This window comes from Rhodococcus sp. FG69, assembly GCF_057808915.1.
Genome location: NZ_JBMDIX010000027.1, coordinates 1 through 83,638 on the forward strand (window position 1 = coordinate 1; position 83,638 = coordinate 83,638).

General features: G+C 63.9%; 79 protein-coding genes. 41 read left to right on the forward strand and 38 right to left on the reverse strand.

The features are described 5' to 3' along the window. Window positions 1-59: 59 nt before the first annotated feature. The 5 genes from ACODSO_RS19645 to hemE are packed head-to-tail and all read right to left on the reverse strand — an operon-like array spanning window position 60 to window position 6,178. A complete protein-coding gene (locus ACODSO_RS19645) occupies window positions 60-2,336 on the reverse strand; it encodes a molybdopterin-dependent oxidoreductase (RefSeq protein ID WP_197480826.1) in 2,277 nt (758 codons plus the stop codon). 35 nt (window positions 2,337-2,371) lie between these two features. After that, window positions 2,372-3,058 (reverse strand): HAD family hydrolase, encoded by a 687-nt coding sequence (locus tag ACODSO_RS19650; protein WP_489038456.1) that lies wholly within the window; start codon window positions 3,056-3,058, stop codon window positions 2,372-2,374. Beyond that, window positions 3,055-3,750, reverse strand: coding sequence for a hydrogen peroxide-dependent heme synthase (gene hemQ, locus ACODSO_RS19655; protein ID WP_068375971.1), 696 nt, complete (start codon window positions 3,748-3,750; stop codon window positions 3,055-3,057). Before hemQ ends, ACODSO_RS19650 begins: the two co-directional genes overlap by 4 nt. Before the next feature lie 5 nt (window positions 3,751-3,755). Further along, window positions 3,756-5,117 (reverse strand): protoporphyrinogen oxidase, encoded by a 1,362-nt coding sequence (locus tag ACODSO_RS19660; RefSeq protein ID WP_068375968.1) that lies wholly within the window; start codon window positions 5,115-5,117, stop codon window positions 3,756-3,758. Next, a complete protein-coding gene (gene hemE, locus ACODSO_RS19665) occupies window positions 5,114-6,178 on the reverse strand; it encodes a uroporphyrinogen decarboxylase (RefSeq protein WP_068375977.1) in 1,065 nt (354 codons plus the stop codon). Before hemE ends, ACODSO_RS19660 begins: the two co-directional genes overlap by 4 nt. A gap of 147 nt (window positions 6,179-6,325) precedes the next feature. Between hemE and ACODSO_RS19670 the strand changes: the two genes are divergently transcribed. From ACODSO_RS19670 to ACODSO_RS19685, 4 genes are all read left to right on the forward strand, one after another. Further along, window positions 6,326-6,925, forward strand: a complete 600-nt coding sequence (locus tag ACODSO_RS19670; RefSeq protein ID WP_068375965.1) for a DUF3000 domain-containing protein — start codon at window positions 6,326-6,328, stop codon at window positions 6,923-6,925. 41 nt (window positions 6,926-6,966) lie between these two features. Continuing rightward, a complete protein-coding gene (locus tag ACODSO_RS19675) occupies window positions 6,967-8,238 on the forward strand; it encodes an HRDC domain-containing protein (protein ID WP_068375960.1) in 1,272 nt (423 codons plus the stop codon). A gap of 73 nt (window positions 8,239-8,311) precedes the next feature. Then, window positions 8,312-9,538, forward strand: a complete 1,227-nt coding sequence (locus tag ACODSO_RS19680; protein ID WP_068375959.1) for a thiolase family protein — start codon at window positions 8,312-8,314, stop codon at window positions 9,536-9,538. After that, a complete protein-coding gene (locus ACODSO_RS19685) occupies window positions 9,535-11,640 on the forward strand; it encodes a 3-hydroxyacyl-CoA dehydrogenase NAD-binding domain-containing protein (protein WP_489038457.1) in 2,106 nt (701 codons plus the stop codon). The genes ACODSO_RS19680 and ACODSO_RS19685 overlap by 4 nt, the downstream gene beginning before the upstream one ends. Before the next feature lie 72 nt (window positions 11,641-11,712). Here the strand turns inward: ACODSO_RS19685 and ACODSO_RS19690 are convergent, their stop codons facing one another. Next, window positions 11,713-12,747 carry an amidohydrolase family protein gene (locus ACODSO_RS19690; protein ID WP_231912565.1) on the reverse strand — a complete coding sequence of 345 codons (1,035 nt, stop codon included), beginning with the start codon at window positions 12,745-12,747 and terminating at the stop codon, window positions 11,713-11,715. Between the two features lie 169 nt (window positions 12,748-12,916). On the opposite strand from ACODSO_RS19690, the gene ACODSO_RS19695 reads away from it, so the two are divergent. From ACODSO_RS19695 to ACODSO_RS19705, 3 genes are all read left to right on the forward strand, one after another. Then, complete coding sequence (locus ACODSO_RS19695; RefSeq protein ID WP_489038458.1) at window positions 12,917-13,660, forward strand: SDR family oxidoreductase; 744 nt, start codon at window positions 12,917-12,919, stop codon at window positions 13,658-13,660. A gap of 132 nt (window positions 13,661-13,792) precedes the next feature. Then, window positions 13,793-15,190 carry a sugar porter family MFS transporter gene (locus tag ACODSO_RS19700; RefSeq protein ID WP_068375952.1) on the forward strand — a complete coding sequence of 466 codons (1,398 nt, stop codon included), beginning with the start codon at window positions 13,793-13,795 and terminating at the stop codon, window positions 15,188-15,190. Window positions 15,191-15,226: 36 nt separating this feature from the next. After that, on the forward strand, window positions 15,227-15,511 hold the full coding sequence (locus ACODSO_RS19705) for a YciI family protein (protein ID WP_068375945.1): 285 nt from the start codon (window positions 15,227-15,229) through the stop codon (window positions 15,509-15,511). Between the two features lie 17 nt (window positions 15,512-15,528). On the opposite strand, the gene dxs is transcribed toward ACODSO_RS19705, so the two are convergent. Continuing rightward, window positions 15,529-17,409 (reverse strand): 1-deoxy-D-xylulose-5-phosphate synthase, encoded by a 1,881-nt coding sequence (gene dxs, locus ACODSO_RS19710; protein ID WP_489038459.1) that lies wholly within the window; start codon window positions 17,407-17,409, stop codon window positions 15,529-15,531. A 259-nt stretch (window positions 17,410-17,668) separates the two neighbouring features. Between dxs and glsA the strand changes: the two genes are divergently transcribed. After that, window positions 17,669-19,495 carry a glutaminase A gene (gene glsA / locus ACODSO_RS19715; protein ID WP_489038460.1) on the forward strand — a complete coding sequence of 609 codons (1,827 nt, stop codon included), beginning with the start codon at window positions 17,669-17,671 and terminating at the stop codon, window positions 19,493-19,495. Here glsA and ACODSO_RS19720 read toward each other — a convergent pair. Together ACODSO_RS19720 and ACODSO_RS19725 are read right to left on the reverse strand one after the other, a co-directional pair. After that, window positions 19,492-20,244 carry an anti-sigma factor gene (locus ACODSO_RS19720; protein ID WP_489038461.1) on the reverse strand — a complete coding sequence of 251 codons (753 nt, stop codon included), beginning with the start codon at window positions 20,242-20,244 and terminating at the stop codon, window positions 19,492-19,494. The genes glsA and ACODSO_RS19720 overlap by 4 nt on opposite strands. Then, window positions 20,241-21,005, reverse strand: coding sequence for a sigma-70 family RNA polymerase sigma factor (locus ACODSO_RS19725; RefSeq protein WP_068375934.1), 765 nt, complete (start codon window positions 21,003-21,005; stop codon window positions 20,241-20,243). Before ACODSO_RS19725 ends, ACODSO_RS19720 begins: the two co-directional genes overlap by 4 nt. A 125-nt stretch (window positions 21,006-21,130) precedes the next feature. On the opposite strand from ACODSO_RS19725, the gene ACODSO_RS19730 reads away from it, so the two are divergent. Beyond that, entirely contained in the window at window positions 21,131-22,108 is a 978-nt protein-coding gene (locus ACODSO_RS19730) for an ATP-binding cassette domain-containing protein (protein WP_068375941.1), read from the forward strand. Then, the gene (locus tag ACODSO_RS19735; RefSeq protein ID WP_489038463.1) at window positions 22,105-22,944 is read left to right on the forward strand and encodes an ABC transporter permease; all 840 of its coding nucleotides are present in this window, start codon (window positions 22,105-22,107) and stop codon (window positions 22,942-22,944) included. Before ACODSO_RS19730 ends, ACODSO_RS19735 begins: the two co-directional genes overlap by 4 nt. 38 nt (window positions 22,945-22,982) lie before the next feature. On the opposite strand, the gene ACODSO_RS19740 is transcribed toward ACODSO_RS19735, so the two are convergent. Beyond that, window positions 22,983-23,507: a CGNR zinc finger domain-containing protein gene (locus ACODSO_RS19740; protein ID WP_068375929.1), complete on the reverse strand. Its 525-nt coding sequence runs from the start codon at window positions 23,505-23,507 to the stop codon at window positions 22,983-22,985. A gap of 26 nt (window positions 23,508-23,533) precedes the next feature. On the opposite strand from ACODSO_RS19740, the gene ACODSO_RS19745 reads away from it, so the two are divergent. Continuing rightward, window positions 23,534-23,704 carry a hypothetical protein gene (locus ACODSO_RS19745; RefSeq protein ID WP_197480823.1) on the forward strand — a complete coding sequence of 57 codons (171 nt, stop codon included), beginning with the start codon at window positions 23,534-23,536 and terminating at the stop codon, window positions 23,702-23,704. Here the strand turns inward: ACODSO_RS19745 and ACODSO_RS19750 are convergent. Next, a complete protein-coding gene (locus tag ACODSO_RS19750; RefSeq protein ID WP_489038464.1) occupies window positions 23,701-24,966 on the reverse strand; it encodes a class I SAM-dependent RNA methyltransferase in 1,266 nt (421 codons plus the stop codon). The two genes, ACODSO_RS19745 and ACODSO_RS19750, sit on opposite strands and share 4 nt — an antisense overlap. A 2-nt stretch (window positions 24,967-24,968) precedes the next feature. Continuing rightward, on the reverse strand, window positions 24,969-26,966 hold the full coding sequence (locus ACODSO_RS19755) for an APC family permease (protein WP_489038465.1): 1,998 nt from the start codon (window positions 26,964-26,966) through the stop codon (window positions 24,969-24,971). 209 nt (window positions 26,967-27,175) lie between these two features. On the opposite strand from ACODSO_RS19755, the gene ACODSO_RS19760 reads away from it, so the two are divergent. The 3 genes from ACODSO_RS19760 to ACODSO_RS19770 are packed head-to-tail and all read left to right on the forward strand — an operon-like array spanning window position 27,176 to window position 28,824. Then, window positions 27,176-27,841 carry a potassium channel family protein gene (locus ACODSO_RS19760; RefSeq protein WP_489038466.1) on the forward strand — a complete coding sequence of 222 codons (666 nt, stop codon included), beginning with the start codon at window positions 27,176-27,178 and terminating at the stop codon, window positions 27,839-27,841. 33 nt (window positions 27,842-27,874) lie between these two features. Then, window positions 27,875-28,534, forward strand: a complete 660-nt coding sequence (locus ACODSO_RS19765) for a potassium channel family protein (protein WP_068375920.1) — start codon at window positions 27,875-27,877, stop codon at window positions 28,532-28,534. Further along, window positions 28,531-28,824, forward strand: a complete 294-nt coding sequence (locus ACODSO_RS19770) for a GNAT family N-acetyltransferase (RefSeq protein WP_489038467.1) — start codon at window positions 28,531-28,533, stop codon at window positions 28,822-28,824. The genes ACODSO_RS19765 and ACODSO_RS19770 overlap by 4 nt, the downstream gene beginning before the upstream one ends. Here the strand turns inward: ACODSO_RS19770 and ACODSO_RS19775 are convergent. Both ACODSO_RS19775 and ACODSO_RS19780 read right to left on the reverse strand, forming a co-directional pair. Next, the gene (locus ACODSO_RS19775) at window positions 28,787-29,470 is read right to left on the reverse strand and encodes a DUF3159 domain-containing protein (RefSeq protein WP_197480822.1); all 684 of its coding nucleotides are present in this window, start codon (window positions 29,468-29,470) and stop codon (window positions 28,787-28,789) included. The two genes, ACODSO_RS19770 and ACODSO_RS19775, sit on opposite strands and share 38 nt — an antisense overlap. Window positions 29,471-29,515: 45 nt before the next feature. Then, window positions 29,516-29,893 (reverse strand): OB-fold nucleic acid binding domain-containing protein, encoded by a 378-nt coding sequence (locus ACODSO_RS19780; RefSeq protein ID WP_068375927.1) that lies wholly within the window; start codon window positions 29,891-29,893, stop codon window positions 29,516-29,518. Window positions 29,894-30,043: 150 nt separating this feature from the next. Here ACODSO_RS19780 and ACODSO_RS19785 point away from each other — a divergent pair, with 150 nt between their 5' ends. Then, window positions 30,044-30,748 (forward strand): alpha/beta fold hydrolase, encoded by a 705-nt coding sequence (locus tag ACODSO_RS19785; protein WP_068375924.1) that lies wholly within the window; start codon window positions 30,044-30,046, stop codon window positions 30,746-30,748. 28 nt (window positions 30,749-30,776) lie between these two features. Here ACODSO_RS19785 and ACODSO_RS19790 read toward each other — a convergent pair whose 3' ends face one another. Further along, on the reverse strand, window positions 30,777-31,583 hold the full coding sequence (locus tag ACODSO_RS19790) for a DUF3710 domain-containing protein (RefSeq protein ID WP_068375914.1): 807 nt from the start codon (window positions 31,581-31,583) through the stop codon (window positions 30,777-30,779). 2 nt (window positions 31,584-31,585) lie between these two features. After that, the gene (gene dut / locus ACODSO_RS19795; protein ID WP_068375912.1) at window positions 31,586-32,071 is read right to left on the reverse strand and encodes a dUTP diphosphatase; all 486 of its coding nucleotides are present in this window, start codon (window positions 32,069-32,071) and stop codon (window positions 31,586-31,588) included. Between the two features lie 196 nt (window positions 32,072-32,267). On the opposite strand from dut, the gene ACODSO_RS19800 reads away from it, so the two are divergent. After that, the gene (locus ACODSO_RS19800; protein WP_068375923.1) at window positions 32,268-32,720 is read left to right on the forward strand and encodes a DUF3093 domain-containing protein; all 453 of its coding nucleotides are present in this window, start codon (window positions 32,268-32,270) and stop codon (window positions 32,718-32,720) included. Between the two features lie 62 nt (window positions 32,721-32,782). Here ACODSO_RS19800 and ACODSO_RS19805 read toward each other — a convergent pair whose 3' ends face one another. Next, window positions 32,783-33,085 carry a DUF4193 domain-containing protein gene (locus tag ACODSO_RS19805; RefSeq protein ID WP_068375910.1) on the reverse strand — a complete coding sequence of 101 codons (303 nt, stop codon included), beginning with the start codon at window positions 33,083-33,085 and terminating at the stop codon, window positions 32,783-32,785. 496 nt (window positions 33,086-33,581) lie between these two features. On the opposite strand from ACODSO_RS19805, the gene cei reads away from it, so the two are divergent. Further along, window positions 33,582-34,262 carry an envelope integrity protein Cei gene (gene cei, locus ACODSO_RS19810; protein ID WP_068375908.1) on the forward strand — a complete coding sequence of 227 codons (681 nt, stop codon included), beginning with the start codon at window positions 33,582-33,584 and terminating at the stop codon, window positions 34,260-34,262. An 8-nt stretch (window positions 34,263-34,270) separates the two neighbouring features. On the opposite strand, the gene ACODSO_RS19815 is transcribed toward cei, so the two are convergent. Then, window positions 34,271-35,170 (reverse strand): inositol monophosphatase family protein, encoded by a 900-nt coding sequence (locus tag ACODSO_RS19815; RefSeq protein WP_068375906.1) that lies wholly within the window; start codon window positions 35,168-35,170, stop codon window positions 34,271-34,273. A gap of 162 nt (window positions 35,171-35,332) precedes the next feature. Here ACODSO_RS19815 and ppgK point away from each other — a divergent pair, with 162 nt between their 5' ends. From ppgK to ACODSO_RS19835, 4 genes are all read left to right on the forward strand, one after another. Beyond that, window positions 35,333-36,136: a polyphosphate--glucose phosphotransferase gene (gene ppgK / locus ACODSO_RS19820; protein ID WP_489038468.1), complete on the forward strand. Its 804-nt coding sequence runs from the start codon at window positions 35,333-35,335 to the stop codon at window positions 36,134-36,136. A gap of 123 nt (window positions 36,137-36,259) precedes the next feature. Then, entirely contained in the window at window positions 36,260-37,642 is a 1,383-nt protein-coding gene (locus ACODSO_RS19825) for an RNA polymerase sigma factor (RefSeq protein WP_068375896.1), read from the forward strand. A gap of 129 nt (window positions 37,643-37,771) precedes the next feature. Next, on the forward strand, window positions 37,772-39,004 hold the full coding sequence (locus ACODSO_RS19830; RefSeq protein ID WP_082897877.1) for a sensor histidine kinase: 1,233 nt from the start codon (window positions 37,772-37,774) through the stop codon (window positions 39,002-39,004). Further along, a complete protein-coding gene (locus ACODSO_RS19835) occupies window positions 39,001-39,702 on the forward strand; it encodes a response regulator (protein ID WP_082897876.1) in 702 nt (233 codons plus the stop codon). The genes ACODSO_RS19830 and ACODSO_RS19835 overlap by 4 nt, the downstream gene beginning before the upstream one ends. Here ACODSO_RS19835 and ACODSO_RS19840 read toward each other — a convergent pair. Continuing rightward, entirely contained in the window at window positions 39,657-40,016 is a 360-nt protein-coding gene (locus ACODSO_RS19840; protein WP_068375893.1) for a DUF952 domain-containing protein, read from the reverse strand. The two genes, ACODSO_RS19835 and ACODSO_RS19840, sit on opposite strands and share 46 nt — an antisense overlap. Window positions 40,017-40,054: 38 nt before the next feature. After that, window positions 40,055-40,984 carry an EamA family transporter gene (locus ACODSO_RS19845; protein WP_489038469.1) on the reverse strand — a complete coding sequence of 310 codons (930 nt, stop codon included), beginning with the start codon at window positions 40,982-40,984 and terminating at the stop codon, window positions 40,055-40,057. A 241-nt stretch (window positions 40,985-41,225) separates the two neighbouring features. Here ACODSO_RS19845 and ACODSO_RS19850 point away from each other — a divergent pair, with 241 nt between their 5' ends. Continuing rightward, entirely contained in the window at window positions 41,226-41,420 is a 195-nt protein-coding gene (locus ACODSO_RS19850; RefSeq protein WP_068375891.1) for a DUF7455 domain-containing protein, read from the forward strand. A 102-nt stretch (window positions 41,421-41,522) separates the two neighbouring features. On the opposite strand, the gene ACODSO_RS19855 is transcribed toward ACODSO_RS19850, so the two are convergent. After that, complete coding sequence (locus ACODSO_RS19855) at window positions 41,523-43,256, reverse strand: DEAD/DEAH box helicase (RefSeq protein ID WP_489038470.1); 1,734 nt, start codon at window positions 43,254-43,256, stop codon at window positions 41,523-41,525. Window positions 43,257-43,469: 213 nt separating this feature from the next. Between ACODSO_RS19855 and ACODSO_RS19860 the strand changes: the two genes are divergently transcribed. Beyond that, window positions 43,470-44,522 (forward strand): YihY/virulence factor BrkB family protein, encoded by a 1,053-nt coding sequence (locus ACODSO_RS19860; protein ID WP_489038471.1) that lies wholly within the window; start codon window positions 43,470-43,472, stop codon window positions 44,520-44,522. Window positions 44,523-44,567: 45 nt separating this feature from the next. Here the strand turns inward: ACODSO_RS19860 and ACODSO_RS19865 are convergent, their stop codons facing one another. Continuing rightward, window positions 44,568-44,804 (reverse strand): DUF3039 domain-containing protein, encoded by a 237-nt coding sequence (locus tag ACODSO_RS19865; RefSeq protein WP_032398413.1) that lies wholly within the window; start codon window positions 44,802-44,804, stop codon window positions 44,568-44,570. A gap of 84 nt (window positions 44,805-44,888) precedes the next feature. On the opposite strand from ACODSO_RS19865, the gene ACODSO_RS19870 reads away from it, so the two are divergent. From ACODSO_RS19870 to ACODSO_RS19890, 5 genes are all read left to right on the forward strand, one after another. Next, on the forward strand, window positions 44,889-45,257 hold the full coding sequence (locus tag ACODSO_RS19870; protein ID WP_068375882.1) for a DUF3099 domain-containing protein: 369 nt from the start codon (window positions 44,889-44,891) through the stop codon (window positions 45,255-45,257). A gap of 40 nt (window positions 45,258-45,297) precedes the next feature. Next, window positions 45,298-46,833 carry a DUF7782 domain-containing protein gene (locus ACODSO_RS19875; protein ID WP_489038472.1) on the forward strand — a complete coding sequence of 512 codons (1,536 nt, stop codon included), beginning with the start codon at window positions 45,298-45,300 and terminating at the stop codon, window positions 46,831-46,833. 105 nt (window positions 46,834-46,938) lie between these two features. Next, complete coding sequence (locus ACODSO_RS19880) at window positions 46,939-47,910, forward strand: sigma-70 family RNA polymerase sigma factor (RefSeq protein ID WP_068375872.1); 972 nt, start codon at window positions 46,939-46,941, stop codon at window positions 47,908-47,910. Window positions 47,911-48,149: 239 nt separating this feature from the next. After that, complete coding sequence (locus tag ACODSO_RS19885) at window positions 48,150-48,611, forward strand: hypothetical protein (RefSeq protein ID WP_068375870.1); 462 nt, start codon at window positions 48,150-48,152, stop codon at window positions 48,609-48,611. Window positions 48,612-48,734: 123 nt separating this feature from the next. Then, window positions 48,735-49,262, forward strand: a complete 528-nt coding sequence (locus ACODSO_RS19890; RefSeq protein ID WP_489038473.1) for a hypothetical protein — start codon at window positions 48,735-48,737, stop codon at window positions 49,260-49,262. A 70-nt stretch (window positions 49,263-49,332) separates the two neighbouring features. Here the strand turns inward: ACODSO_RS19890 and ACODSO_RS19895 are convergent, their stop codons facing one another. After that, window positions 49,333-49,899: a TetR/AcrR family transcriptional regulator gene (locus ACODSO_RS19895; RefSeq protein WP_068375868.1), complete on the reverse strand. Its 567-nt coding sequence runs from the start codon at window positions 49,897-49,899 to the stop codon at window positions 49,333-49,335. Between the two features lie 80 nt (window positions 49,900-49,979). On the opposite strand from ACODSO_RS19895, the gene ACODSO_RS19900 reads away from it, so the two are divergent. Further along, a complete protein-coding gene (locus tag ACODSO_RS19900; protein WP_197480819.1) occupies window positions 49,980-50,927 on the forward strand; it encodes an esterase/lipase family protein in 948 nt (315 codons plus the stop codon). A 67-nt stretch (window positions 50,928-50,994) separates the two neighbouring features. Here ACODSO_RS19900 and ACODSO_RS19905 read toward each other — a convergent pair whose 3' ends face one another. Together ACODSO_RS19905 and ACODSO_RS19910 are read right to left on the reverse strand one after the other, a co-directional pair. Then, window positions 50,995-53,673: a bifunctional acetate--CoA ligase family protein/GNAT family N-acetyltransferase gene (locus ACODSO_RS19905; protein WP_489038474.1), complete on the reverse strand. Its 2,679-nt coding sequence runs from the start codon at window positions 53,671-53,673 to the stop codon at window positions 50,995-50,997. Next, window positions 53,666-54,937: an acetoin utilization protein AcuC gene (locus tag ACODSO_RS19910; RefSeq protein ID WP_068375864.1), complete on the reverse strand. Its 1,272-nt coding sequence runs from the start codon at window positions 54,935-54,937 to the stop codon at window positions 53,666-53,668. The genes ACODSO_RS19905 and ACODSO_RS19910 overlap by 8 nt, the downstream gene beginning before the upstream one ends. Before the next feature lie 159 nt (window positions 54,938-55,096). On the opposite strand from ACODSO_RS19910, the gene ACODSO_RS19915 reads away from it, so the two are divergent. Next, the gene (locus ACODSO_RS19915; RefSeq protein ID WP_489038475.1) at window positions 55,097-55,783 is read left to right on the forward strand and encodes an iron-dependent transcriptional repressor DtxR; all 687 of its coding nucleotides are present in this window, start codon (window positions 55,097-55,099) and stop codon (window positions 55,781-55,783) included. 106 nt (window positions 55,784-55,889) lie between these two features. After that, window positions 55,890-56,879 (forward strand): UDP-glucose 4-epimerase GalE, encoded by a 990-nt coding sequence (gene galE, locus ACODSO_RS19920; RefSeq protein WP_489038476.1) that lies wholly within the window; start codon window positions 55,890-55,892, stop codon window positions 56,877-56,879. Here galE and ACODSO_RS19925 read toward each other — a convergent pair whose 3' ends face one another. The 4 genes from ACODSO_RS19925 to ACODSO_RS19940 form a co-directional block, all read right to left on the reverse strand. Further along, the gene (locus tag ACODSO_RS19925) at window positions 56,880-58,004 is read right to left on the reverse strand and encodes a DUF4192 domain-containing protein (RefSeq protein WP_068375860.1); all 1,125 of its coding nucleotides are present in this window, start codon (window positions 58,002-58,004) and stop codon (window positions 56,880-56,882) included. It lies immediately after the preceding gene. Window positions 58,005-58,143: 139 nt separating this feature from the next. After that, a complete protein-coding gene (locus ACODSO_RS19930; RefSeq protein ID WP_489038485.1) occupies window positions 58,144-58,788 on the reverse strand; it encodes a DUF5642 family protein in 645 nt (214 codons plus the stop codon). 160 nt (window positions 58,789-58,948) lie between these two features. After that, window positions 58,949-59,569: an MBL fold metallo-hydrolase gene (locus ACODSO_RS19935; RefSeq protein WP_489038486.1), complete on the reverse strand. Its 621-nt coding sequence runs from the start codon at window positions 59,567-59,569 to the stop codon at window positions 58,949-58,951. A 2-nt stretch (window positions 59,570-59,571) separates the two neighbouring features. Next, window positions 59,572-60,657 carry an S-(hydroxymethyl)mycothiol dehydrogenase gene (locus ACODSO_RS19940; RefSeq protein ID WP_489038477.1) on the reverse strand — a complete coding sequence of 362 codons (1,086 nt, stop codon included), beginning with the start codon at window positions 60,655-60,657 and terminating at the stop codon, window positions 59,572-59,574. Between the two features lie 157 nt (window positions 60,658-60,814). Between ACODSO_RS19940 and sthA the strand changes: the two genes are divergently transcribed. The 4 genes from sthA (at window position 60,815) to ACODSO_RS19960 (ending at window position 67,178) form a co-directional block, all read left to right on the forward strand. Next, the gene (gene sthA / locus ACODSO_RS19945) at window positions 60,815-62,230 is read left to right on the forward strand and encodes a Si-specific NAD(P)(+) transhydrogenase (protein ID WP_068375856.1); all 1,416 of its coding nucleotides are present in this window, start codon (window positions 60,815-60,817) and stop codon (window positions 62,228-62,230) included. A 165-nt stretch (window positions 62,231-62,395) separates the two neighbouring features. Next, entirely contained in the window at window positions 62,396-63,349 is a 954-nt protein-coding gene (locus ACODSO_RS19950) for a proteasome assembly chaperone family protein (RefSeq protein WP_489038478.1), read from the forward strand. Between the two features lie 221 nt (window positions 63,350-63,570). Further along, entirely contained in the window at window positions 63,571-64,608 is a 1,038-nt protein-coding gene (locus ACODSO_RS19955; RefSeq protein WP_068375852.1) for an alpha/beta fold hydrolase, read from the forward strand. 59 nt (window positions 64,609-64,667) lie between these two features. Beyond that, entirely contained in the window at window positions 64,668-67,178 is a 2,511-nt protein-coding gene (locus ACODSO_RS19960) for a DEAD/DEAH box helicase (protein WP_489038479.1), read from the forward strand. Here the strand turns inward: ACODSO_RS19960 and ACODSO_RS19965 are convergent. Continuing rightward, on the reverse strand, window positions 67,165-68,100 hold the full coding sequence (locus ACODSO_RS19965) for a LysR substrate-binding domain-containing protein (RefSeq protein WP_068375839.1): 936 nt from the start codon (window positions 68,098-68,100) through the stop codon (window positions 67,165-67,167). The genes ACODSO_RS19960 and ACODSO_RS19965 overlap by 14 nt on opposite strands. Window positions 68,101-68,262: 162 nt before the next feature. Here ACODSO_RS19965 and ACODSO_RS19970 point away from each other — a divergent pair, with 162 nt between their 5' ends. The 3 genes from ACODSO_RS19970 to ACODSO_RS19980 all read left to right on the forward strand — a co-directional run bounded on the left by ACODSO_RS19970 (window position 68,263) and on the right by ACODSO_RS19980 (window position 70,156). After that, window positions 68,263-68,850 (forward strand): peroxiredoxin, encoded by a 588-nt coding sequence (locus ACODSO_RS19970; RefSeq protein ID WP_068375837.1) that lies wholly within the window; start codon window positions 68,263-68,265, stop codon window positions 68,848-68,850. Between the two features lies 1 nt (window position 68,851). Then, complete coding sequence (locus ACODSO_RS19975) at window positions 68,852-69,391, forward strand: alkyl hydroperoxide reductase (RefSeq protein WP_068375834.1); 540 nt, start codon at window positions 68,852-68,854, stop codon at window positions 69,389-69,391. A gap of 93 nt (window positions 69,392-69,484) precedes the next feature. Further along, on the forward strand, window positions 69,485-70,156 hold the full coding sequence (locus tag ACODSO_RS19980; protein ID WP_068375832.1) for a PhzF family phenazine biosynthesis protein: 672 nt from the start codon (window positions 69,485-69,487) through the stop codon (window positions 70,154-70,156). 30 nt (window positions 70,157-70,186) lie between these two features. On the opposite strand, the gene ACODSO_RS19985 is transcribed toward ACODSO_RS19980, so the two are convergent. Then, a complete protein-coding gene (locus ACODSO_RS19985; protein WP_068375830.1) occupies window positions 70,187-70,822 on the reverse strand; it encodes a C40 family peptidase in 636 nt (211 codons plus the stop codon). Window positions 70,823-70,855: 33 nt separating this feature from the next. On the opposite strand from ACODSO_RS19985, the gene ACODSO_RS19990 reads away from it, so the two are divergent. Then, complete coding sequence (locus ACODSO_RS19990; protein ID WP_068375828.1) at window positions 70,856-71,080, forward strand: hypothetical protein; 225 nt, start codon at window positions 70,856-70,858, stop codon at window positions 71,078-71,080. Here ACODSO_RS19990 and ACODSO_RS19995 read toward each other — a convergent pair. After that, window positions 71,064-72,323, reverse strand: coding sequence for an aminotransferase family protein (locus ACODSO_RS19995; protein WP_068375826.1), 1,260 nt, complete (start codon window positions 72,321-72,323; stop codon window positions 71,064-71,066). The genes ACODSO_RS19990 and ACODSO_RS19995 overlap by 17 nt on opposite strands. Before the next feature lie 14 nt (window positions 72,324-72,337). Beyond that, window positions 72,338-73,000 carry a Pr6Pr family membrane protein gene (locus tag ACODSO_RS20000; protein ID WP_489038480.1) on the reverse strand — a complete coding sequence of 221 codons (663 nt, stop codon included), beginning with the start codon at window positions 72,998-73,000 and terminating at the stop codon, window positions 72,338-72,340. Window positions 73,001-73,083: 83 nt separating this feature from the next. Between ACODSO_RS20000 and hrpA the strand changes: the two genes are divergently transcribed. Then, the gene (hrpA, locus tag ACODSO_RS20005; RefSeq protein WP_489038481.1) at window positions 73,084-76,983 is read left to right on the forward strand and encodes an ATP-dependent RNA helicase HrpA; all 3,900 of its coding nucleotides are present in this window, start codon (window positions 73,084-73,086) and stop codon (window positions 76,981-76,983) included. Window positions 76,984-76,994: 11 nt separating this feature from the next. Here hrpA and nrdR read toward each other — a convergent pair whose 3' ends face one another. Together nrdR and ACODSO_RS20015 are read right to left on the reverse strand one after the other, a co-directional pair. Further along, the gene (nrdR, locus tag ACODSO_RS20010; protein ID WP_068375850.1) at window positions 76,995-77,459 is read right to left on the reverse strand and encodes a transcriptional regulator NrdR; all 465 of its coding nucleotides are present in this window, start codon (window positions 77,457-77,459) and stop codon (window positions 76,995-76,997) included. A 156-nt stretch (window positions 77,460-77,615) separates the two neighbouring features. After that, window positions 77,616-78,014, reverse strand: a complete 399-nt coding sequence (locus ACODSO_RS20015) for a hypothetical protein (protein WP_489038482.1) — start codon at window positions 78,012-78,014, stop codon at window positions 77,616-77,618. Window positions 78,015-78,287: 273 nt separating this feature from the next. Here ACODSO_RS20015 and lexA point away from each other — a divergent pair, with 273 nt between their 5' ends. Further along, entirely contained in the window at window positions 78,288-79,064 is a 777-nt protein-coding gene (gene lexA, locus ACODSO_RS20020; RefSeq protein ID WP_489038487.1) for a transcriptional repressor LexA, read from the forward strand. Between the two features lie 61 nt (window positions 79,065-79,125). Here lexA and ACODSO_RS20025 read toward each other — a convergent pair whose 3' ends face one another. The 3 genes from ACODSO_RS20025 to ptsP form a co-directional block, all read right to left on the reverse strand. Continuing rightward, window positions 79,126-80,268 (reverse strand): acyl-CoA dehydrogenase family protein, encoded by a 1,143-nt coding sequence (locus ACODSO_RS20025; protein WP_489038488.1) that lies wholly within the window; start codon window positions 80,266-80,268, stop codon window positions 79,126-79,128. 109 nt (window positions 80,269-80,377) lie between these two features. Then, the gene (locus ACODSO_RS20030) at window positions 80,378-81,643 is read right to left on the reverse strand and encodes a uracil-xanthine permease family protein (RefSeq protein ID WP_489038483.1); all 1,266 of its coding nucleotides are present in this window, start codon (window positions 81,641-81,643) and stop codon (window positions 80,378-80,380) included. A 40-nt stretch (window positions 81,644-81,683) separates the two neighbouring features. Beyond that, window positions 81,684-83,393, reverse strand: coding sequence for a phosphoenolpyruvate--protein phosphotransferase (ptsP, locus tag ACODSO_RS20035; RefSeq protein ID WP_489038484.1), 1,710 nt, complete (start codon window positions 83,391-83,393; stop codon window positions 81,684-81,686). Window positions 83,394-83,638 lie beyond the last annotated feature (245 nt).

Genomic DNA, 83,638 nt, shown 5'->3' on the forward strand with positions numbered 1-83,638 from the left:
CGGAACCTGCCCGCACTGCCACCACAGATTCCCAACCTAACAAAGTACTACTAGGAGACCTACCTGTTCGTCATCGTGGGCGGATCGAACGCTGAGATCGGCGGGAGTACCTCGTCGTAGCGTTCGATCTGCACCAGTACGTGTTGCCCCGTGGATCCTTGAGACAGCGACGACGCCCCGACGTCGGGGGTCAAGACGTTCGGATTGCCGTGCTTGCACAGAGAATTGGTGTCGGCTGGATCCAGCGGGTCGTACCAGGCGCCGGTGGACAGTTGGACGACGTCGTCGAGCATCCCGTCGTCGACGACTACCCCCGCCAGGCACGCGCCTCGATCGTTGAACACCTTGACCACGTCACCGTCGGTGACCCCGCGCGCCGCAGCTGCCGCGGAGTGCATTCGGATGGGCTCACGACCCTGCACTTTCGACGCCTGACTGGTGGCGCCGTGATCGAGCTGACTGTGCAGTCGAGTGCGGGGTTGGTTCGCGATGAGGTGCAGCGGGAAGTGTTGCGCACGTTCGCCGTTAAGCCATTCCACGGGTTCGAACCATGCCGGGTGGCCGATGCAGTCCTGGTAGCCGAAGCTGTCGATCACCTCGGAGAAGATCTCGATGCGTCCGCTCGGTGTGCGTAGGGCGTTGCGAACGGGATCTTCTCGATAGTCCGCGAACAACGTCAGGTCCTCTTCGGTGGCCATTCGCACCGAACCCGCCCGCCAGAACTCGTCGAACTGCGGGGTCTCGACGTTCGCCGAACTCAGGTAGCCGCGCCACTGGTCGTACAGATGCTCGATCCACTCCCCCGATGTCCGGCCCTCGGTGAAACCGTCGGCGACTCCCATCTTCCGAGCCACTGCCGCGAAGGTGTCGTAGTCGTCGCGAGAGTCCGCGTAGCGCGGGACGGCCTGCTGCATCGCCACCAGCAGTGGATCGTTTCGAGTGCAGCTGAGGTCGTTTCGTTCGAGCGATGTGGTCGACGGTACGACGATGTCCGCGTGCTTTGCCATCGGCGTCCAATACGGATCGTGCACGACGATGGTGTCCGGCCGCCCGAACGCGCGTCGAAGGCGGCCCAGATCTTGGTGGTGATGGAACGGATTTCCGCCGGCCCAATGGACCAACTTGATATCTGGATAGGTCATCCGTCGACCGTTGTAGTCGAACTCGGTACCCGGTCCGAGCAACATGTCGGCGATCGCGGCGACCGGTATGTGCGCGGTGATCGGGTTGAATCCTTGCGGAAGCGTCGGCAACGGATACGGCACCGGTCCCAGCCCTGGCTCGTTCATCGACCCGTAACCGTGCCCGAATCCCCCACCGGGAATGCCGATCTGGCCGAGCATCGATGCGAGCGTGATCCCCATCCACGGAGCCTGTTCCCCGCTCTTCACACGCTGCAGCGACCATGTCACCGTGATCAGCGTTCTCCGAGACGCCATCGATCTGGCCAGATCTACGATGACATCCGCGGCGATTCCGGACATCGTCGACGCCCAATCCGGAGTCTTCGGAACGCCGTCGGAGACACCGAGCAGGTACCGCTCGAACCTGTCGTAGCCGGTGGTGTATCTGTCGAGAAATTTTGTGTCGTGCAGGTTTTCGGCTACCAACACGTAGGCGAGCCCCAGCATCACAGCGACATCGGATCCCGGGACTGGAGCAAGCCACGTCGCGGCGCCGTGCATGTCGTCACGTAGCGGACTGACCGAGACGATCTTGCCGCCGCGAGCCCGAAGCGCGTCGAGCGCGGATTCCGTCGGATGATCGGACGTTCCACCGTGATTGACGCTGGTGTTCTTGGCCGGCACACCGCCGAACGCGACGAGCAACTCGGTCTCGGCTGCGATGACCTTCCAGGACGTGGAGCGCGAGAACATCTTCCAGTGCGCGCCGATGACATGCGGCATGATGACCCCGGTAGCGCCGGTCGAGTAACTGTTCACCGATCGCGTATATCCGCCGAGGCAGTTGAGGAAGCGATGGACCTGACTCTGTGCGTGATGGAATCGGCCTGCGCTCGCCCATCCGTACGAGCCACCGTAGATCGCCTCGTTGCCGTGACGGTCGATGACTCGTCGGAGTTCACCGGCCAGCAGATCCGTCAGCTCGTCCCACGTCACGGCCACGTAGTCGTCGTTGCCGCGCCGATCGGTCGGGCCTGGTCCGTTCTCCAGCCACCCCCGACGGACCGACGGACCGGTGATGCGGGAGCGATGCTTGACCGATCCCGGCACGTTTCCCAGAGCCGGTGATGGACTCGAATCGCCCGCGTGGGGTCGGATGTCGACTACTTCACCGTCGGCCGCCGCGGCACTGAACATGCCCCAGTGCGCCATGTGCTGGGTGTGCCGACCGGGACCTGCGACCCGGCTCACCGAGTGATTCCGCTGAGCTCCACAGCCTCGAGCAACGCGGTGGGGCGCTGAGGCGTCGGGATCGGGTCGACGAGCGCGAACGAACAACCGATGGTCCGCGCTGCGCCGTCGGCTTCGTCGCTGTCGCCGACCATCAAAGTCCGCCTCGCATCGACACCGAGCTTGTCGACCGCATAGCGAAAGATCTCGGGCTGAGGTTTGACGAAGCCGACCTCGTAGGACAGAACGAACTCCGATACCAGATCGGTGACACCGAGGCGCTCGAACGCCGGTCGGATGTCGAACGCGATGTTGCTCAGCACCGCGACCGGGATCGATGCTGCGGCAAGCACCTTCAGCACCTCGGCGGCGTCCGGATACGGAGTCCAGCAGAACGGATCGATGACCCTGCCGTACACGGACGCCGCGTGATCTTCGTTGTCCAGACCGGATTCACGGAGAACGTGCAAGTACGCCTGCCGGTGCAGCGCGGGGTCGAGATCTCGGTTCCGCCACGCATGCCGGGTGACGTCGTCGAACTCGACAACCTCACCGACCGGCGCAGTCATCCGGCGCATCAGCTCGGCTGCGTGGTGACCGTCCACCGCGGTGCCGTCGGAATGCGTTATCCCGTCGAACCACGAATCGTCCTCATCGAGTCGAAAAAGGGTCCCGGAGAAGTCGAAGATGACCGCATCCATCATGGCAGAGCGGCCACGAGAGATTCGACGTCGACGCGGGGGCCGGTGAAGAACGGCGTTTCCTCGCGAACGTGACGGCGAGCTTCGGTGGCGCGGAGATCGCGCATCAAGTCCACGATACGGTCCAGTTCAGGCGCCTCGAACGCCAAGATCCACTCGTAGTCCCCGAGCGCGAAGGACGGGACAGTGTTTGCCCGAACGTCCTTGTAGCCACGAGCTGCCTTGCCGTGATCTGCGAGCATCGTGCGCCGCTCGTCTTCCGGCAAGAGGTACCAGTCGATGGAGCGTACGAACGGGTAGACGCAGATGTAGTCGCCCGGATCTTCGCCTGCGATGAATGCCGGTACGTGGCTCTTGTTGAACTCGGCCGGGCGGTGCAGTGCCGAATTACTCCACACAGGCGTGCTGGCCCTGCCGAGGGCGGTGGTGCGTCGAAAGTCGGAGTACGTCGCCTGCAGCTCTTCGATGCGTTCGGCGTGCGTCCACACCATGAAATCGGCATCGGCCCGCAAGCCCGCCACGTCGTAGACGCCGCGTACTGCGACGCCCTTGTCCTCTTGGCTCTCGAAGAAGACGCGCGCCTCCTTGGCTGCGTCGGCACGGTCGTCGCCCAGAACGCCTGGGGTGACCTTGTACACCGAGAACATCAGGTAGCGGAGAGTCGAATTGAGCGCAGAGTAGTCGAGGCGTGCCATGGCCCCTATCGTGCCACCTCGCACACCGCAGCGGCTGCTCTGGTCGCCGAAGCGACGCAGGCGGGCACTCCGACGCCGTGGCTCCAGGCGCCCGCCACCGCAACACCGGGAACATCACGCACTGCAGACTCGATCTCGGCGACACGATCGAGGTGACCGGGCGCGTACTGCGGAAGTCCCCCGTGCCACCGCTGCACGACGGTTGCTGTCGGGGTGACGTCGAGCCCGGTGACAGTCCGCAGATCGCGCACCGCTGTGCGGACGAGTTCTGCGTCGCTCAGGCCCAGCGGGCCTTCGTCTCCGAACCGTCCGAGGGATGCGCGCAGCAGAACGGAGTTTCGGTCGGCAAGGTGACTCCACTTTCGACTGGAGAGCGTGAAGGCTTTCACCGACAGGCCCGCATCGGTGGCCACGAGGACTCCCGAGTTGTCCGGCAATTCCACGTCGCCAGGCAACGCCATGCCCACTACGACGGAGGATGCGAGCTCGATCCCGGCGGCCGCGTCTGCCGCGTCGGGAACCGTGTCGGCCAGGATCGCCGACAACGCAGGGGCCGGCACCGCGAGAACGACCAGGTCCACGTGACCGATCGGATCGACACGCCATCCCTTCCGCTCGCCGCAGATCGACTCGACCCGCGCGCCCAACACGATCCGTGCTCCGGCCGCGGCGATCAACGCATCGACGAGCACCCCGTACCCGCCGCGGAGCGCTCCGAACACCGGCTCCGAACTCGGGGGTGGGAGCGCGCTCGCCACGGCGGACGACAGACTCGGCGCCCCCGAGTCGAGCGCTGCCGCGAGCGTCGGAAGCGCGGCTCGTACTCCGATCGAGTCGGACAGACCCGAGTAGACACCTCCGAGGAGCGGATCCACCGAACGGTGCAGAACCTGTTCACCGAATCGACTGCCCACCAGCTGGGCGACGCTGACGTCGATGCTCGGATCCCAGGCGAATGCAGTCTCGACCTCGTCGGCGATCTTCTGTTGCGTCGCCGCATCGACGAGCCCTGCGATCGACTGTGCATCAGCGGGGATGCCCATCAGGGTTCCGGCGGGCATCGGGTGCAGTGCGCCCGCAGAGTAGATCAGCGGTCGTCTGCCTGCTGGATGCACCAGCTGATCTGCGATCCCCAACTCCGCCATGAGAGCGGGCACTTCCGGTCTGCGGCCGATGAACGCTTCGGCACCCACGTCGAGCGGACCACCCGCGAGGTCGACTGTCCGCAGGGTGCCGCCGAGCCGATCCGACTCCTCGACGACGGTTATCTGCGCCTCGGGTCCCAGCTCGGTTCGCAGTCGGTAGGCGGCGACGAGCCCGGTGATTCCGCCTCCGACGACAGCTGCCCGCGGGCCTGCCCGCGTCACAGCGAATGCACCAACTCCACAACTCGGGTGAGCACGTCCGGATCGGTGTCGGGGAGCACGCCATGACCGAGGTTGAACACGTGTCCTACGGCCCCCGCCTCGATCGCGCGGTCGGCTTCGGCGGCGATGCGTCTGACCTCGCTCTCGACAGCGTCCCAGCCTGCGAACAGGACGGCGGGATCGAGGTTGCCCTGCAATGCCTTGCCCGGCCCGACGCGCTCCACTGCGACATCCAGCGGGATTCGCCAGTCGACTCCGACGACGTCGGCACCTGCTTCGCCCATGGCGCCGAGCAATTCTCCGGTTCCGACGCCGAAGTGGATCTTCGGTACTCCGGCGTCTCGCACCGCGTCGAACACTTTGGTCGAGTGTGGCAGGACGAACTCGCGGTAGTCCGCAAGTGACAACGCACCGGCCCACGAGTCGAAGAGCTGTAGCGCATCGATTCCCGCAGCAAGCTGGCTCTGCAGAAACGTGATCGTCGTATCGGCCAGGGTGTCGAGCAGCGTGTGCCAGGTGTGCGGATCCGACCGCATCAGCGCCTTCGTCTTCTCGTGATTGCGACTCGGTCCGCCCTCGACGAGGTACGACGCCAGTGTGAACGGCGCGCCTGCGAAACCGATCAGCGCTGTCTCCCCCAACTCCTTGGTCAGAAGACCGATCGCATCGGCGACCGGAGCCACTTGCTCGGCATCGAGACGCGGGAGAGCCGCAACGTCAGCGGCGGACCGCACGGGATTGGCCACCACTGGACCGGTTCCGGTGACGATGTCCAGATCGATACCGGCTGCCTTCAGCGGCACGACGATATCGGAGAACAGGATTGCCGCATCGACGCCGTGCCTGCGTACCGGCTGCAGCGTGATCTCGGCGACCAGCTCGGCATCGAAGCAGGAGTCGAGCATGCCGATGCCCGCCCTGATCTTCCGATACTCGGGAAGCGAACGACCGGCCTGCCGCATGAACCACACCGGACGCCGCGTCGGCGCTCGGCCGGCCACAGCTGCGAGCAGCGGTGCGTCGGGAAGGTGACGACGGGACGAAGGCGTGTCGATGTTCATCGACGTCCATGCTGCCACGCGCCGTCCGCGCAGCCTCTATCGGAGACGTTCGTCGCCGCCTCTGTGCAGGTCTGACACCCGTTCGACGCCATCCGACTCGGCGCGCCTCCGACGAACACGAACGTGAGAAGTCTAACGTCCGAAGTCGTGACCACACCCGGATCCCCAGCCGAGCCTGCGCCGTTTCGATCGGCTGTCGAGGCAATGCACCGGGCAGTCGTGCACCCAGCCATCGAAATAGGACCGATCAGGCCGCCTCAGCGGCTCGCTCCGTTCAGCTACGCGATCGGCGCCGAAGTCCAGCATCCAGCCGGCGAGGATGTCGGCGAACAGTCCGACGGTGACGCCTTCGGACGACTCATTCTGCTGTACGACCCCGACGGGGACGAAGCGTGGAACGGGACCATGCGGCTAGTGGCGTACATCCAGGCCGACGTGGACGAGTCCCTCGCCTCCGATCCATTGCTTCCCGAGGTCGGGTGGAGTTGGTTGGTCGACGCACTCGAAAGTCGTTCCGAACCATATACCGCGCTCGGCGGCACCGTGACGTCGACGAGTTCTGTTCGGTACGGCGACATCGCAGGCCCTCCGAAGGCCCATCAACTGGAGTTGCGAGCATCGTGGACAGCGGGATCGGTGGAGCTGGCGGCGCATGTCGAAGCCTTCTGCGAGGTGCTGGCATATGCGGCAGGACTGCCTCCGGCTGGTATCACCGAGCTGCGTAGCCGCGAGGCGAACCGGACGTAGTTCGCGCGCAGCGCGGCACCGAAGGCTTAGAGTCACCTCTCATGTCAGCGACCAGTTCCAGTGAGCCGTCGGATGTATCGGACGAGGCACCATTGGCCATACCGCTTCTCGCGCCGGCCGACGGCGTTCCAGCGATCGCCCAGACGCTCGACGGGGTGAAGCAGGCGGCAGCGCTGCTGGCCGACGGCCACGGTCCACTCGCTGTCGACGCCGAGCGAGCATCAGGGTTCCGTTACTCCCAGCGCGCATACCTGTTGCAGTTCCGACGGCGCGGCGCGGGAACTGTGCTGCTCGATCCCATTCCGGTCAGCGGCGAACTCGGTCCGCTCGCCGATGTGATCAACCCACTCGAATGGGTGCTGCACTCGGCCGACCAGGACCTGCCAGGGCTCGCCGAACTCGGCCTGGTCCCAGCGACGCTCTACGACACCGAGCTCGCAGGTAGGCTCGCCGGCTTCGAACGAGTCGGCCTCGGACCGATCGTCGAACGGACCCTCGGCCTGTCGCTGCAGAAAGGCCACGGCGCTGCCGACTGGTCCACCCGCCCACTTCCCGAGACCTGGCTCAACTACGCGGCACTCGACGTCGAGGTGCTCCTCGAACTCCGCGACGCTATGGCCGCAGAACTCGAAAGCCAGGGAAAGACGGAGTGGGCAGCACAGGAGTTCGCCCACATCCTCACGATGGGACCGCCGAAACCGAAGACAGATCGGTGGCGTCGAACATCGGGAATTCACGCGGTCAAGTCCCAACGAGTTTTGGCCGCAGTGCGCGAATTGTGGCACGCCCGTGACGAGGTGGCGCAGCGGCGCGACATCGCGCCGAGCCGGGTACTACCGGACTCCGCCATCGTGGCCGCGGCATCGGCAGACCCCAAGACCGAAGGCGAACTGCGCGCGCTCCCGGTGTTCGGAGGCCCGCGCCAGCGCCGTTCAGCCGCGGTCTGGTTGTCCGCGCTCGAACGTGCGCGTGCACTTCCTACGCAGGAGCTCCCACCCAAGACCGCGCCGTTCGAAGGACCGCCGCCGGCGAACCGCTGGGCGCGCCGGGACCCTGACGCAGCCGAACGACTCGCGGTCGTCCGAGCTGCGATGACCGAATTGAGCGAGAAAGTGTCCGTCCCCGTCGAGAACTTGCTGATGCCGGACGTACTGCGCCGCCTCGTGTGGGACTGGACACCGCTCTCCCCCGCGGATGCGCGAGTGGCGATCGACGCGAAACTCATCGAAGGACGAGCACGGACCTGGCAGCGCGAGCTGGTCGTACCAGTGCTTGCCGACGCTTTGACCCCTCCACAAGTTACCGGCGGGTAATACCCACTAGAGTGGGTGTGAGCCCGGCGTCGGCCGGGCTACTCGTCCGCATCTGTCGGGAGGATCGAAAAGCGTGTCTGTACCCGCGTCCACCAGCTCACAGAGGAATGTTGTCTTCGTCGACGGCATCCGTACCCCGTTCGGCAAGGCAGGCCCCAAGGGCATCTACGCCGACACTCGTGCAGACGACCTCGTCGTCAAAGCAATCCGCGAACTTCTTCGCAAGAACCCCAACCTCCCTCCCGAGCGCATCGACGAGGTCGCGATCGCCGCGACCACGCAGACCGGTGACCAGGGCCTGACCATCGGCCGTACGTCCGCACTGCTCGCCGGACTCCCCCGCAGCGTCCCCGGCTTCGCCATCGACCGCATGTGCGCAGGCGCGATGACCTCGGTCACCACCACCGGATCGGGCATCGGCTTCGGCCAGTACGACGTCGTCATCGCCGGAGGCGTCGAGCACATGGGCCGCCACCCGATGGGCGAAGGCGTGGACCCCAACCCGCGCTTCCTTGCCGACAAGCTCGTCGATCCCAGCGCGCTGGTGATGGGTAACACCGCCGAGAACCTGCACGACCGGTTCCCGACCATCACCAAGGACCGCACCGACGCGTACGCCGTAGCCAGCCAGAACAAGTACGACGCCGCCAAGAAGGCCGGCTTCATCGCCGACACTCTCGTGCCCGTCGCCACCAAGTCCGCCGCAGGCTGGGGCCTGGCCACCGAGGACGAGCCACCTCGCCCCGGCACCACCACCTCGGACCTCGCCAAGCTCAAGACGCCGTTCCGGCCCGCAGGTCGCGTCACCGCAGGCAACGCCGCCGGGCTCAACGACGGAGCCACCGCCGCAATCCTGGCCGGTGAGGACACCGCGCACGAACTCGGGCTCAACGTAGGCATGCGAATGGTCGGCTTCAGCTTCGCTGGCGTCGATCCCGCCGTCATGGGCATCGGCCCGGTCCCCGCGACCGAAAAGCTGCTCGACCGAACGGGATTGAGCATCGAAGACATCGGCCTGTTCGAGATCAACGAGGCCTTCGCCATCCAGGTGCTCGCCTTCCTCGAGCACTACGGCATCGCCGACGACGACCCCCGCGTCAACCAGTGGGGCGGCGCCATCGCGTGTGGCCACCCCCTCGCGTCCTCGGGTGTTCGCCTGATGACGCAGCTGAGCCGCCAGTTCGCCCAGGCGCCCGACGTCCGCTACGGCCTGACGACCATGTGCATCGGTCTCGGCATGGGCGGCACCGTCATCTGGGAGAACCCTAACCACGCTGATTACTCAGGAGTCAAGGCATGAGTGACATCACGACAGCGTTCACGGACGAGGTAGTCACGAACGCGTTCACCAAGATCATCTCCGTACCAGGGCTCGACGGCTCCATCGCCCTGGTGACCTTGGACAACGGCTTCGATCACACCAAGCCGTCGACCTTCGGTCCCGGCGGACTGGCCAAGTTCGACGCCGCACTCGACGAGGCATTCGCCGCGAACCCGGTGGCAATCGCCGTCACCGGTAAGCCGTTCATCTTCGCCGTCGGCGCCGACCTCAACGGTGTGCCGAACATCAAGACCAAGGACGAGGCGCTGCAGATCGGGCAGCTCGGCCACAAGGTCTTCCGTCGCCTGCGCGAAAGTTCGGTTCCGACGTTCGCCTTCATCAACGGTGCGGCACTCGGCGGCGGTCTCGAAGTCGGCCTGCATTCGCATTACCGCACGGTCGCCGACAACGCGGCAGCTCTCGGGCTTCCCGAGACTTTTCTCGGCCTGGTACCAGGGTGGGGCGGGACCCAATTGTTACCCAACATCATCGGAGCCTCGAACGCCGTCACCGTCGTCATCGAGAACGCTCTGAACCAGAACCGCACGCTGAAGCCGCAGCAGGCGCTCGACCTCGGAATCGCCGACGCCGTTTTCGGTGGAGCCGATTTCCTCGAGCAGTCCCTCGCGTGGGCCGCTCAGGTTATCAAGGGTGAGATCACCCCGGCCCGTCCCGAGATCGACCGTGGGCAGGCCTGGGACGACGCCGTCGCCCGTGCCAAGGGAATCGTCGCGGGCAAGACCAACAACTTCGCCCCGGGTCCCGTCGCCGCGGTGGAGCTGCTCGAGCTCGCCAAGAGCACCGACATCACCGACTCGGCATCGCTCGACAAGGCCTTCGCGGCCGAGGACGAGGCCCTGTCCACGTTGCTGGTCAAGGACGAGCTCCGCGCAGGGCTCTACGCCTTCGATCTGGTGCAGAAGCGCGCGAAACGTCCCGCCGGCGCACCCGACAAGTCGTTGGCACGCAAGATCTCCGGTGTCGGCATCGTCGGTGCCGGCCTGATGGCCAGCCAGCTCGCACTGCTTTTCGTGCGCCAACTCAAGGTGCCGGTGATCCTCACCGACATCGATCAGGAGCGCATCGACAAGGGCGTCGGCTACGTCCACGGGGAGATCGACAAGCTGCTCGGCAAGAAGCGCCTGTCCCCCGATGCCGCAAATCGGTTGAAGGCGTTGGTGTCCGGTTCGATCGACAAGTCCGCCTTCGCGAAGACCGACTTCGTCATCGAGGCAGTGTTCGAGAACCTCGACGTCAAGAAGAAGGTGTTCGCCGAGGTCGAGGAATTCGTCTCTGCCGAAACGATTCTCGCGACCAACACGTCCTCGCTGTCGATCACCAAGATGGCTGCGGACCTGAAGCACCCCGAGCGCGTCGTGGGCTTCCACTTCTTCAACCCCGTCGCCGTCCTGCCACTGCTCGAGGTCGTCAAGGGCGAAAAGACCGACGATGCCACTCTCGCAACGGCATTCGCTACGGCCAAGACTCTCAGGAAGTCGGCCGTCCTGTCGGCGGATCTGCCGGGCTTCGTCTTCAACCGCCTCGTCACGCGTGCGTCGAACGAGATCATCAGCGCGATCGACGAAGGCACACCGTTCGATGTCGCCGATGGCGCAGTGGGCGAACTCGGCATGCCGATGAGCCCGCTGACCTTGCTGGCACTCGTGGGCCCGGCCGTGGCACTGCACACCGCCGAGACGCTCGGTGAGGCATACCCGGAGCGGTTCAAGGACTCCCCCGGATTCCGTGCGCTCGTCGAGGCGAAGAAGCCGGGCGTGTGGACCTACGGACCAGAGGGTCAAATCGTCGATCCCGAGGTCGCAGCCCTGTGGCCGCAGGGTGATTCACCCTCGACCGCCGAACAAGTCCTCGACCGCACTCGCCGGGCATTTGCCGACGAGATCAACATCATGCTCGAGGAGGGTGTCGTCGCAGCAGCAGAAGACATCGACCTCTGCTTGCTCCTCGGCGGCGGTTTCGGTTTCTGGAACGGCGGCATCACCCCGTACCTGGACCGCACCGGCACCTCGGAAGCCGTGACAGGCAAGCGATTCCTCGCGCCGGGTGTAGCCAGCGTCTAGGCATTGCACCTGCCGAGTTCGAGGTTGTGCACGGTTTTCGAGCGAATGCCGCGCACAACTTCGATCTCGGCGCTAGGCGCGGTCGAGCAATTGTCGAGCGTTGCTCGATGTCGAGGCTCGCCAATCCTCGAACCCACCGCGCGCAGCGCCGGAATCGAGGGCCCGCATCTGCTCCTGCACTGCCGCGATGGGAGTGAAGCAGTAGTCGCTGCCGTACACCAGCCGGTCCGGGCCCACAGTGGACAGCAATGCGGGCAGTTGCCGTGGAACCGGCGTGCCTGCGAGGTCGAACCACAACCGCCGCAACACGTCCGGGGTCGTCGGAGTCCCGAAGCCGACCTGAGACCGGAAGAAGTCCACTCGATCCGCCAGCAGCGGAAGCACTCCGCCGCCGTGGGTGAAGACCCAACGAATGTTCGGGAAGCGATCGACCACACCCAGCAGGATCAAATTCACAACGGTACGTGCTGTGTCGAAAAGGAATTCCATCATCGGTGCCGGCAGCCCGAGTGACACCGCCGAGGAATTCGGCGGCGAGGTCGGGTGCACGAAGACAACCGCCGATCGCGCATCGAGCGCCGCCAGCAGCGGGGTCAGTACAGGGTCACCCAAATACATCCCGCCCGCGTTCGACATGACTGTCACGCCGTCCGCACCCAGCTGATCCAGCGCGCGGACCGCTTCGAGCACCGAGTCGAGCACGTTCGGCAGCGGCAACGACGCGAAGAATCCGAGACGAGGCTGCTCAGCGACTGCACCAGCTCCGAAATCGTTGACACGCCGGGCCAGATCGGCGGCCTTGCCGTCGTCACCGAAATGCACTCCCGGTGAGGACACGGACAGGATCGCTGTGTCGATCCCGCAGCCATCCATCATCTGCATGTGCTCGCCGACCGACCAGGACGGCCACTTCGGCATGCCGTCGGGAAAAGCGATGCCCGACGCCAGTGCCTCCCGGAGGTAGAAGTCCGGCACCATGTGAGAGTGGATGTCCATCACCCCGCCCGCAATCGGAAGCGGCGCGGCGGTGGCCCTCACAGCTGACAGTGCGACTCCGGACACTGTTGCTGCGCCGAGCGCGCCGAGTAGGGTGCGACGATCGATCATGGTGTGTGCGTCCTTCTTCGATGGTCACCCGGGCCGGCGTCTCCTTGAACTGACGCTATCGTCACACATGAGATAATCCACAGTCAACGCTCGATCCCCTCTCGTCGAGATTCCCGTCACACACCACCGACGAGCGATACATTCATGTCGTCTACTTCGTCGTGAAGGTATGAAACCGTTGAAAATCGCAGTTGCAGGTGGAACCGGAGCAGTCGGCACACACGTCGTACGCGTGGCCACCGAACGTGGGCACGACGTCGTCGTCCTGACCCGATCGTCCGGTGTGGATCTCGTCGACGGTGCAGGGCTGGCGCGGGCCCTCTCCGGAGCCGACGCAGTCATCGACGTTGCGTCGAAACAGACCATGTCGGCACGCGAATCCACCGGATTCTTCACGACCGTCACGCGAAACCTCCTGGCAGCGGAGATGGATGCTGGTGTGTCGCAACATGTTGCGTTGTCGATCGTCGGCTCGGACAAGGCACCGCATGCCTACTACGCGGGCAAGGTCGCGCAGGAGAAGGTGATCGAAGAGGGCACCGTGCCGTGGACGATCCTCCGAGCGACGCAATTTCACGAATTCGCGGGACAGCTATACGGCGCGGTCGGAATCGGGCGGCTCGTGGTCATCCCGAAGATGCGTTCACAGCCGATCGCTGCACGGGAAGTAGCAGAGCGTCTGGTCGAGCTCGCCGAGGGCACACCCGCCGGTCACGTCCGCGATCTCGGCGGTCCGAAGGAAGAACGCATGGTCGATATGGTTCGCAGATACGCGGACTCACTTCCTGAAAGGCCCTGGATCGTCGAGGTCCCGATACCCGGCGCGTACGGAAAGGCGATGCGCGACGGCACTCTCCTGCTCGGCCCCGATGCGGATCGTGGAAAACAGACGTACAGCGAGTGGTGTTCATGACGCCCGACCGCCGAGCCGGGCGATAACGCTTCGGGTGAAATCCCGCAAATCTCACCACGCGACGCGTCGGCAGGTTCATGATGTCGAAGACCATCATCGTTGCTGGTATCGACCTTGGAAAGCTGAGTTCGCATGACGCAGCCTGCAGAGAATCACACCGCGAAAGTCATCGGCGTCACGATCGCTGCTGCAGTCGGCGGCTTCCTCTTCGGTTTCGACAGCTCGGTCGTCAACGGAGCGGTCGACTCGATTCAGGAGAACTTCGGCCTCAGTTCCTTCGTCACCGGGTTTGCGGTGGCCATCGCGTTGCTCGGTTGCGCTGTCGGCGCGTGGTTCGCCGGTCGACTCGCCGACAGCTGGGGTCGCAAGCGCGTCATGCTGCTCGGATCCGCACTGTTCACCATCTCCTCCGTCGGGTCGGGTTTCGCGTTCAGCATTCCGGACCTCATGTTGTGGCGTGTCCTCGGCGGCCTCGGGATCGGCATCGCCTCCGTTATCGCCCCCGCGTACATCTCCGAGATCGCACCTGCTCGATATCGAGGCGGGCTCGCCTCCTTGCAGCAACTCGCGATCACGATCGGCATCTTCGCTGCGTTGCTGTCGGACGCCGTCCTGCAGAACGCAGCGGGCGGACCGTCGAACGACCTGTGGTTCGGGATGGAAGCGTGGCGTTGGATGTTCCTCGTAGGCGTCGTCCCCGCACTCGTCTACGGCGTCCTCGCAACATTGATTCCGGAGTCGCCTCGATATCTCGTCGGCAAACACCTCGACGACGAGGCTGCCCGCGTTCTCGGTGAGATAACGGGCGAGGTCAACCCGAAGGAACGCGTCAAAGAAATCCGACTGACCCTCCGGCGTGAGGCGAAATCGTCGTTCAACGACATCCGCGGTCCGAAGTTCGGCCTTCAGCCGATCGTGTGGGTCGGTATCACGATGGCAATTCTGCAACAGTTCGTCGGCATCAACGCCATCTTCTACTACTCGACGACACTGTGGAAGTCGGTCGGGTTCAGCGAGAATCAGTCCTTCGTCACCTCGGTGATCACGTCCGTCATCAACGTCACGATGACATTCGTCGCGATTCTGTTCGTCGACAGGTTCGGCCGAAAGAACCTGCTGCAGATCGGATCGATCGGCATGTTCGTCGGACTCGTACTGGCTGCCGTGGCGTTCACCCAGGCAGTCGGATCCGGCGACGAACTCACACTCCCCACGCCCTGGGGCACCGTGGCCCTGATCGGTGCAAATCTTTTCGTCATCTTCTTCGCGGCAACATGGGGTCCCATCATGTGGGTGATGCTCGGTGAAATGTTCCCCAACAACATGCGCGCCGTGGCACTCGGGATCAGCACCGCTGCCAACTGGGTGGCGAACTTCTCGATAACTCTCGCGTTCCCACCGCTGACGGAATCGATCGGATTGGGATTCATCTACTCGTTCTTCGCGTTCTTCGCACTGCTGTCGTTCTTCTTCGTCAAGTTCAAGATTCGCGAAACCAAAGGCATGGAACTCGAGGACATGGTCCTGTAGTGCCGAGGAGCAAGACAAGTACGAGGAGGAACTCTGATGCCGATGTTCGTCGTCGAATATTCCTACACTGCAGAGACGTCGGGCGGTCGAGACGACCACCGCACCGATCACCGCGCATGGATTCAGGAGATGGTCCGGCGAAAAACTATTCGATCCTCAGGTCCTCTTGCCGATCACAGCGGCGCGATGTTCATCGTGTCGGCGTCCGATGCGGACGCGGTCTCCCGACTGTTCGCCCACGATCCGTTCGCGCGTGCGGGTCTCGTCGAGGATGTCCGCATCACCGAATGGACACCCGCGATGGGTGAATTCAGCGGCTGAGTTCCCCGCCTGACGCTCTACAGAGCTTTGGCCCACCCTGCGATGCGCTGCGTCAAGTCTGCGGAGGTCAATCCCAACTCGCGGTGAATCTGGTCCCGTGACGCGTGGTCGAGAAATTGCTGTGGCACGCCTACGTCACGGCATACGGTGTCGACTCCGACCGCCCTGAGTGCAGCGGACACGGTGGACCCGATGCCGCCCTGCACGCCAGAGTCCTCGAGCGTGACGACGAGCTGGTAGTCCTCGGCGAGCTTGAGCAGCGACTCGGGCACCGGCAACACCCATCTGGGGTCGACGACGGCAACCGACAGGCCGAGTTCGGTCAGTGCAGCAGCAGTGTCGAGAGCCAATGCCGCGAACACTCCCACCGCGACGATGAGGACGTCTCGCTCGGTCGATTCCGGCTCGACCATGACGTCCAGGACACCGTCGATGCGCCGCAGCGCCGGGATGTCCTCGGTGACTGCGCCCTTCGGAAAACGGAGAGCAGTCGGGCCGTCGTCCGTCGCCAGAGCTTCGCCCAGTTCCTCCCGGAGCGTTGCACAATCGCGTGGAGCTGCCACCCGCATGCCCGGCACTATCCCGAGCAGCGACATGTCCCACATTCCGTTGTGACTCGCACCATCGGACCCCGTGACACCGGCCCGGTCGAGGACGAGCGTCACCGGCAGATTCAGCAACGCTACGTCCATCAGCAGCTGGTCGAACGCGCGATTGAGGAAGGTCGAATACACCGCGACGACAGGGTGCAGGCCGCCGAGCGCGAGGCCCGCCGCCGACGTCATCGCATGTTGCTCGGCGATACCGACGTCGAACAGTCTGTCCGGGTACTTGTCCCCGAACGCCGCAAGACCGGTGGGGCCAGCCATCGCGGCGGTGATCGCCACGATGTCCTCTCGTTGTGCTGCCTGATCGATGAGCTCACGGGAAAAAACGGAGGTCCAGTCCGGCGCGGACTTCGATCGCGCCAGTCCGGTGAGCGGATTGATGATCCCCGTGGCATGCATCTGATCGGCAACGTTGTTCTCGGCATGCGCGTACCCCATGCCTTTACGCGTGACCGCGTGCACGATCACCGGGCCGCCGTACGCCTTCGCGCGCCGAAGTGCAGATTCCAGAGCCTGTTCGTCGTGCCCGTCGACCGGTCCGAGATACTTGATGCCGAGATCGGTGAAGAGAACTTGTGGACTGATCGCGTCCTTCACTCCGGCCTTCATACCGTGCAGCATCGCGTACGCAGTCTTCCCGACGAGCGGAATCCTGCGGACGATGCGGCGCCCGTTGTCGAGAATGCGCTCGTAGCCCGGTTGCAGGCGAAGAGCGGCAAGATGCTCGGCCAAGCCGCCGATAGTCGGCGCATAGGAACGACCGTTGTCGTTCACCACGATGACCAGTGAACGGTCCTTGCCCGCCGCGATGTTGTTGAGAGCCTCCCAACACATTCCGCCGGTGAGCGCGCCATCGCCGACGATGGCCACGACGTGACGGTCCTTCTGGCCGGTGAGCTCGAAAGCCTTCGCGAGTCCATCGGCATACGACAACGAGGCCGACGCGTGCGAGGACTCGACCCAGTCGTGCTCGCTCTCGGCGCGAGACGGGTAGCCGGAAAGTCCGCCCTGCTTCCGGAGGGAGTCGAACGCACCCGTGCGACCGGTGATCATCTTGTGCACGTACGCCTGGTGGCCGGTGTCCCAGATGATCGGGTCGCGAGGCGACTCGAAGATGCGATGGACCGCCAACGTCACTTCGACGACGCCCAAGTTGGGACCGAGGTGCCCACCTGTCGCGGACACGGTCTCCACCAGAAACTCGCGAATCTCTTCAGCGAGATCCACTACCTCGGACGGTGCCAGACGGCGCAGGTCCTCGGGCGTCTGAACGCGAGCTAGAACACCCAACGAGATCGCTCCCTCCGGCCGGAAATCTTCTTGCGTGCAGTTGTGCCGATCGACACGAACTTCTCGATCCCCACAGTCTACGTAGTCTGTCGTAGGTGGGTGCCGGGACAGCTGATCGGGGGGCCTTCCGATCGACAATACTGTGAAGACGCTGCCAGCCCCAACAACTGGGTTCACGGTGGAAAGGTCGTTCCGCTGACTCGACTCCCGTGCGCGACGACTTCGTGTGAAACCCGAGGTCGAAGCATAGTGTTCCCTCATGACGACCGTCGTGGATCAGATCCTTAAGCACGTGTTCGACGCCTGTCAGGGCGACAAGTCCGGGAGCGTTGCCGACTACATCCCCGAGTTGGCGGACGTCACACCCGACGGCTTCGGCATTGCGCTCGCAACGAGCGACGGGTACGTCTACCAAGTCGGCGACACCGCAGTTCCGTTCACCATTCAGTCGATTTCCAAGCCGTTCACCTACGGGCTTGCGCTCGCCGATCGTGGCGAAATCGCTGTCGCCCAGAAAATCGACATCGAGCCGTCCGGCGAGCCGTTCAACGAAATCAGCCTCGATCCGATCACGGAGCGTCCTCGTAACCCCATGATCAATGCCGGCGCGATCACGTCGGCCTCCCTTGTCGCCGGCCCGTCGCCGGAAGCACGATTCGAGCGCATTCGGCGGGCCTACTCGCGGTATGCCGGCCGCGAACTGACGTTCAACACCGCCGTATACGAGTCCGAAGCTCGGACCGGAAACCGCAACAGGGCAATCGGATACATGCTTCGCTCGTTCGACATCATCGAGAGCGATCCTGACGCCGCAGTGGATTTGTACTTCCGACAGTGCTCGATCGACGTGACAGCTGCCGACCTCGCGATGATGGCTGCAACCATGGCCAACAACGGGTCGAACCCTCGGACCAGGGATCGCGCGCTGGCGCCTGCCCTCGTCGAGCGAGTGCTGAGCGTGATGACCACGTGCGGGATGTACGACGGTGCGGGCGATTGGGTCGCCCGCGTCGGAATGCCTGCGAAGAGTGGGGTGGGCGGCGGGGTTCTCGCGGTGCTACCCGGACAGATGGGTATTGCGGTCTACTCACCTCGGCTGGATCAACACGGAAACAGCGTCCGCGGTGTCGCGGCGTGTCGCGAGCTCTCGAAGAAGCTCGAACTGCACTTCCTGCACGTCACCCGAGCCGCCAGATCGGCAATTCGAGGCAAGTACACGGTCGGTGAGGCCCCGTCGCGGAAACGCCGGGGCGACGTCGAACAGGCCGCGCTCGCCCAGTTCGGTGCCCGGGCACGTGTGTACGAACTGCACGGGGACTTGTTGTTCTCCGGTGCCGAAACGGCGGTGCGCGAGATCGGCAACCTCGACGAGGAACTCGATGCCCTTGTCATCGATGTCCGTGGAGTGGACGAGGTCAGCGAGATCGCCCGGACGATGTTCGACAGTCTGCGCAGTCACCTGGCCGCCCGCGGATGTCGGGCCTCGCTCGTCGACCCCCGAGCAGTGATGGGGCAGACCACATCGAGCATCGATCCCGACGCGGTCGCCGGGCGCGTCTTCGGCGATCTGGGGGCTGCGATCCAGTGGGCGGAAGAGCTTCTCCTCGACCGCTACTGCGTCGGACCGCGTCAACCCGAAGTAATCGAGCCACAACAACATCCGGTCCTCAGCGGGCTGACCGAGCAGCAGTACGCACGAGTCGCGTCGGTTCTGACCATCAGACGCTATGCCCGCGGCGAGGTCGTTGTCGAAAGTGGCCAACCCGCGGCCGGATTGTTCCTCGTCCTTGCCGGACAGGTGTCCTCGACGTTCACCTCACCCGGCGGGTCTCGTCACCGCATTTCGACATTGTCGCCCGGTATGAGTTTCGGCGAGATGCCGCTGCTTGCGCAGACGCATTTCATTCTCGACTTCTGCGCCGACACGCCGTTGTCGGTGGCGGTGATATCGGTGCACGACTTCGAGTCGCTCACCGCGAACGCACCCGAGGTCAAGCTTCAGTTGCTGACTTCCTTGGCGACGGGCGCCTACATGCAGATGAACACCGCGATCAAATCCCTCGGGCAGTTCGACGTCGGGCGTTAAGACGACAGCGTCAGCATTGTCAGCACCTCGGTGGGCTGAGGTGATCCACCTGCCGGCTCGAGCGAGAACGCAAAGTTCGTCGATGCCCCCATACCGTCGATGACGGTTCCGTCACCGCCGGCGAGCTGATCTGGAGTCACCAGGCCGACCGATCTCGGCGTGCCGTCCACGAACCACATCTGGTAGTCCTGGCCGGCCGCAGGTTGGGGAACGCCGTCGAGTTCGACGACCACCGAATCCGATTCCCGCGAGTAGGAGACGGTTGCGGTTCCGCCGCCCGGGAAATCTGCCGTCGTCGTCCTGACATCCGGTGCCGCCGCGATCTGTTCGGCCGGGGTGGGAACCGGATCGTTGCCGAGGACCTGATTGGCGACGACGCCACCGCCGACTGCAACGACCACCACGGCCGCCGCAGCCATCATCATCGTTCGCCATCGGTTGCTTCGGCGATCCCGATGTCTCTTCAGACTCGACACGGTGGACGGTGCCGATGGAGTCACCTGCGTCGTACTGCGGATTCCTTCGAGCACACGAGCTTTCAGCTCGTCCGAAGGTTCGATGGCGTCCAGAACCGATACCAGTGCCAGCGTTTCCCGAATCTCGCTGACCGAGATGGTGAACTGGACACGAGAGGTGTAATCGACCGAATCGAGTTCCTGCTCGATCTCGGCGGCCTCGGCCGCGCTCAGAGCATCGAGGGCGTACACCTCTGCGGCGTCGAGCAACCGCTGTCGCGATGCCTCGCTCATGAGGGTGTCACCCCCAGACATGTCTTCAACTTGATCAACCCGTCCCGTATTCGCGATTTGATGGTCGGCACCGCCACACCGAGCCGTTCCGCCACCTCGCGGTAGGTCCAACCGCTGTAGTACGCCATTCGTACCGATTCGCGTTGCGTATCGGTCAGAGTGTCGAGACACGCGATCACGGCGTCGGACTCGAGTCGCTGCGTCACTGCCTCGAGCACTTCGTCGTGTTCGGGGGAATGGCTGATTGCCCCGTACGCGGCTTCACGATCGGTACCGGATTGTTCGGACCGCACACGGTCGACGGCGCGACGATGCGCCAGAGTCATGATCCAGGCAAGTGGACTTCCCTGGTTCGGGTCGTAGTTCGGAGCCGAGCTCCAGATCTGAAGGAAGACCTCCTGGGTCGTCTCCTCGCTGTATCCGGGGTCTCGCAGTACCCGAAGCACCATTCCGTAGACACGGGCGCTCGTAGCGTCGTACAACTCACCGAAAGCGCGCTGATCTCCGGAGGCGACTGCAGCCATCAACCGACGTAGCTTCTCGGCTTCGTCCGCGCGCAGATTTCGCAATTGGGCGCTCGGAACCGCGCACGCTGCGCCGTCCGATGCTGAGCCATCCGCACCAAGGGACACCGACGGGTCGACTTCTGAATCCGGCGTTCCCTCGTCCGGCGAGCCCGAATTCGGAGAGGCACTCACCGGAACAAGATCCCAACTGATTCGATTCTGATCACGTTCATTGATCAAGAGAGTAGTGCTCATGTGGCTCTCACACCGAAACCTCCGCGTTTTCCCGCCGCACAACATATTCGGTACACGCTGCGAAACGGATGGCCGAACGGGAAAATGAATTGCACCTCGCGTCCGCTTCGGACAATCTTGGAGGAATGGGACACATGCCTGCCATCGAGACATCGGGCCTGATCAAGCGGTTCGGCGACAACATCGCAGTGGACGGAATAGACCTCTCGGTACCGAGTGGTGGTGTATACGGCGTGCTCGGGCCGAACGGAGCAGGCAAGACCACCACCATCCGGATGCTCGCGACACTGCTCCCGATAGATGGCGGATCCGCGCGGGTACTCGGCCACGACGTGGTCACCGAGGCCGACCGAGTTCGAAGCAAGGTCTCGCTCACCGGCCAGTTCGCCTCGCTCGACGAGGACCTCACCGGCACCGAGAACCTCGTTCTTCTGGCCAGGTTGTACGGCTACTCCCGCCCGTCGGCACGCTCACGTGCCGACGAGCTTCTGAGCGCGTTCGGCATCGCCGACGCCGGCGGCCGTCAGGTCAAGACGTACTCCGGCGGTATGCGCCGTCGCATCGACATTGCAGCGAGCATCATCGTCACACCCGAACTGATCTTTCTCGACGAACCGACGACCGGGCTCGATCCACGAAGTCGAAATCAGGTGTGGGACATCGTTCGCGCCCTCGTCGCGGGCGGCACGACGGTGCTCCTGACGACCCAGTACCTCGACGAGGCAGACCAGCTTGCCGGGCGAATCGCCGTGATCGATCGAGGGAAGGTCATCGCAGAAGGAACCACGGGCGAGCTGAAGGCGTCCGTCGGTGCCGGATCGCTGCACGTGCGCGTCGTGGATCCGGGCAGGCGTGCCGACGCCGCCGCAATCCTTCGGACACTCCTCTCCGAATCGGTCACCGAAGAAGCCGACCCGGTAGCGCTGTCGGCACGTCTGGACCAGGCGTCTTCGGTGGCTGCCGCGCTTCCGGCATTCGAGGATGCGGGCATCGCCGTGGCGTCGTTCGCCATCGGACAACCGAGCCTCGACGAAGTGTTTCTCGCACTGACCGGGCACACCGCACAAGACGAAACGAACATCGAGACGGAGACAGCATCATGACCACCTCGTTGACCAAGGAAGCTGCTGCAACTGCCGCGGTCGCGGATGTACTCGTCAGCGGTGCATCGCGTCCCCCGAAGCCGAATGCCCTGTCAACCTCGCTCTCGTTCGGCTGGCGGGCACTGCTGAAGATCAAGCACGTCCCCGAGCAACTGTTCGACGTCACGATGTTTCCCATCATGTTCACCCTGTTGTTCACGTACCTCTTCGGTGGCGCGCTCGCAGGTTCGACGAGCGCATACATCCAGTTCCTGCTTCCCGGCATCCTGGTTCAAACCGTCGTGATGATCACGATGTACACCGGGGTGACCCTCAACAAGGACATCGAGAAGGGTGTGTTCGACCGCTTCCGGTCACTTCCGATCTGGCGACCGTCACCGCTGGTCGGCGCACTCCTCGGAGATGTGGTCCGCTACTCGCTGGCGTCGGTGATTGTGCTGGTCCTTGGCCTGGTCATCGGCTTCCGGCCCGACGGCGGCATCGTCGGTGTCGTGCTCTCGATCGCGTTGCTGCTCGTGTTCTCGTTCTGCCTCTCGTGGGTATGGACGATGATCGCCATGATCGTCCGCACCGAAGCAGCCGTCATGGGCGTGTCGATGTTCATATTGTTCCCACTGACCTTCGCCAGCAACATCTTCGTGGATCCTCAGACGATGCCCGGATGGCTGCGAGCATTCGTCGAAGTCAATCCGGTCAGCTTTCTCGTCACGTCGATCAGGTCGCTGATGGACGGCGATCCCGATGCCACGAAATTGGCTGTGACTGCGGCGATGTGCGCGGGATTCCTGGTCGTCTTCGGTCCGATCACGATGCGTCTGTACAACCGCAAGACCTGACAGGAGCCCTCGGCTAGCCTGCTTGCCTACCCGGCTGCCTACCCCGCGCTTGCGCGCGCTCGGTGTCTGCGGACTGCGTCTCGATTCGAACACACGGTTCCGCAGTAGCGCTGGCGGCCCGTGCGCGATACGTCCGCGAACACCTTCACGCAGTCCTCGGCTGCACATCTCCCGAGCCGGTTCATGCCGCGACCGGTCAAATGTAGGGCGGTGCCGACGCTGACCAACGCTCGAATGACCGATCCGAGTGGGATGTTCGGATCGCGATAGTGCATGTGCCAGCCATCACCGGCGTGATTGGTCAGCCTCGGATAGGCCGACGCGCGCGCGAGCAGGTCGTTGAGAATGTCCGCGCGTGCTTCGTCGGTCTCCGCGTCCACGACCCTCACCCACTCGGCGAGGAACGCCGCGGCTTCGGTCGAGTCGGCGTCGGTGGGGACGGTATCGACCACCAGTCCCCCGTCGATGCAACGGCGTCCCAATTCGGCGGCCGAGTTCGGCGGGAAATTGAACAGGTCCACGCCCAACTGCACCGCATATGTTCCGTAAGGGTTGATATGCACAAGACCATTACATCACAGTGGTGTTCATGAACGCGTACACAACCACGACACCCACCCACCACCACTGCTGGACGACGGCGAGCCACCACCGGACAAGCGAAGGAACGATCAGCTACCAGCACTGCTCATGCGGCGCGCAGCGAATTCTCGCACCCGCACAAGAAGCGAACCTTCTTGCAGTCGTGGAAGCCGGCTAGCGGACGAAACGCCCGATGCACTCGACATGGTGGCTGAGCGGAAACGCGTCGAACGCTCGAACGTCGTCGAGGTGAAATCCTGCGTCCGCGTACAGCTTCGCGTCTCGTGCGAACGAGGCAGGGTCACACCCGATGTGCACGATCCGCTCCGGGCCACGAGCGGCTACTGCTGCGACGACGTCTTTGCCAGCCCCGGCCCGCGGCGGATCCAGGACCACGACAGAGGGCGCGGGTAGTGCCTCGACACTGCGCTCGACCCGCCCCGGGGCGAACCGTACCTGCGGCAGATCATCGAGTGCCTGTGCACCATCGGTGGCGGCTCGGCGCGAGAACTCGACGCTCACGACTCGGCCGGTCGGCCCGACACCGTCGGCCAGACTGGCGGCGAACACCCCGACACCGCCGTACAGATCCCAGGCGACGTCGCCGTCCTTCGCATCCGACCACTCGGCTACCACATCGCTGTACACCTGTGCAGCACCTCGATGCGCCTGCCAGAATCCGGTGGAGTCGAGCGCCCATTCACGGCCCGAGACGAACTCGTGCGCGCGTCCACTACCGATCACGGCCTTCTCGGCTCTCGGCTGCGCCGAGGCTGCACGACGTGCGGATGCGCCACGCCGTCCAGGGGATCGACGACCGGTGCGTGACAACGCTGCAGGAGCGATTTCGACGACGTGTCGATCGCCGGCACCATCGACGGTGACGGTCAGCTCCGAGCCCGGTCGCCACTGCGCGTCACCGAGACCGTCGTACGAACCAGCAACAGCCTGGGGGCACGCCAATTCGGGCAGGATCGTCGAGCTTCGATACCGGTGGAATCCAGCTCGACCTGCGCCGTCCACCGCTAGCCGAACCCTGCTGCGCCAGCCGGTTCCGTCTGCGGTGAGCGGAAGTTCCTCCACACTCACCTCGCGGTCGATGCCGGCGACCCTGCGCAGTTGCTCCTGCACCACGGCGGACTTCATCGCCCGACCCGCAGCAATGGTCGTGTGCGAGTAGTCACAGCAGCCGGATCCGCCGGGGCCCGAAATCGGACACAACGGTTCGATGCGGTCCGTAGATCCCGTCACAATGTCGACGGCGTCCGCTCGGCAGAACGAACCTCCACGGTCTTCGGTCACCTTGGCGCGCACGACCTCCCCGGGCAATCCGTGTCGGACGAATATCACACGACCTTCGTGCCGAGCTACACAGAACCCTCCGTGGCCAGGGGAGCCGAGTGTCACCTCGAAGGTCTGACCGAACCAACTCTCGCTCATGGTCATCTTCCCGATGGGGGCTCGTAGCCTCGACGCGAGGCACCTGGTGCGTTCTCGATCGATTCGCGGCGCGCCTTTTCCGAGGACCGAAGCTGCCATGGAACAGAAGTCACCATCACGCCGGGCTGGAACAGCAGCCGACTCTTCAACCTCAGTGCGCTCTGATTGTGCAGGATCTGCTCCCACCAGTGACCGACGACATACTCGGGGATGAACACCGTCACCACGTCGCGCGGCGAGTCACGCCTGACCCGCTTGACGTAGTCCAGCACCGGTTTGGTGATCTCGCGGTACGGCGACTCCACCACCTTGAGCGGAACAGAGACGTCACTGGCCTCCCACTCCCGCACCAGAGCCCTGGTATCGGCCTCGTCGACGTTGACTGTGATGGCCTCCAATGTGTCGGGACGAGTGGCACGTGCATAGGCGAGCGCGCGCAGAGTCGGCATGTGCAGTTTGGACACCAGCACGATCGAGTGAGTTCGACTCGGCAACACACCGTCCCACTCTTCGTTCTCGAGTTCACGTGCCACCGTGTCGTAGTGCTTCCTGATCATCCGCATCATCACGAAGATCGCAATCATCGCCACGATCGCGATCCATGCACCGGCCGCGAACTTGGTGATCAGCACTATCACGAGCACCGTGGCGGTCATCGCGAGCCCGATACTGTTGACGATCCTGGAACGGAACATTCGACGCCGCGATTCCGGATCCTGCTCGGTACGCAGCAGGCGAGTCCAGTGCCGAATCATGCCTGTCTGGCTGAGTGTGAACGAGACGAACACACCCACGATGTAGAGCTGAATGAGCTTGGTCACCTCGGCTCCGAACACCACGACGAACGCGATGGCAGCACCGGACAGAAAGAGAATCCCGTTGCTGAACGCGAGCCGGTCACCGCGCGTGTGCAACTGACGGGGCAAGTAGCGATCCTGTGCAAGTACCGATCCGAGTACCGGAAATCCGTTGAACGCCGTATTCGCGGCCAGCACGAGGATCAACGCAGTGACGATCGTGATGAAGAAGAAGCCGATCGGGAAACCGGAGAACACCGCGTCGGCAAGCTGCGCGATCAGCGTCTTCTGCTGGTACCCATCCGGTGCGCCGACCAATTGTTCGGCCGGATCCATCGCGTACTTGATGCCGATCTTCTGGGCGAGAAGGATGATGCCCATCAGCAACGTGATGCCGATGACTCCCAGAAGAAGCAGCGTGGTTGCGGCATTGCGAGACTTCGGTTTGCGGAACGCGGGCACGCCGTTGCTGATCGCTTCCACTCCGGTCAGGGCGGCGCAGCCCGAGGAGAACGCGCGAGCAACGAGGAATGCGAACGCGATTCCGTACAGATGAGAGTCCTCCTCCACCAGCTCGAACGACGAGGATTCCGCTTGCAGATCCTCGCCGAACACGTAGACCCGCAACAGTCCCCACGCAAGCATGAGCACCATCCCGATCATGAACGCGTAGGTCGGAATCGCGAAGGCGGCGCCCGATTCCCGGATACCGCGCAGGTTGATCGCAGTGATGAGAACGATCGCGACCACTGCGAACGCGACCTTGTGTTCCGCGACGAGAGGGAGTGCCGAGCCGATGTTCGACGCGGCGGCCGAAATCGACACCGCAACGGTGAGCACGTAGTCGACGAGCAGTGCGCTCCCGACGGTCAAGCCTGCGGTCGGACCGAGGTTGACCGTGGCCACCTCGTAGTCGCCACCGCCCGACGGATACGCGTGGACGTTCTGTCGGTAGCTGGCAACGACGACGGCCATGACTACGCAGACGGCAAGACCGATCCAGGGAGTGAAGGCGTAGGCCGAGATCCCCGCCACAGACAGCACCAGGAAGATTTCCTCCGGCGCGTAGGCGACCGAGGACATGGCGTCCGAGGCGAAGACGGGAAGTGCGATGCGCTTCGGTAGGAGCGTGTGACCTAGCTTGTCACTGCGGAAAGGTCTACCTAGCACGAGCCGCTTGGCGGCGGTCGAGAGCTTGGACACGGTGAAAGCGTAGGCGCTCGTACTCCAGCCGGAACACCGGAGCGTCGAAACGCGCCGAACGCTCTCGATTCGCGTTCCGATATGCCCGATTCGACATCGCCACCGAGATCCACCGCTCGATAACCGGGCGGCGGCCCGATACGGTTGGTGTCCGTAACTCTCGCCACCTCTCGAACGCCGGGAGAAACGATCCGAATGGAGCTGGACCTGTGTACGTAGTGGTGATGGGGTGCGGCCGTGTCGGTGCATCGCTGGCAGGCGCTCTCGCACGGATCGGTCACGAGGTCGCCATCATCGATCGGGACGAAACTGCGTTCCTACGCCTCGACCCGTCGTTCGACGGTCATCGCGTGGTCGGGATGGGCTTCGACCGGGATGTTCTCGTCAAGGCAGGGATCGAGAGGGCCGAGGCATTCGCTGCGGTGTCCTCCGGCGACAACTCGAACATCATCGCTGCGCGAGTGGCCCGCGAGACGTTCGGAGTCGAGAAGGTCGTCGCTCGCATCTACGACGCGAAGCGAGCGGCAGTCTACGAACGGTTGGGAATACCGACCGTCGCGACGGTTCCCTGGGCCACGGACCGTTTCCTGCACAATCTGCTGCGTGAGGATCCGACTACCAAATGGCGCGATCCGTCCGGCAGCGTCGCAGTCGTCTTGCTCGACATCCACGAAGGATGGATCGGGAAGAAGTTGTCGCTGCTCGAGGAGTCGACACATTCGCGCGCTGCGTTCCTGATCCGCTTCGGAACCGGACTGCTGCCGGACAAGAAGACGGTGATCCAGTCCGACGACGAGATCTACGTCGCCGCGGTGTCGGGCACCGTCGCCGAAGCCGTTGCGCTCGCATCGAATCCGCCACCCTCCGATGACTGATCGCCACTCCGAACCTCACAGAGACGGGATTTCATGAGAGTCGCAATCGCCGGCGCGGGAGCCGTCGGGAGATCCATTGCCCGAGAACTGATTCGCAACGATCACTCGGTGATGTTGCTCGAGCGCAAACTCGATCATGTCGATCGAGATGCGATCCCCGAAGCCGAGTGGATCCTCGCCGACGCGTGCGAACTTTCCTTGCTGGAAGCCTCGAACCTCGAGACCTACGACGTAGTCATCGCCGCGACCGGTGACGACAAAGCCAATTTGGTGCTCAGCTTGTTGGCCAAGACCGAGTTCGGGGTCAACCGAGTAGTGGCCCGCGTGAACGATCCGCGAAACGAGTGGCTGTTCGACTTGTCGTGGGGCGTCGATGTAGCCGTGTCGACACCGCGCATGCTCGCATCTCTCGTGGAGGAAGCAGTGTCCGTCGGCGACCTCGTCCATCTCATGACGTTCCGCAAGGGAGGGGCCAACCTCGTCGAAGTGACCCTTCCCGAGAACACACCACTCGCAGGTAAACCGGTCCGCAAACTGTCACTCCCGCGGGACGCTGCGCTCGTGACGATCCTGCGCGGGGGACGGGTCATCGTGCCGCAGCAGGACGATCCGCTCGAGGGCGGGGACGAGTTGTTGTTCGTGGCATCGGTGGAAGTCGAGGGCGAACTACGCGCGGCGGTGGGTCTGCAATGACCACATCCAGCGACTCGGCCCAGGTCCGTGACAACCCCGAGCACGCTCGGTACGAGATCCTCGCAGGACAACAGATCGCCGGGATCGAGAAGTACTCACGAGACGGTGACGTCGTGACGTTTCTGCACACCGAGATCTACCCCCAGTTCGAGGGACTCGGTTACGCGAGCATGCTGGTGAGTGCAGCACTCGATGACCTACGCCGCAAGGGATTACGCGTGCGACCGGAGTGTCGCTACGTGGTGGGCTTCCTCACGAAGCATCCCGAGTACCAGGATTTGGTGGCGTGAGTTCCACGTCGGTCGACGACGCCTCGGCGAGGGCGCGGTCGGCTCGACGAACGGCCCAGAACGTCACCAGCAGGGCGACTCCCGTCAGTGGCCAGCCCATGCCGATACGCGCGACGGCGAGCCATCCTGTCTGATCCGCGTCGTAGAGTTGCGACTGGACGAGGTACCGGGCGCCGAAGACCACCGCCCACGCGAACGTGGCGATGTCGTACGACGCAACCGCGCTGCGATTGCTCCGCCACGACGATCCGGCGCTGTTCAGATACCCCCAGGCAACGCCGACGAGTGGCCACCTGGCGATCATCGAGACGACGAACACCCCGGCGTACGCGAGCGAGGTATAGATGCCGAAGAGAAAGTAGCCTTTTGCGTCACCCGTGCGATACGCGATGAACGCGCAGATTCCGACACCGAAGAACCCTGAGATCGCGGGCTGAATCGGTGCACGCTGCACGAGCCGCCACACCATCACACCGAGCGCTACGGCCAACGCCGACCAAATCGCGGCGGTGAGGTTCCAGAAGCTGTTGACAGGTACGAAAGCCAGGACGGGCAGCGTCGACGCCACCAGACCGGTCAGCCCGCCGAGCTGCTCCAGGATGGTCTGTTTGCGGTCCTCGACGTTCTCGCCTTCACTGTCTGTCACACCCACGAGAGTGCCACATCGCCCGGTACGGCCCGCGGAAGGGCGTCAGGAATCGTCGCGGAGTTCGTAGTACGGGTTGTAGACGATCTTGCGACCGTCTCGTTCGCCGACGCGACCACGGATCAGCACAGTCTTCCCGGGCTCGATACCCGCGATCTTCCGTCGACCGATCCACACCAGCGTCACGGGATCGGTGCCGTCGAAGAACTCTGCTTCGATGTTCGCGTTGGCGGCTTTCGAACACGCATCGACGCTGCGAAGCCGGCCTAGCATAGTGACTTCATCGCCGCGGGAGCAGTCACAGGCGCGCTTCGCACCGGACGCTTCGGACGACTCGGCCATTTCTTGGGCGTCGAGTTCCTCGACGTCCTCGGTCAACTTCCGCGTCAGCTTGCGGAAGTATCCTGCGGCGGCGGGTGCCATTGCGCGCTCCTGGAGCATTTACGACGGGTTGTGCCACCTCGATGGCGTGTACTTCCGCCACTGTAGACCTGCTGATCGCGTACGGCCAACCGCACCGTTCGGGCTCCCCCCGAGGACGATTTCACCGGGTGCAAGTGCACAATGATCGGAATGAGAGAATGGCCCTCACACGCCGTTGTGCTGCCTGGCACGGGGAGCGATGCGCAGTTCGCTGCGGAAGCGTTCGCGCCGGCTTTGGCCGCAGTCGGGACGTCCACCGAGGCGATCGAACCCGATCCGACCGATGTCGTTGCATCGTACGAAGCAGCTCTCGACGCTGCTGCTTGCGAACACGGCCCGATCATCATCGGCGGAATCTCGATCGGCGCTGCCGTCGCGGTGGCGTGGGCGTCACGTAACCCCGGCCGGGCGTACGCAATCCTTGCGGCGCTTCCGCCTTGGATCGGTCCACCGGGCGACGCTCCGGCGGCGGCCAGCGCGCGGTACACCTCGCGACGACTGGTCGACGAGGGGCTGGCGGCCACCACTGCCGAGATGGTCGCATCGACTCCGACATGGCTGGCCGAGACGCTTACGCGGTCATGGCGGGCGCAATGGCCTGACCTACCTGCGGCGTTGCTCGAGGCATCTGCGTATACGGCACCGGATAGAGAAGTACTGGCCCGGTTGCGCGTGCCGACAGCGATCGTGGCGGCCGTGGACGATCCGGTTCACCCGTACGACGTGGCGCGAATCTGGCACGCAGACATAGCCGGGTCCTCGTTGTCGACCGTGACCCTCGCGGACATCGGCGCCGACCCGGGGATAATCGGAGCGCGCGCCGTCAGTGCACTGTCGGCCTCGCTCGAACGGTAGGACTCCCCCGTCCCCAGCCCTCTGCGTGTCAGCCGCCGAGTTGTTGCATTGCCGAGCCCGACGAGCCTCGACGTGGGCCCTCGGTGGGTCCGACAGGCGCGGGCGAAGCCGGAGGCGGCTGGGCGTTGGATCGAGCAGCCTGCTCTGCCTGCTGTTGTTGCGCGGCTGCCAGCTGAGCGGTCAGTGCGGCGGGAAGGACGACGGGAAGCGGTGTACGCACCGGATGCGGATCGGTGCCGCGGTCGACGACGGTTTGCGACAGCACGTCCCGAGCGATCTTCACGAGCGGAGAGTCGTTGTTCACGTTCCCTGCTGGACCGGCGAGCACGCAGCGGACCATCCACCGGTATCCGTCCACTCCGATGAAGCGCAGATCTGCATTCGCGGTGACACCGAGTAGCTCTCGTCCCCACGGACCGGTCTCGATCGAGACGTCGGACTTGTCGTTGCGGAGCGATTCTGCAAGATCCGCAGCGACTTCACGCCACTGACCAGGAGACTTGGGGGCCGCATACGCTGCAATGGTGATCCGGCCGTATTGCGTGACGACGTGCACCGCTTGCGGGGCGCCCGCCTGCGTCATCTCGACCTGAAGCTGTCCGCCCGCCGGCAGCGGCACCAGCACCGACCCGAGGTCCAGTCGAGTCTCGGCGAGCGCGTCTCGCTCCTCGTCGAGTTCGCCAAGATCGAACGGTCCCTGGTCGGGATCGAGTCCCCCGGGTGCCGCGTCATCCTCGGAAGCACTGTCCTCGGAGATGTCGGGGGTTTCGTCGGCGACGAACCCACCCTCCGTCTCGTCGGGAAGGCCAGAGCTTTTCTTGCGACGTCCGAACATGATCAGTTCTTTCCTTCTGGAATCGGGGTGTGCGCCAAGCTTGCGTGACCGCCGCTCGAACCGTATCCACCACTGCCTCGCGCTGTTTCGTCCAGCGAGTCCACCTCGAGAAACGTCACCAGCTCGACCTTCTGGACCACGAGCTGCGCGATGCGATCGCCGCGTACCAGGTCGATCGTCTCCCGGGGGTCCAGATTGATCAGGCAGACCTTGATCTCGCCGCGGTAGCCGGCGTCGATGGTCCCCGGCGAGTTCACTATGGACAGACCGGACCGCGCTGCCAACCCGGAGCGCGGATGAACGAGGCCGACGGTGCCGAGAGGGAGCGCCACGGCGATACCGGTTCCGACTACCATCCGCTCCCCCGGCGCGATGGACGCATCGGCAGTGACGTGCAGATCGACGCCTGCGTCGCCCTCGTGCGCGCGCTGCGGCAGAGGTAAGTCCGGGTCCAGCCGCGTCACCCGAACCTGTTGAGGCACGGACATGCCGTGGTCAATGGTGGAATCGTCTCTCACGTGCTCCGAGACTACGCTGCCCGACCCGTCGCAGGAGTGGAGCCTAGTCACGCGTCCCCGGGGAAAGGTTAGGCTGGAGGACGTGCCACAGGACTCACACCGCGATCTCGAATCCGACGCCCCGACGAGCGACGGGGCCAGGGACGACCTTGTCCATTCGGAGAAATTGTGGGTGCCGCTCTGGTGGTGGCCCGCAGGTCTTGCAGTGGGAGCCCTCCTCGCAGCCGAAGTGCACATGGGCGCACCCGGGTTGCGCGCCTGGCTTCCGTACGTGCTCCTCCTACCATTTCCGATCTGGGCTCTGTACTGGCTCAGTCGAATGACGGTCGAGGTCTCTCGCGACGGGTCTGGCGTAGGCGAACTGCGCGTCGGACAGGCGCACCTGCCCTTGGACGTGATTGCGACGGCAGCCGTCGTTCCCGCGACAGCAAAAAGTGCGGCGTTGGGAAGGCAGCTCGATCCCCTTGCCTTCGTACAACACCGCACCTGGGTCAAACAAATGGTTCTGATAGTTCTCGACGATCCCGACGACCCCACCCCCTACTGGTTGGTCAGCACCCAGCGGCCGGAAGATCTGGTCGCTGCCCTGGCTCGGCCCACCCCCGGAGATCACGCCTGAGCGGTCTCGGCCTCACCTTCGTTCGGACGAACACTTCCCGGTCGATCACACCGCTGCGTAGATTACGCAGCGCAGTCGCGGCAGATGAGTACGCCGCTCGCATCGCTTGCCAGTCGACTGCGGTGATGGACCAGGAAACAGCTGGAGCACGTGAACTCGTCCGCCTGCTTGGGGACAACACGGACCGATAGTTCTTCCCCGGACAAATCTGCGCCCGGAAGCTCGAACGACTCTGCCGTGTCCGACTCGTCCACGTCGACCACAGCGGACTGCGCCTCGTTGCGGCGTGCCTTCAGCTCCTCGAGCGAATCTTCCGACACATCATCGGACTCTGTTCTTCTCGGTGCGTCGTAGTCGGTTGCCATTGTTCTTTCGTACCCCTTGTTCTAGTGCATGTATTTGGTGAAAACGTCGTGCACTCGTGCCGGCGAGTTCGTCGGCCGCGGGGATCGCGCCTCATGCTGTCTTCACCGTCTCGTGTTCTGATCCGGTTCGTCTCTCCAACGGACGACAGTGATGCAAGGTGCCCGAGAAACTACCCGGGTAATGCCCGAACGATCGAGGTTGAAACCCGATCGAGACCTCACCTTTCTGTGCCGTCCACCACGGATTCGCTTCACTTTCGAAACCACCGGGGCCGCCAGACAATAGCCGAACCGCGTGACTTTGGCGAAACCGAATCGCCGAACGGTTCTCTTTTCGCCTGACAACCCCGTTGAACACCATCGACCCGCCAGACATTCCATGCCTGTGCAGCGACCTTCGTTCCGAAGCCAACTACAGTGAGCACGCACGCCGAGCCCGTTGCTCGAACGTCGGCGCGCACATGAAGATCCAGCGAAGGAAAGGCGTGTCCACACCGTGGTTTCACTGATCACCGAGGGCGACTCTGTCGACGATCGCGGCCGTCCTTTTCGGCGGAGGCGTGTGCTTCCGATCATGATCGTGCTTCTTGCGTTGGCGCTTCTCGGTGTCTTCACCTGGGTCCGGGTGTTCACCTCCGACGAAGCAGTGACTGCCACAGTCGAATGCAACGAGCCCTCCACGGCACCGTCGAGCGACGGAACGGTCCCCGCGCCCCTCGGCGAACGAGTCGATCGCTCTGCACTGCTCGATGTCGAACCCGCCGCTCTCTCGGCGACCAAGGTGCGAGTGTTCAACGCAAACGGCGAGCGCGGGCAGGCCGCCACGGTCGCAGCGGATCTGAGCGAATACGGTTTCGCGAGCGCGCCGGATGTGCAGGTCGGAAACGATCCGGTGTACCTCGATCAGAACATGCAGTGCCAGGGTCAGATCAGGTTCGGCGCAAACGGCCTTGCCGCGGCCAGCGCCGTGTGGCTGGCAGCTCCGTGCGCCGAACTGATCCAGGACGGCCGCGGCGACGACACCGTAGACCTGGCGTTGGGTACGTACTTCCAGAGTCTGCAGCCCAATACCGACGCCGAGTCCGTACTTCAGTCGCTGGCGGGTGTGACGCAAGGTTCAGCCCCCGCCCCACTCGACATCGAACTCCTCGAGGCTGCGCGCAGCGCACGCTGCTGACAATCGCCTCAGTCGATCGGGATGGCGTCGAGCGCGCCGATCGACTCGAGGCACTCGAGGAATTGACGTTCGATGCCCGGCGCGACCGCGACCGTGATCGAACCACCTGCTGTTGTCGAAGTCGGGCTCGGAAGCACGACAGCGGCCCCGGCTTCTTCGGCGACGAGAGATCCTGCGGCCCAATCCCATGGACTGAGACCGTGTTCGAAGTGTGCGTCGACGGCACCGGACGCGACCATGCACAGGTCGAGCGCTGCTGATCCGACACGCCGGATGTCGCGTATTCGAGGGAGCAATTCGGCGATGATCCGCCCCTGAGCAGTGCGTCGTGACGCGCCGTATCCGAACCCGGTAGCAACGAGCGCAAGTGCGAGTTCGGATACCGGATTACAGGTGAGTTCGACCGCGGGGCCGTCGGATCGGGTCATGGTGGCGCCCTCCCCGCGAGCCGCGCTGTACGTGACATCCCGAGCAACATCGACGACGACTCCGGCAACGCTGACACCGTCCACCTGAGCGGCCACCGAGACCGAGTACGCGGGGAGTCCATACAGGAAGTTGACCGTGCCGTCGATCGGATCGAGCACCCATCGAATTCCTCGCACCGATTCCGTCTGCCCGCCGCCTTCTTCGCCGAGGATCAGGTCGTCGGGACGCCGTTCGGCGAGCAGCGTGCGAAGCAGTTGTTCCGTCTCCGTATCGACGATGGTGACGGGGTCCGTGGGCGTGCTCTTCGTCTGGACCGGTGTCGACGAAGTGGCAGACGCCCCACGCACGTCGCCACCGAACACTTCGGGCCGACGGGTTCGCACGTGTGCCGCCGCGATTCGTGCGACTTCGCGGGCGATCTCCAGAAGTTCTCGATTGCTCGGGTGGGAGGCGTCGTCTGGTTTCGGCACGTGCACCATCGGATCACAGGTCGGGGCGTGCGCACCACTCGAACGATTCGTGTTCCGTTCATGGCCCTACCGATTCCGCGTACGGGCACTATTCTTTGGGAGCACGGTACTCACCGAGGACGGGCATTCGTGCGTACGAGGAAGTTCCACGACATCAGGAGCGCACGCCACATGACACAGGCAGTTACGGAATCGACGCCGACGGACTCACGGCAACGCCAGGGATTCGGCGTCGATGTGGGCGGCAGCGGCATCAAGGGCGGAATCGTGGATCTGGTGACCGGCGAACTCGTCGGCGACCGATACAAGATCGAGACTCCACAGCCATCGACTCCCGACTCCGTGGCGGCAGTGGTAGCAGAGATCACAGCATACTTCGACTGGACCGGACCGGTCGGTGTCACGCTGCCCGCCGTCGTCACCGGAGGGATCGCCCGGTCGGCGGCCAACATCGACAAGTCGTGGATCGACACCGACGCCAAGGCTCTGTTCTCCTCCGCACTCGGACACTCCAACGTCACTGTCCTGAACGACGCCGACGCGGCGGGCGTCGCCGAGGATCGCTACGGCGCGGGCAAGGACAAGAGCGGGGTCGTGGTCCTCCTCACGTTCGGAACCGGCATCGGTTCGGCCCTACTGCACAACGGTGTACTTCTGCCCAATACCGAGTTCGGCCACCTCGAAGTCGACGGCATGGAAGCGGAGCATCGGGCCGCGTCCTCGGTGAAAGAGAACAAGGGCCTGTCCTACAAGGAATGGGCCAAGGAGGTGTCGAAGGTACTTCAGACGTTCGAGGCGCTTCTGTGGCCCGATCTTTTCATCGCCGGAGGCGGAATCAGCCGAAAGAGCGAAAAGTGGATTCCGCACCTGACCAACAGAACACCGGTGGTCGCAGCCACATTGTTGAACGCCGCGGGCATCGTCGGCGCTGCCCTGGCGGCCGACACAGCAGCCCATACGGACCAGGCTCGGTAACAAAGTCTCGACGGGTCGTTACAATGGTTGATGCCGGTCTGCACGCCGGCACAATCGACAAGACCTCTCCGCCGGAAACCACTCTGGCGTGACGCCGCACGACACCGTCACGAAAGGGCGTACGTGGCAGCCACCGATATCCGTCAGACCGTAGATTCAGCAACAGAGTCTGCGTCCCCTGCACCTGCTGCGGAGGCACCGAACGGCACGATCCGAGAGGTCGACGCCGCTCCGGCGGCTAAGACCACCGCACCGGCGAAGAAAGCAGCGCCGAAGAAGGCTCCCGCAAAACGAGCGGCATCCAAGAAGGCACCCGCGAAGAAGGCTACGGCCAAGAAGGCTGCCGACGGGTCTCCCGCGGCAGAGGGCGACGAGGATGTCCCCGGCATCGATGAGATCGACATCTCGGACGGCGACATCGCCGCTGCGGCCAACGACGTAGTCGAGGTCGTAGCCGCTGGTGACGACACCGAGGACGACGCAACTTCCGAACCCACCGCCGAGGACAAAGCATCGGGCGATTTCGTCTGGGACGAAGAAGAGTCCGAGGCTCTACGTCAGGCTCGCAAAGACGCCGAGCTCACCGCGTCGGCCGACTCCGTTCGCGCGTACCTCAAGCAGATCGGCAAGGTCGCACTGCTCAATGCCGAGGAGGAGGTCGAGCTTGCCAAGCGCATCGAGGCCGGCCTGTTCGCCACGGAGAAGATGCGTGAGTTCGCCGAAAAGGGTGAGAAGCTCCCAGTAGCTGCACGACGCGACTTCACCTGGATCTGCCGCGACGGCAACCGCGCGAAGAACCACCTGCTCGAAGCCAACCTCCGCCTCGTCGTATCGCTCGCAAAGCGCTACACCGGGCGTGGAATGGCCTTCCTGGATCTGATTCAGGAAGGAAACCTCGGCCTGATTCGCGCGGTCGAAAAGTTCGACTACACCAAGGGTTACAAGTTCTCGACGTATGCGACGTGGTGGATTCGCCAGGCAATCACGCGTGCGATGGCCGACCAGGCGCGGACCATCCGCATCCCGGTCCACATGGTCGAGGTCATCAACAAGCTCGGCCGCATCCAACGTGAACTCCTTCAGGATTTGGGCCGTGAGCCCACGCCGGAAGAGCTCGCGAAGGAAATGGACATCACCCCTGAAAAGGTGTTGGAAATCCAGCAGTACGCTCGCGAGCCGATCTCGCTCGATCAGACGATCGGCGACGAGGGCGACAGCCAGCTCGGCGACTTCATCGAGGACTCCGAGGCCGTGGTCGCTGTCGACGCGGTGTCCTTCACCCTGCTGCAGGATCAACTGCAGTCAGTGCTCGAGACCCTGTCCGAGCGGGAGGCAGGCGTGGTTCGATTGCGGTTCGGCCTCACCGACGGACAGCCGCGGACGCTGGATGAGATCGGGCAGGTCTACGGCGTGACGCGCGAGCGCATTCGTCAGATCGAATCCAAGACCATGTCCAAACTTCGTCACCCGTCGCGTTCGCAGGTTCTGCGCGACTACCTCGACTAGTAGTCACGCACACCGGTCCGTAGAACATCGAAGAGCCGTCGCTGTCCAAGCGGCGGCTCTTCGTGTGCCCGGGTGCACCTCATCCCTTCGGCTGACGAACTGAGGGGACCGATGTGCTGTGATGGTTGGGTGCGCCGGTGGTCCGACCTATCTGCAGAATCACGGGACCTTCTCGTCGTCGCCGCACAGTTCGCCTTCTGCTGCGCCCTGTATGCGACGAACATCTACCGATTCGTGCCCGATCGGGTGGACGTGCCGCTGTGGGGGCGCATCGCTGTGCTCGCGCTGCTCTGCGCGTGTTCCCTCCTCCGCCGGCGTGCGCCGGTCATGGCGCTCGGCCTGGCGGTCGTTCCATTCGGCCTCGATCTGATGCTCGGCGCGACACTGCCCGTGTGGCTGATCGTCTCGGACCTCGTCTATTGCGTGGCGCTCTACGGCACCGATCGCCAATCGATCGGCATCCTGCGTCTGAGCGCAGCAGTGTCCGTGCTCACGTGTGGGCTGGTGTACGCGGTCACGGGCGAGGGGCAGGAAGTGATCGTCACGATCGGCGCTGCAGCTGCGTTCCTCGGAACTCCACTGTGGTGGGCGCGGAGCGTGCGACAACACAAGCAGATCGCGCGCACCGAATTCGAGAGGGCAGAAGCAGCCACCGTCATTGCCGAACTTGATCGGCGCGCCGCCGTCGAGGCCGAACGCGCCCGCATGGCACGCGATCTTCACGACGTGGTCGCCGGACACTTGTCTGCCATAGCGATTCAGTCCGCAGCCGCGTTGCGGATCGTCGAGACGCGTGACGGCAGGCCAGTTGGAATCGGTGGACCCGGCGTTCACGACATCGTGACGTCGATTCGCGCCAACAGCATCGACGCATTGACCGAGATGCGCTCGATGATCGGCCTTCTCCGCGGCGACGGTGCAGAGGACGAGCCTCTCTCACCAGGTCGTGTCGAGGAGCTGCACCGACTCGTCACGTCGGCGCGGGCAAGCGGTACCGACGTGCACATCGACGGCGATTTTACACCTGGTGCTCACCGCACAACTGTCCTACCGGCCGCGGTGGACCACGCCGCGTATCGCATCGTGCAGGAGGCGTTGACCAACGCAGTCGTGCACGCCCCCGGCGCCGCGACCGGCGTGGACATCAGGTGTGACGGCGATGCACTCACCATCGTGATCACCAACGACATGACGCCGACGGATTCGGACCATCCTGGAAGGGTCGACGGTCGTACAGGGACGGGGCTTGCCAACATGAGACAGCGCGCGGAACTACTCGGGGGCATGCTGCACGCGGGTTGCGAGGGCGACCGGTGGTGCGTGAAAGCAGTTCTGCCTGTAGAGAAGAGCACCGCCCGATGATTCGAGTGCTGATCGCCGATGATCATGCGGCCATTCGATCGGGGCTGAAGACGATCGTCGAGTCGGCGACGGGCTTCACCGTCGTCGGCGAGGCGGCCGACGGCTACGAAGCTGTCGATCTCGCTGCGCACCGCACTCCCGACGTCGTACTCATGGACATTCGAATGCCTGGCCTCGACGGAATCGAAGCAACGACCAGGATCATCGCCGGTCGATTCGCTCGCGTCCTCGTGCTGACGACATTCGACATCGACGACTACGTTTTCCGTGCGCTCCAAGCGGGTGCGTCCGGGTTCGTCCTCAAGTCGGTATCAGCAGAGAACCTCCTTGACGCGATCTCGGCGGTACATGCCGGCGACGGGGTGTTGGCTCCGCAGGTGACGCGGACGCTGATCGACGCCTTCGCGTCCGGCAGTCATTCGCCGGCCATCGAGGCACCGCAGGGGTTGACCGATCTTACCGACCGGGAGCGAGACGTACTTCGGTGTCTCGGCGACGGATTGTCGAATGCGCGGATTGCGCGACAGCTCTTCATCGGCGAGACGACGGTCAAGACGCACGTATCGAGAATTCTGGCGAAGCTCGGCGCGGACTCACGAGTGCAAGCCGCGATTGTGGCTCGGTCGCTGCCGGCTGCGACCGAGCCCGGCCATCACAGTTCTGGCGCAACGAATTCTCCGTTCGCATCCGGTACATAGCGCACGACCGTCGTGACGGCTGCCATCGGCAACGGCCCGTACAGGTGTGGGAACAACATCGATTGGGGATCGCCCGGTACACCCGGCTCCCACCGCACGGGGGCGCCGAGGCGACTCGGGTCGAGGACCAGGAGCACCAGGTCGTCGCGACCTGCGAACAGCCGATTCGCCGGAAGATGAACCTGTGTGGGTGTGGACAGGTGCACGAATCCGGTGTCGGCGAGAGAAGCCGGGCGCAGTTCGGGCGAGGTTCGGGCAGCATGCCAGTCGTCGGCGGCGCAGATGTGCAGCAGTGTGTCGGTGGATTCGGTCACGAGAACGATTCTGTCAGTGCAGGTCAGGCCAGCGCAGGTCAGTGCGGCGGCAATTCCTCGGTACTGACGGCACGTTCGCGGGCTGAGCTACCGCCGATCACGACCGCCGCAACGACCGCAACGATTCCCGCTCCCTCGGCGACGGTGGGCAGTTGCGAAAGCACAACGGCTCCTACGACTGTCGCTGTAGTAGGAAGTAGCGCCAGGAGCAGGGCGAAGCGTGCTCGCCCGATCCTGACCAATACGACCTGGTCCAAGACGTAGGGCACGACGCTGGACAGCAATCCGACCCCGAGGCCGAGCATCCACACCCGCGGCTCGAGGAACACGTCCGCATCCGTCCACAGAACGGGTCCGAGCAGAGCGGGAGCAAGGATGACGGTGGCGCCCGCCATACCGACCGCGAGATCATCGATTCCATTGCCTGCGTCCGCAACCCGCTTGCCCACCAATATGTAGACCGCCCAGAGGCCGGCTGATGCCAGGGCAAACCCCACACCTGGTAGTCCTACCGAACTCCCGTCGAGTTGAGCACTGGCAATCGCGAGCACGCCCAGAATCACCAGACCGAGCGCAATCGTGTCGCGAATGCGCTTCGACCCGGCTGCCGCGACAGCGACCGGACCGAGAAATTCGATCGCAACAGCTGCTCCCAATGGAATGCGGGCTATCGCCTCGTAGAACATGACGTTCATCCCGACTGTGGCCAGCCCGAACAGTGTGGCGATCATCACTTTTCGGCCCGTCCATCGACCTGCGCCGGGCGGACGTCTCCACGGTCGTCGCCACGCGAGCAGCACGACCGCCGCGCCCAGTGCTCGAAGCCAGGCAACTGCCGCCGGATCCAGGGTGTCGAACAGAAACACTCCGATTGCCGCGCCGACGTATTGACACAGACCACCCACCACGAACAGCGCCGGAATACCGAATTGGGCACCTACCCCGGCCGTCGCCACGCCTCGTGTCACCGTTCGACAGTAGACGGCGAGTACGACACGCCCGGAATCAGCTCTAAGCGAACAGATCTTGACCGTGGATGTGCGGCCAGCAGGTTCTCTTGTGTTTCGTGTTAGTGACAACACAAAGAAACGTCTACGGGAACAACGCGTGACTGCCAATCGTCTGAAAGAGTGTACGGACCGCGCCATACCGACGCGGCGGACCGGCCCCAGGCAATCGGGTTACACCGAACGCCAGTACGGAGGAGTCATGCCCGGAACTTTGACCAGCCCACAATTGACAGCTGCCGACCGGTGCGACCGGTGCGGTGCAGGGGCTCGCGCACGAGTTGTGCTCTCGACCGGCGGAGAACTGCTGTTCTGCGGTCACCACGCCAAGGAGCACGAAGATCGACTGCGTGAAGTGAACGCAACGGTGATGACCGAATCGGACTCCACGGTGTAGTCGGCTCGCTCGCAGGACACATCGGCAGAAATCTGAACACTCGACAATCTTCAGGAGAACGGGCGTCCACTCGAAGTGGACGTCCGTTCTCGTGCGTTCAGGTCACATCTTGCGGAGCTGCGTGATTCGTTCGCTCAACTGATCTGCCGTGGCCATCGCCGTGGGTGGGCCACCGCACACGCGTCGTAGATCGCCGTGAATCACGCCGTGCGGCTTTCCGGTGCGGTGGTGGTACACCGCGACCAAACTGTTGAGTTCGCGGCGGAGAGCGGCCAGCTGACCGGACGTGGACACCCGCTCGGACGCGGCCGGCGGCGGCACCGCAGGGCCGGGCGCAGACGGCTTCTCCAACTGCTCTTGCTGGCGTTGACGCAGCAGATCACGCATTTGCTTGGCGTCGAGCAGTCCAGGTAGGCCGAGATAGTCCGCCTCCTCGTCGCTACCCGAGAACGTGGCGGTTCCGAACGACGAGCCGTCGTAGATGACCTGATCCAGCTCGGCATCCGCGCCGAGGGAGGTGTATGCCTTCTCCTCCTCCCCCAGTTCGTCCTTCTGCTTGTTCGCATCCGCGAGGAGATCGTCGTCGAGGCCGTCCTTCTCGCGGTGCGGCTTTCCGAGAACGTGGTCGCGCTGCGCCTCGAGCTGGCTGGCGAGATCGAGCAGTACCGGGACCGAGGGGAGGAAGACACTCGCCGTCTCGCCCGGACGCCGAGATCGCACGAACCGACCGATGGCCTGAGCGAAGTACAGCGGGGTCGACGCGCTGGTCGCGTAGACCCCGACCGCAAGGCGGGGTACGTCGACGCCCTCGGACACCATCCTGACTGCGACCATCCACTTCTGATCGCTCTTGCCGAACTCGGCAATTCGAGCGGACGACGTCGGGTCGTCGGACAGCACGATGCAGGGAGTCTCACCGGTGATCACTTCGATGAGCTTCGCGTACGCACGCGCAACAGTTTGATCGGTGGCGATGACGAGGGCCCCGGCGTCGGGCATCCCGCCGCTACGCAACTGCCCGAGCCGAGTGTTGGCCGCTAGAAGGACCGCAGGCATCCAGTCGCCCTGCGGATCGAGGGCCGTGCGCCACGCCCGCGCGGTCTGTTCGGCACTCAACGGTTCGCCCAGACGGGCTGTGAACTCCTCGCCGGCGTTGTTTCGCCACCGGGCTTCGCCCGAGTAGGCGAGAAAGACGACAGGCCGAACGACGCCGTCCGCGAGCGCATCCGAGTACCCGTAGGAGTGGTCCGCCCGCGAGCGCATCAGGCCCTCGTCGTCGGGTTCGTAGTTCACGAACGGGATGGGGCTGTCGTCGCTTCGAAACGGCGTACCTGTGAGTGCGAGGCGCCGCGTCGCGTCGCTGAACGCTTCGCGGATGCCTTCGCCCCAGCTCTTGGCGTCGCCTCCGTGGTGGATCTCGTCGAGGATGACCAGAGTCTTTCTGGCCTCCGTACGTACGCGGTGTCGGAACGGGTGCGACGCGATCTGCGCGTACGTGACGACGACGCCGTGGTAGTCGCTCGACGTCTGGCCGGTGGAGTTGGAGAAACGTGAATCGAGCGCGATGCCCACCCGGGCAGCGGACTCGGCCCACTGGTGCTTCAAGTGTTCCGTCGGCGCGACGACGGTCACCTGATCCACCGTTCGATGGGCAAGCAGCTCGGAAGCAACGCGGAGAGCGAAGGTCGTCTTACCTGCTCCAGGCGTAGCGACGGCCAGGAAATCCTTCGGTGCGGACACCAGATACTTCGTCAAGGCACGTCTCTGCCACGCACGCAGCGGGGCTCCACCCGCTGGTGCGGCTGCGTGTGTGGGGTGGTCTGTGGTGTCGGTCATGTCAGCGCTCACTGGCCGCCGGTTCCTGGCATCGATCGAATTCCTCGCGCTCTCGGTAGCCCTGCAGTGTCCGCCGTGGAGCCTATCGCTCCGCACCGACCGAACCCGCATCGGAAGAGATGTGACCTTTTCGACGTGCGAGCGACACGCCGAACGGCCACACCGAGGGTGCAACGAGCGCGCGCGGCCATCGTCGGGAATGCTGGAGAGACCATGAGCGAAACTGCAGGTGCACCGGAGAAGCTGTCGTCCGGGCGACCCCTGCGCCTCATCTGGGTGGTGACGCGGCGCACACTGAGCAAAGCCTGGGACGATTCGATCTTCAGCAAAGCGGCGACTGCCGCGTTCTGGCAGACGCTGTCCTTGCCACCCCTGCTGCTGGGGGTGCTCGGAAGTCTCGGCTTCGTTGCCGGCTGGTTCGGACCGAACACGATCGACATCATCGAGTCCAAGATCATCACCTTCAGCAGCACCGTCTTCAGCGACAGCGTCGTCGACGGCATCATCGAACCGACGGTTCAGGACGTACTCCAGCAGGGACGCGGCGAAGTCGTGTCCGCCGGCTTCGTGTTGTCGCTGTGGGCCGGGTCGTCCGCCATCTCGACGTTCGTCGACTCCATCGTCGAGGCACACGGTCAGCAGGACGCTCGGCATCCGATCTGGCAGCGCATCTTCGCACTCCTGCTGTACGTCGCATTCCTCGTCGTCGCCGTGTTGGTGCTGCCGCTCGTGGCACTCGGACCGACCTACGTCCAGGCACTGCTCCCGAGTTCGTGGTTCGAGATCGGCAGCGAGCTCATCGACGTCCTCTACTACCCCGCGGTCGGATTGCTGCTGATCGTCGGGCTGACGACGCTCTACAAGGTAGCGCTGCACACCTCGTTGCCGTGGCACCGTCTACTGGGCGGGGCGCTCTTGGCCGGCGTGTTCTTCATGATCGCGAGCGCTGTCCTGCGCTTCTACCTGACCTGGATCACCGGAACCGGCTACACCTACGGTGCGCTCGCGACGCCGATCGCGTTTCTGCTCTTCACGTTCTTCCTCGGTTTCGCCGTCGTACTGGGCGCCGAGTTCAATGCAACCATCCAGGAGTATTTCCCGGCGCGCGCTACCAGAATCGAGCAGATGCGGGAATGGCTCGCAGCGCAAACCGCGTACGAGGAATCGGGACCTGTCACCGCAGTCGCATGGCGGCTGGCTACCGGCCCGATTCGGCTTGCAGGGGACCGCACGAGATCGAGCGATTCCGATGACAAGCCCCGGTAAGGCGACGGACGACGCCGAGACCGTCGCCCAACCGAACTCCCCTCGTCAGTCGCCTTTCTTCAAACCTTCGTAGACTTTCTTGCAGTCGGGACACACCGGCGAGCCCGGCTTCGCGGACTTCGTCACGGGGAACACTTCGCCGCACAGCGCCACGACATGGGTTCCCATGACCGCGCTTTCGGCGATCTTGTTCTTCTTGACGTAGTGAAAGAACTTCGGCCGGTCGTCATCGGTGGTTTCGTCGGGGGCGATATCGGGGCGATCCTTGGTCTGAGTGCTCATGCCTCGATTATTCCGCACAAGCGCCCGGTGAGACCAACAACGCCGACGAGTGCATTCGAAGCGAGGTAGTGACACAGTGGAGTCATGACGCGTACACCCGGGTTCTACAGCTCGGCCGAAAGCGGCTCGGCCAGGCACCCAGCACTGATCACCGAAGCGCAGACGTCGGTCGAGGAGCAGCACCGCGCGCGCGTGAAGAAGTACATGTTCATCATGTCGTTCCGAATCCCAGCCCTCGTGCTGGCGGCCGCCTCGTACAGCATCTGGGCCAACCCCTGGATAGCGATGGCCATCGTCGGGGCGTCCATCCCGCTCCCGTGGATGGCAGTGCTCATCGCAAACGACCGTCCTCCCCGCAGCAAGGACGAGGTCAGCCGCTACGACGGACGAGGCACCGAGCGAACGGCGATCGAGCCACGCGCACACAAGGTGATCGAGGCAGCCGAGGACTGAGTTGTTCGAGAGCCCGCCTGCCTACTGAGACACTGTGCAGGTGACTGGAACGCTGCTTTCCGCCTGCCCTGCTCTTCGCGAGGCCTTCGTCCGCTGCCGGTACGACGCCGACGCTCTTCTCGACGCCCTCGGCGACGATGCGCACGCCGCGCTCGGTCGCAGTGAACCCGTTCCAGTGCGGATCGCGTCCCGATCCCACGGTGATCTCGGCGTTCTCATCCGAATGTTCCTGCTGGTGGACGACATCGCCGACGCCGATGCTGCATCGGCGCTCGCGCCACTCTCTCTCGACGACGCGATCGCCGCCTCGGTTCTCGTGCGCAGTGGTCCCGGGCTCGTTCGAGCCGCGATCGACATCAGACCGTTGGACACCGGCACCGGCACACGATGGGTCGTGTCGGATCTGGACGGCAGCATGCGCCCCGCCCCGACTGCTGCCGATCATGTCCTCGGAGTCGGCCAGGCGTCGTTGTCCCTGCTGCGAGGTACACCGACGACGCCGGTCGGTTCCGTACTGGACGTCGGTACAGGCTGCGGGGTCCAAGCCGTGCATGCTGCCGGGTACGCCAGTTCGGTGACGTGCACCGACATCAGTGAACGCGCGATGCTCCTTGCCGCCGCAACCATGGCGCTCAACCAGCTCGATGCCGAGTTGATCCGTGGGTCGTGGTTCGAACCGGTGGCAGGTCGGACATTCGATCGCATCGTGGCGAACCCTCCGTTCGTCGTCGGCCTCGGCACGGTCGACCACAGCTATCGCGATTCGGGACTCGACCTGGACGGTGCGAGCAAGCTGATGATCGAGAATGCGCCCGCGCACCTGAATCCGGGCGGTACCGCTGCCATCCTCGCGTCGTGGGTGCACGTCGACGGCGAAGACTGGCGCGCTCGTGTGGCGTCCTGGCTGCCCGATCACGGGGTCGATGCGTGGATACTGCAGCGCGATGTCGCCGACCCCGCACTGTATGTCGGCACCTGGATGCGTGACGGCGGAGTCGACCCGCGTGATGATGCCGGGGCCGCCCAGGCAACCGCGTGGCTCGAGCATTTCGCCGCTGCCGACGTCACCGGCATCGGGTTCGGCTTCGTTTATCTCCGTCGGACGGATCTGCCGACGGATGTGCTGGCCGAGGACCTTCGGCACGCGTTCGACGACCCGCTCGGCAACGAGGCCGTCGACTATTTCGCGCGCCTGGAGTGGCTACGAGAGAACGATCCCGTGGATTCGATCTTCGAGCTGGACTTCTCGACCGCGCTCGAACGGGTCTATCTGCCCGGCGCCGAGGGCTGGGCACGCGAGGTGACGCGTGTGCACCGTGGAAACGGGCCGAATTGGCAGCACGAGATCGACGAACTCGGCGCCACCCTGCTGTCCGGACTGTCCCCGGGGGGACTTCGACTGAACGAACTAATCGAGTTGCTCGCGGCGGCGAACGATCTTGATGTCGACGAGTTGACGAGCTCCGCGACCGAGCTGGTGGTGGGTCTTCTTCGGCACGGCTTGGTCCGACCGGCGGGTATGTGCACCCGCGTTCCCAGCCCTGACACCTTCTCAGCAACTTCTCAGGACAAGTAAGGGATAGAGCCTGGTCAGACGGGTATCACGGGGTGCAGCGGGGGAACTTTTCAAAGTCTTCCGGACGTTGAGCCCTATGAGACACCACCGATCAGGAGGCAAGTCATGACCAGCCCCAGCACCACGACCCGCCCGCGCCCCACCGATGCCGATCTCGACGCTCAGAGCCCGGCAGCGGACCTCGTTCGCGTCTACCTCAACGGAATCGGCCGCACAGCGCTGCTGACGGCCGACGAGGAAGTGGACCTCGCCAAGCGCATCGAGGCGGGGCTCTACGCGAAGAACGTGCTGGAAAACACCAAGCGCCTGACAGCAGCGAAGAAGCGGAATCTGGCCATCATCGTGCGCGACGGAAGTGCAGCCCGTAGCCACTTGTTGGAAGCCAACCTTCGCCTCGTCGTGTCGCTGGCCAAGAGATACACCGGTCGTGGAATGCCTCTGCTCGATCTCATCCAAGAAGGCAACCTGGGGCTGATCCGCGCGATGGAGAAGTTCGATTACGCCAAGGGCTTCAAATTCTCCACATACGCCACGTGGTGGATTCGTCAGGCCATCACGCGTGGCATGGCCGATCAGAGTCGCACGATTCGGCTTCCAGTGCACCTGGTCGAGCAGGTGAACAAGCTGGCTCGTATCAAGCGGGAACTCCACCAGCAGCTCGGACGGGAAGCGACCGACGAGGAACTGTCGAACGAGTCGGGGATTCCAGCGGAGAAGATCGCCGACCTCCTCGATCACAGCCGCGATCCGGTGAGCCTGGACATGCCGGTGGGAAGCGACGAAGAAGCGCCACTGGGCGACTTCATCGAGGATTCCGAGGCGACGTCCGCCGAGAACGCGGTGATCGCAGGGCTCCTGCACAGCGATGTCCGGACCGTCCTCGGGACACTCGACGAGCGCGAGCAGCAGGTGATTCGTCTGCGTTACGGTCTCGACGACGGCCAGCCACGAACGCTGGATCAGATCGGCAAGCTTTTCGGACTTTCCCGTGAGCGTGTGCGTCAGATCGAACGCGAAGTCATGGTGAAGCTACGCCAGGGCGATCGCGCCGAGAAGCTCCGCTCGTACGCCAGCTGATCGAGAACCGACAAGCCCCCTGAAGCTGGTGGAACGGTAGTGAATGCTCCTACTGTCTCACCTCATGCGGTGGCCGAACCGAGGTCTCTCCCCCCTCTGGGATCTCGGTTCGACCGCTGCGTGAAACTCGCTCACGTGAGCAGAGTCGGTCACTGGACTTACCCGTCCCAGCCGCGTTCGGCTTCTACCGAAAACCAGCGCACCTAGCGTCCGCAGCGGCACCTGCCATACTCGCAGCAGTGCATCCCTTCCGAGAGCAAGTGTTGACCGCGATCTGGACACCACTCGGAGTCGAGGTGACGCAGTGCGATCTTCCCGACCCATGGTTGCGTGGGCTCGACCAGCTGAGCCATGACCTCCGTGCGCGTCGGTACGGCGACGATATCGAGCACATCGACTGGGTGGCCGAATACGACCCCGACGGGGGCGCAGTGTGGCTGACGAGCTCGATCACCATCGCAGGCGAGAAGCCGGGCGGGTTTCGCGGCAACGGAATGGGAGCGACCGTCGATGCCGACGAAGAGACAGCGCTGGTGTCGATGGCCGATCTGGTCCAAACCGAAATCGCCGAAGTCGGCACAGCCTGGCCATGGGGTGACACCGGTGGCTTCATGCACCCTACGCTCGCCGACAACGTGGCCGTATGGACAGACAGGACCGGCAACACCACACGCATCGGTGATCTCGTCGCAAGCGACTGACACTCCGCAACGTAACGACATCGAACCGTGATTCCGGTTTGGTAATGCGGCCGCGGTGCACGTCGATAAACCCGAAACAGAGCTCAACAGTCGACGACCGTGCAGGCCGCACCAACCCGGGCGATGACCCGAAAGAGCCCACCGTCCCGACTTCGACTCACGACGAGAAGGGAAAAGGCGGTGCGCAACCTCGGACTTCGATGTGCAACCATCGCGGCAGTTTTCGCAGCTGTGTTCGTGGGAGGTGGAGTCGCACAGGCCGCCCCCGTCGCCGTGCCTGTGTATCAGATCCCCGCGACAGCCTTCGCGGTCAGCGGACTCATCGTTCCGGGGCCTGTCTTCGCGACAGTGACAGCACGGTCACTTGCTCCGACGACGACAGAATTCGCCGCTCCCGCCAGCCCCTCGGCGTGTGCGACGACGGCCGGACGTGCTCTCGTCAAGATTTCCTACCTCAACATCACTACCGGGGCCAGTGGGTCGGTCACTGTCAAGCCCTGTGAGTTCTTCATCGACCCGACGCCGACCAGCGTTGTTGCGCACACCGGATCGGGCCGAATCTTGTTGACAACACAGGTAGTCGGATCACCATTCGTGCCGACAGCCGGCCAGCCGTCGATCCCAGGTATCGGAACGTTCCACGCGCCGTAGCGATCTGATGGCTCCTTTACTCGTATCAAGAAGAACGGGCCCGGCAAGCCCACGGCGATACGCGCCGTCGTCATGACTGCGGCACCGCGATGTCTACCGGATGTGCCACGATCGCCAGAACCGCGGCCCGCAGGTCGTCACGGGGCCCCCGCGCACCGAGCTCCTGAAGGCTCACGTCGGCAGCCATCGCGACTGCGAGTACCGCGACCGGTGCAGCCGGCGACCATCCGATCGCCTCGAGATCAGCGCGTACGAGAGCGGCGAACATCGCATTGCGCTCGGCAACCTGCTCGCCCAAGTCGGTTTCCGATCGTGCCTGTGCAAGAAACGCTTTCGTTCCCGGCGTAGCCAGGCAGGCGTCGAGGAAGGCGACGAACCCGGTGCGTAGCCGTTCGATCCCAGGGGGCTGCCCCTCGATCGCCGACGTCATCAGGGATTCCAGCTGGTCGTGGTATCTGCGATGAAGCTCGACGATGTAGCTATGCCGATCCGGAAAATGCTGGTAAAAGCTACCTTTGGCCATCCCGGCGGTGGTGGTCACGGCGCTGATCGACAGCGCGCCGACGCCCTTCTCTTCCGCAAGCGACAATCCCGCATCGAGCAGCGCTCGACGTCCAGGTCCAGCGGGACGTGCCACAGAGACCACCTTCCCTCGTCCGGGTCGTGAGTGTACCGTTCCCGTTAATGACCGACCGGTCAGTCAACCGAGGAGGAGTCATGAGTATCCGATTCGTGCACGCACTCGCCACCGCCATCTCGGCTGCTACCGTCGTAGCCGTCATGGCAGCGACGGCCGCGCCGGCCATCGCACAGCAGGCACCGGAACCGGCGGACTACCCGTTCAGCTACGTGGCCGGGATCCGGGCACAGGTCGCTGACCCGGGCAGCGATCCGCCGGGCACCAACGAACCCACCTGCCGGTCGGAGCGAAACCCTGTCGTCCTTCTGCACGGGTTCGTCTCGAACTCCACACTGACGTGGCAGGCTCTGGCTCCGCTGCTCCGCGATCACGGCTTCTGCGTGTTCACCTTCGACTACGGCAGGGCGGATTTCTCCGGCACACTCGGCGGCATCACGCCCGTCGAGCCGAGCGCCGCCGAGTTCGCCCGGTTCGTCGACGAGGTCCTCGTCGGCACCGGCGCCGACGAGATCGACCTGATCGGGCACTCCGAGGGAGGGACGATACCGTTCCACTTCCTGACCCGGCTCGGGGGTGCCGACAAGGTCGGCCGGTACATCGGCATCGCGCCCCTGTATCGGGGCACCTCCCAGTGGGGGCTCGCCGGTCTGATCGGCGAGCTGTATTCCTCACCTGCCGGGCAGGTGCTGACGGACGTGTGCGGGGCGTGCCGCGACATGGTGTCCGGCTCGGCATTCCTCGCCGAACTCGACCCGCACGGCGATGCGGCACCCGCCGTGCAGTTCACCAACATCATGACGCGCTACGACCAGAACGCCACCCCGTACACGACCGGCGTGCTCGAAGGACGGAACGTGAGCAACGTCGTCGTCCAGGACCTATGCAGCCAGGACTACTCGGACCACTATCAGCTCACTTACTCGCCTACGACGGCACATATCGTGCTCGGCGCTCTCGACGCGAAGTACACGGCGACGCCGATATGTTCGCCGTCGCTGCCCCTGCTGGGGGTTCCCGGGTCGTGACGACGCGCGGCTGCCGACCAGGCGCATAGGGGTCGAAACCGAGGCAAGGTTGTGGGTGCGTGCTTGCTCAGCGCAGGCGCCGCGGACCGAGATCGTTCCGGCTCGGCTGCGGCCCGATGCGTAGTCGGGCGTCGGTTATCTGTGCCCCGTTTGCCGACGCCAGTACCGGCTCGCACGCGAGTTCTCGAATCTCCGGTATGTCGTCGGCCATCGCCGACACGCGCTGTACGAGATCGACGAGCGCACTCTTGTTGACGGGCACCGCATTTCGATAGCCGGACAGCAGCGGCGCCGCCTTCGGCGCATCGATCAGCTGGACGGCCTCATCCTCGGTCAACGGTAGAACTCGAAATGCCCGGTCGCCGAGAAGATCGGATATGACTCCCGCCAGCCCGAACGAGATGAGCGAACCGAAACTCGGATCGTCCTGAACTCGGACGACACAGCCGATACCCTTGATCGCCATTTTCTGCACATGTAGCAGCGGTTCGCCGGAATCTGCCGCGAGCGTGCGATAGGCGAATCGCACTGCGTCGGCACCCACCAGATCGAGTCGCACTCCGCCGAGATCCGGCCGATGCCTCCACTGCTCACCCGTGGCCTTCAATGCGACGGGGTACCCCAGTTCGTCTGCGGCGGCCACTGCCTCGTCTTCGTCGGTGACGGATCTGAACTCGACAACCTCGATCCCGTAGCAGGACAACAACTCTGCCGTCTCGAAATCCGACAACCACCGATCGGTCTCGCCCGCCGACCACCCTCGGACGAGTGCGGCGGCTCGTTCGGAGTCCGTACCGTTCGGCCGAATCGGTTGCGATGCCGGCCGACTACGCCACGCGCTGTATCGCCACGCTTTCGCGAGTGCCGTAACGGCTCGTTCCGGACTCGAGTACGAAGGAACCGAACCTCGGATGGGCTGTCCCTGCTCGCCCCGCACAGCCAGTACGTCGGGAATCCCCTCGGTCGCGAGGAACGTGGTCAGAACGGGTTTGTCGGCACCGAGCACCGCATTGCCGAGAGCTTCGGCAAACGGCTCGACCGTGACGGCGACGGGCGGTACGAACACGACGATCACCGAGTCCACGTCGCCGGCTGCCATCGCCCCGGACACGGCCGCCGCGAACTCCTGCGGTCCTGCCTGCGGACCGACGTCGATCGGAGCTCCCGCATGCAAACCTTCGGCGCGCGCGGCGTCGACGGCAAGGACCCCCAGCGCAGTCGAGTTCCCGACGACGGCAACGCAAGGCCCGGTCGGCAACGGCTGATAGCCGAAGAGAATCGCACAGTCGAAGAGCTGTGCGATGGTGTCTACCTGAATGACGCCGGCCTGCTCGAACAGCGCCTTGACGATCGAATCGTCGATGTCGGGCCCGGTGGCGAGCGCGGGTGGAACTGCCCCACGTCCGCTCTTGACTGCCACGATGGGCTTGGATCGCGCAACCCGCCGCGCGATGCGCGTGAATTTCCGCGGGTTACCGAAGCTTTCGAGATACAGCAGCACTACCTCGGTCGCGGGATCGGAATCCCAGTACTGCAGCAGGTCGTTTCCGGATACGTCCGCTCGGTTTCCGGCCGAGACGAACGTCGAGAACCCGAGACTACGTTTGGACGCCTGATCGAGAATGGCAATGCCCAATGCCCCGGACTGACAGAAGAATCCGACACGACCCGGCATCGGCAGGTGCGGAGCCAGAGTGGCGTTCAACGCGAACTCCGGGTCGGTATTGGCTACTCCGAGCGCGTTGGGTCCGACCAACCTCATACCGTGAGCGCGCGCGGCGAGCGCGAGTCTGCGCTCGTTCTCCTGGCCTTCGGGACCGGACTCACCGAACCCTCCCGACACCACGACGAGAGCTTTGACGCCCTTGTCGAGACAATCGTCGAGCACATCGTCGATCGCATCCGCCGGTACTGCAGCGATTGCCAAGTCGACTGGGTCGGGAATCTCCCGCACGGTGCGGTACGCGCGCACCCCCCTGACCGATCGATGATCGGCATTGACCGGATACACCGGACCGGTGAACCCGCCCGCAAGGAGATTCGCGAGCACCGCGTTGCCGACCTTCGAACTGTCTGTCGACGCACCGATGACCGCCACCGAGGTTGGGCTGAGCACATTGCGCACGCTGCGGGCCTCAGCGGCACGCTCACGCGAGTTACGAACCGACAGGAGAGCTTCGCTGGGGTCGATCGCGAATTCGAGTCGCAGGACGCCCCCTTCGAAGCTTCTCGACACTTGATATCCGGCTTCACGGAAGACAGTGACCATGTTGCGGTTCTCGGCGAGCACCTCGGCGACGAACATCGACACGCCGTTCTCGGCGGCGGCGCCGGCGAGATGCTCCAACAGGATCGGCCCGAGGCCGCGCCCCTGATGTGAGTCGGCGACGACGAACGCGACTTCCGCGGAGTTGCCGTCGCCCTCGGGAAGCCGTTCGTATCGCCCGACCGCGATGATGTCGTCGCCGAGAACGGCTACGAATGCCACTCGTGCGTGGTGGTCGACCGTCGTGAAGTTCAATACGTCGCGCTGCGGCATGGTCGGATACGGTCCGAAATACCGTAAGTACCGTGTCCGTTCGGACAACCGGCTGTGAAACGCGATGAGCGCATCGGCATCCGAAGGCACGATCGGCCGAAGATGGACCACTCCCCCGTCGGACGCGAGCACGTCGGCGACCCAGTGCTTGGGGAAGGACGTCTCAGCCGTCAACCGTTCTCTTTCCTTGGCAGTGGGTTCAGTCACGAGGATCCTCCGGATCGAGTCCGAGTAGTGGGAAGCTGGCCCGCCTGGTTGCGATGATCGCCGAATCCACTCGCTCGAGCGCCCGATCTGCCGCCTCGGTCGAACCCTCGACGGCTCCTCCCGGTCCATCCCAGGCGGGATAGTCGATGTCGCCGCCATCCCCCATGACCTGGGGCAGGTCGACGCTGGGAGCCATGGCTCGCACGCGATCCCGCCACATCTCGGGGACCGGCGTCTGCGGATCGATGTGACGACCGAGTGCGGCGGCGATCAGATGCGCCCACGCGCGGGGGACGACGCGAACAAGTCCGTAACCGCCACCTCCGACTGCGAGCCAGCGTCCCTCGGCGTGATCGTCCGCCAGTTTCCGCATAGCCAGGAACGCAGCATTCTGACCGTCGACCGTCAGCGCGAGATCGGCAAGCGGATCTTCGCGGTGACTGTCCACGCCGCATTGACTGACTATGATCTGCGGCCGAAACGCAGCGATCGCGCCCGGGACAATCGCATGAAACGCCCTGAGCCACAGACGATCACCCGTGCCTGGAAGCAGCGGAATGTTGAGCGACGTTCCTTCGGCTGCACCCGATCCCACTTCGCTCGACCATCCGGTATTCGGCCACAACGTTGCCGGATGCTGGTGCAGCGACACCGTCAACACTCTCGGGTCGTGCAGGAAGGCGTGCTGGACGCCGTCGCCGTGATGGGCGTCGACGTCGATGTACGCGATCCGGTCGAAGCCGTTGTCCAGCAACCACGATATGGCCACTGCCGCGTCGTTGTACACGCAGAACCCCGATGCCCAGTCCGGCATGGCGTGGTGCATTCCGCCGCCGATGCTGACCGCGCGACGGGCACGCCCCGAGGCGATCTCGCGAGCGGCGGTCAACGATCCACCGGTCAGCATCGCCGACGCTTCGTGCATTTTCTCGAACACTGGATTGTCATCGGAGCCGAGCCCGTGCTCCACCTGGTCCGGATTCAGTATGGACATGCCCTTGCCGGGCGCGCGTTTGACGGCCTCGATGTAGGCGGGAGTGTGGATTCTGAGCAATTCCTGGTCGGAAGCCGCCATCGGCTCGACGAGCTCGATGCCGTCGAGTACGCCGATCTGGCGGGCGAGCGACATCGTCAGGTCGAGACGGGTGGGGTTCATCGGATGGTCGTCACTCCACCGGTACGACAGGTAATCGGCGCTCCAGACGACGATGTCCTGCGCTGTTCCCGGTATTCCCGGCGGCGGCTGCATTGCCTGGTCTGCCATGGAACGCAACGCTACTTGTCGTACCGGGACTGTGCGAGCATCCCGCAGTGTTGCACTCGGTTACCGGCGAGTACGGACGGGCGGCACGCCACCGGACCGACCTGCGGCGCCAATATGCGCCGATCAACGGTAGAATCGGACGCGACGAAGGGGTTGAGTGTGAAGGATCTGGTCGACACCACGGAGATGTACCTCCGGACGATCTACGATTTGGAAGAAGAGGGCGTGGTGCCCCTGCGGGCACGTATCGCAGAACGCCTCGAGCAGAGCGGTCCCACCGTCAGTCAAACTGTCGCACGGATGGAACGTGACGGCTTGTTGTCGGTCGCAGGTGACCGCCATCTGGAGTTGACGGAGAAGGGGCGCAGCCTCGCCGTGTCGGTGATGCGCAAGCACCGTCTCGCCGAGCGCCTGCTCGTCGATGTCATCGGTCTCCGCTGGGAAGACGTACACGCCGAAGCGTGCCGGTGGGAGCACGTCATGAGCGAAGAGGTGGAGCGTCGCCTGGTCGCCGTGTTGAACAATCCGACCACGTCGCCGTACGGCAATCCCATTCCGGGATTGGAAGAGCTCGGGCTCGGACAGCCGGCCGCGGCACCGGAGGATCTCGTACGGCTGACCGACCTTCCGCACGGTGCTGCCACCGCAGTCGTCGTGCGTCGGTTGGCCGAACATGTGCAATCCGACCCTGAGGTCATCTCGCAGCTCCGTGACGCCGGCGTCGTCCCCGATGCCCGGGTCACGGTCGAAGCGAAGCCCGGCACGGTCACCATCACAGTGCCAGGTCATGGCGGAATCGACATCTCGGAAGAGATGGCCCACGCCGTTCAGGTGAAGAGGGTCTGAGAACGCTTCACGTCGCGGCGCGGGGGCCTGACCGAACGTCATGGCTCCCGGCCCGACTGGGGCGCTGCCATGCACAGACCCGCCGATGTCTATCAGGAGTTCACGAGTGAAGTTGTTGGTAACCGGCGGCGCCGGGTACGTGGGAAGCGTCTGCGCTGCAGTTCTGCTCGATCGCGGCCATGAAGTGGTCGTGGTGGACAACCTGTCGACCGGCAACCGCGATGCGGTGCCCGCGCAGGCCACCTTCATCGAAGCCGACATCAAGGACGTCGCGGCGTCAGTGCTCGATGGCGGCGAGTTCGACGGAGTCCTTCACTTCGCCGCCCAGTCACTCGTCGGTGAGTCGGTGGTCGCGCCGGCGCAGTATTGGTCCGGCAACGTGGTCACCACAATTGCGTTGCTCGACGCTATCCGCGCGTCGAACACACCACGCCTGGTGTTCTCCTCCACCGCGGCGACCTACGGCGAGCCCGACCGCACGCCTATTACCGAGTCCATGCCCACGGCGCCCACGAATCCGTACGGTGCAACGAAGTTGGCGATCGACCATGCGATCACCTCGTACGCCGACGCCTACGGTCTCGCGGCCACCAGCCTTCGTTATTTCAACGTCGCCGGTGCCTACCGTGGTTTCGGTGAAAACCGGGTCGTCGAAACACATTTGATTCCGCTGGTGCTACAGACCGCACTGGGCCAGCGCGAGAAGATTTCGGTCTTCGGCACCGACTGGCCGACCCCGGACGGCACCGCAGTTCGCGACTACATCCATGTCTTGGACCTCGCGGAAGCTCACATTCTTGCCCTCGAGTCTGCACAGCCCAGCACGCATCGCATCCTCAATCTCGGTAGCGGAACCGGCTTTTCGGTACGCGAAGTCATCGACGCCTGCGCGCGAGTGACCGGGTTGCCGATCGCAGTCGAGGACGCGCCGCGCCGCGCCGGTGATCCAGCTGTTCTCATCGCGTCGAGCGAACGTGCGATGGCCGAGCTCGGTTGGTCCCCCGTCAACACGGATCTGGACGTCATCGTCCGTGACGCATGGACGTATCTGCAGAATCTCGGCGACCGATCGCACGCGGCGAAGTCGACTGTCTAGTCATTCGAGTGGGGGCGGTAGCCGAACTCCGCACAGCTCGGCCACCGCGTAGCCACTGAGCGCAACTTCCCGGATCATCGCCGGCCGCGCACCAGCCAACAACGACCGATCCAGCAATTGCGCGAGCGAATAGTCGGGGTCGGCATCCAGCGCGATGTCGAGCGCCAACGTCGCCAGGGCACCTTCGCCGCGAGCATAGGCACTGAACCCCAACAGCGTCGCTGGACATGCGCGTTCGGGCGCAGGCAGAATCCGCATCAGATAGCTCCACAGCTGTTCGGCGAGCTCGGCGAAACCGGTCAGTGTGATCGCGAGCAAGCTGTCTCGCACCATGACATTCCGCAGCGCGAGACCGAACTCGGCGATCGTCTCGGCGGGTAGTGCAACCACGGCGGGGTGGTCCGGTGACGAAGCCGCCCACATCGCAAGTCGAGACAGGATTGCGTCGAGTCGCATTCGATCCGAACCACGATCGCGCGAGCGTCCCGAGCGGAGGAGTTCCTCGACGGTACGGCTGACTGCGGTGTCGACGGGCTCGATCGCTTCTGCGAGCTTGTCCCGCGACTCGTGGACACCCCTGCCCTCGAGCAGGTATGCAAGGGTGACCGGCGAGGTAGTCGGATCCGGGATCGTGCCACTCTCCGCCGGTCCGAACGCAGTCCACCATCGGCCGCCAAGGACGAGCTCGGCTGTCAGGTAGACCTGAGCCAGCTCCGTCCCTCGGTCGCGAAGGTCTCGTGCAAGTCGCCGAGCGACGGCTCGACAGTGCCGATCGGCTCTCGTACCTCTCTCGCTCGGCCGGGCGCGGTCGTCCACGATCAGAGCCAATGCTCCCCGTACGTCGTCACGTGCGCAGATTTCGGCGAAATGGGCCGTGACCTCCGCCATCTCGGCGCTCACTCGGCCCCAGAGCTGATGCTCGTCTTCCACCGGCTCCGGCAGCTTCAGATCGTGGCGCATGACCATGCCGATCGTGGGTCCGCCGCCCGCGGTGTCGTCCAGACAGATGACGACGAGCGATCGGTGCGGCGTGAAGCCCAGGAAGGCCGGGATTGCGGCGAGGAGGTCCCCCGGTCCCGAAACACCTTCGGGCATCGGGGACTGAGTGTCGGAATATGTCGTCATGACGCACAGAGTGCACCGCGTCGTGCCCGCCGCGAGACGATCGACCTGGGGCGGAAGAAAGGCATGTGGACAACGCCCTACCCTGTGGAGAACTGCCGTCGGCAGCGTCCTCGACCGCAAGGCCGGTCGGAGGTCTGTGCTAACCCGCTTTGACCTTCTGCACCGCGGCGGTGAAGACCTCGTCCAAGGTAGCGGCATCGGTGGATCCGCTGTCGAAGGACATGTAGGTGGCGGCGATCCGCACATCTCCGACCTGCGCCATCAGCGTCAGCATCGACTGAGTGACCGAATCCGTTCCGGTTCCCGAGGACACGGTCTGACGAACCGCGAGCGTCTCGTCGGCATCGATCGGCGGGGCGGGGGTGACGGTGGATCGAATAGTCGACGTGGCACCCGATTTGGTCGCCTGGACTTCGGTGCAGCCGCCGAGCTGCTCTTCACGCACCGACAGCGGTTCGTCCACCGAGATGAGCTCGACCGAGATCGTGGCTCGATTGGCGTTGTCCGTACCCACGATCATCGATGCCGAGCCGGGTTGTACGTCCTTCGGCTTGCATCCTGCGGGCGACACCTCGGCTCCGGCCGGAATGCCCGTGAGATCCGGCGATGCTTGCGCAATTGCCTGCGGTGGCAGGACGATGGCGTCGTACGACGGCGGGAACACCGACGGATCGATGAGCAGAGCGTCGAGATCGTCGCCATCGCTCGGCGTCGCGGACGCATCCCCTTGACCGACGGGCGCGGGCGTACCCGCCACATCGGAGCCGCACCCGGCAAGTGCCAACGCAGCGCCCAGTCCGATCACGAGAAGAGTCGGGCGAGACCAGAAAGTAGAGCGGCGCAGCACGGAAGATCCTCCAAACGAAACACACGGCAAGTTGCAGATGTCCGGTTCCACCCTCTCACCGATGTGTGGAACCGGACGTTAGGCACGCTGACCCGAATCAGTTTCCGCGAGCGATCCATTCCTCGAGATGCGGCGATTCGTCACCGATGCTGGTTCCGTCGCCGTGCCCGGTGTTGACCTTCGTCTCGGCAGGCAATGCGAACAGACGTTCCCGGATCGAGCCGATGATGGTCGGGAAGTCGGAGTACGAACGCCCCGTTGCACCGGGGCCGCCGGAGAACAAGGTGTCCCCGGAGAAGAGCTGGCCGGCTTCGGGCAGGTACAGGCAGGTCGACCCCGGCGAGTGACCCGGGGTGTGGAGCGCAAGGATCTCCGTCCCTGCCACCGAGATCCGCTGTCCGTCTTCGAGAACGGCGTGCGTGATACCTGGATGTGTCTGTTCCCACAGCACGTCGTCGGCCGGGTGCAGCAGTATCGGCGCGTCGAGTTCCGCGGACAGTTCAGGGGCTACCGTGACGTGATCGTTGTGTCCGTGTGTACAGACGATCGCCCTGACCGTTCGGCCGGCTACCGCGTCGATGATCGGACGGGCGTTGTGTGCAGCATCGACGATCACTACCTCGCTGTCGTCCCCGATAAGCCAGATGTTGTTGTCGACGTCCCATTCACCCCCGTCGAGCGCGAACGTTCCCGATGTGACGACCTTCTCCACTCGCATACTCACAGTTCGACCACCGAACGCAGAACTGTTCCCTTGTGCATCGCCGAGAACGCGGCCTCGACGTCCTCGATCCCGATGCGCTCGGTCGCGAACTTCTCCAGCGGCAACCGACCCTGCTCGTACAGATCGACCAGCATCGGGAAGTCGCGCTCCGGCAAGCAATCGCCGTACCACGACGACTTGAGCGATCCACCGCGCGAGAAGAAGTCGATCAGCGGCATCTCCAGCTGCATGTCCGGCGTCGGCACGCCCACCAACACCACCGTGCCGGCCAGGTCGCGCGCGTAGAACGCTTGCTTCCACGTCTCGGGCCGTCCCACCGCGTCGATCACGACGTCGGCCCCGAAGCCATCGGTCAATTCCTGCACGGCTTCGACTGCATCGACCTTCGAGGCGTCGACGGTGTGCGTCGCACCGATATCCTTCGCCCACTCGAGCTTGCCCGGATCGCGGTCCACCGCGATGATCGTCGTCGCCCCGGCCAGACGGGCGCCCGCGATGGCCGCGTCGCCGACGCCGCCACATCCGATGACGGCCACCGAATCACCGCGAGAAACGTTGCCGGTGTTCATGGCCGCACCGAGACCCGCCATCACTCCGCACCCGAGCAACCCGACGACCGCGGGATCCGACTGCGGGTTCACCTTGGTGCACTGCCCCTCGTGCACCAAGGTCTTGTCCACGAACGCACCGATGCCCAACGCGGGGCTCAGTTCCGTGCCGTCTTCGAGAGTCATCTTCTTGGATGCGTTGTGGGTATCGAAGCAGTACCAGGGCTTGCCTTTCTTGCACGCCCGACATTCGCCGCATACCGCACGCCAGTTCAACACCACGAAGTCGCCGACCTCGACGTGTGTCACCGCATCGCCGACGGTCTCGACGACACCGGCAGCCTCGTGACCGAGCAGGAACGGGAACTCGTCGTTGATTCCGCCTTCGCGGTAGTGCAAGTCGGTGTGGCACACCCCGCACGCAGAGATCTTCACCACCACGTCGAACGGCCCTGGGTCGGGAATCACGATCGACTCGATCGAGACCGGTTCACCCTTGGCCTTGGCAACGACCCCACGCACTGTTTGCGGCATTGATTCCTCCACGCTCGACTCGAAATGTGTTTCTTTCATCAGACTCCCACAACACATGCATCGGTAGCGACATTCGAATGTGCCGAACAGACCTGTGTTCACGTGCTTGTGACCCGCCCGGCATACGGACTTTGCGTGGACGGAGTACCTATGAGACATGTCTGTTGCGATGGAATACGACCTTGTCGTGATCGGGTCCGGTCCTGGCGGCCAGAAGGCTGCCATAGCCGCTGCGAAACTCGGGAAACGCGTTGCAATCGTGGAGAAGGGCAAGATGCTCGGCGGTGTGTGCGTCAACACCGGCACGATCCCCTCGAAAACGCTGCGCGAGGCAGTTCTCTATCTGACCGGAATGAACCAGCGCGAACTGTACGGCGCGAGCTACCGGGTCAAAGCCAACATCACCCCAGCGGACCTGTTGGCCCGCACCTCGCACGTGATCGGCAAAGAGATCGAGGTCGTTCGGTCACAGCTGCTGCGCAACCGAATCGAGCTCATCACGGGCACCGGAAAGTTTCTCGACGCGCATACCGTCGTCATCGACGACGAGCAGCGCGGGGAGCAGCTCACGGTCCACGCCAAGAACGTCGTCATCGCCACCGGAACGGCTCCGGCGCGGCCTGCCGACATCGAATTCGACGACTACCGAGTGCTCGACTCCGACGGCATCCTCAATCTCGAGTTCATCCCCACCTCGATGGTCGTCGTAGGAGCGGGCGTGATCGGGATCGAGTATGCGTCGATGTTCGCCGCACTCGGCACCAAGGTGACCGTCGTCGAGAAGCGTGACACCATGCTCGACTTCTGCGACCGCGAAATCGTGGAGTCACTGCAGTTCCATCTTCGCGATCTCGCTGTCACGTTCCGGTTCGGCGAGGCGGTCACCGCAGTCGACATCGGACCGTCGGGAACGGTAACCACACTCGCCAGCGGCAAGCGGATTCCAGCCGAGGCAGTCATGTACTCGGCGGGAAGGCAGGGTCTGACCGACGCACTCGATCTCGAAAGCGCCGGACTCGAAGCCGACGCTCGCGGCCGAATTTTCGTCGACGAGAACTTCCAGACGAAGGTCGATCACATCTATGCCGTCGGCGATGTCATCGGCTTCCCCGCGCTCGCAGCCACATCGATGGATCAAGGTCGTCTGGCCGCCTACCACGCGTTCGGCGAGCCGAGCAAAGGTCTGACCGATCTGCAACCGATCGGCATCTACTCGATTCCCGAAGTGTCGTACGTCGGAGCGACCGAGGTCGAACTCACCAAGAAGGCGGTTCCGTACGAGGTCGGTGTCTCCCGCTACAGGGAGCTCGCCCGCGGTCAGATCGCCGGCGACTCCTACGGGATGCTGAAGCTGCTGGTGTCCACCGACGACAGGACCCTTCTCGGCGTACACATCTTCGGTTCGGGCGCGACGGATCTCATTCACATCGGGCAGGCAGTCATGGGGTGCGGCGGCACCATCGACTACCTCGTCGACGCCGTGTTCAACTATCCGACGCTGTCCGAGGCATACAAGGTCGCGGCCCTCGACGTCACCAACAAGATTCGGGCCCTGAACAGTTTCGGCGGGTGATGGTCGGCGGCGGGAATGAAGCAAGGAACCACGACGTTCTCGAAGTGGAGGCGCGTGTGTTGCACGCGTCAGTAACCGGGTACCCGTCCACGCGCGAGTATCCTGGCTAGACGTCGGTTTCGGCCGTGCCGTCGGCCGAGGGCGATCCACAGAAAGGGGTCCGGCATGAATGAGAAGTCGAGCATGTACGAGCTGGAGTTTCCAGCGCCTCAGATTTCTTCCAGTGACGGGCTCGGTCCTGTCCTCGTGCACGGGCTCGAGGGCTTCTCCGACGCCGGCCACGCGGTGAAGCTGGCAACCAAGCATCTGCGGGAAAGTCTCGAAACCGAGCTGGTCGCGTCCTTCGACGTCGACGAGCTCGTCGACTACCGGTCTCGCCGACCGACCATGTCGTTCAAATCGGACCACTTCTCCGACTACGACGCCCCCGAGCTGAATCTCTACGCAGTCAAGGACAACGCGGGGACACCGTTCCTCCTGCTCTCCGGCATGGAGCCGGATCTGCGGTGGGAGAAATTCACCACTGCGGTACGGCTGCTCGCCGAGCAACTCGGAGTCCGCCGAACCATCGGACTCGGTTCGATTCCGATGGCCATTCCGCACACCCGTCCGCTGGGTGTGACAGCCCACTCCTCGAACAAGGAGTTGGTCCCGCCGGACCAGAGCTGGTCGGGCGAACTACAGGTTCCCGGAAGCGCGTCCTCGCTCCTGGAGTTGCGCATGGCGCAGCACGGGCACGAGTCGATGGGCTTCTCGGTGCACGTTCCGCACTACCTCGCTCAAACGGACTACCCGGGCGCCGCCGAGACTCTTCTGGAGAACGTGAGCACCGCCGGTGGTCTCGATCTGCCGCTCGTTGCGCTCGGCCAGGCCGCGGCGCGAGTGAAGGAGCAGGTGGACGAGCACATAACAGGCAACGAAGAAGTTCAGTCGGTCGTGCATGCGCTGGAACGCCAGTACGACACCTACGTCGCTGCCCAGGAGCAGCAGTCGACGCTGCTGGCGAAGGACGAGACCCTTCCGAGCGGCGACGAACTGGGCGCCGAGTTCGAGAAGTTCCTTGCCGAACAGGGCGGGTTCGATGCCGATCCGAACGCCGATCCTCAGTCCGAGAACTGACGGTTCTCACGAACGTAAGAGCGGGCACCGAGTGTGAACTCACACTCGGTGCCCGCTTTTTCGGCTCTCGACGGCGCCGCTCAGGCCGAAACATACCTGTAACCGTAAATCACTCCGATATCTCGCCGTTGCCCCGAACTCGTGCGAGAGTCATAGGCAACAGCGCAACCCCTACCGAGGATCCACTCGACCGATCCGCCCACGAGGAACCAGCAGGCGACATGAGCAATCCACGCACGCGCAAGCTTCGACCGGTTCCCGACGCCGAACCGCGGCTCGTCTTCCGTACCGTCCACGGCTACCGACGGGCTTTCCGCATGGCCGGCGAAGGTCCAGTCGTTCTGCTCATTCATGGCATCGGCGACAATTCGGAGACATGGAACGACGTCATTCCGCACCTCGCACAGAACTACACGGTCATAGCGCCGGACCTGTTGGGGCACGGCCGCTCCGACAAACCACGCGCGGACTACTCGGTCGCCGCGTACGCGAACGGCATGCGCGACCTGCTCTCGGTTCTGGGTATCGAGCATGTCACCGTCGTCGGCCACTCCCTCGGCGGCGGCGTTGCAATGCAGTTCTCCTACCAGTTCCCGCACATGGTCGACAGACTCGTCCTGGTCTCCTCGGGTGGGGTGACGAAGGACGTTCACCCACTGCTTCGGCTTGCATCGATCCCGTTGGCCAGTGAAGTCGTGAAGTTGCTTCGTGTGCCGGGCGCCCTGTCGTTGGTCAAGTACGCAGGCGGGCTGATCGGCAAACTGAACGGCTCGCCGCTGCGCCCAGGGGCCATCCTGCACGACACGCCGGACTTCATGCGGGTACTCAGTGCCCTCCCCGACCCCACCGCGTACGAGGCGTACCTACGTACCTTGCGCGCGGTCGTGGACTGGCGCGGGCAGGTGGTGACGATGCTGGATCGGTGTTACCTGACCGAGAACCTTCCGGTGCTACTCGTATGGGGCGATCAGGATTCGGTGATACCCGTCAGCCATGCCCATCTGGCCCATTCCGCCATGCCGGGCTCGAGACTCGCAGTGTTCAGACGCTCCGGTCACTTTCCGTTCAGGGACGACCCCATCCGCTTCCTGCACGTCCTCGAGGAGTTCTTCGAGGCCACGCCGGCTCTGGAATTCGACGAGTCACGCTGGCGCCACCTTCTCATCAACGGCATCGGTGAGGACATGATCACCGGTAGCGCAAGCACCCGACTGGCGGTGCTCGGAGCCATGGGATCCGACGAGCGCAGCGCGACCTAGGCGCAGTCCTCGCGGACGCCGATGGTGTGGACACCGTCGGCGACCCATAATCTGTAGGCGTGCTCCTCTCCGAACTCGTCCCTGCCCCCACGACCGACGAGGCACAGGATCCGGACGCACTGTTCGAGATCTTCACCGCATGGACGGTCGAGCGAGGTCTGACGCTGTATCCGGCGCAGGAAGAGGCACTGATCGAACTGGTGTCCGGATCCAACGTCATTTTGGCAACCCCCACCGGCTCGGGTAAGTCCATGGTTGCGGTCGGAGCGCACTTCGCCGCGATGGCCGCTGGAAAGCGCACCTTCTACACCGCACCGATCAAGGCACTCGTCAGCGAGAAGTTCTTCGCGCTGTGCGACATCTTCGGGGCCCAGAACGTAGGCATGATGACGGGGGACGCCTCGGTGAACTCCGGCGCACCCATCATCTGTGCGACTGCCGAGATCGTCGCCAATCTTGCGCTCCGACAGGGAGCGGACTCGGACATGGGTCAAGTGGTCATGGACGAGTTTCACTACTACTCCGAGCCGGACCGCGGTTGGGCCTGGCAGGTGCCGTTGATCGAGCTGCCGAACGCTCAGTTTCTGCTGATGTCGGCCACGCTCGGTGACGTGTCGCTCTTCCGCGACGATCTCACGCGCCGGACCGGTCGCGCGACGACCGTCGTATCGGGGTCCGAGCGTCCGGTGCCGCTGATGTTCTCGTACGTCACGACGCCGATAGGCGAAACCATCGAGGAGCTTGTCAGCACTCACCTGGCCCCGGTGTACGTGGTGCACTTCACGCAGGCGTCAGCGCTCGAACGAGCGCAGGCATTGACCAGTGTGAACGTCGCGTCGAAGGACGAGAAGGCTCAGATCGCCGACGCAATCGGGCAGTTTCGATTCACGACAGGCTTCGGCAAGACGCTGTCTCGGCTGGTCCGTCACGGTATCGGTGTCCACCATGCGGGCATGCTCCCCAAATACCGCCGTCTCGTCGAGAAGCTGGCGCAGGACGGGCTGCTCAAGGTCATCTGCGGCACCGATACACTCGGCGTCGGGATCAACGTCCCGATCCGAACGGTGCTCTTCACCGGGTTGACCAAGTACGACGGTATTCGTACGCGCCAACTGCGCGCACGCGAATTTCACCAGATCGCCGGACGCGCCGGGCGCGCCGGTTACGACACTCTCGGCACCGTGGTCGTCGAAGCTCCCGAGCACGACATCGAGAACGCTCGGCTGGTCGCGAAGGCCGGGGACGACCCCAAGAAGCTCAAACGCGTCCAACGCAAGAAGGCTCCCGACGGGTTCGTGTCCTGGGGCGAGCCCACCTTCGAGCGGATAGTCGCCGCAAGCCCCGAACCACTGTCCTCACGCTTCTCGGTCAGTAATGCGATGCTGCTCAACGTCATTGCGCGTCCGGGCAACTGCTTCGTCGCCATGCGTCACCTCCTCGAGGACAATCACGAAACCAGACCCGCGCAACGCAAGCACATTCTGCGGGCGATCACGCTGTACCGGGGCCTCGTGGCCGCAGGTATCGTCGAGCAACTCCCCGAGCCGGACGCCGACGGCAGGCACGCCCGCCTGACGATGGATCTGCAGCCGGACTTCGCTCTGAATCAGCCGTTGTCGCCGTTCGCACTGGCGTCGTTCGAACTGCTCGACGCCGACTCCCCTACCCATGCTCTCGATGTGGTGTCGATCATCGAGTCGACGCTGGACGATCCGCGTCAGATTCTGATGGCGCAGCAGCACGCTGCACGCGGTGAAGCTGTGTCGCAGATGAAGGCGGACGGCATCGAATACGACGAACGGATGGAACTCCTCGAAGAAGTTACCTGGCCGAAACCTCTTGCCGAGCTACTGGTTCCGGCGTTCGAGATCTACCGAGGTGGGCACCCCTGGCTCAACGAGGTGGCACTGTCTCCGAAATCCGTGGTTCGCGACATGATCGAACGGGCGATGACGTTCGCCGAACTGATCAGCCACTACGGACTGACCAGATCCGAAGGACTGGTGCTGCGCTATCTCGCCGATGCGTATCGTGCACTGCGGCAGACGGTTCCGCCGGAGGCTCGAACCGAGGAAGTGCAGGACATCACCGAATGGCTCGGCGAACTGGTTCGACAGGTCGACTCGAGCCTGCTCGACGAGTGGGAGAACCTCACCGACCCCGGCGAGGAGCCCGAAGCCCGACCCGAAGCCTACGGCGGCGACACTCCGAGGCCGATCACGGCCAATCCGAGAGCATTTCGAGTGCTGGTGCGCAATGCGATGTTCAAGCGCATCGAACTCGCAGCGGCGGGCCGATGGGACGACCTCGACGATCTCGACGACGGCCCCGATTGGGAGGTCGAACTGGAACCGTTCTTCGCGGAGTACGGCGAGATCGGCACGGGACCATCCGCCCGCGGGCCGGCATTGTTCGAGCTCACCGTCGGCCGCGAGACAACATCGGTTCGGCAGATCATCGAAGATCCTGACGGTGATCAGGGCTGGGCACTCGGCGCCACGATCGATCTCGACGAGTCGAATGCACTGGGCGAGATAGTGTTCGACGAGATCACCATCATCGCCGGGTAGTCGATCCCCCGGCGCCTGCGCCAAGACCCGAGATCAGGTCGGCGATGGCCCGGTACTTGTCCGTGTACGAGCTGGATGCCCGGTGCACCAGTCCGATGGTCCGTCCAGGCTTCGGGTCGGCGAACTCCGCGATTCCCAACGCGCCCCGCCCCGTCTCGACAGCAACTGCCGAGCGAGGCAGGAGGGTCACACCGAGTCCACCTGCAACACACTGAACTACCGTCGCGAGCGAGGTCGCCCGCGTGTCGGTCGTCATGGGCGCCGCCTCCACCGACCGACACAGATCGATGCTCTGATCGCGCAAGCAGTGTCCGTCGTCGAGAAGAAGAACAGGTTGGCCGGCCAAGACGGTCAGTGGCAGCGCCGACCGTCCGTCGAGATCGTGACCTGCCGGTACTACCAACACGAAATCCTCTGTGTAGAGCGGTAGTTCGACGATTCCCGATTCACCGGTCGGCAGGGCGACCACGGCGGCTTCGACTGTACCCGCACGCAACGACGCCAGCAGACGTGCGGTCTGATCTTCGACTACGACGGGTGCGATGTCAGGAAACTCTCGGCGCAATGCCGGCAGCAGTGCGGGCAGCACGTAGGGCGCAACGGTGGGGATGAGCCCCAGCCGCAGCGGCCCCGACAACGTCCCGCCCAGACCTGATGCCTCGGCGAGAAACCCGTCGGCTGCGTCGACGGCCGCGTGCGCTCGACCGATCAGCTGGGTTCCTGCCGCCGTCATCAATACCTTTCGGGTACTGCGCTCCACCAGCTGCACGCCCAGGCCGTGTTCGAGCGAGGCGAGTGCCTGCGACAGAGTCGGTTGGCTCACTTTCAGGCGCGCCGCTGCGGCCCCGAAGTGTCTGTGCTCGGCTACCGCGACGAACGCACGCAGCTGCGACAGTGTGGGTTGATAGCTTTCATCGGGCATACCTATGAGTCTAGTGCTAGTCATCACGTTTACCTTTCGGTGCTTTTTTGGCACACTCGTACACGTCGGTGCCCGTACTCACGTGCGCCTCCACCGATCCACTACCCATACGAAAATCGCGCGTTTCTGCGCACTTGTGCAGCACTACTCGAGGAGAACCACATGGCCCTGTTGACTATCGGAGACCAGTTCCCCGCCTACAACCTCACGGCCGTCATCGGCGGTGACCTGTCGAAGGTGAACGCACAGCAGCCCGACGACTACTTCACGACCGTCACCAGCGACGACCACGCCGGCAAGTGGCGCATCGTCTTCTTCTGGCCCAAGGACTTCACGTTCGTATGCCCCACGGAGATCGCAGCGTTCGGCAAGCTGAACGAAGAGTTCGCGGACCGTGACGCCCAGGTACTCGGCGCCTCTGTCGACAACGAGTTCGTGCACTTCCAGTGGCGGGCACAGCACGAGGATCTGAAGACCCTTCCGTTCCCCATCCTCTCCGACCTCAAGCGCGAGCTTGCAACGGCTGCAGGCGTACTCAACAACGATGGCGTCGCCGACCGCGCGACCTTCATCGTCGATCCGAACAACGAAATTCAGTTCGTTTCGGTCACTGCAGGATCCGTCGGCCGCAACGTCGACGAGGTACTCCGTGTTCTCGACGCCTTGCAGTCCGACGAGCTGTGCGCATGCAACTGGAAGAAGGGCGACCCGACCATCGATGCAGGCGAACTGCTGACGGCGAGCGTCTGACATGAGCGTCGAGAACCTGAAGAGCGCCCTGCCCGAGTATGCGAAGGATCTCAAGCTCAACCTGAGTTCCATTGCCCGATCCACGGTGCTGAACGAGCAGCAACTGTGGGGCACGCTCCTCGCTACTGCGGCCGCGACCAAGTCGCCTACGACGCTGAAGGAAATCGCCGAGGAAGCCGCGGACACTCTGTCGGCGGAGGCCTACAGCGCAGCACTCGGTGCGGCGTCCATCATGGGCATGAACAACGTCTTCTACCGCACCAAGGGGTATTTGGACGGCAAGTACGACGATCTGCGCGCCGGGCTGCGAATGAACATCATCGGCAACCCCGGTGTCGACAAGGCCGACTTCGAACTGTGGTCGTTGGCCGTGTCTGCTGTCAACGGATGCAACCACTGCCTCGAAGCGCACGAGAGGACTCTGCGTGACGAAGGCGTGGACCGCGAGAAGATCTTCGAGGCCATTCGGGCCGCGTCGATCGTCGCAGGTGTCGGTCAAGCGATCGAGATCACACGCACACTCGATGGTGTGACTGTCTGATCTTCGGACCGACGAGCCCGCATACTCGACGTACGAGTATGCGGGCTTTTTTTCGTGTGCGCGGACCATAGGACTCGAGTACATTTGCTACCCATGACCATCGAGGTATCCGTCGTTCGCGTGTTCACCGACGAGTCAGGGGAACACGGCAATGCGCTCGGCATCGTCCGCGCCGAGGATGTCGGTGAGTCCGACAGACAATCTCTCGCAACGGAACTCGGTTTCAGCGAAACTGTATTCTTCTCGTCCGACGGGTCAGCGCACGCGAGCACCCGAATCTACACCCCTGCCGTCGAATTGCCGTTCGCCGGTCATCCCACGGTGGGTCTGTCCTGGTGGCTCCGCGAGCACCGCACCGCGTTGGACACCCTCACCGTGCCCGCCGCAGAACTGCGCGTCCGCTACGAGGCAGACACGACATGGATTCGTGCGCAAGCGGCCTGGGCGCCGACGTTCACACCCCATCCGATGGGCGCCGTCGCCGATGTCCTGGCGACTGATCCTGCATCGTTCACCGACGGTCATCACTATGTGTGGGCGTGGGACGACGAGGCCGCCGGCTCGATTCGCTCCCGAATGTTCGCGCCCGCGATGGGGATCACCGAGGACGAGGCGACCGGGTCGGCGGCAGTGTGGATCACCGACGTACTCGGACGTGATCTACGGATCGAACAGGGCCGCGGATCTGTGCTTCGCACCACGCACACGCCGGAGTGGATCGAACTCGGTGGAACGGTCGCAGCGGACAAGACCATCTACGTCTGAAGCTCGCGCACGCGCCGAAGTCGCTACCGACTACGGCACATCCACCGCTATCTCGGCGCCGAGTGTCACTCCCGGTGCCAACGGAAGTCGATCTCCACTCCAGAACTTTCCGGGATCGAACCAGTTCGCCTTTTTCTTCCCGGTGAGCAGTCCCATCGAGTCATAGGTCATTGCAACGACTTCCGCGCAGTAGGCCGTCTCCAGCGCAGTCGCCGAGTGCTCGTTTCTGCGCAGACTGGGGACACGGCCTTTGAACCATCGGCCGGCGAGTGCGGCCGTCGTCGGGAACGCCGTACCGTCCATGCGGGCAATGGTGCGCATCAACGCGTCTTCTTGCTCGCGAGTCACCGCGCTTCCGAGTTGGCGCAACCAACATTGCTGCTCGTACTTCGTGGACCACTGCATCACTGCGGCGCGCAAGTCGTGCAGCTGCACACCGCGCTGAAAGTGTCCGGTCCACATGTCCTGCAACGTCTTGCCCAGCTCCGCGTGCCACATCAACGGCGGTAGATCGTCGACTACCACGGCCATGCCGACATGGTTGACCGGACTGTTGGTCAGCGTCTGGATCGCACGGTCTGCCGCCGAACGTCCTCGAAAGATCCAGATGTCACCGGTTCGAGTCGCATTCGCGGCGGTGTCCAAGGAGATTCTCGACGCTGTCATGTCGACCAGCCTAGATCGCAGTACGGTGAAGCAATGAAGCTGTGGAAGATTCTCGGACTGGCGGGTGTCGTCGGTGTTGCAGCGACGGGCGCGCTGGTGGTCAAGTCCGAGCGCACCAGGCGCGCGTACACCCCCGACGAGGTACGCGACCAGCTTCACACCCGGCATGCCGAGGCAAGGACCGCTCCCGTTACAGAACCGTCGTCTCAGCGGTCGCGCATGGCGCGCTGGAAGGACAAGTTCAGCCGAGGGCGGTGAGCATCCGCCCAGCCAGTTCCTCCACCTCGGAGTCGGTCATCACGAATGCCGGCGAGATCTGCATGGCTCCCTGACCCGCAGCCCGACCTGATACGCCGTGCTTGCGGAGGGTGCCGACGAACGGCAGCGCCTCTGCCGGATCGTTCAGCTGTACGGCAGCGACCGCGCCGAGGCCACTGCGGACCTCCTGCACGCGAGGGTGTTCGGCGAGCGGCGCGAAGTGAGTGTGCAGCGAAGCCTCCAACCTGGCCGATTCCTGCAGCAGGTTCTCGCGTTCGATGATGTCGAGGTTTGCCATCGCTGCTGCCGCGGCGCCGGCGTGGCCGCCGTAGGTGTAACCGTGACGCCACCAGACACCACCCGCGAAGAACGGCTCGGCGATGTGCGGTGCGATGAACACGGCACCCATCGGAACGTATCCCGAGGTAAGACCCTTTGCGGTCGTCATCAAATCGGGCTGCAGGTCGAACCTGCTCGACGCGAACCACGACCCACCGATTCGGCCGAATCCGGTCACGACCTCGTCGGCGACGAACAGCACATCGTGGTCGCGGCAGATCTGCCGGACTTCCTGCAGATAGCCTTCCGGAGGCAGATACACCCCGCCCGCACCGATGATGGGCTCACAGAAGAAGGCGGCGATCTTGTCCGCACCGACCTCCTCGATCAATGCGAGCAAGCTCTTTGCATCGTCCCACGTGACAGTCCGCGCGTCCGACATCAACGTGCCGTAGTTCTCGCGGTTTACCGCGATGCCTGCCAGCGCGGTTCCGGCGACATGCATTCCGTGATACGCCTTCTGACGACCGACGATCAACGTCTTGTCCGGCTTGCCCGCCTCGTGCCAGTACCGCCGAGCCAACTTCGCGGCAGTGTCGATGGAGTCCGAACCGCCCGAGGTGAAGAAGATCTTGCTCCCGGCGACCGGTGCGATCTCGCCGAGCCGCTCGGCGAGAGCCAGGGTCGTCTCCGGCACGAAGTCACCGAAGTTCGAATAGTGTGCCAGCGAGGAAAGTTGGGCCGCCACCGCGTCGGCGATCTCGGAACGTCCGTGCCCGACATTGGTGAACCACAGACCAGCTGTGGCATCGAGATACCGGTTGCCCTCGCGATCGAAGATGTAGGCGCCGTCGCCGCGCGAGACGACGAACGGGCCGTTCTTGCTCACCGCGCCCATATCGGCGAAACCGTGCCACAGCGCGGAGTGTGTGGATTCGTACGTCGGCTCTGGCACAGAAGACATGCGCCAGAGCTTAGTCACTCGGCTTCGGCCGATGCCTCCCCGTATCGCCATTTGTTGCCGAGCCGCCCGATTGCGTTCACCGCGAGCGCCATGAGCACGAACGCGACCGTGAGAACGACGAGGCCGATCACCAGTGCGACATAGCCCTGACTCCGTGGGTCGAGGAACGGGTAGGGATACCAGTCGACGATCGGTCCGCGGATCAAGGTGTAGACCCCGTAGACGACCGGGAAGGTCAACCACACCAGCGACTGTGACTCCGCGATCCGCTGACGTGCGGGAACGACGATCCAATCGAGGAAGATCACGACGGGCATGATTCGGTGGACGACGTCGTTGGTCCACTGCCCCGCGATCCCGACCTCGATGTTGGACAGCAGCACCGCATAGATGATCCCGGTGATGACCATGTACAGGGTGACGGCCCCGCGGAACAGCTGCCAACGCATCCCGCGTGGATCCACGAGGCCACCGACACCGAGCACGACGACCGTCAGCACGTTGCTCAGCACAGTGAAATAGCTGAAGTAGTTGACCACCGAGAACGTCGGGTCGCTCGCACCGTCGTGGAGGATGAAGCCGAGCGTGACAGCGGTGAGGACGGCGAACGCGACCCTCGCAACCCTGATCGGAACGCTCGTGGGCTCCTCGGTGGATCGGACGGACTCGACAGCCATAGTGGATTTTTGCACAGCGGAGGCCGATCGCACGTGATCCCGACAGTGCCGGCGTCGCCCGCGCTGGATAAACTGTTCGAAGAATGTCTACTTCAACGGCCTCGGAACTTCGCCGATCACTGCTTGCTCGCTTGTCCGGAGTATCGATCCGTGACGAGCACAGATTGCGTCGACGGCTCGACCGGGCACGTACCCCCGATCAGCTCGCGGCAGTCGAGAACGATGTCACGAGCGCAGAGAGCACCGTTGCTCATCGCCGCAGCTGCGTACCGAGGATCGAATACCCGGAAACACTCCCGGTCAGCCTGCGGAAATCCGATATCGCGGACGCAATCGAGAACAACCAGGTCGTGATCGTCGCAGGTGAGACCGGTTCGGGAAAGACGACGCAGATACCCAAGATCTGTCTCGAACTCGGACGCGGAATCCGCGGCTCCATCGGCCACACTCAGCCTCGCAGGCTTGCTGCCCGAACGGTCGCCGAACGCATCGCCGAGGAAGTCGGCGAGAGCATCGGCGAATCCGTCGGATACAAGGTTCGCTTCACCGACCAATCGTCGGAATCCACTCTCGTCAAGCTGATGACCGACGGAATCCTGCTCGCCGAGATCCAGCGCGACCGCATGCTCAGGCAGTACGACACGCTGATCATCGACGAGGCGCACGAACGCAGCCTCAACATCGACTTCATCCTGGGATACCTAGCACAGCTGCTCCCCCGCCGACCCGACCTCAAGGTGATCATCACCTCGGCGACGATCGATCCCGAGCGCTTCGCCACACACTTCGCCCGCGATGGCGTCCCCGCTCCGATCATCGAGGTGTCGGGACGAACGTTCCCGGTCGAGATGCGCTACCGCCCACTGTCGGTCGATGTCGGCGACACCACGATCGATCTCGACCCGGTCGACGCCACCTGCGACGCGGTCGCCGAGCTGATCGGCGAGGGCGACGGCGACATCCTCGTGTTCCTGTCCGGCGAGCGAGAAATTCGCGATACGGCAGATGCTTTGCGTGACAGGCAACTTCGCGGTACCGAGATCGTTCCGCTGTATGCGCGACTGTCAGCCGCCGAGCAGCACCGCGTGTTCACCGCACACACCGGTCGCCGAGTCGTCCTGTCCACCAACGTCGCCGAGACATCGCTGACGGTCCCTGGAATTCGGTACGTAGTCGACCCGGGGACGGCACGTATCTCGAGGTATTCGTTGCGGACGAAAGTGCAACGCCTGCCCATCGAGCCGATATCTCAAGCCTCGGCCCGCCAGCGTGCCGGTCGATGCGGTCGCGTCGCGGATGGCATTTGTATTCGCTTGTATTCGGAGGAGGACTTCTCGTCGCGTCCTCAGTTCACCGAGCCCGAGATTCTGCGCACCAATCTCGCCTCGGTCATCCTGCAGATGACGGCACTGGGGCTCGGCAAGATTCAGCAGTTTCCGTTCGTGGAACCGCCCGACCCACGGAGCATCCGCGACGGAATCGGCTTGCTCGAAGAACTGGGTGCGGTGAAGCCGGCGACGAAGGACGGCGAATCGGAGTTGACACCGATCGGTCGGGAGCTGGCGTCACTTCCCGTCGACCCGAGGATGGCTCGAATGCTCGTCGAAGCCAACAACACCGGGGCGCTCGCCGACGCCCTCGTCGTCGTGTCGGCCCTGTCCATCCAGGACGTCAGGGAACGTCCCGTCGAGCATCAGCAGGCAGCCGACGAGAAGCACGCCCGTTTCGCCGTCGAGAACTCGGACTTCCTGGCCTACGTGGAGCTGTGGAAATACCTGCGCGAGCAACGCAACGACCTCTCGTCCAACCAATTCCGCCGAATGTGTCGCAACGAATACCTGCACTACCTCCGCATCCGCGAATGGCAGGACCTGCATGGTCAGCTCCGCCAGATCACCCGCGGATTGGGCTGGACTATTCCGGACTCGCCGACCACGCCGGTCGCGCTGCACCAGGCTCTGCTGTCCGGACTGCTCTCTCACATCGGGCTGCGAGAAGGAGACAAACGTGAATTCCTCGGAGCGCGTGGGACTCATTTCGCGGTGTTCCCTGGATCCGGACTCTTCAAGAAGCCGCCACGTTGGGTGATGGCAGCAGAACTGGTCGAGACCGGCCGCCTCTGGGGACGGATGGCGGCCAGAATCGAACCGGAGTGGGCGGAACACCTCGCACCGCATCTGGTCAAGCGCACATACTCGGAGCCTCACTGGTCCGTCAAACGCCAGTCGGCCATGGCATACGAACGGGTGACCCTCTACGGCATTCCACTCGTCACCGGAAGGCCGGCGAACTATCACACCATCGACGCCGAGGCCTCGCGTGAATTGTTCATCAGACATGCTCTCGTGCAGGGCGAGTGGAAGACTCAACACCCATTCTTCCACCGCAATCGCGAGTTACTCGACGACGTCGGCGAGCTCGAGAACCGGGCGAGACGACGCGACATCGTGGTGGACGACGACGCCCTGTTCGACTTCTACGACGCACGCATCGGCGCGGAGGCCGTGTCGGCGCGCCACTTCGACACTTGGTGGAAGAAGACCAGGCGGACCAAGCCCGATCTGCTCGACTTCACCGCAGCCACTGTCGTCAACCCCGATGCCGCATCGGTACTCGGGGGCGACTACCCCGACGCGTGGCGTCAAGGCGACATCCAGTTCCCACTCACCTATCAGTTCGAACCGGGTGCGGCTGCCGACGGTGTGACCGCGCGGATTCCGATCGCGCTGCTCGCCCAAGTTCAGCCGGTCGGCTTCGATTGGCTCGTCCCAGGCATGCGATCGGAACTCGTGTCGACGCTGATCAAGTTGCTCCCCAAGGCGCAGCGGCGAAATGTCGTCCCTGCACCGGACTTCGCTGCGGCGGCGCTGGCAGCAATGACGCCTCGCTCCGAACCGGTGACGACCGCGCTGGCGCGCGAGCTGTCGCGCCTCGGCTCGTGCCGAATAGACCCGAACGACTTCGACGTCGACGGACTGCCCGCACACCTGAAGATGACCTTCGTTGCAGTCGACACCGATGGACAGCAACTCGGGTCCGCCAAGGATCTCGTGGAGCTGCGAAAAGCGCTGGCGCCCAGGGTCACGCGCGAAGTGGCCAGCGCGGTCGGCGCCGCGGAACGTGCTCCGGCGTTGGCATGGACGTCGTCGAGTCTCGGCACACTGGACGAGACGGTCACCAAGTCCGTCGGAGGACAGACGGTGACGGGGTATCCGGCGTTGGTGAAGGAGAACGGAGGCATCGCAGTCCGCGTCCTGAGCACCCCAGCAAGCCAGCGTGCCGCGATGCGCGACGGCACCCGTGCGCTGCTACTCCACTCGGCGCCGCGAGGAACGAAGGCCTTGATTGCCGGCATTCCGACTCGTGAGCGGCTGGCGCTCGGCCTGAATCCGTACGGCAGCCTCGACGATTTGCTCGAGGACTGCCGCACCACAGCGGCCGACGAGTCGATGGACGCACACGGCGGACCTGTCCGGTCACCGGAGAAGTTCGCAGCACTGTCGAAGGCCGTCAATGCCGATATCACCGAACGCACATCGAAAATACTTGCCCTCGTCCGACCGATCCTGATCGAAGCACTCGGCCTACGTGCCGTACTGGACACGGCGCAGGGCGACGCTGCCGACGATGTGCGCGAGCAACTGGCCGGGCTGGTCTTCGACGGGTTCGTGTTCGAATTCGGCTCGCTGCGACTGGCGGAAATTCCGCGCTATCTGAAAGCCGCGTCTGTGCGGCTGAACGCGTTACCGAGTAGCGCAGGCCGCGACGACGCAGGCATGGATGTTCTGGACCGAGTGTACGAAGCCTACGATCGGTTGCTGAAATCGCTGCCGGAGTCGCGGCTCCACACCAAACCAGTTCTCGACATCTTCTGGATGATCGAGGAGCTGCGGGTAGGGCTGTTCGCCCAGAGCATTCGCACTGCTTACCCGGTCTCGGAGAAACGAGTACTCAAGGCCATCGACAGTGCAGGCCGGAACTGAGCAGGCCAGTACTAGTCGACCGACGACGACTCGCGGTGCGCCCGAAGATCTTGGATTTCCTTCTCGAAGTCTTCGGCGGAACTGAATGATCGGTACACGGACGCGAATCTGAGGTAGGCGACCTCGTCGAGGTCCCGCAACGGCCCGAGGATTGCCAATCCCACCTCGTGGCTAGGGATCTCCGCAGAACCGGACGCACGAACTGCATCTTCGACCTGCTGAGACAGAAGGTTCAACGCGTCGTTGTCCACGTCGCGGCCCTGGCACGCCCGCCGGACACCCTTGACGACCTTGTCTCGTGAGAACGGTTCCGTCACGCCGCTGCGCTTGACGACTGCAAGAACCGCCGTTTCGACGGTGGTGAATCGGCGGCCGCATTCCGGACACGATCGCCGTCGACGGATGGCCTGCCCCTCGTCGGCTTCGCGCGAGTCCACCACGCGAGAGTCCGGATGCCTGCAGAACGGGCAATGCATGTGTGCGCCTCCGTCGTAGCCGTCGCACCCTTCCCGACCACTCCCGAGAGGTGCAGGCTTCGAGGATACTCGGAGCGTCACGTAGACAACTCGATCGCCCGACAAGCGAGGCGCCTGACGCGACGGAGCGACCGCCTGAGTCGCCACGAACGTCGACTACGGCTGGGCCGGAACAGTGAGCTGCTGCCCCTGTTCGATTGTCGTGACAGCAGGTGTGGACGCCGACTCGAGCGAAGCCGCGCGAAGGTTCGCCACCGCGACGAAGCCCAGAATCACCAGCGCGGTGGCCAGGACGCCGACCACCATTGCGGCCCACGAGATCTTTTCTTCGCGGTGCGCCCGGTCCACGCAGACACCGGCGGACCCATGGGAACCGCCCTGCGGGGCAGTGCCCCGTACGTAGCGCCGACGCTCGTGCGTTGCGCGGCGGCTGGTGCGCACAGGCGGGGCTGTTTTGGGGCGCTGGGCTGTCATGGGGCGCTGGGCTGTCATGGGGCGCTGGGCTGTCATGGGTCGCGGGGTTGTCATGGGGCGCTGATCGGTCAAGATAGTCATCGGAACCTCCGTGGTGTCGAACGCGATCGAACCCGTTATTCGATCAGGCGTTCGATGAACGCTTGTTCGAAGTTCTATCACGCGACTCCGACAAAGTCAGCAGAAAACGCGACACGGATCGAACAGATGTTTGATCACGAGGCATTTTCGGGTTAGATTCGTGTCAGAAACCACACGTCACATCCACCCCACGCGTTCGAACGGTCGAATGAACAGCCGTTGCACATCATCGAGACCGTGTCGAACGCGCGTACGACGCAGGAGGACGCACGAATGAAGGACGAGACCTCGTCAGGGTCGGCGAAATCGACAGCCAAGTCGACAACCAAGCCTGCCGGCAAACCGGCCGCTGTCCCGACCGCGAAAGCGTTCGAGGGCGAAGGCACCGATATCAATGCGGGCCTGACCGAACGTCAGCGCAAGGTCCTCGAAGTCATTCGGGCGTCGGTCACCGAGCGTGGATATCCACCTAGCATTCGCGAGATCGGCGACGCGGTCGGTCTCACTTCTACCTCGTCGGTGGCACACCAGCTGCGGACCCTGGAACGCAAAGGATTCCTTCGTCGCGATCCGAATCGGCCGCGTGCGGTAGACGTCCGCGGACTCGACGAGGTTCAGGCCGACCATGCGGCTGCTGTCGCCGAAGGCTCGGCCCCGGAGGGAGATCAGCTACCGACGCCGACTTTCGTGCCGGTGCTGGGAAGAATCGCAGCCGGTGGGCCGATTCTCGCCGAGGAAGCCGTCGAGGATGTGTTTCCACTCCCCCGCGAGCTCGTCGGGCAGGGTTCGTTGTTCCTGCTCAAAGTAGTCGGCGAGTCGATGATCGAGGCAGCCATCTGCGACGGCGATTGGGTGGTCGTCCGACAGCAGAGCGTCGCCGACAACGGCGACATCGTGGCCGCGATGATCGACGGAGAAGCCACGGTGAAGACCTTCAAGCGCACCAAGGGCGACGTGTGGCTGATGCCGCACAACCCACTGTTCGAACCGATTCCAGGAAACGACGCCGCCATCCTCGGCAAAGTCGTCACGGTGATGCGCAAACTCTGACCTGAAACTCCGAACGGCCCGCAACCACAAGGGTTGCGGGCCGTTCCATGAAGTATCGAAGTTACAGATCCAGTCCTCGCCCGATGATTTCCTTCATGATCTCGGTTGTTCCACCGTAGATCGTCTGCACACGAGAATCCATGTACGCCTTGGCAATCGGGTACTCCTTCATGTAACCGTAGCCACCGTGCAACTGCAGGCACCGATCGATGAGCCTGACCTGGTTTTCGGTAGTCCACCATTTCGCCATTGCGGCTTCCTGGACCGTGAGCGTTCCGGCGTTGAGTAGTTCGATGAACTTGTCGACCATGATTCTGGTGGCCGTGGTCTCGGTCGCGAGTTCTGCGAGGACGAACCGAGTGTTCTGGAACTTGCCGATCGACTTTCCGAAAGCCTTGCGGTCTCGGCAGTACTGGATTGTCATGTCCAGTGCGGACTCCATGGCTGCGGCGGCGACCACCGCGATGGACAGCCTTTCCTGCGGCAGGTTCTGCATCAGGTAGATGAACCCCATGCCTTCGTCACCGAGGAGGTTCGCAGCGGGAACTCGCACGTCGGTGAAGCTGAGTTCGGCGGTGTCTTGCGCTTTCATGCCGAGCTTGTCGAGATTACGACCTCGCTCGAAACCGGGCATGTCGCGCTCGACGACGAGGAGGCTGAAGCCCTGGGCGCCCTTCTCGGGGTCGGTGCATGCGACGACGATGATGAGATCGGCATTGATGCCGTTGGTGATGAAGGTCTTGGAGCCGTTGAGGACCCATTCGTCGCCGTCACGCACCGCACGAGTCTTGATGCCCTGCAGGTCGCTACCGGTGCCTGGCTCGGTCATGGCAATTGCCGTGATCAGTTCGCCCGAGCAGAACCCGGGTAGCCATCGCTGCTTCTGCTCGTCGTTCGTCAGGTCGATGAGGTACGGCGCGACGACGTCGTTGTGCAGGGTGAACCCGATTCCGCTGTACCCGCCACGGGTCGTCTCTTCGGTCAAGATGGCGTTGTAGCGGAAGTCTTTGACCCCGCCGCCGCCGTACTCCTCGGGAACCGCGGTTCCGAGGAATCCCTGCTTGCCTGCTTCGACCCAGACGTCGCGGTCGACGATGTTCTGCTCTTCCCACCGCGCGTGATTCGGAGCGACATGCTGGTCGAGGAATTTGCGGTACGACTCACGGAAGAGATCGTGCTCCGGTTCGAACAGTGTGCGGTCCACTAGCTTCACTCCTTCGATGCTGTCCAGTACGAGAACTGGCATTAGGAGAAGCCTACGACCGTCCTGCGGGCCTGGTCGATGACCGAGCCGTGCGTGATCGGTGACCGAACTAACGAGCGGTTCGACGGTTCAGGGCGCGCATCACCGGATACCCGACGAGGATTCCCACCGAACCCCACGCGATTCCGCCGAGTTCGACCGAACCGATCGTCAGAGTCAGGTCACCGATTCCGGCCACCAGCGCAGCAGCGACGACAGTGAGGTTCACCGGATCGGTGAAATCCACCGTGCTGTCGGTCCAGATACGCACACCCAGCAGACCGATCAGGCCGTAGAGAACCAGCGTCGCTCCGCCGATAACCCCGTCGGGCACCGTAAACACCAAGGCACCGAACTTCGGCGAGAAAGCAAGCACGATGGCCGTCGCAGCAGCGACCCAGTACGCGGCCGTCGAGTAGACCCTGGTCGCCGCCATGACCCCGATGTTCTCGGCGTAGGTGGTCGTACCCGATCCGCCTGCGGCGCCGGCGAGCGTCGTGGCCAAACCGTCGGCGATGAGTGCATCCCCGGCAAGGTCGTCGAGCGACTTACCGGTCATCGCCGAGACTGCCTTGACGTGACCGACGTTCTCCGCGACGAGGACGATCACCACCGGCAATGCGATGAGTACGACGGACAGTTCGAACGTCGGGCCGCGGAACTCCGGAATCCCGATCCACGAGGCCGCCCGCATCGCGTCGAGCTTGGCCGGGTCGATCTGTCCGATCACGGCGGCGAAGACCCAGCCGAGGATCACACCGACGAGGATTCCGAGACGCCCGAGCAATCCGGGTCCGGCGACCGTCGCCACCAGAATCGCGAGCAACGTGACGACGGCAACCAATGGCTGGGCCTCGAACGACGACGTTGCGGCGGGAGCCAGATTGAGTCCGATGAGGACCACGACTGCACCCGTGACGACCGGCGGCATGACGGCTTCGATGACCCGTCCGCCGGCGAACTTCACGATGAAGCCCACCGCTGCGAGCACGATTCCGACGGACATCACCGCGCCGAGCTGTGCGGCCGGGCCGTCTGCCTGCGCCGCGCTCAACGGCGCGATGAACGCGAACGACGATCCGAGATAGCTCGGAATTCGGCCTCGCGTGATGATCAGAAAGAGCGCGGTTCCGATGCCCGAGAACAGCAACGTGGTGGTGACCGGAAACCCGGTGACCGTCGGCACGAGCAGTGTTGCACCGAACATGGCGATGACATGCTGCATGCCGATCCCGATTGTGCGCGGCCAAGTCAACCGCTCGTCGGGTGCAACCACTGCGCCCGCAGCGGGCGTTCTACCGTCCCCATGCAGGGTCCATCCGAAGTTTCGACTCACAAGGAAACGATCCTAGTGCGCAGTCAAATCCTTACCGCGGTCAGTTCAATACAGCGGCCGCGGCTGCGCGCGCAGCTGCCGAGCTGTCCGTCTTCAGGGTCGCAGCGGCAGCTTCTCTGCACTGTGCCAGTGTCACCGACGACAGCTTCGCTCCGACATGAGCCACTGCCGCCGAGGCCGCCGACAGGGAGGTGACGCCGAGGCCGACGAGCACGCAGGCCAACAGCGGGTCAGCGGCTGCCTCTCCGCATACTCCGACCGGCTTTCCGGCCGCGGCGCCCGCCTTGGCAGTGTGGGCCACGAGCGCTATGACGGCCGGTTGCCAGGGATCGGTCAACGATGCGAGCTGCGAGGACATCCGGTCGGCCGCCATCGTGTACTGCGCAAGGTCGTTCGTGCCGATCGACAAGAAGTCGACATGCTCGAGGATGTGCTCGGCCAGCAGCGCGGCGGCCGGAATCTCGATCATGACCCCGGGCTTCAAACCGCGCGCCCGCGCATCGGCGGCGAACGCTGCGGCTTCCGCCGCGGTAGCGATCATGGGCGCCATCACCCACGGAGACGACCCGGTTGCTGCAGCGGCGGCGGCGATGCCGTCGAGTTGGCGGTACAGAATTCCTCTGTCCTGCTCGGCAATTCGGATTCCGCGGATCCCCAACGCTGGATTCGCCTCGTCTGCGTGATTGGCAAACCGCAGCGGCTTGTCCGATCCTGCATCGAGGGTGCGCACGACGACCTTGTGTCCGTCGAACGCCTCGAGAACTTGCCCGTAGATCTCAGCCTGCTCGTCGACGGTCGGCTCGACATCTCGGTCGAGGAAGCAGAGTTCGGTGCGGAACAGTCCAATTCCAGTGGCGGCAGTCTTGCGGGCGGCTCGCGCACCGGCTCCGTCCTGGACGTTGGCGAGAATGTCGACTGCGTGACCGTCGGACGTCGAACCCGGCCCGGTCCACCGAGACACGCGATCCAATTCGGCGCGGGCCGTGTCGACGGCGTCCGCGGCAAGTCCGGCGTCCGGCTCGAGGACGATGTCCCCGGTGATTCCGTCGACGACCGCCGACGTTCCCTCGTGCACGTCGTCGAGGCCGGCGACGGCGACCACGCACGGTATCCCCAACTGACGGGCGATGATCGCGGTGTGACTCGTCGGTCCGCCCAACGACGTCGCGAGCCCGACCACGAGGCTCGGATCGAGGCCGGCAGTATCGGCCGGAGCGAGATCGTCGGCGAACAACACCGACGGAACGGTCGGTGTCGGCACGCCTGGTTCGGGCACTCCGAGAATCTCGGCGATCACACGGTCGCGGATGTCACGCAGGTCCGTCACGCGCTCGGCCATCAGACCGCCCAGCTTCTGGAACATTGCCGCGAACTTCTCCGTGGCAGCATCCGTCGCAGACGTTGCCGGGGTCCCGGCGGCAATCAGCTTCTCCGCTGCTTTGAGCCAACCGCGGTCTTGCGCCATCGCGGCATTCGCCGACAGCACTTCGGACGCCGCACCGGTGGCAAGCTCTGCCCGACCACGTAGACGGCCTGCAACTACCGACGCCGCCTCCCGAAACCGTTCCAGTTCGGTGCCACGGGCAGCCTCGTCGACGACAGAGGTGTCGACCGGTACGTCGGGACGGCGGCCGGGCCTGATGACCGGGCCGAAGCCGATCCCAGGTACGACAGGAGTGCCGCGCAGCACCGCCGCCCCGGACAGTGGCGTCCCGGTCCCCTGCATCTCCGCTCGAAGCGATCCCGTCATGCGTCCTCCTGGAACTCGAATGTGGTGTCAGCCCGACTGTGATCCTCTGACTGAAATGAAACTGTTGTGACCGAGATTACTCTTTGCTCTTGACATGTCAACAGATACGGGCGTAAAACAACATAAACCAACATGAAATGGGCCGGGAGCGCAGCCTGCGGAGTGACCAGGGTGGGCAGGAGCGCAGCCCGCGGAGTGACCAGGGTGGGCAGGAGCGCAGCCCGCGGAGTGACCAGGGTGGGCAG

Bases quoted from the DNA above. Each gene is read 5' to 3' on its own strand.
- ACODSO_RS20000 (WP_489038480.1), bottom strand. From the start codon at position 73,000: ATGGCTGTCGAGTCCGTCCGATCCACCGAGGAGCCCACGAGCGTTCCG.
- ACODSO_RS19850 (WP_068375891.1), top strand. From the start codon at position 41,226: ATGCCCGGAACTTTGACCAGCCCACAATTGACAGCTGCCGACCGGTGC.
- ACODSO_RS19925 (WP_068375860.1), bottom strand. From the start codon at position 58,004: ATGACGACATATTCCGACACTCAGTCCCCGATGCCCGAAGGTGTTTCG.
- ACODSO_RS19855 (WP_489038470.1), bottom strand. From the start codon at position 43,256: ATGACCGACACCACAGACCACCCCACACACGCAGCCGCACCAGCGGGT.
- ppgK (WP_489038468.1), top strand. From the start codon at position 35,333: ATGACACAGGCAGTTACGGAATCGACGCCGACGGACTCACGGCAACGC.
- ACODSO_RS19975 (WP_068375834.1), top strand. From the start codon at position 68,852: ATGAGCGTCGAGAACCTGAAGAGCGCCCTGCCCGAGTATGCGAAGGAT.
- ACODSO_RS19995 (WP_068375826.1), bottom strand. From the start codon at position 72,323: ATGTCTTCTGTGCCAGAGCCGACGTACGAATCCACACACTCCGCGCTG.
- ACODSO_RS19880 (WP_068375872.1), top strand. From the start codon at position 46,939: ATGACCAGCCCCAGCACCACGACCCGCCCGCGCCCCACCGATGCCGAT.
- ACODSO_RS19645 (WP_197480826.1), bottom strand. From the start codon at position 2,336: ATGGCGCACTGGGGCATGTTCAGTGCCGCGGCGGCCGACGGTGAAGTA.
- ACODSO_RS19935 (WP_489038486.1), bottom strand. From the start codon at position 59,569: ATGCGAGTGGAGAAGGTCGTCACATCGGGAACGTTCGCGCTCGACGGG.
- ACODSO_RS19985 (WP_068375830.1), bottom strand. From the start codon at position 70,822: ATGACAGCGTCGAGAATCTCCTTGGACACCGCCGCGAATGCGACTCGA.
- ACODSO_RS19695 (WP_489038458.1), top strand. From the start codon at position 12,917: ATGAAACCGTTGAAAATCGCAGTTGCAGGTGGAACCGGAGCAGTCGGC.
- ACODSO_RS19725 (WP_068375934.1), bottom strand. From the start codon at position 21,005: ATGAGCACTACTCTCTTGATCAATGAACGTGATCAGAATCGAATCAGT.
- ACODSO_RS19700 (WP_068375952.1), top strand. From the start codon at position 13,793: ATGACGCAGCCTGCAGAGAATCACACCGCGAAAGTCATCGGCGTCACG.
- ACODSO_RS19770 (WP_489038467.1), top strand. From the start codon at position 28,531: ATGACCACATCCAGCGACTCGGCCCAGGTCCGTGACAACCCCGAGCAC.
- ACODSO_RS19780 (WP_068375927.1), bottom strand. From the start codon at position 29,893: ATGGCACCCGCCGCCGCAGGATACTTCCGCAAGCTGACGCGGAAGTTG.
- ACODSO_RS19785 (WP_068375924.1), top strand. From the start codon at position 30,044: ATGAGAGAATGGCCCTCACACGCCGTTGTGCTGCCTGGCACGGGGAGC.
- ACODSO_RS19950 (WP_489038478.1), top strand. From the start codon at position 62,396: ATGAATGAGAAGTCGAGCATGTACGAGCTGGAGTTTCCAGCGCCTCAG.
- ACODSO_RS19675 (WP_068375960.1), top strand. From the start codon at position 6,967: ATGTCAGCGACCAGTTCCAGTGAGCCGTCGGATGTATCGGACGAGGCA.
- ACODSO_RS19835 (WP_082897876.1), top strand. From the start codon at position 39,001: ATGATTCGAGTGCTGATCGCCGATGATCATGCGGCCATTCGATCGGGG.
- ACODSO_RS19815 (WP_068375906.1), bottom strand. From the start codon at position 35,170: ATGGTGCACGTGCCGAAACCAGACGACGCCTCCCACCCGAGCAATCGA.
- dut (WP_068375912.1), bottom strand. From the start codon at position 32,071: ATGTCCGTGCCTCAACAGGTTCGGGTGACGCGGCTGGACCCGGACTTA.
- ACODSO_RS19790 (WP_068375914.1), bottom strand. From the start codon at position 31,583: ATGTTCGGACGTCGCAAGAAAAGCTCTGGCCTTCCCGACGAGACGGAG.
- hrpA (WP_489038481.1), top strand. From the start codon at position 73,084: ATGTCTACTTCAACGGCCTCGGAACTTCGCCGATCACTGCTTGCTCGC.
- ACODSO_RS19910 (WP_068375864.1), bottom strand. From the start codon at position 54,937: ATGGCAGACCAGGCAATGCAGCCGCCGCCGGGAATACCGGGAACAGCG.
- ACODSO_RS19720 (WP_489038461.1), bottom strand. From the start codon at position 20,244: ATGAGCGAGGCATCGCGACAGCGGTTGCTCGACGCCGCAGAGGTGTAC.
- ACODSO_RS19965 (WP_068375839.1), bottom strand. From the start codon at position 68,100: ATGCCCGATGAAAGCTATCAACCCACACTGTCGCAGCTGCGTGCGTTC.
- ACODSO_RS19750 (WP_489038464.1), bottom strand. From the start codon at position 24,966: ATGAGCGAGAGTTGGTTCGGTCAGACCTTCGAGGTGACACTCGGCTCC.
- ACODSO_RS20015 (WP_489038482.1), bottom strand. From the start codon at position 78,014: ATGACTATCTTGACCGATCAGCGCCCCATGACAACCCCGCGACCCATG.
- ACODSO_RS19890 (WP_489038473.1), top strand. From the start codon at position 48,735: ATGACCCGAAAGAGCCCACCGTCCCGACTTCGACTCACGACGAGAAGG.
- ACODSO_RS19900 (WP_197480819.1), top strand. From the start codon at position 49,980: ATGAGTATCCGATTCGTGCACGCACTCGCCACCGCCATCTCGGCTGCT.
- ACODSO_RS19970 (WP_068375837.1), top strand. From the start codon at position 68,263: ATGGCCCTGTTGACTATCGGAGACCAGTTCCCCGCCTACAACCTCACG.
- ptsP (WP_489038484.1), bottom strand. From the start codon at position 83,393: ATGACGGGATCGCTTCGAGCGGAGATGCAGGGGACCGGGACGCCACTG.
- hemE (WP_068375977.1), bottom strand. From the start codon at position 6,178: ATGAACATCGACACGCCTTCGTCCCGTCGTCACCTTCCCGACGCACCG.
- ACODSO_RS19980 (WP_068375832.1), top strand. From the start codon at position 69,485: ATGACCATCGAGGTATCCGTCGTTCGCGTGTTCACCGACGAGTCAGGG.
- ACODSO_RS19765 (WP_068375920.1), top strand. From the start codon at position 27,875: ATGAGAGTCGCAATCGCCGGCGCGGGAGCCGTCGGGAGATCCATTGCC.
- ACODSO_RS19705 (WP_068375945.1), top strand. From the start codon at position 15,227: ATGCCGATGTTCGTCGTCGAATATTCCTACACTGCAGAGACGTCGGGC.
- hemQ (WP_068375971.1), bottom strand. From the start codon at position 3,750: ATGGCACGCCTCGACTACTCTGCGCTCAATTCGACTCTCCGCTACCTG.
- ACODSO_RS19865 (WP_032398413.1), bottom strand. From the start codon at position 44,804: ATGAGCACTCAGACCAAGGATCGCCCCGATATCGCCCCCGACGAAACC.
- sthA (WP_068375856.1), top strand. From the start codon at position 60,815: ATGTCTGTTGCGATGGAATACGACCTTGTCGTGATCGGGTCCGGTCCT.
- ACODSO_RS19650 (WP_489038456.1), bottom strand. From the start codon at position 3,058: ATGATGGATGCGGTCATCTTCGACTTCTCCGGGACCCTTTTTCGACTC.
- ACODSO_RS19870 (WP_068375882.1), top strand. From the start codon at position 44,889: ATGACGCGTACACCCGGGTTCTACAGCTCGGCCGAAAGCGGCTCGGCC.
- ACODSO_RS19805 (WP_068375910.1), bottom strand. From the start codon at position 33,085: ATGGCAACCGACTACGACGCACCGAGAAGAACAGAGTCCGATGATGTG.
- ACODSO_RS19690 (WP_231912565.1), bottom strand. From the start codon at position 12,747: ATGATCGATCGTCGCACCCTACTCGGCGCGCTCGGCGCAGCAACAGTG.
- ACODSO_RS19745 (WP_197480823.1), top strand. From the start codon at position 23,534: ATGAACGCGTACACAACCACGACACCCACCCACCACCACTGCTGGACG.
- ACODSO_RS19990 (WP_068375828.1), top strand. From the start codon at position 70,856: ATGAAGCTGTGGAAGATTCTCGGACTGGCGGGTGTCGTCGGTGTTGCA.
- ACODSO_RS19730 (WP_068375941.1), top strand. From the start codon at position 21,131: ATGGGACACATGCCTGCCATCGAGACATCGGGCCTGATCAAGCGGTTC.
- nrdR (WP_068375850.1), bottom strand. From the start codon at position 77,459: ATGCATTGCCCGTTCTGCAGGCATCCGGACTCTCGCGTGGTGGACTCG.
- glsA (WP_489038460.1), top strand. From the start codon at position 17,669: ATGACGACCGTCGTGGATCAGATCCTTAAGCACGTGTTCGACGCCTGT.
- lexA (WP_489038487.1), top strand. From the start codon at position 78,288: ATGAAGGACGAGACCTCGTCAGGGTCGGCGAAATCGACAGCCAAGTCG.
- ACODSO_RS19685 (WP_489038457.1), top strand. From the start codon at position 9,535: ATGAGTGACATCACGACAGCGTTCACGGACGAGGTAGTCACGAACGCG.
- ACODSO_RS19955 (WP_068375852.1), top strand. From the start codon at position 63,571: ATGAGCAATCCACGCACGCGCAAGCTTCGACCGGTTCCCGACGCCGAA.
- ACODSO_RS19940 (WP_489038477.1), bottom strand. From the start codon at position 60,657: ATGCCGCAAACAGTGCGTGGGGTCGTTGCCAAGGCCAAGGGTGAACCG.
- ACODSO_RS19735 (WP_489038463.1), top strand. From the start codon at position 22,105: ATGACCACCTCGTTGACCAAGGAAGCTGCTGCAACTGCCGCGGTCGCG.
- ACODSO_RS19860 (WP_489038471.1), top strand. From the start codon at position 43,470: ATGAGCGAAACTGCAGGTGCACCGGAGAAGCTGTCGTCCGGGCGACCC.